The 115,343-nt window shown below is 40.8% G+C and carries 104 protein-coding genes, 1 tRNA gene, 1 other RNA gene, 18 pseudogenes and 1 riboswitch (1 of these 125 running past the window's edge); of the genes and pseudogenes, 43 read left to right on the forward strand and 81 right to left on the reverse strand.

What is annotated here, in order from left to right; all coding sequences use genetic code 11:
* The 4 genes from V6D44_RS10485 to V6D44_RS10500 all read right to left on the reverse strand — a co-directional run.
* Positions 1 to 2,199, reverse strand: a 2,199-nt coding sequence (locus tag V6D44_RS10485) for a non-ribosomal peptide synthetase (RefSeq protein WP_333516492.1), incomplete at its 3' end; no start/stop codon positions are given.
* A gap of 317 nt (positions 2,200 to 2,516) precedes the next feature.
* The gene (dacB, locus tag V6D44_RS10490; RefSeq protein WP_087991915.1) at positions 2,517 to 3,992 is read right to left on the reverse strand and encodes a D-alanyl-D-alanine carboxypeptidase/D-alanyl-D-alanine endopeptidase; all 1,476 of its coding nucleotides are present in this window, start codon (positions 3,990 to 3,992) and stop codon (positions 2,517 to 2,519) included.
* 33 nt (positions 3,993 to 4,025) lie between these two features.
* Positions 4,026 to 5,003, reverse strand: coding sequence for an aldose 1-epimerase (gene galM, locus V6D44_RS10495; protein WP_087991914.1), 978 nt, complete (start codon positions 5,001 to 5,003; stop codon positions 4,026 to 4,028).
* 131 nt (positions 5,004 to 5,134) lie between these two features.
* Entirely contained in the window at positions 5,135 to 6,526 is a 1,392-nt protein-coding gene (locus V6D44_RS10500) for an MATE family efflux transporter (RefSeq protein WP_333516493.1), read from the reverse strand.
* A gap of 287 nt (positions 6,527 to 6,813) precedes the next feature.
* Here V6D44_RS10500 and iseA point away from each other — a divergent pair, with 287 nt between their 5' ends.
* The gene (gene iseA, locus V6D44_RS10505) at positions 6,814 to 7,359 is read left to right on the forward strand and encodes a DL-endopeptidase inhibitor IseA (protein ID WP_202327551.1); all 546 of its coding nucleotides are present in this window, start codon (positions 6,814 to 6,816) and stop codon (positions 7,357 to 7,359) included.
* Between the two features lie 86 nt (positions 7,360 to 7,445).
* Here iseA and V6D44_RS10510 read toward each other — a convergent pair.
* The 6 genes and pseudogenes from V6D44_RS10510 to V6D44_RS10535 all read right to left on the reverse strand — a co-directional run bounded on the left by V6D44_RS10510 (position 7,446) and on the right by V6D44_RS10535 (position 10,373).
* Positions 7,446 to 7,518 (reverse strand) — tRNA-Arg (locus V6D44_RS10510).
* A 51-nt stretch (positions 7,519 to 7,569) separates the two neighbouring features.
* On the reverse strand, positions 7,570 to 8,115 hold the full coding sequence (locus V6D44_RS10515; RefSeq protein ID WP_087991911.1) for a site-specific integrase: 546 nt from the start codon (positions 8,113 to 8,115) through the stop codon (positions 7,570 to 7,572).
* Positions 8,116 to 8,431: 316 nt separating this feature from the next.
* Positions 8,432 to 8,662 carry an excisionase family DNA-binding protein gene (locus V6D44_RS10520; RefSeq protein WP_087991910.1) on the reverse strand — a complete coding sequence of 77 codons (231 nt, stop codon included), beginning with the start codon at positions 8,660 to 8,662 and terminating at the stop codon, positions 8,432 to 8,434.
* A gap of 132 nt (positions 8,663 to 8,794) precedes the next feature.
* Positions 8,795 to 9,036: pseudogene (locus tag V6D44_RS10525) on the reverse strand (IS6 family transposase); the annotation flags it as partial.
* A 161-nt stretch (positions 9,037 to 9,197) separates the two neighbouring features.
* Positions 9,198 to 9,734 (reverse strand): methylated-DNA--[protein]-cysteine S-methyltransferase, encoded by a 537-nt coding sequence (locus V6D44_RS10530; RefSeq protein ID WP_087991909.1) that lies wholly within the window; start codon positions 9,732 to 9,734, stop codon positions 9,198 to 9,200.
* Between the two features lie 15 nt (positions 9,735 to 9,749).
* The gene (locus V6D44_RS10535) at positions 9,750 to 10,373 is read right to left on the reverse strand and encodes a bifunctional transcriptional activator/DNA repair enzyme AdaA (protein WP_087991908.1); all 624 of its coding nucleotides are present in this window, start codon (positions 10,371 to 10,373) and stop codon (positions 9,750 to 9,752) included.
* 203 nt (positions 10,374 to 10,576) lie between these two features.
* On the opposite strand from V6D44_RS10535, the pseudogene V6D44_RS21100 reads away from it, so the two are divergent.
* Positions 10,577 to 10,842, forward strand: a pseudogene (locus V6D44_RS21100) (Tn3 family transposase); the annotation flags it as partial.
* Positions 10,843 to 11,027: 185 nt separating this feature from the next.
* Positions 11,028 to 12,791: a gamma-glutamyltransferase gene (ggt, locus tag V6D44_RS10540; RefSeq protein ID WP_087991907.1), complete on the forward strand. Its 1,764-nt coding sequence runs from the start codon at positions 11,028 to 11,030 to the stop codon at positions 12,789 to 12,791.
* A 164-nt stretch (positions 12,792 to 12,955) separates the two neighbouring features.
* On the opposite strand, the gene V6D44_RS10545 is transcribed toward ggt, so the two are convergent.
* Positions 12,956 to 13,801: a LysR family transcriptional regulator gene (locus tag V6D44_RS10545; protein ID WP_202327543.1), complete on the reverse strand. Its 846-nt coding sequence runs from the start codon at positions 13,799 to 13,801 to the stop codon at positions 12,956 to 12,958.
* 128 nt (positions 13,802 to 13,929) lie between these two features.
* Between V6D44_RS10545 and V6D44_RS10550 the strand changes: the two genes are divergently transcribed.
* Positions 13,930 to 14,919 (forward strand): zinc-binding dehydrogenase, encoded by a 990-nt coding sequence (locus V6D44_RS10550; RefSeq protein WP_202327541.1) that lies wholly within the window; start codon positions 13,930 to 13,932, stop codon positions 14,917 to 14,919.
* Positions 14,920 to 14,975: 56 nt separating this feature from the next.
* Here V6D44_RS10550 and gltD read toward each other — a convergent pair whose 3' ends face one another.
* Together gltD and gltB are read right to left on the reverse strand one after the other, a co-directional pair.
* Positions 14,976 to 16,457 carry a glutamate synthase small subunit gene (gene gltD, locus V6D44_RS10555; RefSeq protein ID WP_087991904.1) on the reverse strand — a complete coding sequence of 494 codons (1,482 nt, stop codon included), beginning with the start codon at positions 16,455 to 16,457 and terminating at the stop codon, positions 14,976 to 14,978.
* 16 nt (positions 16,458 to 16,473) lie between these two features.
* A complete protein-coding gene (gene gltB, locus V6D44_RS10560) occupies positions 16,474 to 21,036 on the reverse strand; it encodes a glutamate synthase large subunit (protein ID WP_087991903.1) in 4,563 nt (1,520 codons plus the stop codon).
* 145 nt (positions 21,037 to 21,181) lie between these two features.
* On the opposite strand from gltB, the gene gltC reads away from it, so the two are divergent.
* Positions 21,182 to 22,084 (forward strand): glutamate biosynthesis transcriptional regulator GltC, encoded by a 903-nt coding sequence (gltC, locus tag V6D44_RS10565; protein WP_087991902.1) that lies wholly within the window; start codon positions 21,182 to 21,184, stop codon positions 22,082 to 22,084.
* A gap of 62 nt (positions 22,085 to 22,146) precedes the next feature.
* Here the strand turns inward: gltC and proB are convergent, their stop codons facing one another.
* From proB to V6D44_RS10585, 4 genes are all read right to left on the reverse strand, one after another.
* Entirely contained in the window at positions 22,147 to 23,262 is a 1,116-nt protein-coding gene (gene proB / locus V6D44_RS10570) for a glutamate 5-kinase (protein WP_087991901.1), read from the reverse strand.
* Positions 23,259 to 24,152, reverse strand: coding sequence for a pyrroline-5-carboxylate reductase (gene proC, locus V6D44_RS10575; protein WP_253268363.1), 894 nt, complete (start codon positions 24,150 to 24,152; stop codon positions 23,259 to 23,261). The genes proB and proC overlap by 4 nt, the downstream gene beginning before the upstream one ends.
* Positions 24,153 to 24,298: 146 nt before the next feature.
* A complete protein-coding gene (rtp, locus tag V6D44_RS10580) occupies positions 24,299 to 24,667 on the reverse strand; it encodes a replication termination protein (RefSeq protein ID WP_003220337.1) in 369 nt (122 codons plus the stop codon).
* Between the two features lie 300 nt (positions 24,668 to 24,967).
* A complete protein-coding gene (locus V6D44_RS10585) occupies positions 24,968 to 25,684 on the reverse strand; it encodes a 3-ketoacyl-ACP reductase (protein ID WP_087991899.1) in 717 nt (238 codons plus the stop codon).
* 150 nt (positions 25,685 to 25,834) lie between these two features.
* Here V6D44_RS10585 and V6D44_RS10590 point away from each other — a divergent pair, with 150 nt between their 5' ends.
* From V6D44_RS10590 to V6D44_RS10600, 3 genes and pseudogenes are all read left to right on the forward strand, one after another.
* Positions 25,835 to 26,140: a DUF948 domain-containing protein gene (locus V6D44_RS10590; protein ID WP_087991898.1), complete on the forward strand. Its 306-nt coding sequence runs from the start codon at positions 25,835 to 25,837 to the stop codon at positions 26,138 to 26,140.
* A gap of 149 nt (positions 26,141 to 26,289) precedes the next feature.
* A pseudogene (locus V6D44_RS10595) lies at positions 26,290 to 26,473 on the forward strand (hypothetical protein); the annotation flags it as partial.
* Positions 26,474 to 26,516: 43 nt separating this feature from the next.
* Positions 26,517 to 27,050, forward strand: a complete 534-nt coding sequence (locus V6D44_RS10600; RefSeq protein ID WP_333516494.1) for a GNAT family N-acetyltransferase — start codon at positions 26,517 to 26,519, stop codon at positions 27,048 to 27,050.
* 162 nt (positions 27,051 to 27,212) lie between these two features.
* Here the strand turns inward: V6D44_RS10600 and V6D44_RS10605 are convergent, their stop codons facing one another.
* The 5 genes and pseudogenes from V6D44_RS10605 to V6D44_RS10625 all read right to left on the reverse strand — a co-directional run.
* Positions 27,213 to 28,205 (reverse strand): ABC transporter permease, encoded by a 993-nt coding sequence (locus tag V6D44_RS10605; RefSeq protein WP_333516495.1) that lies wholly within the window; start codon positions 28,203 to 28,205, stop codon positions 27,213 to 27,215.
* Positions 28,199 to 28,945: an ABC transporter permease gene (locus V6D44_RS10610; RefSeq protein ID WP_333516496.1), complete on the reverse strand. Its 747-nt coding sequence runs from the start codon at positions 28,943 to 28,945 to the stop codon at positions 28,199 to 28,201. Before V6D44_RS10610 ends, V6D44_RS10605 begins: the two co-directional genes overlap by 7 nt.
* Before the next feature lie 9 nt (positions 28,946 to 28,954).
* Positions 28,955 to 29,893, reverse strand: a complete 939-nt coding sequence (locus tag V6D44_RS10615; protein WP_087991895.1) for an ABC transporter ATP-binding protein — start codon at positions 29,891 to 29,893, stop codon at positions 28,955 to 28,957.
* Positions 29,894 to 29,906: 13 nt separating this feature from the next.
* Positions 29,907 to 30,458, reverse strand: coding sequence for a MarR family winged helix-turn-helix transcriptional regulator (locus V6D44_RS10620; protein ID WP_333516497.1), 552 nt, complete (start codon positions 30,456 to 30,458; stop codon positions 29,907 to 29,909).
* 192 nt (positions 30,459 to 30,650) lie between these two features.
* Positions 30,651 to 30,719 (reverse strand): annotated as a pseudogene (locus tag V6D44_RS10625) (hypothetical protein); the annotation flags it as partial.
* A gap of 136 nt (positions 30,720 to 30,855) precedes the next feature.
* Positions 30,856 to 30,948: riboswitch (SAM riboswitch) on the reverse strand.
* 142 nt (positions 30,949 to 31,090) lie between these two features.
* Here V6D44_RS10625 and V6D44_RS10630 point away from each other — a divergent pair.
* The 4 genes from V6D44_RS10630 to V6D44_RS10645 all read left to right on the forward strand — a co-directional run bounded on the left by V6D44_RS10630 (position 31,091) and on the right by V6D44_RS10645 (position 34,714).
* Positions 31,091 to 33,133: a molybdopterin oxidoreductase family protein gene (locus V6D44_RS10630; RefSeq protein ID WP_333516498.1), complete on the forward strand. Its 2,043-nt coding sequence runs from the start codon at positions 31,091 to 31,093 to the stop codon at positions 33,131 to 33,133.
* A gap of 103 nt (positions 33,134 to 33,236) precedes the next feature.
* Entirely contained in the window at positions 33,237 to 33,530 is a 294-nt protein-coding gene (locus V6D44_RS10635) for a hypothetical protein (protein WP_087991892.1), read from the forward strand.
* A gap of 710 nt (positions 33,531 to 34,240) precedes the next feature.
* Entirely contained in the window at positions 34,241 to 34,363 is a 123-nt protein-coding gene (locus tag V6D44_RS10640) for a biofilm-forming protein (RefSeq protein ID WP_087991891.1), read from the forward strand.
* Positions 34,364 to 34,420: 57 nt separating this feature from the next.
* Positions 34,421 to 34,714 carry a YozQ family protein gene (locus V6D44_RS10645; protein ID WP_253268370.1) on the forward strand — a complete coding sequence of 98 codons (294 nt, stop codon included), beginning with the start codon at positions 34,421 to 34,423 and terminating at the stop codon, positions 34,712 to 34,714.
* Between the two features lie 143 nt (positions 34,715 to 34,857).
* On the opposite strand, the gene V6D44_RS10650 is transcribed toward V6D44_RS10645, so the two are convergent.
* Positions 34,858 to 36,543 (reverse strand): methyl-accepting chemotaxis protein, encoded by a 1,686-nt coding sequence (locus tag V6D44_RS10650; RefSeq protein WP_087991889.1) that lies wholly within the window; start codon positions 36,541 to 36,543, stop codon positions 34,858 to 34,860.
* A 325-nt stretch (positions 36,544 to 36,868) separates the two neighbouring features.
* Between V6D44_RS10650 and hpaB the strand changes: the two genes are divergently transcribed.
* Positions 36,869 to 38,320, forward strand: coding sequence for a 4-hydroxyphenylacetate 3-monooxygenase, oxygenase component (gene hpaB, locus V6D44_RS10655; protein ID WP_253268371.1), 1,452 nt, complete (start codon positions 36,869 to 36,871; stop codon positions 38,318 to 38,320).
* Positions 38,321 to 38,378: 58 nt separating this feature from the next.
* Here hpaB and exlX read toward each other — a convergent pair whose 3' ends face one another.
* Positions 38,379 to 39,077, reverse strand: a complete 699-nt coding sequence (exlX, locus tag V6D44_RS10660; RefSeq protein ID WP_087991887.1) for an expansin ExlX — start codon at positions 39,075 to 39,077, stop codon at positions 38,379 to 38,381.
* A gap of 270 nt (positions 39,078 to 39,347) precedes the next feature.
* Positions 39,348 to 40,025, reverse strand: a complete 678-nt coding sequence (locus tag V6D44_RS10665; RefSeq protein WP_087991886.1) for a YoaK family protein — start codon at positions 40,023 to 40,025, stop codon at positions 39,348 to 39,350.
* 171 nt (positions 40,026 to 40,196) lie between these two features.
* Here V6D44_RS10665 and V6D44_RS10670 point away from each other — a divergent pair, with 171 nt between their 5' ends.
* Positions 40,197 to 41,234 (forward strand): polysaccharide lyase family 1 protein, encoded by a 1,038-nt coding sequence (locus V6D44_RS10670; RefSeq protein WP_087991916.1) that lies wholly within the window; start codon positions 40,197 to 40,199, stop codon positions 41,232 to 41,234.
* A 245-nt stretch (positions 41,235 to 41,479) separates the two neighbouring features.
* Here V6D44_RS10670 and V6D44_RS10675 read toward each other — a convergent pair whose 3' ends face one another.
* The 4 genes and pseudogenes from V6D44_RS10675 to V6D44_RS10690 all read right to left on the reverse strand — a co-directional run bounded on the left by V6D44_RS10675 (position 41,480) and on the right by V6D44_RS10690 (position 45,076).
* The gene (locus V6D44_RS10675) at positions 41,480 to 42,253 is read right to left on the reverse strand and encodes an acetoin reductase (protein WP_087991885.1); all 774 of its coding nucleotides are present in this window, start codon (positions 42,251 to 42,253) and stop codon (positions 41,480 to 41,482) included.
* A 442-nt stretch (positions 42,254 to 42,695) separates the two neighbouring features.
* Positions 42,696 to 43,412: pseudogene (locus V6D44_RS10680) on the reverse strand (NPP1 family protein).
* A gap of 734 nt (positions 43,413 to 44,146) precedes the next feature.
* Positions 44,147 to 44,409: pseudogene (locus V6D44_RS10685) on the reverse strand (hypothetical protein).
* A gap of 193 nt (positions 44,410 to 44,602) precedes the next feature.
* Positions 44,603 to 45,076: a DUF4944 domain-containing protein gene (locus V6D44_RS10690; RefSeq protein ID WP_087993936.1), complete on the reverse strand. Its 474-nt coding sequence runs from the start codon at positions 45,074 to 45,076 to the stop codon at positions 44,603 to 44,605.
* Between the two features lie 248 nt (positions 45,077 to 45,324).
* Here V6D44_RS10690 and V6D44_RS10695 point away from each other — a divergent pair.
* From V6D44_RS10695 to V6D44_RS10705, 3 genes and pseudogenes are all read left to right on the forward strand, one after another.
* Positions 45,325 to 45,429, forward strand: a pseudogene (locus V6D44_RS10695) (aspartate phosphatase); the annotation flags it as partial.
* Between the two features lie 10 nt (positions 45,430 to 45,439).
* Positions 45,440 to 45,570, forward strand: a pseudogene (locus V6D44_RS10700) (PhrK family phosphatase-inhibitory pheromone).
* 256 nt (positions 45,571 to 45,826) lie between these two features.
* Positions 45,827 to 46,189: a hypothetical protein gene (locus V6D44_RS10705; protein ID WP_087993938.1), complete on the forward strand. Its 363-nt coding sequence runs from the start codon at positions 45,827 to 45,829 to the stop codon at positions 46,187 to 46,189.
* Positions 46,190 to 46,295: 106 nt separating this feature from the next.
* On the opposite strand, the pseudogene V6D44_RS21105 reads toward V6D44_RS10705, so the two are convergent.
* From V6D44_RS21105 to V6D44_RS10720, 3 genes and pseudogenes are all read right to left on the reverse strand, one after another.
* Positions 46,296 to 46,491 (reverse strand): annotated as a pseudogene (locus V6D44_RS21105) (hypothetical protein); the annotation flags it as partial.
* 158 nt (positions 46,492 to 46,649) lie between these two features.
* Positions 46,650 to 47,144, reverse strand: a complete 495-nt coding sequence (locus V6D44_RS10715) for a hypothetical protein (protein ID WP_202327529.1) — start codon at positions 47,142 to 47,144, stop codon at positions 46,650 to 46,652.
* Between the two features lie 39 nt (positions 47,145 to 47,183).
* Entirely contained in the window at positions 47,184 to 48,098 is a 915-nt protein-coding gene (locus V6D44_RS10720) for a VanW family protein (RefSeq protein ID WP_087993940.1), read from the reverse strand.
* A gap of 299 nt (positions 48,099 to 48,397) precedes the next feature.
* Here V6D44_RS10720 and V6D44_RS10725 point away from each other — a divergent pair, with 299 nt between their 5' ends.
* The 3 genes from V6D44_RS10725 (at position 48,398) to V6D44_RS10735 (ending at position 50,002) form a co-directional block, all read left to right on the forward strand.
* Complete coding sequence (locus V6D44_RS10725) at positions 48,398 to 48,880, forward strand: DUF2975 domain-containing protein (protein ID WP_087993941.1); 483 nt, start codon at positions 48,398 to 48,400, stop codon at positions 48,878 to 48,880.
* A gap of 10 nt (positions 48,881 to 48,890) precedes the next feature.
* A complete protein-coding gene (locus tag V6D44_RS10730) occupies positions 48,891 to 49,115 on the forward strand; it encodes a helix-turn-helix domain-containing protein (RefSeq protein WP_003220412.1) in 225 nt (74 codons plus the stop codon).
* A gap of 89 nt (positions 49,116 to 49,204) precedes the next feature.
* A complete protein-coding gene (locus V6D44_RS10735; protein WP_087993942.1) occupies positions 49,205 to 50,002 on the forward strand; it encodes a DUF817 domain-containing protein in 798 nt (265 codons plus the stop codon).
* Positions 50,003 to 50,258: 256 nt separating this feature from the next.
* On the opposite strand, the gene V6D44_RS10740 is transcribed toward V6D44_RS10735, so the two are convergent.
* The gene (locus V6D44_RS10740; RefSeq protein ID WP_087993945.1) at positions 50,259 to 51,131 is read right to left on the reverse strand and encodes a LysR family transcriptional regulator; all 873 of its coding nucleotides are present in this window, start codon (positions 51,129 to 51,131) and stop codon (positions 50,259 to 50,261) included.
* A gap of 100 nt (positions 51,132 to 51,231) precedes the next feature.
* On the opposite strand from V6D44_RS10740, the gene V6D44_RS10745 reads away from it, so the two are divergent.
* Entirely contained in the window at positions 51,232 to 52,110 is an 879-nt protein-coding gene (locus V6D44_RS10745; protein ID WP_087993943.1) for a DMT family transporter, read from the forward strand.
* Positions 52,111 to 52,410: 300 nt separating this feature from the next.
* On the opposite strand, the gene V6D44_RS10750 is transcribed toward V6D44_RS10745, so the two are convergent.
* The 3 genes from V6D44_RS10750 to V6D44_RS10760 form a co-directional block, all read right to left on the reverse strand.
* Complete coding sequence (locus V6D44_RS10750) at positions 52,411 to 52,575, reverse strand: hypothetical protein (protein ID WP_087993944.1); 165 nt, start codon at positions 52,573 to 52,575, stop codon at positions 52,411 to 52,413.
* A gap of 71 nt (positions 52,576 to 52,646) precedes the next feature.
* A complete protein-coding gene (locus V6D44_RS10755; RefSeq protein ID WP_202327518.1) occupies positions 52,647 to 53,114 on the reverse strand; it encodes a hypothetical protein in 468 nt (155 codons plus the stop codon).
* 40 nt (positions 53,115 to 53,154) lie between these two features.
* Entirely contained in the window at positions 53,155 to 53,334 is a 180-nt protein-coding gene (locus tag V6D44_RS10760) for a permease (RefSeq protein WP_242519854.1), read from the reverse strand.
* A 525-nt stretch (positions 53,335 to 53,859) separates the two neighbouring features.
* Here V6D44_RS10760 and V6D44_RS10765 point away from each other — a divergent pair.
* Positions 53,860 to 54,090, forward strand: coding sequence for a hypothetical protein (locus tag V6D44_RS10765; protein WP_087993962.1), 231 nt, complete (start codon positions 53,860 to 53,862; stop codon positions 54,088 to 54,090).
* Between the two features lie 682 nt (positions 54,091 to 54,772).
* On the opposite strand, the gene V6D44_RS10770 is transcribed toward V6D44_RS10765, so the two are convergent.
* Together V6D44_RS10770 and V6D44_RS10775 are read right to left on the reverse strand one after the other, a co-directional pair.
* Positions 54,773 to 55,663, reverse strand: coding sequence for a CPBP family intramembrane glutamic endopeptidase (locus tag V6D44_RS10770; RefSeq protein ID WP_087993964.1), 891 nt, complete (start codon positions 55,661 to 55,663; stop codon positions 54,773 to 54,775).
* A 196-nt stretch (positions 55,664 to 55,859) separates the two neighbouring features.
* The gene (locus V6D44_RS10775; protein ID WP_202327516.1) at positions 55,860 to 56,489 is read right to left on the reverse strand and encodes a type 1 glutamine amidotransferase family protein; all 630 of its coding nucleotides are present in this window, start codon (positions 56,487 to 56,489) and stop codon (positions 55,860 to 55,862) included.
* A gap of 265 nt (positions 56,490 to 56,754) precedes the next feature.
* On the opposite strand from V6D44_RS10775, the pseudogene V6D44_RS10780 reads away from it, so the two are divergent.
* Positions 56,755 to 57,394, forward strand: a pseudogene (locus V6D44_RS10780) (serine hydrolase); the annotation flags it as partial.
* Here the strand turns inward: V6D44_RS10780 and V6D44_RS10785 are convergent.
* The 3 genes and pseudogenes from V6D44_RS10785 to V6D44_RS10795 all read right to left on the reverse strand — a co-directional run.
* Positions 57,380 to 57,712 (reverse strand): annotated as a pseudogene (locus V6D44_RS10785) (SMI1/KNR4 family protein); the annotation flags it as partial. The pseudogenes V6D44_RS10780 and V6D44_RS10785 sit on opposite strands and share 15 nt — an antisense overlap.
* Before the next feature lie 32 nt (positions 57,713 to 57,744).
* Positions 57,745 to 58,032, reverse strand: coding sequence for a hypothetical protein (locus tag V6D44_RS10790; protein WP_253268372.1), 288 nt, complete (start codon positions 58,030 to 58,032; stop codon positions 57,745 to 57,747).
* Between the two features lie 114 nt (positions 58,033 to 58,146).
* Positions 58,147 to 58,767 carry a lytic polysaccharide monooxygenase auxiliary activity family 9 protein gene (locus tag V6D44_RS10795; protein WP_087993967.1) on the reverse strand — a complete coding sequence of 207 codons (621 nt, stop codon included), beginning with the start codon at positions 58,765 to 58,767 and terminating at the stop codon, positions 58,147 to 58,149.
* A 670-nt stretch (positions 58,768 to 59,437) separates the two neighbouring features.
* Here V6D44_RS10795 and V6D44_RS10800 point away from each other — a divergent pair.
* A complete protein-coding gene (locus V6D44_RS10800) occupies positions 59,438 to 59,941 on the forward strand; it encodes a DinB family protein (protein WP_253268373.1) in 504 nt (167 codons plus the stop codon).
* Between the two features lie 697 nt (positions 59,942 to 60,638).
* On the opposite strand, the gene V6D44_RS10805 is transcribed toward V6D44_RS10800, so the two are convergent.
* Complete coding sequence (locus tag V6D44_RS10805; protein WP_289347494.1) at positions 60,639 to 61,151, reverse strand: GNAT family N-acetyltransferase; 513 nt, start codon at positions 61,149 to 61,151, stop codon at positions 60,639 to 60,641.
* Positions 61,152 to 61,368: 217 nt separating this feature from the next.
* Positions 61,369 to 61,591 (reverse strand): annotated as a pseudogene (locus tag V6D44_RS10810) (UV damage repair protein UvrX); the annotation flags it as partial.
* Between the two features lie 581 nt (positions 61,592 to 62,172).
* Here V6D44_RS10810 and V6D44_RS10815 point away from each other — a divergent pair.
* Positions 62,173 to 63,608: pseudogene (locus V6D44_RS10815) on the forward strand (flavin monoamine oxidase family protein).
* A 449-nt stretch (positions 63,609 to 64,057) separates the two neighbouring features.
* Here V6D44_RS10815 and xynA read toward each other — a convergent pair.
* Positions 64,058 to 64,699, reverse strand: coding sequence for an endo-1,4-beta-xylanase XynA (xynA, locus tag V6D44_RS10820; RefSeq protein ID WP_087993973.1), 642 nt, complete (start codon positions 64,697 to 64,699; stop codon positions 64,058 to 64,060).
* A gap of 208 nt (positions 64,700 to 64,907) precedes the next feature.
* Positions 64,908 to 64,979: pseudogene (locus tag V6D44_RS21110) on the reverse strand (hypothetical protein); the annotation flags it as partial.
* Between the two features lie 24 nt (positions 64,980 to 65,003).
* Between V6D44_RS21110 and V6D44_RS21115 the strand changes: the two are divergent.
* Together V6D44_RS21115 and V6D44_RS21120 are read left to right on the forward strand one after the other, a co-directional pair.
* Positions 65,004 to 65,156, forward strand: a pseudogene (locus V6D44_RS21115) (ATP-dependent DNA ligase); the annotation flags it as partial.
* Positions 65,157 to 65,174: 18 nt separating this feature from the next.
* A pseudogene (locus V6D44_RS21120) lies at positions 65,175 to 65,324 on the forward strand (ATP-dependent DNA ligase); the annotation flags it as partial.
* A 243-nt stretch (positions 65,325 to 65,567) separates the two neighbouring features.
* Here the strand turns inward: V6D44_RS21120 and V6D44_RS10830 are convergent.
* Positions 65,568 to 65,930: a hypothetical protein gene (locus V6D44_RS10830; RefSeq protein ID WP_087993972.1), complete on the reverse strand. Its 363-nt coding sequence runs from the start codon at positions 65,928 to 65,930 to the stop codon at positions 65,568 to 65,570.
* 149 nt (positions 65,931 to 66,079) lie between these two features.
* Between V6D44_RS10830 and V6D44_RS10835 the strand changes: the two genes are divergently transcribed.
* The gene (locus V6D44_RS10835; protein WP_082786706.1) at positions 66,080 to 66,163 is read left to right on the forward strand and encodes a putative holin-like toxin; all 84 of its coding nucleotides are present in this window, start codon (positions 66,080 to 66,082) and stop codon (positions 66,161 to 66,163) included.
* A 629-nt stretch (positions 66,164 to 66,792) separates the two neighbouring features.
* Here the strand turns inward: V6D44_RS10835 and V6D44_RS10840 are convergent.
* Complete coding sequence (locus tag V6D44_RS10840; protein WP_253268377.1) at positions 66,793 to 67,251, reverse strand: SMI1/KNR4 family protein; 459 nt, start codon at positions 67,249 to 67,251, stop codon at positions 66,793 to 66,795.
* A 9-nt stretch (positions 67,252 to 67,260) separates the two neighbouring features.
* A complete protein-coding gene (gene yobL / locus V6D44_RS10845) occupies positions 67,261 to 69,063 on the reverse strand; it encodes an LXG family T7SS effector ribonuclease toxin YobL (RefSeq protein ID WP_333516503.1) in 1,803 nt (600 codons plus the stop codon).
* Positions 69,064 to 69,315: 252 nt separating this feature from the next.
* On the opposite strand from yobL, the gene V6D44_RS10850 reads away from it, so the two are divergent.
* Positions 69,316 to 70,089 (forward strand): hypothetical protein, encoded by a 774-nt coding sequence (locus V6D44_RS10850; protein WP_333516504.1) that lies wholly within the window; start codon positions 69,316 to 69,318, stop codon positions 70,087 to 70,089.
* A gap of 228 nt (positions 70,090 to 70,317) precedes the next feature.
* On the opposite strand, the gene V6D44_RS10855 is transcribed toward V6D44_RS10850, so the two are convergent.
* On the reverse strand, positions 70,318 to 70,869 hold the full coding sequence (locus V6D44_RS10855) for an SMI1/KNR4 family protein (protein WP_333516505.1): 552 nt from the start codon (positions 70,867 to 70,869) through the stop codon (positions 70,318 to 70,320).
* A gap of 85 nt (positions 70,870 to 70,954) precedes the next feature.
* A complete protein-coding gene (locus V6D44_RS10860; protein WP_202327508.1) occupies positions 70,955 to 71,206 on the reverse strand; it encodes a SunI/YnzG family protein in 252 nt (83 codons plus the stop codon).
* An 88-nt stretch (positions 71,207 to 71,294) separates the two neighbouring features.
* On the opposite strand from V6D44_RS10860, the pseudogene V6D44_RS10865 reads away from it, so the two are divergent.
* Positions 71,295 to 71,393: pseudogene (locus V6D44_RS10865) on the forward strand (hypothetical protein); the annotation flags it as partial.
* 448 nt (positions 71,394 to 71,841) lie between these two features.
* Here the strand turns inward: V6D44_RS10865 and csaA are convergent.
* From csaA to V6D44_RS10900, 7 genes and pseudogenes are all read right to left on the reverse strand, one after another.
* Complete coding sequence (csaA, locus tag V6D44_RS10870) at positions 71,842 to 72,174, reverse strand: chaperone CsaA (protein ID WP_087993868.1); 333 nt, start codon at positions 72,172 to 72,174, stop codon at positions 71,842 to 71,844.
* Positions 72,175 to 72,238: 64 nt separating this feature from the next.
* Complete coding sequence (locus V6D44_RS10875) at positions 72,239 to 72,964, reverse strand: AraC family transcriptional regulator (RefSeq protein WP_087993869.1); 726 nt, start codon at positions 72,962 to 72,964, stop codon at positions 72,239 to 72,241.
* 13 nt (positions 72,965 to 72,977) lie between these two features.
* A pseudogene (locus V6D44_RS10880) lies at positions 72,978 to 73,634 on the reverse strand (GNAT family N-acetyltransferase).
* A gap of 119 nt (positions 73,635 to 73,753) precedes the next feature.
* A complete protein-coding gene (locus V6D44_RS10885) occupies positions 73,754 to 74,329 on the reverse strand; it encodes a TetR/AcrR family transcriptional regulator (RefSeq protein ID WP_202327506.1) in 576 nt (191 codons plus the stop codon).
* Between the two features lie 5 nt (positions 74,330 to 74,334).
* The gene (locus tag V6D44_RS10890) at positions 74,335 to 75,036 is read right to left on the reverse strand and encodes an MBL fold metallo-hydrolase (protein WP_202327504.1); all 702 of its coding nucleotides are present in this window, start codon (positions 75,034 to 75,036) and stop codon (positions 74,335 to 74,337) included.
* Positions 75,037 to 75,110: 74 nt separating this feature from the next.
* Complete coding sequence (locus tag V6D44_RS10895; RefSeq protein WP_253268379.1) at positions 75,111 to 75,593, reverse strand: GyrI-like domain-containing protein; 483 nt, start codon at positions 75,591 to 75,593, stop codon at positions 75,111 to 75,113.
* A 53-nt stretch (positions 75,594 to 75,646) separates the two neighbouring features.
* Positions 75,647 to 76,585, reverse strand: coding sequence for a helix-turn-helix transcriptional regulator (locus V6D44_RS10900; protein WP_253268380.1), 939 nt, complete (start codon positions 76,583 to 76,585; stop codon positions 75,647 to 75,649).
* Positions 76,586 to 76,792: 207 nt separating this feature from the next.
* Here V6D44_RS10900 and csk22 point away from each other — a divergent pair, with 207 nt between their 5' ends.
* Complete coding sequence (csk22, locus tag V6D44_RS10905; RefSeq protein WP_087993874.1) at positions 76,793 to 77,338, forward strand: mother cell-specific sporulation protein Csk22; 546 nt, start codon at positions 76,793 to 76,795, stop codon at positions 77,336 to 77,338.
* Positions 77,339 to 77,363: 25 nt separating this feature from the next.
* On the opposite strand, the gene czrA is transcribed toward csk22, so the two are convergent.
* Entirely contained in the window at positions 77,364 to 77,687 is a 324-nt protein-coding gene (gene czrA, locus V6D44_RS10910; RefSeq protein WP_014114065.1) for a Zn(II)-responsive metalloregulatory transcriptional repressor CzrA, read from the reverse strand.
* A 192-nt stretch (positions 77,688 to 77,879) separates the two neighbouring features.
* Between czrA and V6D44_RS10915 the strand changes: the two genes are divergently transcribed.
* Positions 77,880 to 78,557: a lysozyme family protein gene (locus V6D44_RS10915; protein WP_087993875.1), complete on the forward strand. Its 678-nt coding sequence runs from the start codon at positions 77,880 to 77,882 to the stop codon at positions 78,555 to 78,557.
* Between the two features lie 88 nt (positions 78,558 to 78,645).
* Here V6D44_RS10915 and V6D44_RS10920 read toward each other — a convergent pair whose 3' ends face one another.
* Both V6D44_RS10920 and V6D44_RS10925 read right to left on the reverse strand, forming a co-directional pair.
* Positions 78,646 to 79,182 carry a DUF420 domain-containing protein gene (locus V6D44_RS10920; RefSeq protein WP_253268381.1) on the reverse strand — a complete coding sequence of 179 codons (537 nt, stop codon included), beginning with the start codon at positions 79,180 to 79,182 and terminating at the stop codon, positions 78,646 to 78,648.
* A 136-nt stretch (positions 79,183 to 79,318) separates the two neighbouring features.
* The gene (locus tag V6D44_RS10925; protein ID WP_087993877.1) at positions 79,319 to 80,101 is read right to left on the reverse strand and encodes a VLRF1 family aeRF1-type release factor; all 783 of its coding nucleotides are present in this window, start codon (positions 80,099 to 80,101) and stop codon (positions 79,319 to 79,321) included.
* 170 nt (positions 80,102 to 80,271) lie between these two features.
* Between V6D44_RS10925 and V6D44_RS10930 the strand changes: the two genes are divergently transcribed.
* From V6D44_RS10930 to desR, 5 genes are all read left to right on the forward strand, one after another.
* Positions 80,272 to 80,769 (forward strand): hypothetical protein, encoded by a 498-nt coding sequence (locus tag V6D44_RS10930; protein ID WP_087993878.1) that lies wholly within the window; start codon positions 80,272 to 80,274, stop codon positions 80,767 to 80,769.
* A 63-nt stretch (positions 80,770 to 80,832) separates the two neighbouring features.
* Positions 80,833 to 81,810 carry a S66 family peptidase gene (locus V6D44_RS10935; protein ID WP_333516508.1) on the forward strand — a complete coding sequence of 326 codons (978 nt, stop codon included), beginning with the start codon at positions 80,833 to 80,835 and terminating at the stop codon, positions 81,808 to 81,810.
* 164 nt (positions 81,811 to 81,974) lie between these two features.
* On the forward strand, positions 81,975 to 83,030 hold the full coding sequence (gene desE / locus V6D44_RS10940; protein WP_087993833.1) for a fatty acid desaturase DesE: 1,056 nt from the start codon (positions 81,975 to 81,977) through the stop codon (positions 83,028 to 83,030).
* 121 nt (positions 83,031 to 83,151) lie between these two features.
* Positions 83,152 to 84,264: a sensor histidine kinase gene (locus tag V6D44_RS10945; protein WP_087993834.1), complete on the forward strand. Its 1,113-nt coding sequence runs from the start codon at positions 83,152 to 83,154 to the stop codon at positions 84,262 to 84,264.
* A gap of 19 nt (positions 84,265 to 84,283) precedes the next feature.
* The gene (gene desR, locus V6D44_RS10950) at positions 84,284 to 84,883 is read left to right on the forward strand and encodes a two-component system response regulator DesR (RefSeq protein ID WP_087993835.1); all 600 of its coding nucleotides are present in this window, start codon (positions 84,284 to 84,286) and stop codon (positions 84,881 to 84,883) included.
* A gap of 33 nt (positions 84,884 to 84,916) precedes the next feature.
* Here the strand turns inward: desR and V6D44_RS10955 are convergent, their stop codons facing one another.
* From V6D44_RS10955 to V6D44_RS10990, 8 genes are all read right to left on the reverse strand, one after another.
* Entirely contained in the window at positions 84,917 to 86,506 is a 1,590-nt protein-coding gene (locus V6D44_RS10955) for a solute:sodium symporter family transporter (RefSeq protein ID WP_087993836.1), read from the reverse strand.
* Between the two features lie 182 nt (positions 86,507 to 86,688).
* On the reverse strand, positions 86,689 to 87,552 hold the full coding sequence (locus V6D44_RS10960) for a LysM peptidoglycan-binding and 3D domain-containing protein (RefSeq protein WP_087993837.1): 864 nt from the start codon (positions 87,550 to 87,552) through the stop codon (positions 86,689 to 86,691).
* Between the two features lie 247 nt (positions 87,553 to 87,799).
* The gene (gene recQ / locus V6D44_RS10965; protein ID WP_087993838.1) at positions 87,800 to 89,575 is read right to left on the reverse strand and encodes a DNA helicase RecQ; all 1,776 of its coding nucleotides are present in this window, start codon (positions 89,573 to 89,575) and stop codon (positions 87,800 to 87,802) included.
* 141 nt (positions 89,576 to 89,716) lie between these two features.
* Positions 89,717 to 89,903: non-coding RNA, 6S RNA (gene ssrS, locus V6D44_RS10970), on the reverse strand.
* Between the two features lie 229 nt (positions 89,904 to 90,132).
* Entirely contained in the window at positions 90,133 to 90,759 is a 627-nt protein-coding gene (azoJ, locus tag V6D44_RS10975) for an FMN-dependent NADH-azoreductase AzoJ (protein WP_148961599.1), read from the reverse strand.
* Positions 90,760 to 90,909: 150 nt separating this feature from the next.
* Positions 90,910 to 91,401: a TraR/DksA family transcriptional regulator gene (locus V6D44_RS10980; protein ID WP_087993840.1), complete on the reverse strand. Its 492-nt coding sequence runs from the start codon at positions 91,399 to 91,401 to the stop codon at positions 90,910 to 90,912.
* A gap of 218 nt (positions 91,402 to 91,619) precedes the next feature.
* Positions 91,620 to 91,964: a PH domain-containing protein gene (locus V6D44_RS10985; RefSeq protein WP_003220141.1), complete on the reverse strand. Its 345-nt coding sequence runs from the start codon at positions 91,962 to 91,964 to the stop codon at positions 91,620 to 91,622.
* 351 nt (positions 91,965 to 92,315) lie between these two features.
* Positions 92,316 to 92,519 (reverse strand): DUF6501 family protein, encoded by a 204-nt coding sequence (locus V6D44_RS10990; protein WP_003241656.1) that lies wholly within the window; start codon positions 92,517 to 92,519, stop codon positions 92,316 to 92,318.
* A gap of 230 nt (positions 92,520 to 92,749) precedes the next feature.
* Here V6D44_RS10990 and dhaS point away from each other — a divergent pair, with 230 nt between their 5' ends.
* From dhaS to V6D44_RS11005, 3 genes are all read left to right on the forward strand, one after another.
* Positions 92,750 to 94,237, forward strand: a complete 1,488-nt coding sequence (dhaS, locus tag V6D44_RS10995; RefSeq protein ID WP_087993842.1) for an aldehyde dehydrogenase DhaS — start codon at positions 92,750 to 92,752, stop codon at positions 94,235 to 94,237.
* Between the two features lie 101 nt (positions 94,238 to 94,338).
* Positions 94,339 to 96,237 (forward strand): terpene cyclase/mutase family protein, encoded by a 1,899-nt coding sequence (locus V6D44_RS11000; RefSeq protein ID WP_202327490.1) that lies wholly within the window; start codon positions 94,339 to 94,341, stop codon positions 96,235 to 96,237.
* Entirely contained in the window at positions 96,227 to 97,072 is an 846-nt protein-coding gene (locus V6D44_RS11005; RefSeq protein WP_087993844.1) for a superoxide dismutase, read from the forward strand. The genes V6D44_RS11000 and V6D44_RS11005 overlap by 11 nt, the downstream gene beginning before the upstream one ends.
* 32 nt (positions 97,073 to 97,104) lie before the next feature.
* Here the strand turns inward: V6D44_RS11005 and V6D44_RS11010 are convergent, their stop codons facing one another.
* The gene (locus tag V6D44_RS11010; RefSeq protein WP_202327489.1) at positions 97,105 to 98,442 is read right to left on the reverse strand and encodes a sodium-dependent transporter; all 1,338 of its coding nucleotides are present in this window, start codon (positions 98,440 to 98,442) and stop codon (positions 97,105 to 97,107) included.
* A 232-nt stretch (positions 98,443 to 98,674) separates the two neighbouring features.
* On the opposite strand from V6D44_RS11010, the gene V6D44_RS11015 reads away from it, so the two are divergent.
* On the forward strand, positions 98,675 to 99,637 hold the full coding sequence (locus V6D44_RS11015) for a bile acid:sodium symporter family protein (protein WP_333516511.1): 963 nt from the start codon (positions 98,675 to 98,677) through the stop codon (positions 99,635 to 99,637).
* A 49-nt stretch (positions 99,638 to 99,686) separates the two neighbouring features.
* Here the strand turns inward: V6D44_RS11015 and odhB are convergent, their stop codons facing one another.
* From odhB to cdaS, 8 genes are all read right to left on the reverse strand, one after another.
* The gene (odhB, locus tag V6D44_RS11020; protein ID WP_333516512.1) at positions 99,687 to 100,931 is read right to left on the reverse strand and encodes a 2-oxoglutarate dehydrogenase complex dihydrolipoyllysine-residue succinyltransferase; all 1,245 of its coding nucleotides are present in this window, start codon (positions 100,929 to 100,931) and stop codon (positions 99,687 to 99,689) included.
* 15 nt (positions 100,932 to 100,946) lie between these two features.
* Entirely contained in the window at positions 100,947 to 103,781 is a 2,835-nt protein-coding gene (gene sucA, locus V6D44_RS11025; RefSeq protein WP_087993848.1) for a 2-oxoglutarate dehydrogenase E1 component, read from the reverse strand.
* A gap of 228 nt (positions 103,782 to 104,009) precedes the next feature.
* Complete coding sequence (locus V6D44_RS11030) at positions 104,010 to 105,926, reverse strand: vWA domain-containing protein (protein WP_202327486.1); 1,917 nt, start codon at positions 105,924 to 105,926, stop codon at positions 104,010 to 104,012.
* 10 nt (positions 105,927 to 105,936) lie between these two features.
* The gene (locus tag V6D44_RS11035; RefSeq protein ID WP_087993850.1) at positions 105,937 to 106,851 is read right to left on the reverse strand and encodes an AAA family ATPase; all 915 of its coding nucleotides are present in this window, start codon (positions 106,849 to 106,851) and stop codon (positions 105,937 to 105,939) included.
* A 63-nt stretch (positions 106,852 to 106,914) separates the two neighbouring features.
* A complete protein-coding gene (locus V6D44_RS11040; RefSeq protein ID WP_087993851.1) occupies positions 106,915 to 107,505 on the reverse strand; it encodes a superoxide dismutase family protein in 591 nt (196 codons plus the stop codon).
* Between the two features lie 93 nt (positions 107,506 to 107,598).
* A complete protein-coding gene (locus tag V6D44_RS11045; protein ID WP_087993852.1) occupies positions 107,599 to 108,834 on the reverse strand; it encodes a C40 family peptidase in 1,236 nt (411 codons plus the stop codon).
* Between the two features lie 382 nt (positions 108,835 to 109,216).
* Positions 109,217 to 110,434, reverse strand: a complete 1,218-nt coding sequence (locus V6D44_RS11050) for a macrolide family glycosyltransferase (protein WP_087990417.1) — start codon at positions 110,432 to 110,434, stop codon at positions 109,217 to 109,219.
* 234 nt (positions 110,435 to 110,668) lie between these two features.
* Positions 110,669 to 111,283 (reverse strand): sporulation-specific diadenylate cyclase CdaS, encoded by a 615-nt coding sequence (gene cdaS, locus V6D44_RS11055; protein WP_087990418.1) that lies wholly within the window; start codon positions 111,281 to 111,283, stop codon positions 110,669 to 110,671.
* Between the two features lie 275 nt (positions 111,284 to 111,558).
* On the opposite strand from cdaS, the gene V6D44_RS11060 reads away from it, so the two are divergent.
* Positions 111,559 to 112,917 (forward strand): MATE family efflux transporter, encoded by a 1,359-nt coding sequence (locus tag V6D44_RS11060; protein WP_087990419.1) that lies wholly within the window; start codon positions 111,559 to 111,561, stop codon positions 112,915 to 112,917.
* Positions 112,918 to 112,931: 14 nt separating this feature from the next.
* On the forward strand, positions 112,932 to 113,780 hold the full coding sequence (rsbRC, locus tag V6D44_RS11065; RefSeq protein WP_333516514.1) for an RsbT co-antagonist RsbRC: 849 nt from the start codon (positions 112,932 to 112,934) through the stop codon (positions 113,778 to 113,780).
* Positions 113,781 to 113,805: 25 nt separating this feature from the next.
* On the opposite strand, the gene bshB2 is transcribed toward rsbRC, so the two are convergent.
* From bshB2 to rarD, 4 genes are all read right to left on the reverse strand, one after another.
* Positions 113,806 to 114,471 carry a bacillithiol biosynthesis deacetylase BshB2 gene (bshB2, locus tag V6D44_RS11070; protein ID WP_087990421.1) on the reverse strand — a complete coding sequence of 222 codons (666 nt, stop codon included), beginning with the start codon at positions 114,469 to 114,471 and terminating at the stop codon, positions 113,806 to 113,808.
* A gap of 18 nt (positions 114,472 to 114,489) precedes the next feature.
* Positions 114,490 to 114,840 (reverse strand): YojF family protein, encoded by a 351-nt coding sequence (locus V6D44_RS11075; RefSeq protein ID WP_087990422.1) that lies wholly within the window; start codon positions 114,838 to 114,840, stop codon positions 114,490 to 114,492.
* A complete protein-coding gene (locus V6D44_RS11080; RefSeq protein WP_087990423.1) occupies positions 114,837 to 115,115 on the reverse strand; it encodes a hypothetical protein in 279 nt (92 codons plus the stop codon). The genes V6D44_RS11075 and V6D44_RS11080 overlap by 4 nt, the downstream gene beginning before the upstream one ends.
* 75 nt (positions 115,116 to 115,190) lie before the next feature.
* Positions 115,191 to 115,343: the final stretch of an EamA family transporter RarD gene (gene rarD / locus V6D44_RS11085; protein ID WP_087990424.1), read on the reverse strand. 744 nt of this gene lie beyond the right edge of the window; 153 of the gene's 897 nt are visible here — the last part of the coding sequence; its start codon lies beyond the right edge, outside the window — the gene reads right to left on this strand; the stop codon is at positions 115,191 to 115,193.

Consider the following 115,343-nt stretch of genomic DNA (forward strand, 5'->3'; position numbering starts at 1 on the left):
CGCCGTATGGGGCGCAAGCGGTTCACCTCCGGCGAATACACGCTTCAGGCTTGTCCCGTCACCCAACGATTCCATTTCCGCTTGACCCAGAAAGCTGTTCAGCATAGCCGGAATAAAATGAACCGTCGTCACTTTTTCCCGATGAATGGATTTGACGATCAATGCCGGGTCTTTCTCCCAGCCGGGCGGAAGCAGATAAGCCGAAGCGCCGGAAAGCGCCCACCAAAACAGCTGCCAGACAGATGCATCAAAGGAAAAAGAGGTTTTCACCATGACAATGTCCTCTTCCTGAAGCGGAAATTGATGCTGCATACCGGTCAGAAAGGAAACAGCCTGGCGGTGCTCAACGGCTACTCCTTTTGGCTGTCCGGTGGAGCCTGACGTATAGATGACATAGGCGAGAGAACCGCTGTCAGCGGGAGCAAACATATGACTTTCTGCTTTTTCGTTCGCAAGAGATGCTATGTTAACTTCAAGTGTCTCTCCGGAGAAGTTCGGTGCGGAACATCTCGGCTGCGTCAGCAAGAGAGCTGCGCCGCTGTCTTTCAGCATGTAGCTCAGCCGCTCCTCTGGATATGCAGGATCAAGCGGCAAATACGCCCCGCCTGCTTTCAATACGGCAAGTACAGCTATCAGCATGTCAGGTGACCGCTCAGACAGGACACCGACGATGCTTTCCTTGGTGACGCCGCGTGCCGCGAGGCGCGCGGACAGCCGGCTGGCATACATGTCAAGCTCAGCATATGTCAGCGAACCGCCGGAAAAACGGATGGCTGGCCGCTCCGGTGTGCAAGCCGCCTGTCGTTCAAACAGCCCGTGAAGGGTTGGGGCTTTAGGCACAATAGCTTCTGTCTTGTTAAACTCATTCAATAATTTTTGTTTTTCTCTTACATTGGTCATATCTAATTCTTTTATGAAACTGTGCGGATGTTGAAGGGCGTTTTCCAGCAACGTAAGCAGATGGTGCTGTATTCGTTTAATATCTTCAAGAGAAAATAAGATATTTTGATAGTCGAAATTTAAATGTATGGTTCCGTTGTCTATCCGTTCCTGTATTTGAACAGAAAGCTCGTTCGCGGTGGATCCGCTGAAATAAAGCGCCGTTTCATAGTCAAAACCGTCTGCTTTGTGCCATTGGAGCGGCTGATACTGCATAGATATACCGATAAGGTTGTGTAATTCTTTCCGGTCTTTTCTTAATTCATTCACCAGCAAATTATAAGGAAACCGTTGATGACGCATAACGGAAAGCTGTTCCCTGCCTACTCTGTGGACAAAGGAAAGAAAATCTTCATCAGGATCAACCGTTATTCTGATGGGAAGAGAACTGACAAACATGCCGAGCATTTCTTTTTCAGCCTTTGACCCTCTGTTGCCATAGTAGGTGCCAATGGCAAGATCTGTTTTAGAGGTGATCCGGCTGATGCATATGTAAAATGAAGCCATAAATAAGGAAATGATATTGATCTTTTGTTCTTCGCAAAAGATTCGAATCGTTTGCCCTAGATGAGGTGAAAGTGTGATGGTATCTCTGGATGCGGATGTGCTCTGTTTTTGTAAGGACGTCTGGCCGGCTAACGAATGGTATTCCGGCGGCTGCTGAAAGGTTTGACTCCAAAATAAACGGTCCTTTGCAAAACGTGAAGATTGTAGATATTGACTCTCTTTTTCGATGTAGCTCAAGTAAGAAGGTTGAGGCTGATCGGGTAAAGGATCTTGCTTTTTTATTTTTTGATAAAGGTCTATAATTTGATTTCCCATCACATTTAAGGAGATGCCGTCCATTATAATATGATGGAATTTCGCAAACAGCCAAACCTCATGAGTGTGGATTCTTAGGAGATGAAATTGATAAAGGGGCGAGTTGAACAGTTTAAATGGGATTCTCGCTTGATCTTGTATCCATTGCTCTATTTCTATCATTTCAACATTTGAAAAATCTATTATTCCAAGTGAAGTATATTGATATTCAGTAAGATACAGGCGCGGTTCAAGCTCCTCTCCTTCTAGCAGTTGAAACCTAATGGCGTCATTGCGGGAGATGGAATGATTCAACGCTTCCTCTAGGTCATCAAGATCAATATTGCCTCTGAATTTCACACAGGCCGTGAGATTGCAAATGCCGGTGCCTGGCTCCAGCAATTCGGTAAACCACACTCTCCTTTGGGCATGGGTTAAAGAATAAGTATGTTCGCTCAACGGATTCCCTCCAGTTCTTTATAATAAGAGGATAAGAAAAAAGCAGAAAAATGACGATAAAAGTAATTATATGACTATATAATCCTTATATGGACTATATTAACGGATTTTTTTTAAAGTACAATGAAAAATATTAAATTTTTATAACATTTTTTTGAATATAGTATTATTTCTTTAGGTTAATTTTCTTTTTTTATCATTTTTTTGAACATTAAGTGATAAAAGTACCGTTTTATGTCAGGTCTTACATACTGTTTTTGATCATTTATGGGAGACATAAAAAACCTGTTTTCGCTTGGAAAACAGGTCTGCCGCTATTATTGATTTGCTAAGATGACAGCGATTTGATCCTCAATATCTTTTCCATCCTCGTCATCAATCAATCCGTTTAGAAGAATAGAGAAAACAAGGGTTTTTCCGCTCTTGGTTTCTGCGTACCCGGATAGAGAGCTGACCGTACTTAGCGATCCGGTTTTTGCCCTTATTTTTCCTTGTGCAGGAGTGTCGTTCATGCGGTTTCTCAGCGTTCCGCCTATCATTCTGTCACTATTGCCCGCAACAGGCAGAGAATTTAGATACGCTGAGAACCATTTTTCATCTTGAATGTCATATAACAGCTTTGAGATTTGGTCGGAGGATACAGCATTAATATGAGAGACTCCTGATCCGTCTCTTAAGACCAGTGATTTGGAATCAACACCACATTCCAGAAGCGTACTGTTTAATACTTCGAGCCCCTTTTCCCAGCTCCCTTCTCCTTTTTCCGCTTTCCCCATCTCTTTTACGAGCACTTCGGCATGTCCATTATTGCTTAGTTTCAAAAACGGAACAAATAGTTTTGACAAAGGCATTGAACGATGAGAGATTAACACGTCTGAGGAACCGGTCGTATTGCCCCTCATGACGTTCCCTTTTACAGTAATCCCTTGTTTTTTTAGTGCTTGCTTAAATAAATCTAAAGCATATCCAGACGGCTCCCAGACAGCAATCCATTCCTTTGTCTTGCTTGCGTCAACCGGTACGCTACCCTCAATTGTGATCGTGTTTGTCCCATGCTTTCTTTCGATCGTGAGGTCCTTCTTTTGACCATCCGCAGCCGTTTCAGCATTGTTCTTAATCGTTACATAATCCGTTTTCGGAGATACAGAAACGGCAGGCTTTTCCCCTTCTTTTTTACCCGGGGTGACCTCTACAATCACAGTGCCTGCATCATAGTCTTCATTTGGAGACACTGTTAAAGCGGAAATTTGAGCGCCGTAATACGTGTATTCATCACTCCACGGTAAATCAGGTGATAATCGCTTGTCATTATACCACGTATCATCACCAATCAGATTGCCTTTAATCACTTTCACGCCGGACTGTTTCAATTGCTCAGCCATTTCTTCAAAATCAGCTGGTAAAAGTGTCGGATCCCCCTTCCCTTTCAAATAAAGGTTTCCATTCAGTTTTTTTCCTTTGAGGATGCCGTCTGTCCGGACCTCGGTTGTAAAGGAATAGTCCTCGCCAAGAACAGTAAGTGCCGCGGCCGCAGTCAAAAGCTTCAGAGAAGAGGCGGGCCTCATTCGGACGTCTCCTGAATGCTCATATAGAACAGCGCCTGTATCTGCAGAGCGAACGGTGATGCCGGCCATTGCGCCTTCGAGTGCAGGATGATCAGCTAAAACCTTATCGATCTGCCCGGCAAGTGCATCGTGTTTATCAGCCGCTTGCGCAGCCTGATGCATATAAGGCACCGAAGCAACGACGAATAGCAACAAAATAGCAACATATAGCTTTATGCTTTTTTTCATTATTTACCCCGCCTCTCTGCGCCTCATCATAGGTTATTGATGATTCAGTTCAATGGTGATACTGCTTTTGGCTGTCGTTTTTTCTCCCGGCTCCAGCACTTGTAAACCAGTGAGCGATGAAGGCAAATCAAGATTCACTGCGTTTGTCACCCATGTGTAAGGTTCAGGGCATAAATACCCTTGTTTTGCGTCCGCATTGTATACAACCCAATGTTTAAATTGTTCATCTGCCTGATATATAATGCTTAGATGTGCATGCTGATGATAAATGACTGCCTGATTTTCTCCGCCTCTTTTCTGATAAGCAGATAAAAAGACATCATCCAACTGCTTGTGGCGCAAATCCATCCCTTCATGCAAGTCTTCTTTATTCGGTACATCCATCAGCTTCCCAGTCGGCAGCAGGCGTTCATTCAACGACCATTGCTGATCGGCTGTCAGGGAGAATAACGAGCTTTCTTCCGGAAAAACAAATGTAGTATGATAACCGATCCCCCAAGGAAACGCTTCCTTTCCTTTGTTCATGACCGTTGCATGTTTAAATAGAGTATTCCCCTTTAGCGTATATGTCATCCGAACGACGGTATGATGAGGAAATTGCTTATATACATGGGGAAGCTCTGAAAGATCAATTTCCGTTTCAACGATCACTTCTTCATCAGTTTGCTTCATGGTCACTACGTTCCACTTTTCCTGATAAAGAAACCCGTGAAGATGGTTGTGTTTATCTTTTTCGTTGATATCAAGATGATACGTTCTGCCCCGGAAACTGAATGTGCCGTCACTTATCCGGTTAGGCGGAAACAGGATCGGAATTCCATACAATGTTGGTGTGTGGCGGAAGTTTTCTGCTGTTTCTGGTTCTCGCAAAAGCTGGATCTTTGTTGTTTTGTCCACGAGAGAAATGACGTTGCTCCCCCACTCGGGAACAACAATTATTTCTATATGCTCGTTGCCCGCTTTGATGGCAGGTGTTGCTAAATACGTAATCTTCTCAATGTAGTTTGACATGTAACTCAACCTCTCCTTGATTCATTGCTTGTATAAGAATTCAATGTACTGTGCCATATTTCCTCCATTTGATGTTCTCTCGATCAAATAAAAACACACCGTTCAACATTTGAACGGTGTGTTTCGTGAGTCTATTGGATGAGACGTGTAATTTGTTTCTTTTTCCACACGAATTGATAATACCCATAAATCAACAACAAGCTGACAGCAAACGCAGCCGGATAGCCAACCCAGACGCCGAGTATCTCGAGTTTTGTGTAGTGGGAAAATACGAATGCAACAGGCACCTCTACTCCCCAGATGGCGAAAATACTAATAACGGTCGGCCATAAAACCGTTCCGCTTGCGCGCATCGCCGCAGAAAAAATTTGGGCATTTCCAAACAGCAAATAGCTCCACAATGTAATCATCAAGAGACGATGCGCGATGTAAAGTGTGTCTTTCTCGGTTAAAAATAACGCTAAAATCTGCTGTGAAAACACATAGATCAGAATGATCAATACGCCGCCAATAATATAATTCAGCCAAATTCCGACGCGAATGACCTGCTTCAAGCGGTCAAACTCGTTCGCTCCGATCGATTGCGCGGCGAAAATAGACACCGCAATGCCGAGGCTGACGGCCGGCATTTGCACGTAGCTGGCTACCTGGTTGACCACGCCATATGCAGCTGTCGCATCAGAGCCGTAGTGGTTGACGAATGAAATAACCGCTATCTCTGATAATGAGACGAGAATCATATTGATGCTTGATGGAATCCCAAGGCGCAGCAGGAGAGCCAGCAGTTCCTTATCCATTTTCAAATAGCGCCGCACCGTTTTATCAAATTGCAGCGGATGGTTTCGTTTTCGCAAATACACCATTAAAACGAGAAATGTCGCAATCGTGGAGATGACGGTAGCATATGCGGATCCGTATATGCCCAGTTTCGGAAAACCGAACATACCAAGGATTAAGACGGGCAAAAGCGCTATGTTGATGACCGTGCTCACAATCAGCGTATAAAACGGTGTCTTAGAATCCCCTGTTCCGCGCAAAAATGTTGTATACGCAAAATATAAAAACATAAACGGCATAGCGTAAAATAAAATACGTGCATAGCTGGCGCTGACATGAATAACATTTTCAGGTGTACCCATTAAACGAAGAATATCCAAGGTAAAGATACTGCCGATGACGGCTAACACAACCCCTAATAAAAACGTAAACGTGAGCGTCGTTCCGACAACAGCCTTTAACCGTTCCTCATTCTTCGCCCCGTAGGCTTGTCCGATCAGGATCGAACTTCCTGAACCGATTCCAATTGTAAATGAGATTAAAAGAAAAAATAACGGGAAAAAGGATGATACAGCTGCAACCGCATCAACACCAAGCCATCTGCCTACAGCCATCATCCCGACTAACTGGCCTATTGATTGCAGCACGTTGCTTAGCAGAAGCGGCACTAAAAAGAGTGACATAGACCGCCAGACAGATGGATTGCTTTTCTTCTGGGTTACAAGTTGTTCTTGTGATGTTTCCATATTGAAGGACTCCTTTATTTGAATTCGTTTGTAAACATGTCCCCATTCTTTTGACAAAAACAGGATATGCAACATGTTATTATTCATCACTGTCCATATGAAACCCTTCCCGTTTCTTCTAATTTTACACATCTTTTTAGCTTATGAAGAATAAACTAGCAAGTAACAGTCTATTTCTTTGTGAGTAAAAGAACAAAAAATAATTTATGCAAAAGTATTGTAATCTATACGTAATTATTGTAACATTTGTAATATAAGAGAAAGAGATTTTGAAGGAGTGGACCACAATGAAAAAATGTCTTCTATTTCTAACAACGATTGCACTTATTCTGTCATTAAGCACAAATGCATTTGCGAAACATACATCAGGCGATTTATCACAAAAACAAGCTCTGGAGCTGGCATTATCAGCAAGAGAACACTTTTGGAACACAATGAGCGGGCACAATCCAAAAGCAAAAAAAGCAGTTTGCCCATCAGGCACATTCGAGTATCAAAATCTTCAATATGTGTACATGTGCAGTGATCTAGGCACTAAAGCAAAAGCAGTGAATTACTTAACTCCTATTTTTACAAAAACAGCAATCGAAAAAGGCTTTAAAGATTATCATTTCACTGTTTCTAAAGGAAAACTTGCGGTTCCAATCGGCGATGGAGATAATCTTTTGAACTGGAAAAAATCAACTGCTAAACTGATCTCTAAAAAAGGCGGCGCAGTCACATACGAATTTACTGTTCCTGCTTTAGATGGGTCACCTGCAGCGAAACGAAAAGTGACATTTGTAAAAGAAAATAAAAAATGGAAAGTTACTCAATTTGACGCAGTAATATAAGAAAAACGCCCGGCATAAGCGGGCGTTTTTTATTTGAAATAAAGAAAGACAACAGACGAGTAGTCCATTGTCTTATTGTCATATAACGCTCTAGGAGAGATTCGAACTCCCGACCTGCAGTTTAGGAAACTGCTGCACTATCCGCTGTGCTACTAGAGCTTTTGTATTTATATAGTAGCTCTGATGATCAATATTTTCAAGCCGTTTGTATTAAAGCCCTCCAAAAACCTTATACGCGGCCCTTGTCGTATCTTCATCTATACCGATATACCGCATTGTAATCGAGGGTGATGAATGATTCAGTATTCTCTGCAGCTCGGCGATATCTTTTGTCCGCTGATAAAAATGATAGCCAAACGTTTTCCGGAGCGTATGCGTCCCTATCTCCTCAAGTCCGCATGCCGCGGCGGCCTCTCTTAAAATTCTGTAGGCCTGAATCCGGGAAATCGGCTTTCTGGTTCGGACAGATTTAAAAAGATATTCGTTTTCCTTCATATCTTTCGTATACTCGTATATTTCCTGTTTCAGCGATTCTAAAATAAGAATCTTTCTTTTCTTTTTCGTTTTGCTTTCAGTCGCCCATAAATGATCCTTATTTTTAACGTCCTTCACTTGCAACGGCAGAATATCAGAAATACGGAGCGCGCTGTTGATGCCGAAAATAAACAGAAAGTAATCCCGCTTGTTTTTGTTGAGCAGATACCGTTTTACATCTTGAATTTTTTCTAAACTGCGAATCGGCTGTACAATATGCATCAAAAAAACTCCTTAAAAACAGTTATGTAACGTTTTGAGGTCTATGTTACTATTATAGCTGAAAAATGTTGAATGTCAAAGTGCGGCGGCATTTATGTAACATAATATACATAGTGTTACATAAGCAGGTAAGGAAACTTTCAAACTCCCCCTTCCTATAAAACAGCATTTAAATCCTCATATAAAGCTTTCAACCTCTTCGATACTTATCACTCTAGGTGTTGTCAAAAAACCTCTTAAAACAAAATCTGACGCTTCTGTTTTTCTGACTCACCCAAAAAAATATACAAAAAAAGACACAATATGAAATTGCGTCCTAATCCTCATCCTTTACATCAATATCTTCCGGGATCGGTTCATTTAATATTTCCAGCACGAGTGCTTTGTAATTCTCCAGCTGTTCAAGATGCGTTTTGAACTGTCCCTTATAAATCAAAAATTGCTCACCGTCATGAACGGCCCTGATGTTTCCTTCGAGCACCAAACTTTTAATATAATCCTCTGAAAGATTTGCATATTCAGCTGTTTCTTTAATCGTTAAATACATATAGCAGTCCTTTCTTAATCCGTATACTGATTCTAATATAGCACATGGCTCATAACAATTTAAGAGTATATAGGGTTCTTGGTGCAAAATTAAAAGAGAATAAAGCACATAGATTTCTAACAAAATCGTAACTTATGCTGCAAGTCGAAATAATTGATGGATGAATTCTTTTGTATAGCTTCTACTCCAGAAAGGATGGATCTAAGCTGCGCAAAACATTTGAACCCTAGCATAGAACGGATTCGCGCCTTTATAAAGCGATAATCGTTATTCAAGTACTTTTTGTTGTCTAAGTTGCATATCCCCAGGTTGCTTTTTTCTTTCTGTTCAATTGCCGTAGGATAAGCAGAGTTCTTATCGACTGTTATCAAACGTGAAAGACCGCCGTATGATGCCAACCTGTGGGAGTATGATCATATTTGTACTCCCCGATTCCACTAAACCATATCGTTTCATGTCGATGGTCTTGTGATATAGGGAATCGTCTTCAAACCTTTGATGTAGTTGAGTTCGGCTAAAGATGCTATATGTCTGATCAGACAAGTTGTATGTTTGCGAAGCCTCGTTCAAGTTCCAGCAGTCGCGTTTTCATTTCCATTCCGCCGCGATAGCCCGTCAGCGATCCATTTTTGCCGATAACACGATGGCATGGAACAGTAATGAGGATCGGATTCGTTCCAATGGCCCTCCCAACGGCCCGAACCGCAGTCGGTTTTTGAATTTGTTGAGCAATATCCGAGTAGGAGCAAGTTTGACCGTACGGAATATCACATAGTGCCTTCCATACGGCTTCCTGAAAAGGTGTGCCGCGATAAAAGATTGGAATGGTGAACCGATTGAGCTTGCCTTGAAAATAATGAACAAGCTCATCTGCAAAAGATTGCAATTTTTCGTCATCTCGAATCAGGTCGTTTCCAGGCAAATAATGATTTGCCCATTTCACCAATTCTTCGAATGGCTGATTTTGTGATCCGACAAAACATAGACCATCATTTGTTGCGGCAATGTACATCTTCCAGTTTTCATAAGAAAACAAGGACCAATAGAGAGAACTGCTTTTTTTAGCTCCCATTCGAAAAAGCCTCCTTCAGTGTTGTTTTTGCCGTCTACGGTAAGCTTCCGGCGTTTGTCCGGTTTTCCTCTTAAACAGCGTGATAAAATATGATGTATTGGAAAGTCCGATAGACTCACCAACTTTAGAAACTGGGGCATCACACGTAGTCAATAACATTTTCGCCTTTTCTATTCGAACATGCTGGATGTAGTCCACTGGGGTCATGCCTTTGAGTTTTTTAAAGGTTCTATGCAAGTGATAAGGGGTACCATGACTCAGAAACGCAAGGACTTCGAGCGTCAACTTTTCATCACAGTGGCTATCCACATATTCGGTTATGAAAGCAATCCACTCCTCATCGGGCAATCTTTGCCCTGTTGGCTTGCACCGTTTACAAGGACGAAAATGTGCGGCTAGTGCCTGATCAGCAGTTTCAAAAAAGCCAATGTTTTCTCTTTTGGGTACTCTTGATTTGCAAGAAGGGCGACAAAAAATCCCTGTTGTTTTCACTGCATAAAAAAATCGGCCGTCATAAGAAGCATTATTATCAACAACAGCCTGCCATTGTTCATCAGAAACAGGGGCAGGTAGAATTGGACTGTCACATTCTGGTTGTTGATTAGTTCGGTTTGAATTCGTTTTCCAATCGTATGTCATTTTGAATCACCTCTAGCTTCAGTATAAACCCGGAAACCCTCAAAGCAACTTATTGAAAGCATTTTAGAATGTAACAGCAAGATAACGAAATGACAATGACGAGTTGTTATGTAATCATACATAGTCTGATTCATATAATTGGAGAGGTTCAAAAATCTGTGGAGCCCAGGTATCAGGTCTGAGGTTTGAATTCACCTCGTCACCGGAGCCATATTTTTTGGAAGAGTGGAAAGTGTAGAGAGCGAGCCCTTCAAGATCAATTGCTGCGAACCAATGCTTCATATTATAATTAATGCTATAAGATGTGAAATATAGTCTATATGAAAAAGCTGAACGAAGGTGAATTTCGAGAGGGCTAATGCCGTATATATGGCCTTTAAGTTGGGAACACATCAATTTCTTAGGAGAATACAAGTTTGAGGGATTACATTCAACAAGTTTATATCCCTTACGTCCTTTAAGTAAATAAAGAGCCGAATTTGCTTAGCGTGGGTTTTTCTGAAATGCTGGCGGCATGGCTCATAACAATATAATCATTTTCGCACAGAAAAACGGGTGAATGTTCTATATAATATACCATTTGTCACTTGTGAAAACGCTGTAAGTTTTTTACGCTAAGATTGTAACATAATAGCTTGATATAGGAGGGAGAACATGAAAAGAACGTGGAACGTCTGTTTAACAGCTTTGCTTAGTGTTCTGTTAGTCGCCGGAAGTGCCCCTTTTCACGCGGAAGCTAAAAAGCCGCCCAAAAGCTACGATGAGTACAAACAAGTAGATGTAGGGAAAGACGGCATGGTTGCCACCGCGCATCCTCTCGCTTCGGAAATCGGTGCTGATGTGCTGAAAAAAGGAGGAAATGCCATTGACGCAGCGGTCGCCATTCAATTTGCACTCAATGTAACAGAGCCGATGATGTCAGGTATTGGCGGCGGCGGTTTTATGATGGTGTATGACGGAAAAACTAAGGATACAACGATCATTGACAGCCGCGAACGTGCTCCAGCAGGCGCAACGCCCGAAATGTTTCTCGATGAAGACGGGAAAGCGATTCCTTTCTCTGAACGTGTGACAAAAGGTACTGCCGTCGGTGTTCCGGGTACGCTGAAAGGGCTGGAAGAAGCTCTGGATAAATGGGGAACCCGTTCAATGAAGAAATTAATTTCCCCTTCTATTAAACTCGCTGAAAAAGGCTTTCCGATTGATTCTGTGTTAGCAGATGCCATTTCCAATTATCAGGAAAAGCTAGAGCGTACTGCCGCAAAAGATGTATTTTTGCCAAATGGCGAGCCGCTTAAAGAAGGCGATACATTGATTCAAAAGGATTTGGCAAAAACGTTTAAGCTCATTCGCTCAAAAGGCACTAACGCTTTTTATAAAGGAAAATTTGCCAAAGCACTTTCTGACACAGTGCAGGATTTCGGCGGATCAATGACGGAAAAAGATTTAGAAAATTACGACATTACAATCGATGAACCCATTTGGGGAGACTATCAAGGCTATCAAATCGCCACTACCCCTCCTCCAAGCTCTGGCGGTATTTTCTTATTGCAAATGCTGAACATACTTGATGATTTTAACCTTTCACAATACGATGTCCGCTCATGGGAAAAATATCAACTACTTGCTGAAACGATGCATTTGTCTTATGCGGACCGTGCATCTTACGCAGGTGATCCCGAATTTGTAAATGTTCCCCTTAAAGGCCTGCTTCACCCCGATTATATTAAAGAACGCCAGCAACTTATCAGCCTAGACCAAGTGAATAAAAAACCGAAAGCCGGTGACCCTTGGAAATACCAAGAAGGATCCGCAAACTATAAGCAAGTCGAACAGCCAGAAGACAAAGTAGACGGCCAAACAACACACTTTACAGTTGCCGACCGCTGGGGAAATGTTGTTTCCTATACAACGACAATTGAGCAGCTATTCGGAACGGGTATTATGGTCCCTGATTACGGCGTCATTTTAAACAATGAACTAACGGATTTTGATGCGGTTCCAGGCGGAGCTAACGAAGTTCAGCCGAACAAACGGCCTTTAAGCAGCATGACCCCGACGATTTTATTTAAGGATGACAAACCTGTCCTCACCGTCGGATCTCCTGGCGGGGCCACCATTATTTCATCCGTATTGCAAACCATCCTCTATCACATTGAATACGGCATGGAATTAAAAGCAGCTGTTGAAGAGCCGAGAATTTATACAAACAAGATGAGTTCCTACCGTTACGAAGACGGAGTTCCTGAAGAAGTCCTCAGCAAACTAAACGGCATGGGCCACAAATTCGGCAAAAGCCCGGTAGACATCGGAAACGTACAAAGCATTTCTATTGACCATGAAAACGGCACCTTTAAAGGCGTAGCTGATTCAAGCAGAAACGGCGCGGCGATCGGCATTAATTTAAAATGTAAATAAAAAGAAAAAACTGTACTCGTTTTAAACGGGTACAGTTTTTTTGTCTGCAGACTTTATATAATACGCTTCAGTGATACCTGATAAAAATCTCGAAATGCCAAAAGGATGCCGACTTTCTCGGAAATTGCCTGTGCTCTATGTTCAGCTTATGGAGGTAACAGACTTCATCTTTTCATTTCGATTACCTCATCAATAAATCTCTGAAACGCACTCGTCATAAAAAAGTCTTTTCTGTATATAAATACGATCTCTAAATCTTGATACGCTTCGGGAAGCTGACGAGTATATACATTCGTACGATCAACAGCTGATTTCGGAAGCAGGGCCGTTCCCAACCCGGCGGATACTCCTCTTATAATGGCTTCCAATGTGCCAAACTCTATGATTTTTTGATTTTGAATGCCTGCTTCCTCCAGCAATCTTTTGACCCTGTCACGATGAGAACAGCCAGCTCCAAAAAAGAGCATCGGCTGCCGAAGCATGTCTTCTGCCGTCCCTTCCCGTGATGAAATCAAAACCAATTCATCACGGGAAACAGGGATTTGTCTGACGTCTGAGTGCTCAACCGGTCCGTATACAAAAGCGCCATCAACTGTATGATCAAGAACCTGTTGAATCAAATTGTGCGTATCAGCTGTATTGACTGATAAATCAACTTCAGGAAAACGATTGAGGAAGCAGGCCGCATGCTCAGGCAGATGTGTTACAGCTGTTGTTTCCAACGAACCGATCCGCAAAGGTCCTTTTGGATGCAGGCTCATCTGTGCCGATTTTTCAGCTTCGTCTAACAGTGCTAATACTTGATCAGCATATTGCAAAAGATTTTCTCCGGCAGCGGTCAGCTTCATCCCCCGATTCGTTCGATGAAACAGCCTGGTATTCAAATCTTCCTCAAGGTTATGTATTCTGGCTGTCACATTCGATTGAACATAATTCAGTTTCTGGGCTGCCTTCGTTATGCTTCCTTCGCGGGCAACAGCCCGAAAAATCTTTAAATCTCTGCTTTCCATAGGAATTCACCTTCTAGCTATGATAAAAAGTGATATCGGCTATCATTTTTGTTCATTTTACTTGAAGAAAACCGCTATGTAAAATAGGTGAAGATATGAAAATACAATTCAATGAGGAGGCAGACAGCATGAAGGCTGTAATTCACAACGGAAAAGCCGGACTTCTGGGGGTATCGTTTCAAGACGTTCCATCAAAACAGCCCGGATACGGCGAGGTAAAGGTAAAATTAAAATCTGCAGGTCTAAACCATCGCGACCTGTTTCTTATGAAAAACAACTCTGAACAAGATCCTCATGTGACACTGGGGTCTGACGGCGCGGGTATCATTGAAGAGGTCGGTGAAGGCGTGAAAAACGTTGCAGTTCAAACTGAAGTGATTATTTTCCCGACACTGAACTGGAATTTGACAGAAAATGTACCGTCTGTTCCGGAGATTCTGGGAGGCCCTTCTGACGGAACACTTGCTGAATATGTGATCATCCCTTCACAAAACGCGATCAAAAAACCTTCTTATTTATCCTGGGAAGAAGCAGGCGTTTTACCTTTATCTGCTTTAACCGCTTATCGGGCCCTTTTCACAAAAGCCCAATTGAAAAAAGGCGAGCATCTATTGATACCTGGCATCGGCAGCGGTGTTGCAACCTATGCGCTCTTCATGGCTAAAGCGATCGGGGCGACAGTAAGCGTGACCTCCCGCAGTGAGAAGAAAAGAAAAAAAGCGCTGCAATTAGGTGCTGATTACGCATTTGATAGCTACAGCAATTGGGATGAACATTTGCATGGAGAAAAGGTTGATGTGGTTCTTGACAGTATAGGCCCCGCCCTCTTTTCGGAATATTTCCGCCATGTAAAACCGAACGGCCGTATTGTCAGCTTTGGGGCAAGTTCAGGTGATGTTCTCAGTTTTCCGATGCGTTCTTTATTCTTTCCTCAGATCAATGTATTGGGAACCTCGATGGGAAGCTGCGAAGAATTTCACGATATGCTCACTTTCATTGAAAAACACCAGCTGCGTCCTGTACTTGACAGCACATATCCTTTAGAAAGAGCATGTGAAGCATATACCAGAATGCAGGAAGGCAGACAGTTTGGGAATATCGGAATCGTAATGAAATAAAAAAGAAACCGGCTGTTCAAACAGACCGGTTTCTCTTATATGATAATCCCCTTTATTTACGGAAGAACTGAACTCCCCATTAAATATCGATCCACTTCGCGCGCCACTTCACGGCCCTCATTAATCGCCCATACGATTAAGCTTTGACCTCTTCTTGCATCCCCTGCGGCAAATACGCCATCGATATTTGTTTGATAATCCCCATATGTTGCGCTGATTTTGTTATTTACAGAATCAACACCAAACTGTTTCAACAGCGGCTGTTCTGTACCTTCAAAGCCGATAGCAATGAAAACAAGCTGAGCAGGCCATACTTTTTCCGTTCCAGGCAGCTCGCGGAACTCGTATTTTCCATGCTCATTTTTCACTTTTTCCATTTGAATGGTATGCAGTTCTTTCAACTTGCCATTTTTATCCGCAACCAATTTTTTCGTTTGAATCGAGTATTCTCTCGGATCTCTTCCGAATTTTGCTTCCGCTTCTTCATACGCGTATTCGAGTGTAAAAACGTGCGGCTGTTCAGGCCACATATTGTCATTCGTGCGGGCTGGCGGAAGTTTCGGGTGTTTGCCGAATTGGTGCACGCTTTTGGCTTTTTGCCGCAGAGCAGTGGCCACACAGTCAGCTCCTGTATCTCCGCCTCCGATTACAATGACATCTTTCCCTTTGGCATCAATGAATTGCTTGTCTTTAAAGTTAGAATCTAAATAGCTTTTTGTTGCGAGTGTCAGGTAGTCCATCGCGTAATGGACTCCTTTTGAGTCGCGTCCTTCAATTAATAGATCCCGCTGTTTTTGAGCGCCTGTGCACAGAATCACAGCATCAAATTGCTCCTTCAGCTCATCAGCTGTAATGTCAACGCCGATTTCTGTGTTCGTGACAAAATCAATTCCTTCTTGCGTCAGCAATTTAACCCGGCGTTCTACAATGCCCTTCTCAAGCTTCATGTTCGGAATACCGTATGTTAAAAGACCGCCCGCTCTGTCTGAGCGTTCAAAAACAGTGACGGAATGTCCCGCTTGATTCAGCTGGTCAGCACTCGCCAGTCCGGCTGGGCCCGACCCGACAACGGCCACTTTTTTGCCTGTTCGTTTTTTAGGAATTTTAGGCTGAATCCAGCCGTTCTCAAATCCTTTGTCGATTATGGACCGCTCTATGTTTTTAATTGATACCGCCGGGTCAGAAATCGCTAATGTACATGATCCTTCACAAGGAGCGGGACATACCCGCCCTGTGAATTCAGGAAAGTTGTTTGTTTTCAAAAGACGCTCCAATGCTTCTTTCCATCTGCCCCGGTAGACAAGATCATTCCACTCAGGAATCAAGTTGTAAATCGGACAGCCGGATGTAAATCCGTTAATGTCCGCACCGATCTGGCAAAACGGTGTGCCGCAATCCATACACCGCGCCCCTTGCCGTTTCGATGCTTCTTCTGAAAAAGGAGCAGAATATTCTTTCCAATCCTTTAAGCGAGTGAGAGGGTCCCGCTCAGCAGGTTTTTCTCGTTTGATTTCCATAAATCCAGTTGGCTTCCCCATATTCCTCTCCCCTTTCTTACTGTACTACCGCTTGTTTTTGTCCCGCTGACGCTGTATTCTGCTTTGGTTTCGTGTTGGCTTCAAATGCATACATGACAGCTTCTTCATCTGATAAACCTGCAGCTTTTTGCTCTTCGATGCTTGCGAGCATTTGTTTATAGTTTTTCGGAATGACTTTGACGAATTTGTTCACGCTGTCTTCCCATTGGTCTAACAGGTCTGCCGCTTTTTTGCTGTTTGTATAAGCAGTATGTTTTTCAAGCATTGCTTTGACTTGCTGGATTTCTTTCTCATTCACTAATGATTCAAATAAAATCATCTCGAGGTTGCATTTGCGTTTAAACGCTTTTGCATCTTCGGCCAATACATAAGCGATTCCGCCGGACATACCTGCCGCGAAGTTTTTGCCTACATCACCGAGAACGACAACACTGCCGCCAGTCATGTATTCACAGCCATGATCGCCGATACCTTCTACAACCACGTTCACACCGCTGTTCCGAACAGCAAAGCGTTCACCAGCACGTCCGTTAATATAAGCTTCCCCGCTTGTCGCGCCGTAGAACGCCACGTTGCCGATAATGACATTGTCATCTGACGCGGAATTGAATTCTTCCGGTGACTTGACGATGATTTTTCCGCCAGAAAGCCCTTTTCCGACATAATCATTTGAGTCTCCGTCCAAATAAAGCGTCATCCCTTTAGGAACAAAGGCTCCAAAGCTTTGTCCGGCTGATCCGGTAAACTGCAGCTTGATCGTATCTTCCCGAAGCCCTTCTTCTCCATAACGTTTCGAAATTTCACTGCCTGTGATCGTTCCGGCTACACGGTTTGTATTGTTAATTTCGAGAGAAACATCCGCTTCTTTTCCAGACTCGATAGCTTCTTGGACGGCCGGGAGAATCGCTGTAATATCTAGTGATTCATCAATTTTATGATTTTGCGGCGATTGGAACGTCCGTACGCCTTCAGGCTGATAAAGCAGGGTAGACAAATCAAGTTGGCTTGCCTTCCAATGCCTCTTCGCCCGTTCACTCACATTGAGTACGTCAGTGCGGCCAATCATTTCATCAAATGTCTTGAAGCCTAACGCAGCCATATACTCACGAACTTCTTCAGCAATGAACAGCATATAGTTCACAATATGATCAGGATCTCCCATGAACTTTTTACGAAGTTCTGGATTTTGTGTCGCTACCCCGACAGGACATGTATCCAAGTGGCAGGCACGCATCATGACACAACCGAGTACAACTAACGGAGCCGTTGCGAAACCGAATTCTTCGGCACCAAGCAAAGCAGCCATAATAACATCACGGCCCGTCATGAGCTTTCCGTCTGTTTCTAATACAACACGTTCACGAAGTCCGTTCAGCATTAATGTTTGATGTGCTTCTGCGAGGCCAAGCTCCCACGGAAGCCCTGTATGTTTAATACTGGTTTTCGGAGAGGCGCCTGTACCACCGTCGTAACCGCTGATTACAATGACATCGGCAGTCGCTTTGGCGACACCTGCAGCGATTGTCCCTACGCCTGCCTTTGATACCAGCTTCACGCTGATTCTTGCGTCTCGGTTGGCATTTTTCAAATCGTGAATCAACTGGGCTAAATCCTCAATCGAATAAATGTCATGGTGCGGCGGAGGTGAGATTAATCCGACACCAGGCGTTGACCCGCGGACATCGGCAACCCAAGGATAGACCTTGTTGCCAGGCAGCTGTCCGCCTTCACCCGGTTTAGCACCCTGCGCCATTTTAATTTGCAGCTCATCTGCATTGACAAGGTAATGACTCTTGACACCGAAACGTCCGGATGCAATTTGTTTGATCGCGCTTCTTCTGTCATCGCCGTTTTCATCTGGAACAAAACGTTTTGGATCTTCTCCGCCTTCACCGCTGTTGCTTTTTCCGCCAAGACGGTTCATTGCGATCGCTAAAGCTTCGTGCGCTTCCTTACTCAAGGATCCAAATGACATCGCACCCGTTTTAAAGCGTTTGACAATCGATTCAGCGGATTCGACTTCCTCCAATTTCAGCGGCTTGCCGTTTCCCCCAAATGCGAACAAGTTCCGTAAAAATCCGATGCGTTCTTCATCTGCCGCTTTTGTATACTGCTTAAACAAATTGTAATCATTTCTGCGGCACGCCCATTGTAAGGTGTGAATCGTTTTCGGGTTAAACGCGTGATGCTCTCCGCCGTTTCTCCATTGGAAGTCACTTCCCGGTTCAAGCGTATTGCTGTAATCATCCTGATACGCTTCCCGGTGGCGGCGCTGCGCCTCTTCGGCAATTGTTTTCAAGTCGATGCCGCCGAGCTGTGATGCTGTTCCTGTGAAATAGCGGTCAATCACATCATGGCTGATACCTACCGCCTCAAAGATTTGGGCGCCTCTGTAGCTTTGTACAGTTGAAATCCCCATCTTGGACATGACTTTGACGACACCTTCAGTAATGCTTTTTCCATATTTGCTGACCGCTTCTTCATAGCTGATATCCAAACGGCCTTCATCAATTTCCTGCTTGTAGGTCGCATAAGCGAGATAAGGGTTTATCGCATCCGCACCATAACCGATTAGTGATGCGAAGTGATGCACTTCACGCGCTTCTCCTGATTCCACAATAATGCTGACTTTCGTACGCAGCCCTTTGCGGATTAAATGCTGATGCAGCGCGCTGACTGCCAGAAGCGGCGGAATGGGTGTCAGGCGTTCGTTCATCTTTTTATCTGATAAAATTAATAGGCTTACGCCTTGGCTGATAGCTTTCTCAGCCTGTGTGAACATGTCCTTTAATCCGCGTTCAAGATCCTCTGAAAACAGCACGTCGATTTTTTGGCTTTTTAAATCAGGATGAACGATCGTTTTCAATGCGTAAAATTGTTCATTAGATAAAACAGGTGTATACAATTTAATCCGGCGAACGTTTCGTTCACTCGGGTGAAGAAGATCGCCTTCTGCGCCGAGCCAAGTCATTGTAGAAGTTACAAGCTGCTCACGAATCGCGTCGATTGGCGGGTTCGTTACTTGTGCAAACAGCTGCTTAAAGTAGTTAAACAGTGATTGCGCGCGGTCTGACAGGACAGCAAGCGGCGAGTCATTCCCCATTGAACCGAGAGGATCTTTGCCTTCTTTAATGACAGGAATTAAATATTTTTGGATATCTTCATATGTGTATCCGAATGCCTTCTGACGAGTAAGAAGATCTGTAAACTGTTCTTCCTCTCTTGTTTCCGGATCAGGGTTCACTTGGACAAGCTCTTCTTCAAGCCACTTTTGGTACGGGTACTCAGTTGCAATTTCTGTTTTGACTTCTTCATCAGAGATAATACGGCCTTCTTCCAGGTCGATTAAAAGCATTTTTCCAGGTTCAAGGCGATTTTTATATAAAACGTTTTCCTGTTCTACTTCAATAACGCCTACTTCAGATGAGAAAATAATATAATCATCTTTGGTTACATAATAACGCGCCGGACGGAGACCATTCCGGTCAAGGACCGCACCGATTTGTTTACCGTCAGTAAATGAAATGGCTGTCGGTCCGTCCCAAGGCTCCATCAAAGAACTATGGTATTCATAAAACGCTCTTTTTTCCTTAGACATATGCGTATTTTCCGTCCACGGCTCAGGAATGAGCATCATTGCTGTATGCGCCGGTTTGCGTCCAGCCATCACAAAAAATTCAAATGCGTTATCCAAAATGGAAGAGTCACTGCCGTCAGCATTCAAAATCGGCAGAATCTTGTTCAAGTCCTCTCCAAAGTTTTCAGACACAAATTGCTGCTCACGCGCTCGCATCCAGTTGATGTTTCCGCGAAGGGTGTTGATTTCACCGTTGTGAACCAGATAGCGGTTTGGATGCGCTCTTTCCCATGTAGGGAATGTGTTGGTGCTGAAGCGTGAATGAACAAGCGAAAAAGCAGAAACGAACGCTTCATCTTGCAAATCAGAATAAAACGCATCAACTTGTTCAGGTGTTAAAAGGCCTTTGTAAACAATGGTCTGGCTTGAAAGACTGGCAAAATAAAAATCAAGACCTTCCGTTATTCCCCAGTTTTCAGCCTGTTTACGAATGACATACAATTTTCGTTCAAAAGACAAGTTATCCTTCAGATCAGAACTTGCACCGATAAATACCTGACGGACAAACGGACAGCTTTTTTGCGCTACTGTTCCGATTTTTCCGACATTTACAGGTACAGTTCTCCATCCAAGAACGGCTTGGCCTTCTTGTTCAATCAGTGCATTGATCTGCTTTTCGATTTTTTTTCTTTCTTCTTCCTTCTGTGAGAAAAAGACCATTCCTACCCCGTAACGCCCTTTTTCCGGCAGATTGATGTCTTTGCACTCTTTTCTAAAGAAAGCATCAGGGATTTGAACCAGTAAGCCGGCACCGTCTCCTGTATCCGGATCACTGCCTTGGCCTCCTCTGTGGTCTAGCTGACAAAGCATCTTAAGCCCTTGTTTGACGATGTCATGAGTCGCTTTGCCCTTTAAGTGCGCGTATAGTCCGATTCCGCATGCATCATGTTCAAATTCAGGACGGTAGAGACCTTGAGCTTTCGGCATTTGATTGTACGTCATAATTCCTCTCCCCCGATCAATTTCCGATAATACCGGTCATAAAATCTAACACTCTATAATCATTGTAGGTTTTCAAAACGATATAAACAATATATAATTTAGATCAAAAGAATCTCAAAATGAGATAGATGGATGTGAGATAAACATGGAGCTGCGCCAACTGCGTTATTTTACGGAGGTGGCTGAAAGAGAACACGTTTCAGAAGCCGCCGATCATTTGCATGTGGCCCAATCAGCAATCAGCAGACAAATTGCAAATCTTGAAGAAGAATTAAATGTGACTTTATTTGAGCGTGAAGGGAGAAATATCAAACTCACGCCAATCGGGAAAGAATTTTTGATTCATGTGAAAACGGCGATGAAAGCCATCGAATATGCGAAAGAACAAATTGATGAGTATCTCGACCCGCATCGCGGAACGGTAAAGATTGGTTTTCCTACAAGCCTCGCAAGCCAGCTTTTGCCGACTGTCATTTCAGCATTTAAAGAAGAATATCCGCACGTCGAATTTTTGCTGCGCCAAGGCTCCTATAAGTTTCTGATTGAAGCTGTCAGAAACCGCGATATTGATTTGGCCTTATTAGGGCCGGTGCCGACGAATTTTCCTGACATAACAGGAAACATTTTATTCACAGAAAAAATTTACGCGCTTGTTCCATTAAATCATCCGCTTGCCAAACAAAAAACGGTTCAGTTAATCGATTTACGAAACGACCAATTTGTATTGTTCCCGGAAGGATTTGTGCTTAGAAAAATGGCGATTGATGCTTGCAAACAAGCCGGCTTTGCTCCTCTTGTTTCTACGGAGGGTGAGGATTTGGATGCCATCAAGGGATTGGTTTCCGCTGGAATGGGCGTTACTCTCCTGCCGGAAAGCACATTTGCTGAAACGACACCTCGTTTTACTGTGAAGATTCCAATTGAGTTCCCTCAAGTGAAACGGACTGTCGGAATTATTAAACCGAAAAACAGAGAACTTGCGCCGTCTGCGAATGACTTTTATGAGTTTGTTATTCAATTCTTCTCTAAGCTGGAGCAGTATCAATAAAAAATCAACCCGAGCTTCGATAAAGAAGCTTCGGGTTTTTTTGCTTTGGTAAATGTTTTTAATTAATAGACAGGTAAAGATAAATCAACATGGCACACAAATGCTTCCTGATCAATGACCGCTTTGTTCATCAGCTCTTTTTTCTTGTCGGGTTCTTGAAGCTGTACAGAAGAATAATTGACGATTCCGAGCCCGATTTCTGCCCCTTGCGAATCCATCAGCCTGACAACTGATCCGTTTTTGAATTTTCCTTTAATCTCCTGTACACCGTCCAGATATAAACTCGATTGCCCGTTTGTTATTTTTCGTGAATAATCATCTGATAAAATCATTTCACCTTCAGGACCGGAATTAAAAGCGATCCACTGCTCCTTACGATTCAACGGAAGCGTTCCCTCAGCTTCAAAATAGGTGCCTTCCGCCTCTTCATGAACGGCTTGATATAAAATATCATCAGCATCTGCCTGACCAAGAAATCCTTTAATGCCGGATGCCATTACAATTTTAAACGCATCAAGCTTGGAGCGCATGCCGCCGGTACCGACGTCGCTTCCAGTGTCACCTGCGCATGCTTCGATATCGGGCGTTATCTCATTCACCAGCTTCATCCTTTTCGCTTCTGGATTTGTGCGCGGATTGCCGTCATATAATCCGTCGATATCTGATAAAATCACAAGCATATTCGCATCGATTAATCCCGCGACTTTTGCTGCAAGCGTATCATTGTCGCCAAACTTGAGCCGATTGACGGTAACTGTATCATTTTCGTTTATAATCGGGATGATGCCGCGTTCAAGCAGTACATTCATTGTATTCCGGACATTATTATATCGATATTCATCAGAAAAATCGCTTCTCGTAATTAAAATTTGGGATGCAACATAACCATGCGCCAAAAACAGCTTTGAATATGCTTCCATCAGCAGGCCCTGCCCGATTGAAGCCGATGCTTGTTTTTCGGGAAGCTTCTCGGGTCTTTGGATAAATCCGAGTTTTCGATATCCCGCCGCCACTGCTCCTGACGAAACCAAAATGACTTCATAGCCGGCGTCTTTTAATTTGACGACCTGGTCGACCAATGCTTCTAATTTCCGAATGCTGATTTCTCCATGAAGACTTGTTAATGAACTGCTTCCAATCTTCACAACGACTCTTTTCATGTTTATATCTGCCGTCACTTTACCACTCCTGACAGCGGGGCCGCTGTTTTTTCGATATTGTCGCTGATTTCCTTTGATCGCTCAGCCGCATGTTTAATCGCTTGAGAAATCGCTTCTCCGCCGCCGCTCTGTTTCAAGGCTTGCAGCCCGGCAGCTGTCGTTCCGTTCGGCGACGTGATATTGTCTCTTAAGACCTCAGGCTGTTCTCCTGTTTCCATGAGCATTTTTGCGGCACCCAAAAGCGTCTGTGCGCCGATGCTTCGCGACAACTGTTTATCAAGGCCCGCTTCCTCGCCTGTCTTCTCAATGAATTCCATTAAATAATAAAAATACGCGGGTCCGCTGCCGGCAATTCCGGTGAATATGTCCATTTGATCTTCTTCGATTGTATAGACTTCACCCATGCATCCGAGCAATGATTCGGCCAGAATTTTCAGGTCTCCTGTCACATGCTCGCCAAGCGCAAGGGCCGTTGCAGAAGCGCCGATCATACTGGATGTATTGGGCATCACTCTGACAACCGGCTGTTGATTAAGCAATGATTGTTCAATAAAAGAGGTGGTTATGCCGGCAAGGACCGACAATATTAATTGATGGGGTTGAATACGTGATTTTAGTGATGACAGAGCGCTTTCGGCGTCTTTTGGCTTCATTGCCAACACGAGCACATCCATGTCTTCAATACATAATTCATTCGGTGCAGCGCCTTTGATTCCATATTGAAGTTCAAGTTCAGCTAATCGCTCTGTATTGCTGCGGTTTGTAACGCAGATGTTCTGTTTCGGGATTTTGTTGGCACGAACGATACCTGATATCATTCCTTCCGCCATAGATCCTGCTCCTATAAAGGCTACTTTTTTTTGATCAAAGATCGGTAACATCTCCTTTGTTCGCTTTTTTGTTCGCATTTTCACACGTTTAAAATGTTACCACGTGAGGAAATGTTGTCAAGTAAGAAGGTCATCATTGATTTGTATTGTTTCTTTTCGACAAATATGTATACTGTAAAGCAAAAACACCCAATGGACACTGCTTAGCCGGGTGTTTGTTTATCTTAAAAGTTATCTGAGAGCGCTTTTTCAATCAATTTTTTACAGCGATCCAGCTCAACCTTCAGCTGTTTTTTATATAGTTTGGCAGCTTCGTAATCTTTAAATTGATAGAGGACGACTTCTTGGAGCTTAGCCCCTTCTTTTTTTACTTTGATCTGCTTTAATATCCCGTCATCAAGAAGCTCGTGCAAAGACCGGTAAACTTCTGTATGATTTGGCTTAAAACCAATCTCTTTAAATTCAGACCGAAGCACTTCAAGCAGCTTTAAGCCGTAAAGTCTCTCTTGCTCTGTCATTGTGATCATATATAGTTTCAAAAATGCGCGCTGTTTGACTAAAAAGCCAGTTGAGCTCCTTTTTTCCTCTTTCATCATAGGCACTCCCTTCTTCTGTCACTGAAAATACGATGTACTAAATATTCAATTTATTCTTTTGTTTTCCTTCTTTATATTAAAGACTGATATTGCAGAAATCTTATATATAGTGTTTATAAGTGGAGCGGACTAACAAATTTATATGAATATTTAGTACATAGTTTTTTTAGTTCTATTATAACAGATTTTCACTGTTATCATCAAATTAAAATGAATAAAACGATTTTGCTGTTAACCATTTATTAACGCGGATGATATCAAACAAAAAAAGCCTGTCGAAAGACAAGCTTCACATTTTTACGGATTAGTTGACCATAATCCTGCTGTTTTAATAAAAATTCGCGGATCTAATTTCAATTGTGCCACCATGTATTCAGCAAGATCCTCTGGCTGCATCACCTTTTCAGGATTACCGTCTGTTAAATTCAATTCAATAGACATATCACTAGCGACAGTGCTTGGTGTTAACGCGCTCACTCTGATATTATGCTTTCTCACTTCTTGCATAAGAGACTCTGTTAATCCGAGAACCGCAAATTTAGAAGCGCTGTAAGCACTTGTCACAGCTGCTCCTCTTTGGCCCGCTGTAGACGAAATATTAATGATGTCTCCGGCTTTGCGTTCGATCATTTCCGGAAGCACCGCGCGAGTGACATGGTACACACCCATCAGGTTGACTTGTATAATATTTTCCCACTCATCAGCTGACAGATCTAAGAAGCCGCCAAATTTGCTGATTCCGGCGTTATTAATGAGGATATCGATATCACCGAGCTGTTCCTTCACTTGAGCTACAGCATGGCTAACCTGCTCTGCATCTTTTACATCCGCAGCGGCAAATGCAGCTTTTACACCAAGCTCTTTTACTTCTTCTGCCACTTTTTCAACATTTTCGGCAGTCCGGCCGATTAACCCGATATTCACGCCTTCTTTCGCAAGCGCAAGAGCTGTAGCGCGGCCGATTCCTCTGCCTCCGCCCGTGATAAGAGCAGTTTTATTTTGTAAACTTTGCAATTGAAGCACCCTTTCTTTGTTTACATATGTACGATACCACATTATAAGTACAAAAGATCCAATACGCAAATCAAACGTACTGAGCAAATATGATGTCTTTTGATTAAAAAAGCGAAATTAGGGTAATGACATAAGAAAAGGAGTGAACATATGGTTATTGTTTATATCAGTCTCGCAGTATTAGCTATTTCTATCATTTTCTTAGGGATTAATGTGATTCAAAACAAGAAAAAAATAGATCCTGCACTAAAGGAGCTCACCTCTGTTACGCACGCTATGCAAAGACAAGTCAATGGATTAAAAATCGAGGCGCAGCTGCTGACACAAAAACAAAAGAAGATTCAGCAGGATGTCCAAATGAAAAAAAACGCCTTTCAGCAGACAGCAGCTGAAGTGAAAGAAGTTCCTCAAGCAGTCAAAGAGGTGTGGCAGGCACGACATTTTAATAACAGATAAAGATGAATGGTATCCCGTTGTTACGATCAGAATGGACAATGGGATATCATTTTTTTGAGGAGGCTTACACATGATTGTAAACCGCAGCTGCTTAGAAGCGTTCACAGAGAAACTCCATACTCTTCCTCCTTCTCTTACAAAGTCCGATTGACTTACTGCTCACCCAGCACAGCCTCCGGAACTTTTTATTTTCTGCCTTCATGGCTTCTCCCATCCATCAGGCGTGAACGGCCATCGTTTGAAACAGTTTAGCAAAAACAAAGAGCAATTAAAAAGACAAATTCATTCCTTTGCTTCCTCAGTTTTGAATTCATTATAGAAAAGAGGAAATAAAAGGGATATGATAAACAAAAACACAAACTTGGGGAGTGGTTGAATGTTTCCTGTGTTAGAAACGGATCGGCTTACACTTAGGCAAATCACAGATCAAGATGCAAAAGCTATTTTTGCTTGTTTTTCAAACCATGGAGTGACACGCTATTACGGACTTGAAAACATGGAATCTATAGAAGAGGCTACTTCAATGGTTCAAACGTTTGCCGCTCTTTATCAAGAAAAACGCGGTATACGGTGGGGAATGGAAAGAAGAGACACCAAAGAATTAATCGGAACAATCGGCTTTCACGCTTTGGCTATAAAGCACAGGCGTGCAGAGATCGGTTATGAAATCATCCCGGCGCATTGGCGAAACGGATTTGCATCAGAAGCCATTTCAGAGGCTGTATCCTACGGGTTTGCTTGCCTTGGCCTGACGCGTATTAGCGCAGTTGTATTTACCCAAAATGAAGCATCAAATCGGCTGCTCATAAAAATGGGATTCGAAAAAGAAGGCGTCTTAAGTCAGTACATGTATCAAAATGGAATCCCTTATGATACAAATGTATATTCTATTTTAAAATCAAGCGAATGAACGAACATTCTCTTGATCTGTATGTACATTCTCTTCTCTTTAAAATGTCCGATTCATGACCTGCACAAGTTATGACACCTTAATTCTCGATCACCACCTTCCGGATTTTAACAAAAAACAAAGAGATGCATAGCTTCCTATGCATCTCTTGTTCTTTCTCCCCTATTCATAAATTCCTTTATTGACCCTTTTTCTTGTAATAAAACCTCCAAGGAAACAAAACACAGCTGACCACATCAAAATATAGACAACCAGAGTTTTATATTCCCACACTGTATGCCCCATTTCTACCCCGTGAATGAAAGTCATATACGCTTTTTGCGGCAGTATCGCACAAAGGCCATTCAATAATGGATGATGCGGAGCAAACGAAATAAAACAGCCTGACAATACACACGTGACCACACTGATACCGCTTGCCATCAAACTGATGTTTCGCTCCATCACTGAAGCCATAAAGATAGCGAATGCTGTTGCAAGCACTGTAAGAATACCCAGTAACCCAGCAAGAATATCCAAACGGAAACCAATTTCAGCATGAAAGAGTACATTTGTAATCACGATGGCCAAGTAAGTGGGTATGTATAAACATAAAAACGTAAAGATAAACTGAACAAGCAAATATTTCCCCACATGTACGGGAGACACTAAAATCCTTCTGAAGGTTTTGAGCATCCGATCTTCTGGATATAACGAAGCTAATGCCACACCTTGCATCAAGACAAGCATTACGGTAAAGCCTAATATATTCGTTCCTGTTCCCCGTTCAGTCCTTAAATCATCCTCTCCCCGGTAGCTGCCTGGCATTTTGCCAGTCTCAAAAAATTGCTGAATCTTTTTTTGATCCGCTTTGCTTTTCAAAGTGGTCACTTTGTATTCGCGTTGATTTTTTTCAACGATAGCCGCATATTTCCCTAACACCAGATCAGAAAACTTCGGCTTCTGATGCACCGCCACCACTCTAAATGCAGAATCACTCGGCATATACTGGACGTCGCCCTGCTCTGTTACAAAAGCGATTGTTTCTTTGAAAACCGGCTTACCGGAAAACATAATCGCAACGCCAATCATCAGAGGGATGATGATCACTGCAAGGATGATAATGGCTTTTTTGGTGAGGATTCGCTCCCACCTGTTTTGAAATAAACTCAGCATACATATCCCTCCGGCTTAAATACAACATGCGAAACGGCAATACAAATGATTGAAGCAAATAATAATCCTGACAAAACAGGCAGCAGCATACTGAAATCGTGATCATAAATGAGGCGAAATGAACATTCTGTTACCCATTTAACCGGAGAAAAAAGTGATATGTTATTGACTGTATCTCCAAATCTGTGAATCCCGAAAAATACACCGCCAAAGAAAACAAAAAAAGCTATCGGAATTTGCATGATCCCGTTCGCCTGTTCTTCATTTTTGAACAAACAGCAAAACATTGTACCAAAACAGCAGCCAAAAAATAAAAATACATACAATAAGAGCATGAAATACGACAGGTACTGTCCTCCAAAGTTCAAATCGAAAATTGTTTGGGCAATCAACACATTCACACTGTACACGATGACACTGAATATCCAGGTTGAGAGTAATTTAGAAAAATAAAAACTAGTTGTCGAAACTGGCGCATACACAATGCGAATATTCGCTTTCTTCACCTTTTCCTCCATAAACGTATTAGAGGCCGTCATCGCGATCAAAGCCGCGGCGAAAATCACCATATTCACTCCGTAATAATCGTACGAACTGACACCGTCGGCTCCAAAGCTGTTTTTCGTCACAAAGCCCATGACCATAATGAGAACGAAAGGAAAAGCCGTATTGGCAATCACAAGAACCGGATTCCTTACAATATTCATAAAATCGAATGTTATCAATTTTAACAAACTCATTTTGCTCACCTAATCTCTTAAATTTCTTCCCGTCAGCTCTAAAAATACTGTTTCTAACGACGCCTCTTGTTTGTTCATGCTTAGGATGCTACAGCCTTGGGCACTCAATTCTGCTATGATCTCACTCAGGTGATCCTGGTTTTGCTGAACGGTCACTTTTAGTTGATGGTCAGAGAAATCCACTTCTGTCACTCCTTTGATTTCCCTAATTGAGTTTTTATTTAATGGCTGAACATGCGCCAACTGAAAAGCATATATTATTTCTTTATTCACTTCTCTGTATAACTCTTCTTTTGTTCCATTGGCTATGATTTTCCCTTCATTCATGATGATAATGCGATCTGAAATGGCCTCGACTTCTTCCATATAGTGTGTCGAGTAAATAATGCTCGCACCTCTTGTTCTCAGCTCTTTTATTGATTCTAAAATGTGATGCCGGGATTGCGGATCGATTCCTACGGTGGGCTCATCCATGATAATCAATTTCGGCTGATGGGCAATGGCACACGCAATGTTTAATCTTCTTTTCATCCCGCCCGAAAACGTCTTAGGCTTGTCATCTTTCCGGTCATATAGCTGTACGAGCTCCAAAGCCTCTTTTACCCGGGCTTTCAGTTCTTCTCCTTTAAGAGAATAAAGACTCGCAAAAAAACGAACATTCTTCTCTGCGGAAATCTCCTCATAAATCGCGATATCTTGAGGAACAATTCCGATGCCTTTCTTCATTTCCTTTGACCTTTTTTTTACATTATGGCCCAATATCGTAACGTTTCCGGAACTGGCCGACAATACCCCGGATAATATATGAATGGCAGTGCTTTTTCCTGCACCATTTGGACCTAGTAAGCCGAGAACTTCCCCCTCTCTCACTTCAAACGAAATCCCATCTACCGCCGTTTTGTTTCCATACTGCATTTTCAACTCTTTTACTGCCGCCACGTTGTTCATACATTTCTCCTTTTTACTTTCTCCGTTTTGCGAATTCCTGCAATAAATTTGTTTTCAAATGATCCCGGTCTTGTTCAATGTCAAAATCAGCAACGTCTTCTTCAAAACCATCCTGTTCTTCTCCATCAAAACTGTATAGCTTCTTCAATAAAATCCATAATGTTTCCAGCTCTTCTGTAGAAAACCCTTTAAATAGATCTGCCATAAAGTACACCGCTTTTTCACCGCATGCCTCTGTGACACGTTTTCCTGAATCGGTAATCTTCACATTAACAGCTCGCTTGTCGCGTTTACTTGGTACAGTGGTGACATAACCTTTTTTTTCAATACCGCTGACAAGCCTGTTGATGTTTTGTTTTGAAGTGCCTAATTTTTTTGCAATGTTGTTGAATGTCGTTTCCTCTTCTGGTAAATGCATGATGGCAACCATCGTCATAAATTGTCTTGACGTTAAGCTCTCATAATAATCATCCCCGATTGATTGAATTTTGTTTAAAACAGAAAAAAGTGTAGCGTAAGACTGCTGCATTAAAAATAAATCTTTCAATTCTTTAGAATAATCCACGATGCCCCTCCTAAAAAGACATTATATTGTCTTTAACACCATAACATTTCTCTGTATATTGTCAACATGTTGTCTAATATTTTTCAGTGAAGTTCTACATCTCTCTCGACAATTCAGAAGCATTTCGTATCGGAGATCCTTGCATTACCGAACAAATGACGAAAAGCGCCCCTGTAACAGGGTGCTTTCTGATTAAGAAGCATATTGAGGAGACGTTTCCTCCTGTACTGCTTTTTCCTCAGGTATATGAATGCATTTCGTCCTTCTTCGTTGTACGGAACTGTAACCAAAACATCCTTTTCATCAATCCTCCCCATAAAAAAATCTCTTTCCGAAGATGGAAAGAGATTCATATAGGCACGCCCTGTTACAGTCAGACGCCGGTATAAACCTTGCTTTCTTATCCTTCAAGCTGACGCTTGCTGGAATTGGCACAATAATGTGACCGAGGTTTCATAGGGCCAGTCCCTCCGCCTCTCTTGATAGAGAATGTAGAGTATGTCATTTTCAGAATGAAGAATTCGTGTATCATAAAGAAGTCTCAGATTGGATGTGAATCACATTTTTCAGAATTGACGTTATCATCCAAAATGTTATAATTCTTACAAAATATCTAAGAGAGGAACTGGGCCATGAAATCTTTCGCCACACAACAAAACGGCATTTTCAAATCGGTTTGCTCGCTGGACTGCCCGGATCAGTGCGGATTGTTAATACATAAAAAAGACGGGAAAATTGTGAAAGTGCAAGGTGATCCCGATCATCCTGTGACCGCCGGAAACATATGCAACAAAGTTCGAAACATGACAGAGCGCATCTATGATGAAAAGCGGCTGACGACACCGCTCAAACGAACAGGTGCGAAAGGCGGGGCAACATTTGAACCGATTTCTTGGGAGGAGGCGATCGATACCATCACCTCACGCTGGAAACAGCTGATTGATAAAGAGGGAGCTGAAAGCATACTTCCTTACAGCTTTTACGGAAATATGGGCAAATTAACAGCTGAAGGAATGGACCGCCGCTTCTTTTATCGTCTGGGCTCAAGCCAGCTTGAACGGACGATTTGCAGCAAAGCGGGATCTGAGGGCTATAAATATACAATGGGTATAAGTGCGGGGACCGATCCCGAGGAAACCATTCATACGAAACTATTTATTTTTTGGGGAATCAACGCGGTCAGCACAAACATGCACCAAATCACAATTGCCCAAAAAGCTCGAAAACAAGGGGCCAAAATTGTCGTGATTGATGTGCATAAAAATCAAACAGGGCGTCTCGCAGATTGGTTTATTCCTATAAAACCCGGAACCGACAGCGCACTGGCCCTTGGCATCATGCACATTTTATTTAAAGAAAACCTTCATGATGAAGCGTTTTTGTCTGAATACACGGTCGGCTATGAAGAGCTCCGTGAACACGTGAAACAGTATGATCCGGAAAAGGTATCGCTGATCACCGGTGTCAGCACCGACGATATATACCAGCTGTCAAGAATGTACGGCGAAACCTCCCCTTCTTTTATCAGAATCGGAAACGGACTCCAGCATCATGATAACGGCGGGATGATTGTACGGACGATTGCCTGTCTTCCGGCGATCACCGGCCAATGGCTCCACACAGGGGGCGGCGCAATAAAACATAACAGCGGCATTTTAGAATATAACACGAATGCCTTGCAGCGGCCTGATTTACTGAAAGGGCGAACGCCGAGATCGTTTAATATGAATCAGCTTGGCAAAGTGCTTTTGGAACCAGATCCGCCTATTCGCTCTCTTTTTATTTACGGGACGAATCCTGCCGTTGTCGCGCCAGAAGCGAACAAAGTCAGGCAGGGCTTACTACGGGAAGACTTGTTTACTGTGGTTCATGATTTGTTTTTGACGGAAACGGCTGCATATGCGGACATTGTACTGCCTGCGACATCAGCTTTTGAAAATACTGATTTTTATACTTCCTACTGGCATCATTACATTCAGCTTCAGCAGCCGGTGATTGAGAGATATGGAGAAAGCAAATCAAACACTGAGGTATTCCGATTACTGGCTGAAGCAATGGGATTCACAGACCAGGAGCTCAAAGATTCAGATGAAGAATTAATCCGTCAGGCGCTTGACCATCCAGATAATCCGTATTTGGCGGAGATTGATTACGATTCACTAAGTAAGCATTCATTTATGAAAGCGAAACGCGAAAAGCCGCTGTTTCCATCCGAACTTCCGACTCCAAGCGGAAAAATAGAATTATATTCAGAAAAAATGATGCAAGACGGTTTCCCGGCTTTACCGACACATACGCCTCTTGCAAGCGATGACGAACATCCGTTTATGTATGTTCCGGGGCCAAACCATAATTTCTTAAACTCAACGTTTTCCAACAATGCAAAGCACATTAAGCTTGAAAAGACGCCAAAGCTCTTTATTAACATAACTGATGCTGAAAAATACGGAATCGTTGATGGAGACCCTGTACGAATTTGGAACAGCCGGGGAGAATGTGAACTGGCCGCTGCAGTCGGAGAACAAGTGCTGCCAGGTGTCGTAGTCAGCCAAGGATTATGGGCGGATGAACCGGGAAAAAAACAACTCGTCAACGCGCTTACCCCAGACCGCTTATCCGATATGGGCGGCGGCGCAACCTTTTTTTCAGGCCGCGTGCAAATAGAAAAGGCTTAAAAGAAACCGTCAGAGCACATTCTGGCGGTTTTTTGGTTAAAAAATGAAACCTGGCGTATGCTCAGCTCGTATAACCTAACATCGACATAATGGAGGCATGCATATGGACGTTTTTTTAGGAATAGGTATTGCTTTGGCTGGATATTTTATCGGTGAAGGTTTAAAGCAAATGAATCATCCAAAAGCTTATGAAAAAAGTGATACCTTGCTTATAAAAGAACGAGATATTTACTATTACATTGGATATTTTTTAGGAATAACGACAGCAGAGGCAAAACAGTTAGCCGGAGACACGAAAGACCTTCCTTACATTGAAGTAAACGGAAAAAGGTATGTACAAAAACATTTGTTAAAAGATTGGACATTCACTTTAGTTGAGAAACATCAGGGTGAATAAAACAAAACTTGAGGAGAGCGAGATTCATTAGACACGCTCTTCTCAGTTCAGCTGTATAGACAGCTTTCTCTCATTTCATACATCTTTCATCATATTTATCTTCAATTTCTCCTCTTATAATAAGTAAGAATCCACTCATCAAAACATTTATTTAGGCATTGATATCATTTTTTACACAGTGTCTCTCCTTTTTAAAATTTGAACCTGATTCACTTTAGACACCGATGAGCTGTACACGTTTATAAAGGATCAGAGAATCCCAAAACCAGTAAATCACTGCAGATGCGAGACATACAGCGATAAAAGCAAAAATCCCAAACAGAACAAAACCATATAATAAAGCAAGTGCTCCTGTGAATAAGGCGATCATCGGCATGCGATAACTGATGAATGAAAGAATAAAATCCGAAAAACAAACTAAGGAAAGGCTGGATAGCCCTGACGTCACAAAATGATATGATGCGTTTTTGTTCTTTTTTTCTCCTTCTATTACTCAGCAGTTCCCCACCTTTATACAGGCTATTCATATACAGTACTAACGAAAGGTTTCAAAAATGACCTTTGCCTATATTAAAAAATACGACTGGCATGAAATTGACTCTCTTGCCTAAATGAGAAAGAGTCAACGAAAAAAAGCGAATGAATACATACCTAACAGACAGAATAAGAAGAGTTGATCATTCAACATTTTTCATAAAGGGGTGAAAACAATGAGTAAAAAAGGAATTCAAAATTCAAGTATTGAACAAATAAGAAATGACCATGAGACTGAGACAGCTTTTAAAGCAGATGATCCTAAAAAACATGGTTCTGATCCTAAAAGAACAAGATAAGTTTTTGCATGAATCCCGTATGACACGATAAAATTTCAACAATCTGGAGTGAGTAAAGTGACGCAAAAAAATGGAGCAGACAGACCGGATGACTACAAAAGATATTCTTCATTAGACAAGGAGTATGATTTTCAGCAGTCTTTAAACGCAGGTGATAAGACAGAGAATGTAAAAACTGAAAACCACACTCATAATAAAGAAAACATAAATGACACCACGGAAGTTGCTGGAAGATATTTCGAACCTTCCGATTATAAAGGAACCACGCAATTGGAAAAAGGATTGGCTGAAACTCATGAACAAGTCAGTGATGACTATTTTGAAGGAACTATTGATCAAAATTTGGAGTAGTCATTCAAACGGAGCTAACTTTAAAAAGCACGTCAGCTCCGTTTGAAAAAACAATCACAATGAAAATGACGATCCCAAAATCAGCTCCCTCATAAACATAAAACCCCACCGAATAAGATGGGGTTTAAAGAAATGCAACCTAATTAATATTTAAAACGATTAATGACGGTTTGAAGTTCTTCCGCCAACTGAGATAGAGATTCAGCAGCATAGGAGATTTCCTCCATTGAATTGAGCTGTTCCTGTGATGACTTCGCAACCGCTTCTGTATTTGCTGACGTTTCCTTTGTGCCAGCGGCCAATGTATGAACTGTATGCTGAATCACTTCAACGCCGGATGTAAGCTGTTGAGTTGCCGCTGCCACTTCTTGTATTTGCGAAGCGACTTGTTCCACAAGGTTCAATATTTCATTGAAATTCCCTGTTGTCTCTTGAGAAAGAACAATACCTGAGCTTACATTTTCTTGAACAACTTTGATATTATTCACCGTTTCAACTGATTCATTTTGGATGGTTGTTACCACCGATTGGATGTGATTGGCAGATTTATTTGTTTCATCGGCCAATTTCCGAACTTCTTCGGCCACCACAGCAAAACCTTTTCCTTGCTCTCCGGCTCTGGCCGCCTCGATCGCTGCATTCAAGGCCAACAAATTTGTCTGCTCGGATATATTTGTGATAAGCGAAGAAATATCACTGATTTCTGCTGTGCTTGATACCAATGCCTGCAAACCATTGCCGGCTGAATCTACAGATGTATCAATGAACTTCATCTGCTCTAACATTTTGTTAACGGATTTAGACCCTATTTCAGCTTTATCTCTCATCGAAGAAGAAAGATCCGCTATGTTACCTGTATTTGAAGCAACAGATGAGAGACTGTCTAATAATTCACTAATGGATTCCGCACTTTTTTCTGTCATTGAGCTTTGTTTTACATTGCTGTCTGCAGCCATCTGCATGGCTCCGGAAATATGCTCAGAAGTTGATTTTGATTCTTCCGCGCTTGCCGATAATTCTTCGGAAGATGCGGCAACTTGTTCAGATGAACTGCTGATCTGCTTCACAATTTGTGTTAATGATTGGGTAAAAGAATTGAAAGATTGAGCAAGCTGACCAAATTCGTCTTTATTTTTCACAATGACTTTTTTAGTTAAATCAGCGTCTCCGTGGGCAATTTCCTCCAGCTGCTTATTCATGCTTCTCAATGGCACCATAATAGACTTTAACAGCAATAAACTTAAAACAATGCCTAACATAATTGATATCCCTGTGACAATGCCGATGAACCATTGACTCATTTCCCCATTGGCGCGTATTTCACCTTTTAGATCCTCGACCTCTTGATCCAGATGGTCAGAAAGCTTATCGACAGCCGGATCTAGGACTTCTTTTCTTAACGTTCTTTCTTCTCCAAAATGGATGGTTTCTGCTTTTTTAGGATCCGAAGAGTAGGCTTTTACCACTTGCTGATTTAAAGCTCTATACTGAGTGAAACTTGTCTTAATGTCTTCAATATTTGATTGATCATTCTCTTCATCAACCAAGTCATTGACCCGATCAAGGCTATTTAAGACATCGTCTGCTTTTTCCTTCATTCCCTCGTCATATTCTTTGTCTCCGGTAATCAGAAAGCCTCTTTCATCATTTGATAAACCGGTCAATCGATATTGGATGTGTTTCATTTCTTTTTGGAATTCCATTTTGTCTTTAAGTTCTTCATTCTTTTTCACAGTAGAAGAAATCATAAAAACTGAGGAGCCTCCAATTCCAATGATTGAAATAACTAATATTGATATAATCCCCAGCAATTTTGTTTTCACTTTCATGTGTCGATTCCCTTTCTGCACTATGTAATGTTCGAGCATTTAAGTGTAATTCACTTACACCCATGTCAATAATATCGACAGGTTTAATAAAGTTTATAGTGCTATCAGCATGATGAACAATCCAATTTTTTGCATATCTGGACATGGCAGAAAAACCGTGCGAGACATCTGCTGCCTTGTCTACTTAGGTATTTCAAATTGTTCTTTTTCACTGCTTTTATTAAGGCATACTAAAAAAGGCTTTTCCGATTTCAAATAGACTGAACAGGCTGTTCTTTCGAAAATATAATGACAATACACAGCTATTTGAAGGAGGAAACGTCAAATGGGGATCATCAATGGAAAAGAATTCATTGACCGATTGAATAAACTAGAAAACGAAGTATGGTATGATGGCGAAAAAATAGCGGGGCATATTTCCGATCATCCTGCATTTAAAGGGATCATCAGAACGAAAAGCTCGCTTTATGATTTGCAAACGAAGGATGAGGTCATGAATGAAATGACTTATTGCCTTCCTGGAGAACATGATCCTATCGGTCTCTCTTACCTTCAGCCTAAAACCAAGAGTGATTTGAGAAAAAGAAGGAACATGATTGAACATTGGGCCAGACATACTCACGGGATGATGGGGAGAAGTCCTGATTACATGAATACAGTTATGATGAGCTTTGCATCTTCAGCAGAGCTTTTAAGAGGTAAAGAGAATTGCTTTCCGGAACATATACTAGACGTGTATAAGCAAGCTGCTAAGCATGATCTTTCCTTTACCCATACTTTCATTACGCCCCAAGTGAACCGGTCACAGTCTTATTTAGAGATCAGCGAAAAACCGATATCTGCTAAAGTTATCGATAGAACTGAAAAAGGCTTAATTATACAAGGCGCACGTCTTCTTGCAACCCAAGGCGGGTTAACAGATGAAATTCTGGTTTTTTCGGCACCTAAATTTTTCTTTGAAACAGATGAAGCTTATGCTTTTTCGATACCCTCTAATACAAAAGGCCTCAAATTCATCACACGAGAATCATTTGTAGTAAGCGAATCTGCCTTTAATCATCCCTTAAGCTCAAGATATGAAGAAATGGATTCAATCGTTGTTTTTGATCACGTGTTAGTGCCATGGGATCGTGTGTTTTTTTATGATAATGTGGAAGCAGCTAAAGATTTTATGACAAAAAGCTCCTTTCATGCCTTTACCTTTCACCAGGTCGCGATTAGGCAAATGATCAAAATTGAATTTCTATTAGGAGTCGCGCAGCTGCTGGTCGAGACGATTAATGTTTCTGAATATCAGCATATACAAGAAAAACTCTCTGAGATCATTGTGGGAGTGGAAACCATTAAAGCACTCATTGACAAATCAGAAAATGACGCTCAGTTAGATGAGTGCGGCTATATGCGTCCCAGTTTGATCCCGCTTCAAGTCGTCAGTACGGTCATTTCTACTCTATATCCCCGATTAACGGAAATCATTCAATTAATTGGGGCTAGCGGAATGGTGACGCTGCCGACAGAAAATGCGTTTAACTCAGAGATACGGGAAGATCTTGACCAATACCTCCAAGCAAACAATGCAAATGCTGAAGAGCGTGTGAGAATTTTCCGTTTGGCGTGGGATTTAACCATGAGTTCATTCGGAACAAGGCAAACTCACTACGAAAGATACTTTTTCGGAGATCCGATTCGGATTTCAAGCAGACTGTATACCAGTTATCCAATGCAGCAGCAAGTAAACATGATTAAAAAATTTTTATATGCAGATGCTGAGGATTGATAACTATTTATATTAAAAATGAAAAAACAGCGGGAAAAGGTCCGCTGTTTCGTATTTTTCATTCAGGAAACTGTACATGGCCCGGTACTGTATATGCATTGGACGTTCCGCTTTCAGGCAGCTTCGGAATGGTGTCTTTCACAACCTTTCCGCGGATGTCCGTCATTCTGACTTTGAGAGAGCCTGTCCCTACATTGGTACTGACAAAATGGTTATAGTCCATTTTTTCCATGTTGACCCACTTTCCATCTTTAGCATATTCCATTTTCATAACAGGATACTTGTGATTTCTGACTTGGATTGCAGCCCACCACCTGCTGCTTCCTTCTTTGATCCTGTACGTGAAATTCCCTGTGATTGGGGCTTTGACAACACGCCATTTGATATTGATTTTTCCATCTTTCATATTGCCGATTTTACGGAAAGCATTAGGTGACAGATCAAGAGCTCCCTGAGCGCCTTCAGGATACAGATCGGTAACGTAGACCATTGTTTTTCCTTTTGGCCCCTCGACTTCCAAATAAGAGCCTGCGAGTGCCGCTTTCACTCCCCCGTAATTGAGATCTGCCGGATTGATTGCAGCAATCTCCATATCGGAAGGAATGGGATCCAGCAGGAAAGCTCCTCCTGAATAACCCGACCCTGTATACGTTGCATAGCCTTCATGCAGGTCGTCATATGCCGCCGAAGCTTGCGGGGAAAAACAAAGGATCATCAACAAAACCACGCTAACAAATGCACTGATTTTCTTTTTCATACATGACCTCCTCAATCCAGACTTTAAATGAGAATCATTATCATTATAAGACTCAATCCATCTGGTTTGAAAGAGGAAATAGATTCATAGATGGTTTTCATACATAATCACTATCATTCCTATATCAAAGGAAGCGTTTTATGAAAAAACCAATACGAATGAATGAGTATGCACATCAGCCGAATTTCTTATTTTATTTACTGAGCAAAATTCGCATAGCAAAAAAGGACATGAAACGCGTTTTTGGCCCGATAACAGTATGAGGAAAAGTTATTTTTCCCCGCTCAGTTTCAACTTAGCTGTCATCATGATGCCAAATATCAGCACGATCGGAACCCAAATAATGATGTCATAAAAATCAGGCTCAGCGAAAGCCACAATAATAGCCCCCACACAATATAAGATAATAGCCAGCGCTCTTAACACAGCATCTCTTAAAAATGTCTTCTTCTGCTTCTTAAAAAACAAACGGCCGGACAAATCCTCTAAAAGAGAAGCCAGTGTTCCCGTCAACACAGTTGAAGAAATACCTGCGATCCCCAGCTTTTTAGCTGCTATTGTTTGAATCCCCATCGATATGCTCATGAGAATAATAAGGATGTATACAGGAACAAAAGCCGAATAAAAAGAAAGACAAGCAAAGACAAACAAAATGAATGCTTCAAGCGCAAGCGCTTTTGTCACCGCAGTAGGCCACAGGGTATTTTCTGCCTTTCCGACCATCAGTGTTGAAATAATCACGCCACATATAAATCCGATTAGCGCGGTCAAAGAATTAAAAACTGTGACCTCAAGGGATTTGCCGATCGCTAACCCCAACAATACAATATTTCCAGTCATATTCGCTGTAAACACATGCCCCAGACTTAAATATCCGATTACATCCACGATTCCAGCTGTTAAACATAAAAGTGAAAGCAAGGTGTTTCGATAAGCTGCTGCAGTCAACGATGTATCAATCCCTTCTTCTATTTCAATTAATAGTATGTCTTTTAACGAAATCTGTTTATTTTGAAATAACCCGGCTTTAATTAGGAAGATAGAACCTATTATTCCATTCCATTAACTGTAATAATAATCTCCGCAAGGAAATTTATTAATTGAAAGGGGCAAATTATGCTGAAACGATTTTGTTTATGGTTCGCCGTGTTTAGTTTGTTTTTGGTTCTCTTGCCTGGAAAAGCGTTTGGAGCTGTCGATTTTCCAAACACCTCAACGAATGGCCTTTTAGGATTTGCCGGAAATGCTAAAAATGAAAAAGGCATTTCTAAAGCGAGCACAACGGGCGGAAAAAACGGCCAGATTGTTTACATTCAAAACGTTAATGATTTAAAAAACCATCTAGGAGGATCAACTCCGAAAATTTTAGTTCTTCAGAATGATCTTTCCGCATCTTCGAAAACAACAGTCACCATTGGCTCAAATAAAACACTCGTAGGCTCTTACGCGAAAAAAACGCTGAAAAATATTTATTTAACAACTTCATCTGCTTCTGGAAACGTCATTTTTCAAAATCTGACGTTTGAACACAGTCCGCAGATTAACGGAAATAATGATATCCAGCTTTATTTAGATTCCGGCATCAACTATTGGATTGACCACGTCACATTTTCGGGCCACAGCTATAGCGCAAGCGGAAGTGATTTGGACAAGCTCCTGTATATCGGAAAATCAGCAGATTATATCACAATCAGCAACTCAAAATTCGCGAATCATAAATACGGTTTGATTTTGGGATACCCTGACGATTCACAGCATCAATATGACGGCTATCCCCACATGACAATCGCCAATAATTATTTTGAGAATTTGTATGTAAGAGGCCCGGGCCTCATGAGATACGGATACTTTCATGTTAAAAACAATTACAGCAACAACTTTAACCAAGCGATTACCATTGCCACAAAAGCAAAAATATATTCCGAATATAACTACTTTGGGAAAGGCAGTGAAAAAGGCGGAATCCTCGATGACAAGGGCACTGGCTATTTCAAGGATACAGGCAGCTACCCGTCTTTAAACAAGCAAACCTCTCCGCTTACTTCCTGGAATCCCGGATCTAACTATAGCTACCGTGTCCAAACGCCGCAGTATACAAAAGAATTTGTCACGAAATATGCCGGATCACAGAGCACAACACTGGTATTTGGCTACTGACACAAAAGAGGCCTGCGAAAAAAACGCCGAGCCTCTTTTTTACTTATAGGCCGATCTTGTTGCACTTCAATCAAGCCCAGAGCCGGTCAAACCATTCTTATCAAAAAGTGTATTGTCTTTTTCACAATCACTTCTCAATCAATTTTCTTATTATACCAGTTTATCGCAAGTAAAAAGAATAAATCGAATCGGATCATACTAAGTTTCAAAATCGGTTTTCTATTTACATATCATTTAGTTTTTTATCATCTATAAACTAGACCGCCATCAGTTAATATGGCTTGACCGGTAATGTAATCAGAGGCATCTGAAGCTAAGAATGACACTAGATTAGCAACATCCTCGGGGGTTTGATATCTTTTCAGGGCTATTTCCGAAGAAAATTTTTCAAAAGCTTCCCCTGGCTGCAGGTCATCACTGTGTTTTACCATTTCTTCATCAATTCTGTCCCACATTTTTGTTTTTGCGACTCCGGGGCAATAAGCATTCACCGTTATTTTATACTTTGCCAGCTCTTTAGCAGCTGTATGTGTAAAAGACTTCACCGCATGCTTCGTCGCTGAATATGTGCCCAGCATTTCAAATGACTCGTGACCAGCTATACTGCATGCGTTAATGATTTTCCCCTTTGTTTTTTGTTTCATGAACTGATCAGCGGCTGCTTGAGTGCCAAAGACAACTCCATTCACGTTAACCTGAAACAATCTATTCAGTTGTTCTTCTGTGATTTCCAAAAATGGAGAAACAGCTTCAATACCCGCATTGTTTACAAAAACATCTAAGCGGCCAAACTGATCTGCTGCTTCTTTAACCAAATTGAATTGGTCTTCACGCTTCGATACATCCCCTCTAACCCCAATCACATGAAAGTGTTTCTCTTTGAAATCTGAAACCGTTTCATTCAGCAGTGCTCCATTGATATCATGCAGCACTACACGAAAACCATCTTTACATAGTCTTTCTGCGATGCCTCTCCCTAATCCGCCTGCTGAACCTGTAACTATCGCTGTCTTGGACATAAACATTCCCCTTTCGCAATAAGTTAACATGACTATATCTTTATTTTAACAAATCAATAACTCTCCGCATCATTTAAAAGGCTGATACAAAAAAACAGTTTCTATATGTAGAAATTGCTGTTATAATTTCTAACCCACATTGCTTTCTGATTTGGTTCCGGTTGTCCATACCAGAGACGCTTTCTTATTTGCTTGTTCATTGTATTCTTGAGACTCCAACTCATTACAAAAAGGCCAAGTTTTAAACCGGCCTTTACATTCAATCTTTTATTAGAATTCGTACAACTCATCAACTGATAACCGTATAAATCTTTAACTTTCCCATCCCCACAATTTTCACCAATATAAGCTTTAACAATAAGTCTTTATAATCTATTCCTGCATTTTGTTATGAAAATGCCGTATTAATCTACTGACTAATCCAGCATGATACATTATGAATTTATCTAAACCATGCCTTTTCTAAATGATTCATGAAATTAGGATCATTAAAAGGGACATTTGCTTTACCGAAATCCGTTGTATTCAAAGCATTCCTCGCTGCCGGCGTTAAGTTTTCCCACCCAATTAATGGCTGAGTGCCCCCTACTTAATCACTAATATGCAATTCATGGTTTAAGGGCCATGTGCTGTCGTATGCAATTAACGGATGTGTATCCTTCATATTTCTTTCATTTGGCTGAACATTCGTGAATTTTCCGTGCCCGGAGTATGCGATAGATAAAACTTTTGGATTTTGATTAGACGGATTGTCGACCCAAACTACAATTCCTTCCCAGTCATGTCTATGCCCCAACCTCGGAGAAGCCTCATCCTTTGGAAAATACCAAGAATACATGATTGCCCACACGCCATTGTACCAAGTTGAACGTGAATAAACTTGTCCGGTATGTTTGCTGCAATCTCCTTCAGGCGCTCCAGTCGGCTGTAACCCGCCACTTGTATTGCCTTGTGCATCTACTGTCGGAGAGGGTACACAGCCGCTATAAACCTTCAAATACGGCTGGAACTTTTTTTCGGCTTTTTGAGAAATAGTAGTTGGGGCAACTTCATCGAAACCTACTACTTTGTCATGATCAATGACAGCAGCATCAACTGTTGGAACTAAGCTGATAAAAACGAGAAATGACATCAAAACAGCAAACGCAATTTTCTTCATTTCACTTTCCTCCTTATCGCATTAGTTATGTAAAACCCAAACTGCCAAGTCATTATACAATGGTGAAATCCCCATTCAATCAAATTTACAGAATCGATACGATTATTCATCATTCTTTACCTTCAAAGCAGCCTGAAGAACAATTTTGGTTTTTATTTTCATGTATCCAGCCCAATTTTCATCATTAGTAAACTCACCTAAAAATCATTCACTTGAGCTTCTTGAAGCACAGAATGATGTAGTGTAAGCTTCTATAATAGGATTTTGTGAAGGAGTTTCATCACTTAGTGCCAATGTATTTTTATTATAATGAAAATTTAGTACATAGATTAGTTAGTACATTTTATAGGATCAAAAAACACCCCTTCATATCCTAGGTCAGAGGTGTTGAATAAAACTTATTTCGTTTTAACACTTCTCAGAAAAACACTTCTGTTCTCTGTGGCAGTTGTCAGCATCGTGGCATTTTCATTAAGCCGTCGAACTAATGCTTCTTTAGCTTTTCCTTCATTTAAGTTAGTAGCCCGAATAACAAAAGTCCCGACTTAACATTTACTGCTAGTTGATTGTGTTAAGTAAACTCCTTAATTATTTTTCAGATTTGTCAGAAAAATAACCGAACCACATTATACTAATGACGCCGGCAGCACCTAAAATTGTCATTATGATATAAGCCCATGTGGGTAAATTCATACATTTCCCCTCCTAAGAATTAAATCAAGGAATCTCTATCTTCAATTCAGGTCTTCTTCTTTCTTATTCTTGTCCAGTTTAATACTTATAAAAATGTTGATGATTGCAGCTGGGAGATATAAAAACCCTACTCCCAGAGTGCCTAATATTGTACTTACAATTATGATGTAACTTTTTGTCATCACTTAATAAGAAGTGTAATTAATCCAGCTAAAACACCTGCAAACCAAGCATTGCCAACAGCATAAGAATCATCAAGAACTCCTATCCATTGGCCAAAGATTGAGATTCCAACAGCAGTCAAACTGGATAGAAAAAGTTAATGATTTCATTTTCCCCCTCCTTAAACAGCTATTCTCATTTTATGTATTTGAACAGCTATTGAATATATAAAAGATTGAATTGAACCACGTCTTTCGGTAAACAAGCCACTTCCAAAGTGATTCAAGGATTGGAACATTGAGAATTGCTGCTCGTCTTCATCAAGTCGGCTATCTTTAATACCATGATTTCTTATGTAATTTCATTTCTTCTGTTTGTTTTTTCTCCCCGGTCTTCCACTCCACTTTAACTACTAGATCGTGTCCTATTACTTCCTCTTCAGGCATAAAATCAAAGGTAGCGATGTGGTCTTCCATATAACCTCCATCTGGCATTTCTTCACCTTTATACTCTGATAAATCATAATCTTCTCTGTCATCATATTTTTTACCATCTATGTATAAAGTGATTTTTTCAACAACAGTTCTTTTTTCGTCCTTCTTACTTCCCTGCCAGTACAAATTCAAAAAGTAATTAGGACCAATTGAAGTCTTATCTGATTTTTCAAGGTTAGAAACCCATATTCCGCTTTTTCCGCTGCCCTCATATTTTACTTTGTTTTCTGACATTATTACAAAGATTGATACGATGCAGATCACCAAAAATACAGTCATCAGCAATAGCCATTTTTTATTGTTCTTTTTTCTCATGTTTTTCCTCACTTCCCTCATTCTTTTAGTAGAAAATGCGATCAAAATGTTACAGATAATTAAAAAGAGCAAGTGAGCCAACAGAGGGTTGCTCTAAACTTTTTAAACTTCAATTAAAGGAAAGTTAAAACTTATAACATGCTTTAAATGCATGTTTTGTTTCATTAAGTCAATAACCTTCAAAATTATTACATTAATCCCTAAGATTATGATAGTATCTTTATGAGATATTTTCGAATACTGCGAGTGAAAGTGTTGATGAATTAGCTTACTTAGCCGCAAAAAGTTTTGAAACAATAGGTGCTTTTGAAGAGGCTGCAAGCTTTTGGGCTGAACAGAAAATGAATCAGGTGAGGGAATCTTATGAAAAAAATAGTGCTTTGCGTGTCTATTTTAAACTGTGATTTTAAGTGGAGCAGCTTTAACGCAATTGAGTACAGATTCACCATCTAGCATCTAGCATCCAAGTTGCTGAAAGGCCGGTCGGAGGTTAAGGAGAAGAGCATTCTATATAGCCCGCCTCATGAGAGTGGGCTTAGTATTTTTCCATTACTCCAAGCTTCCTACACCTTAAGGCAACATTAAGTTCGCTAACAATAGCTTGTTGAATAATTTTTATACTTATTTTATCCTTATGATTCAATGATAAGTGCCTATTAGTATATAATTAGATCAATGAATTCTTATCAGCAGAACCACAAAATAGCAAGGTATTACCATTAATTTCCAACAGATAAAAGAGGGACTAATTTGAGAGAAAAATTATATTCATGTTTAATTTGCGGATATAAAGGATTAAGTCAAAGTCCTTTGTATAAAGGCGAGTATCAAAAAACGTTTGACATTTGTCCATGTTGCGATTTTGAGTTTGGCTACAGTGAGGACCATGATGTAAGATTAGGCTTTATTGTCACTCCGGATCATTTAATTGAGGCTGCATTTCAATTGTATCGCAAACAATGGATTGAGTCCGGGATGAAAATTGCTCATCCTGAAGATATTCCAGAAGATTTAAAAAATGGTGGTTGTTTAAAATTTGAAGTTCTGTTGAAACAACTGAAAAACCTAAATCTTGACATAGAGAATTTTGAAATTAACGGCTTTCATGATTAACTGAGGTGCTTTTTTGGTTTTTCAAAGGTGTAACAGTCTTTATCTTTACAATGTCAAGCTAAAATGCGCAGGAAGTGATTCAACTGCTTGTTCATTTCAATACTTTTCTATTCGTATTCAATAAAGACTTTGTGATCGCCAACAAACATTTCACTTCCATCAGATAAGTGTATCCAAAAAGCCTCCTCTGGTTCTTCTCTATAGTCAAAAATTGCAGTAACTTTGATGTTTGACTCATCTTTGATTGGTTTTCCAACTGATATTTTCGTTTTTTCCTCTGGCAAAGTAATGGATTTAATCATCAAAACCTTCCCATCTTATCAGTTTTACTCTCCCTCTTCCCTTTCCTTTCCTTTCTCCGCAGTATGCTTAATGCTGATTCATCTCATCTATATAAGAAAAGAAATATGAATATTCTATTTCAATGACTGACAAATTTTATAATAAGATGCTTTAACGCCTAATTAACGCCATCTTCAGTGAATTTAAAGGTCTGTTTTAAATTGCGTCCTTCTTGCCCTTTTTGCGTCCAGATTATAACAATTTCTAATTCAGAGGCTTTATCTGCCAGCATAAAATGCTTGAACCTCAACGGCGATCCATCGTTTAAACTTTCAGCTAACGTTTTAGCATCATCTATTTGTTTTACACAATTTTCATCGGGGCATCCAAAAAGTGAAAACCTTGTGATTGAATCAGGATCATTTCTATACAATTGCACATCCACCGTAGCTGCTTCTTTCCCAATATTGTTGACTTCCAAGGAATAAACATTATATTTCCCTTTCTTAGGTGCCGCAAATTCCTTTGCATTTTTTGCTTCACTTACTTCTACTGACCACTGTTCCGTTTTTTGTGTAATCGGCAACACCGTAAAAGTAAGAGCGTGCGCATTTGATTGAACAAAAGTAAACGCAAATAATATTACATATAAGAAAAATAATACCTTCTTCACTTCATTTATCCCTCCATTCGCTTGTCCAATAATAGTATCCTATTGCCGCTCGGCATTTATTTCTTTCGGTATTTGAGATGGCGCTTTAGGGACTTTTCTCAGTTTGTTATTGATCATATCAGAAGAGTACAACGTAACAATCATACTCCCTCCATACCGTTTTGCCCGAATTAATATTGGCTGGTTATATTGGTTTTTAAAGAGAAAGTCTGGACCTCCCCAGCTTACTGTCGCATCACGTCCGGACGGAACATATGGTACGCTTCTTGAATGAGAATAGCGCTGAACGATTCGCATCCCCGCACGATCGACTGCATTAAATAGTGTTGAAGATACCTGGCAAATTCCTCCGCCTACACCTTCAGACAACTCACCTTTAACGATAATGGGCGCACTCTTGTATCCTTTGTCTTGAGTTCTCATCCCAACAACTTGATTAAACGAAAACGTCTCATTAGGGAAAACAACATGATTGTCAATCGCTTTTGCAGAAAGAGAAATATTGTGTGAACGGCTTTTATTGTTCGAATTAAAATACGTTACGTACTGACCGAGCTGATGTGTACTGATGTGAGCAAGCAGCTCGCTGTCAACTTTCGGATATATGTTCAATTCCGGCACTTCTACCTTGGAGGGGCCATGGCCATAGAAATAGGCATAAAACTTTTCCTTAAACGCCTGTTGATAAAGTCTGTAACCAACCCTGCCAGGGACAATGCTTCCCTGTTCGTTAAGCACAGCATTAGCCGGCTCCCGGTAAATTTCCTGATCCAGCTGTTCGATCAATTTACGGTATTTTTCATGGTCAATCATTGGAGTACCAGGAAGAGGCATTGTAAAGTTTTCACGGGTAACAGTAGCTATCGTCCGCCCTTGCTGTGTGACTGTTAAGCTGTCAGGCGGCTCGCTCGGTTGAGCCAATAATAAAAGGCCAGTGATCCAAATTTGTATCATAAGTCGGTTTACCTCCCGACCATTAGTATGGGCATCAGCTTATTCTTTGATGTATTTCTCCTATCGCTTGTTTGAATATTTAGATGTTGATTCGCTTATTTTTGAGTAATAGAAAAACCACATAAGTGAGCTATAACTTTAATTGTTCTCTGGTTCAATTCGCTGCCAAGTTAAAAATAGACTAAAATGATAAAGATGTAATAACAACAATAAAATAATCTAACTTAATATTTTTTTATTGTAAAACGATAAATATCGTGTTAAATTCAAAATGACAACAAATCAGTGAGGTGCTTTTTATGAATCGAGTCTCAACACTCTTTTTAAAGATTGCCGTAATTCTTATCGGACTTCCGATTCTTGCTTTGTGCATTTTTGCGGTGCCGAAGATAGCCAATTATGCAGCGGAATTAGTTCCAAATATCGCTTATATCAAATATCTCGTTTTCATCTATTTGTATGTAACGGCGATTCCTTTTTACTTTGCTCTTTATCAAGCGTTCAAACTTTTAAGCTATATTGACAAGAACAAAGCTTTCTCAAACATTTCTGTAAGATCTTTAAAGAATATAAAATACTGTGCGGTCACAATCAGTATCTTGTATGCAGCAGGCATGCCGATCTTTTATCTGATGGCCGAGATAGACGACGCCCCGGGTATCATAGTCATCGGATTGGTCATTATTTTTGCTTCAATGGTGATTGCAGTCTTTGCTGCTGTTCTTCAAAAACTGTTAAAAGAAGCGATTGATATAAAATCAGAAAATGACTTAACGGTCTGAGGTGATGAACATGGCAATTATTATCAATATTGATGTGATGCTTGCTAAAAGGAAAATGAGCGTAACAGAGCTTTCGGAGAGAGTCGGCATCACGATGGCTAATCTTTCGATATTGAAAAACGGAAAAGCAAAGGCCATTCGATTATCAACTTTAGAAGCGATTTGTAAGGCTTTAGAATGCCAGCCTGGAGATATTTTGGAATACCGAAGTGATGAAGATACACAAGATTCATAAAGAGGACACGGTGACACTATGGACGTAACGCTATATCCATCTATGCGTGCCTTACATATAATCAGAAAAAAAGTTTGGAGGCACATATCATGAGAGCGTTAAAACAACTCTTTCATTTTGGCTGGGAACAGGCCCTTTCGTGTTTGTTTCCTGTCGTTATTTTTGCCTCTTTGGCTATCACACAAATCATCCCTCTTCCCTTCTTGCCGCGGTATGATTGGCTGCTCATCATTTGCGTTTTCATGCAGGGGCTGATGGTGCGTTCCGGGCTTGAAACACGAGATGAATTAAAAGTAATCACCTTGTTCCACCTTATTGGGCTTGTTCTTGAACTTTTCAAAGTCCATATGGGCTCCTGGTCTTATCCAGAAGAAGGATATTCCAAAATGTTCGGGGTGCCTTTGTATAGCGGCTTTATGTACGCAAGTGTGGCCAGTTATCTTTGCCAGGCGTGGAGAAGGCTTAAGGTTGAACTGGTGAAGTGGCCGCCGTTTTTTGCAGTTGTCCCGCTTGCCGCTGCGATTTATTTGAATTTTTTTACCCACCATTATTCAATTGACATACGCTGGTGGTTATCTGGACTTGTCATCATTGTCTTTTGGAAAACATGGGTCATATACGAGGTGAATGGAACTCATTACCGTATGCCGCTTGCACTTTCTTTTGTGCTCATTGGATTTTTTATATGGATAGCGGAAAATATCGCAACGTTTTTTGGGGCTTGGACATATCCAAACCAAACCGAGGCATGGAGTCTTGTTCACCTAGGAAAGGTGAGTTCATGGCTTTTGTTAGTGATTGTTAGCTTTCTTATCGTAGCGACGTTAAAACAAGTTAAGGAACAGAATCCCACAAAGACAGAGATTGATGAACCTTTTTTAGGTTGAAGTTCTCCTAGCGTATAAAGTACCAAATAAAATGAAAAAGCAACGTTCGAATTGTTGCTTTTTTCTTTTTTTAAACTCTACCGATGAGTATTCATTTTCCTCTAGGGTTAGATCATAGAATAATTGTGGAGAAATCGTCTTTGGCCATCCTTTAAGAACATCAATAAAGTCTTCGAACACTTTTTATAAAACGTCTTAAACTAAGAGTTTTTATGCTCCTCTTCTAGACTAGAATCACCTTATTACGTCTGCGGATTCAGATGACGACTGTTTTCAATATCTTGATAAACTCATGCGCCGCCGGCGTTATTTCATCAAATGAGTGCGCGATGACGCCAATATCACGGGTAATCCGGGGAATGATGTCTTTTTTGATCAATTGATGCGGAACAGATGAAAGTGTAAAGTTTGAAATAATGCCTATGCCCAAGTTATTTTTGACCATATTGATCAAGGTTTCGGCATTTTGCACAGTCAAGTTTTCCTTTAATTCAATATGGTGCTGCTGAAACGTATTTGACATTGCAATTTCATGACCGCCTTTGCAAAAAATAAGGTCATCTTGATATGTGTTGAGGTCGACATGCTTTTCCTGTTTTAATTCATCATCTTGCGGAGGGATGACCGCCACCATATAGTCGTTACGTAATAGTTGATAGTCAAACGGGTCAAATGGAGATGCCGCGATCCCAATATCAACCGTCCGATCCTCGACCCACCCTTTGATTTGATCAGAGGTCCCCTCGACCAATTCTATGCGGATCAGCGGGTAGTTTGATCTGAATGCCGCAATCGCCTGCGGCATGATATTTGTTGAAACAGCAGGAAATGAACCGATTTTCACCTTCCCGCTTAACAGCTTGTTTTCCCTGTTGGCTACTTGATATATTTTGCTTTCAATCCCCTTCATTTGCCTCGCCAGCAGCAAAATTTCCTTTCCGACGTCAGTCAGCATTAAACCATGATGTTTATCCCTGATCAATAATTTGAGCTGGAGCGAGTTTTCGAGGTTTTTTATCGCTTTGCTTACCGCCGGCTGAGAGATGAACAATTCTTTTGCCGCTTCTGTAATGTTCAATTTCTCCCCGACTTTTATAAATATGTGAAGATGGTTCATATTCATAACTATTTGGTTATACCCCCAATAATAAAAATGTATTTCAGTTATATACAAATGTAACATATGATAGAAACCAGCACGATATTTAAACAAGAAAGGCGGCTTATTAATGGTAAAAGTCATGCTGGGAATCATATCTGTCACACTTATTTGGGGCTATACTTGGGTTGCGATGAAAGTAGGAATTCATGACATTCCCCCGCTTTTATTTTCAGCATTACGTCTGTTCATCGGGGCGGTTCCTTTATTTCTCATTCTCTTCATTCAAAGAAAAAAACTTTCAATTGGAAAACAATATGTCAAAAGCTATATCGTCATGAGCCTGCTGATGGGCCTGGGCTATATGGGGATCTTAACGTATGGAATGCAGTTTGTCGATTCAGGGAAAACCTCTGTTTTGGTGTATACGATGCCTATATTTGTTACGGTGATCAGCCATTTTACATTAAACGAGAAAATGAATGTATATAAAACGATCGGGCTGATAAGCGGCTTCTCCGGACTTTTATTCATTTTTGGAAAAGAAATGCTAAATGTCGATCAAAGTGCTTTATTTGGAGAACTGTGCGTCCTTGCGGCAGCGCTTAGCTGGGGAATTGCGAATGTGTTTAGCAAGCTTCAATTCAAGCATATCGATATCATTCATATGAATGCCTGGCATCTACTGATGGGAGCCGTCATGTTGTTGATGTTTTCCTTTATATTGGAGCCGGTCCATTCAGCCGAGTGGTCATATCAGGCGGTTTGGTCATTGCTGTTTAATGGTTTGCTTTCTACAGGCTTTACATTTGTCGTATGGTTTTGGGTGCTCAATCAAATCGAAGCGTCAAAAGCATCCATGGCATTAATGTTCGTCCCAGTTTTGGCTCTATTCTTTGGATGGTTGCAATTGCACGAACAGATCACCATGTACATCATCATCGGCGCACTGCTGATATGCTGCGGCATTTTTATGAACACATTTAAATTATCACGACAGAAAGTGTGATTTTTGTTGACCTCGTATGATAGGAGACGGCTGTTATGAGTGCGTCTTCTAGAATCCTGACTGCAGTCTATTAAACAATGAAAAAAGCTAATGTCTGCATGTGAGACATTAGCTTTAATGGCTGGCGTTTAGGTTGGTGAGCAAGCCACTTGCAGGCAGCTTTACTTGTAAAACCGGGTTGCTTTTTGTAATACAATTGCATAGTGCTTATACTTCGGCAGAATTCAAATAATAATTGCTTATGTATGAACAATTTTCCCACCTTGAATTTTTCCAGCTAGCGAAAAAGGATTTTTTTATCTAAAAAGCCTTAAATACTGAATTAAAGAAAAACATCAAGATAATGATGGCTAGTACAATAACAATCTCAAAAGTATGTGAACTGCTATCTTCCTTTTCTTGTTCAGTCTTCTCCCTCATTTGTTCCCTATATGTTCTTTGTATTTCATCCTTTTTCTTATCCATCTTACTCGACCCCCTTCAAAGTAAAGCCAAGCAATTCTGAATTAATAAAAATCAATTATCATCTTTCAACTTCATTTTTTTTGTGAAAGGTAATTGAAATCACTGTTGCTAATATTGTTAAGCTTGATGTCTTTGTTTATCTCTAGTGCATATGGTTTAATGAAGTCCACAATAGGTGTCATATCAAAAGGAAAATCAAAGTCCAGCAACTCAGAATTGGTTTTATATACGTGTTCTTTAATAAAGAAGTGACAATCTGGTTTCATGTTTAACAGGCCATCTATAAAAGAAAAGGTATCAGCTGTAAAGTCATCAAGATATCTTTCTTCAGTGAATGCAATGACCTGAAGAAAGTTGGAGGAACCCTCGTATTCATTTTCATCCTCTATACCAATTAAAACTGGATTATCACACAGCTTTTCTTTTCTTTTTGAATCAACAATTAAGATATAACCGTAAATGTTTGAAGTTTTTTTTTGTAGTACCTGAAAAAACTCGACTTCATTTGTTCTAAAAAGCCTGTAAAATTTTAAATCCATATAAACCTCACTCTTCATATGATGATTTCATTTCTACTCTCTAACCCTGCTCATTCGTTTTTTCTTCTTTTACCTTCTTGTTTAACTTGAAGCCAATCAAGACATTGATAATCGCAGCTGGAAAATATAACATTCCCGCACCCATTATTCCTAACGCAGTACTCGAGCCGACGATAAACGACTGCACTTCTGTACTTCTCGACTTTAGACTAAGTAACACAAGAATTCCCGCTAAGATACCTATAAACCGAGCAACACCTGGTATGAAGAAATCGGTTAAAATTCCAAAAAATTGTCCCATGGCCGATAACAGGATTCCCAGAATACTGGAAATTACAACTAGTTTTTTTATGACTTGTCACCCCTTTTTTAAATCCTTTTCTTTTCAACAAATCCTTCAGCACAATACTTTTCAGTTCACCATCTCTTTCTATACAATACAATTCAACACCTTTTTAATGGCCACATTTGATTTTCCCTTTCTTACTTCACTTGTACATTACACTTCGGTTTAAGCTCACTTCCTGCTATTATCATCTTCTAAGCGCCATGAAGGTAGTTAGTCAAATAAGGTGAACTCTTGCGTGAGCGCCGGCGATTCGGGATTAAAAACAACATTTTTAAATTCATGGTCTTTTTGTTTTACATTTTTTAAAATACTTCTTTTATCTTGATTCCTTAGTCTCTCCAAGGACAGTGCATAACGTGTTAAGCTTTTAATAAAAACTTTGCAAGGAGTGGTTCTTTGCTTAAAGCTTCAAAATTTTTCATTTCATGTGTAGCTTTAATACTGTGCGTGTATTCATTATATAATCAAAGTGTTTTCCTCTTAACCTCTCTCCAAGTACTAGTTGCACTTCTCTTTGTTTTAATGGGGGTGGAGGCACTTTTAAAAAAACAAACGAGTTCTGCGTATTTTTTGTTCGGATCAGCGGCCATTATACTTGTTGTGAACGTAGTTAAATACATGATTTAACTTAGAATGTTCTAATTCCGCAGAAATATAGAGCCCCTGAATCAATAATGAAGGCAGCTACAATGCTCTTTATGTAATACTTTGCTCGCTTTTAATTTTTTCTTAAAATAGTTGAGTATGCCCTAGTTTACTCCTCCAATATTTAAAATTAAAACCGGTTTTATTTGTTTCCATTTTTCGGAAACGTTATTATCAAAGACATAATCCGTTTGAAACTTCCCATTAGTGATAATTGTTGCATGTATTTCAAAGAAAAAATGATGTATTTAAAAAATTTAAGATTTTCATGACGATCCCTCCGTTCTGTTTAGCTTTATGATATTGTGAAGTTGTTTTAAATTGGGAATGTTGTTTTATACTCAAAAACTTCAGCTGCAAGCAGATGCATCGTGTACCCAGCATTCTTTTGAAAGTCCATGCGAATAAACCTAATACAGTTAACACTAAGATGATCTCAACAATTGTTAAAATAGACATTTTTACTCCTTACTGTTTACCTCGACACTTGCCGTCCAAACACTTGCGCTCTAAAATTAGACGAATAATATTAACAACGAATGAGCAAGAAATAAGAATAGAATGGAAAACTCATTTTACATATCCATATTCTCATTAATAAAGGTTAACATTTTCACAGTAAACATTTATATCCTATTGTGTATAAACTGTATTTTTGTTTCTATTAAACACCTTCGCCGTTTCTCTTATTCTTACGCCAACAGCGAGCTATTACTGCTGGTATTAATAGCAGAGTACCGACAAAAAGCAACATACAAAAGATGACAAACAGTGCTCCTGTACCCGGCATAATTTCTTCGTAGGTTATAAAGCGTTCCTCCCCCTGCAGGACGAAAAACCGAGAATTTTCGAGAAAAGCTAGATGAAAGGCGATAGATGTCCATAAACTTCCTGTTACAATACGCAAAAGTTGAAGGATGAATCCAAAAGATAACAATAAAATGATGTAATCTAATGTGATAGCTGGTGATTCAATTCCTGCTATATATTGCAAACCACCTACAGTTATAGGTGCAAGCACAAATAGGATCGGCTGCAGGAATAAAGCTATAAAACAGTTAAACCGCCTGTTTAGAGCGTAGTACACCGCACCTCGAAAAGTTAATTCCTCTGGAAAAGCTTCATAAAAGAAAGCGATTATCATATTTAAGAGCAATACTGTAACCAAATGACCAGAGAAGTGAAATCGTGTAATGTTGATCCACCCTAATAAATGAGCGATAGCAAATCCAGATCCAGAAAGAATAATCACATACATTGCTCCCATAATGGCTTTCGGAATGGCTTGCCGCCACCCAGACAGTCCGAGAGAGCAGAATGGTCTACTAGAAAACCGTTTAAGAATAATGTAGAGCAACGGGACAGTAACTAGTGTCACTAAGCCTGCTTGGATACCTTGCTGCAAGAGCTTGGAAGCTCCTGCCTGGCGTGCCATTGAACCGACAAAAGTTGCAAAAAACAGCGCAAAAACGAACGTTCCCCAGCTGAAAAAAACAGCCGCCAGCCATTTAAGATGATTGTTTTGTTTTCCGTTTTGGATTTGATGAAATTGCATTTTCATCCCCCTTTCACAGCATGAACAGCATCAAACAAGAAAGCAAATTGAGCAGTCGATCATTAGCTTTCTTATTACAATACGTTCCAGATGCTGTTATTGTTTCAAATATTTGAATCACCCTGCTTCCATTGTATCGCTTTCTTCCATCATAAAAAAATGCCCCATCATTTCTGGAGCATTGGTACTGATTCTATCAATCTATTGTATTCATTAACTCGAAGAAGTGTTCTGGTTTTTGGGTCTTATTTAACTCATACCATGAATGCAATGTTTCTGGTGCAAATACATCTAATTTTTTCAGTACTTCCATCGCAAATTCCAGGGGAGCTATTCCTGATGCGGTGACCAAATTCTCATCAGATACTGCAGGTCCCATCTCATAAAATGCTTCTCCTTTATAATGAGGACAGACCATTTTCAAATACGATAAATCATTGCTTGTATGCTTTCTAGAGTCTAAGTATCCATAATTCGCGAGGCCCTCGGTTGCACCACAAATGGCAGCAACAATCGTGCCAAGTTGTAAAGCTTCGCCAACTTTTTTTAAGATCGGTTGATGAATATCTTCTCCCCAAGTATTCCCTCCGGGTAAAATCAGAAGATCTTCACTCTCAAACGTACACTTATCAAGGATAATATCTGGTTTTATGCTCAGCCCTCCCATCGTCTTTATCATTTCTTTATGAGCCCCTACTGTAACTACTTTTAGAGGCGCTACATCTTTTTTAAAGTATCTCCCTGAGTTTAGTTCAGCAATTAAATAGCCATATTCCCAGTCTGACATTGTATGAAATACATAGAGATAAACTTTTTTCGTTTGCATCTATTACACTCCCATCACAGTTGATCAAGCCCATGTAGATGACTTTCGTGCCATCCTTTTAAATAATGCCCTATGGTGGAAATATATGCAATTATAAAAATCTGCTACGCTTGCCCTATGATCAATGATGTAACATTTCACATAAGGCTAACCTTTAAAATAGGTGTTTTTCTATTTTGTTCCCCCTTCTACCCTCAATGCCTTCTTAACTTATAAAAAAACAGAAAACAAGATGAATGAAAAGGGTTTTGTTAAACTAACAGTCATGGGGAACATTTCATTGGAAATATATCGATTTTACTCTTATTTTGAAATATGTATTGGACTTTATGTTTAAGCCTTACTGGTTTTAAACCCTCTTACGGATCAACGCATGCTGAAGCAAAAGCTATAGGAGAAACAAAAATGCCAAGCCGTATAACTACTATAAAATTTGTTCAGCTTGAGAAATGATTTGATGCTATGCTTGGCGTTGTAATTGACACAGGTATAAACAAGGCTATCGCCTATCGGCCAAATGAACGGTTTGCTTAAGCATCAACCTATAAAGTTCTAGCCGCAGCTGCTGCCCTGAAGAAAAACTTAATTGACAAAGACGATCTTGTTACATATTCTCCAATCACAGAAAAACACGTGGATACAGGCAGCTGCTATTCGTTACAGCGATAATACTGCTGGGAACATATTGTTGCAACAACTTGGCGGCCCTAAAGGTTTCGAAAAGTCACTGAAGCAGATTGGGATCATGTAACCAAGGCAAATCGATTCGAGACGGATCTAAATCTGCAGTTCCTGGGGATATTCGTGATACAAGCACCGCAAAAGTACTAGCAACCGACCTTAAAACTTTCACAGTGGGACAACAATCTCACGACTGACAAGCCCTGACCTTAACTGATTGGATGCTTCGAACTCGATTCCCAATATTTCGTCCCGTTAAAAGACACTAACATGTCAAACCATATCTCAAAATTGGAATCTAAGTTAACTGCATCTTCAATATTATCAATTGAATCTAGATATAACATATAATCTAATCCTTTTCTTGATCTGTTTGTGTCAATGACATATCTCCCATCATAATGATATCCAATTAAGACGTATCCCTCGGGGAAATTTTGGACTTCATTGTAATCAATAATTCCTTCTGTGCAAAGTAATTCAATACCGTCAAACATTTCCATCCCATTATGTTGTAACAAAAACTCTTTATAATCATTAGGGTTTTTAAATAGACTTTTCGAGTACACTTCTATTAAGGTAAAAAAATATCGGCAGATGCACCAACATCTAACCGATCTGTAATAGAATAACTCCTTAAAAGCTTCACAGCATCCCATTTGATTCTGGAACTTCCATACTCAAACACTTTGTATTCTCTCGGTTCCGTTACATCTTCAGTCGTTGTTACAGTCAACACTTTACTAACTAGTAATGGCTTACCTGATACACTAATCGCTTTTCCCGTATAGCTATATCTATTGTTAGCTATTAAAACCGTATCGGTATACACTGTACTAGATGCATTGGCAAATTTTCTCATTATCTCTGTAAACCTCATATTCTTGTCCACTATCAACTGGATCTGACCACATTAATTCAATAGTATTTGCCGTTACTTTTGAGGCATTAAGATTTGTTGGATGGAGGTTCAACATCATCGTGTGAGGTTTACATCAATTACGTTATAAAAGGCATTAGAGGTGTCCGCAACATCCCACACCCCTAGAATGACATGATAACCACTGCGATCAGTTGGTACATAAATCTTATGAGATAGATTCGTATCGGCCCTTGAACCATCGTGATCAACAGTACCAATTAATTCAAACTCATCTCTTGTTAAAGGTTTGTTTGGATTCCAATCTTTCTTGGTTATATAATAGTGCCACTTTGTTGTTGCGTGAGGAGCAGTATAGTGCCAAGTAAAGGTGTTTAGACCCCCACGTATGTTTTGTTTTACCCAATGATCTGCAGTCTGCCTGTCTAACCCAAAATCAATTTGACCCGATCCTCCATTTGCTGATGCAATTTTCCCATCTGGTGGACCCGCTGATGGAAACCCTTTTGGTCCTTCTACCGATTGAGGATTATCAACTACGGAACCATATTTTTGAGTAGCTGCAGTCCAACCAATTATTTGTTTTTCTAATGATCCCATGTACGCTCGACTAGCAGGTTCTTTTATATACCCGTGTGCAGATACATCCCCTGCAAATAAAGTAGCACCAATACCTAGAACAGCAGTTAGAACAGCACCTTTAATAAAACTCTTCATTATTAACTCATTCCTCCCTTTGTTGTAAAATTTTTCTCTTTCCTACTATAATAATTCATTACATGTGAGGTAATCTCCTTCTTTATTTTTGATCACGTGAAATTTAAAGAACTTCATGTTCCCTCAGCTCCTTTGTTCTTCAGCTTATTGACAAACACTCTTTTCATACAGCTTCCATTTTAGTTACAGATACCGAAACACTTTATCAATCTCTTTTTGATCTTTTTAGCAACGCTATAAAACACATATCATCTCAATATCATTTAACCTGCCGCTCAATATTGGTTCTGTATATTTTCAAAGTAATCTTGTATTGAATTTTTAATAAAACAATGCAACTTGAATCAAAAACTGCAGCTGGCTTCTTTACTTTGTTATGTTCTTTCTCCTGAATCGTCTCTAATTTCAGAATCCTTGCAAAAAAAGAATCCATTCTGCAATTCAACATTCGGCTTCATTGTCATTTAGTTTGATTTTGATTTTGATTTTGATTTCATGTATTTTAAATGTAAATTTGAAATACAGTCTTGACGTTTATTTAAGAATGTCTCGATGCCTATTTTCATTGGATCATTCTTGCCTAAAATTTTGTTCTGTTTAACTAAACGTGGCACTATAATTGAACTATAGGTTAATAGAAAGAAAACAAAATATTATAAGGAGGAATTTTGTGTTTCAAACCTTAAATCATTTTTTAAAATCTTGGGAGTTCGAAGCCGATGCAACACAGAAAATACTAAATAGTCTAACTGATGAATCACTTAAACAGGAAATAACTTCAGAAAATTGGACTTTAGGCCGTATTGCTTGGCATACTGTTGCTGCCATTCGCATCATTACCTCAAACACAGACTTAACGTTTCATGCCCCAGCTGAAGATTATCCTGTTCCTACTTCGGCGCAGTTTATAGCAGACAGTTATCATCAAGCCAGTAATGCATTTGTAGAGGCATTAAAAACCCAATGGACTGACTATACACTCCAAGAACGTATCAACTTTATTGGGCAACAATTGCCGAATGGTTCACTTTTGATGTTTTTAATTCAACATCAAAATCACCATCGAGGACAAATGACTGTTCTTATGAGACAAGCAGGGTTAAGTGTTCCAGGTATTTATGGTCCAGCAAAAGAGGAATGGACAAAATTTGGTTTGGAACCCCCGCAAATGTAATATAAAGAAATTAACCAAGCATGTTTTGATCATTCTTATTTCAAAACATGTTCTTTTCTTTTGTTCATTTATCAATGTTGTTATTAACATAAATTTGATTAATTTTTATTTCAAACCTAGACTAACTAAATAATATTGCCTGCGTGATCAGGATTATTCGACTTCATCCATTTTTGGTTAAGATCAGCTTTTCCCATTGTTTACACTTTATTTGACCCCACATTATTTTATCCATATTTTTCACATCTCTTTTCTGATTAAAATTATTGTTTTATTGAGATTCCTCATAAAAAAAAAAGCGCTCTGCTTTCTGCTGCAGGTGCGCTTCATCTCTCAATATATGAGCATATATCATCATTCCAGATTATTTGGACTTCATAACTCTGTCTTATAGTTGCTGAATCTTTGTTAAAAACTTCTACCTGCTCAACCTTTAAAAACTAAGACGGTATGCCGCCAATATAATTACAACATTAACTAAGAAATTCCTATAACATTGTTCTTCGGGTTTGCATATGAAGGGCTAATTTAGTCCTCAAGCGAATCCTACAAAGAATGATCTCCCCGGCATATAACTTATCCCGTCATAAGCGAATTGTCATGGTATAGGATGTATATTTTGTTTGTATCGCCAATGTTGCTGCATTCAATAAAAGAACTTTTGTTGAAGAGGTAAGACTTATAAATTATTAATAGTTTATTTCCACTCTTCTTCTAAAATAGCGTAATAATATTCATCCCACCATTCATTGCCTTTGGGAATACATTTTTTAAAAAAGCCTTCTCTTCTCATACCGATTTTCTCCATAACTCGGTATGATGGAATATTCTCAGGCTGACATGTAGCTATAATCCTATGTAAGTTCATTTCTTTAAATCCATATTCCAAGATAGCTTGTGCTGCTTCAGAAGCGTACCCTCTATTTTGATAATTTGGATTAAACACCCACCCAATCTCATATGTATGTTCACCAAAATACTTATAAAAAACAATATGACCTATAAGATAATCTTCATCTATTAGTACTACAGGAAATTTTTCAGCTTTATCACCTTTGTTTTTATTTACAAATTCTTTAGCATCTTCTTCAGTAAAAACCCCTTCTGGTATATACTTCATAACATGAATATCTGATGTATACTCATATACAGCTTGCCAATCATTTAATTCAAATTCACGTATCAATAACCTTTTTGTTGTTATATGCATTAAAGTGACTCCCATCAAAAGTACTTAAACTTAATGTTTATTTCGATATTAAGACAACAATAACCTCTTTAAATACTATCCTTATTCAACAACTCAAAGAATTACTGACCAGTGAACAGGCCATGGGATATGATTCATCACAATAAAAGCCCCGCTCGAGCTATCAGTAAGCCTTATCGGCTTACGAGGGACTTAAATCATTCACGTAAATTCATTAAACATCTAAAGAATTAACACATTTTTCAAGAACAAATCTGTAAAAAGGAATCAACCGGAACTGATGAAAAGCTTTTTTATTTAGAGATTTACGAGATGTATTCTTGGATCTTCAGCTATCATAAAAAGTACCGAGCCTGTTTTGATTCGAAAATCTTTTTTAAGTTCAGAGATGCAGCTAACACTACACTTCCCTGTCTCTCCGTATTCCCTACAACAGCAAGTTCATAAATAAAAAATAGACCTCCCTTGAGTTAGGAATCTTCAAGGGTTAGGTCTACACAGATTGACCATTGAGCAAGCTCTTTGATGGGTAGCTTTTTGTACAAAGCCGGGGTATTGCCGTCCCTCGGTCTTTTTATTTTGTGCATTTCCAACAATTGTTTTGCTTACTGGGATTACCTTTATCCTATTTATCCTTGTCCGATCATCAAAAGGTAACCTTCCAATTAGCAGTCAACCGGAATAATATTGATGTTCTTCAGATAAATCCTCATATTTCAGTTCCTCTTCAAGTTCTTCATGGCTAAATAAATGAATTCCTCTACCTCTAGGTGTTTAATTTGATACTTCGCTTCGAAGTTTTGAAGTTCCTTAAGAGTTGCTTTGTTCATCTAAGAGACTTTTTGAAATATTTACAGTCTTATAACAAAATTAGTCAATATATGTCTCCCCATTTTGTTCTTTTAATGAGAATAAATGTTCGTTTTGGCGTTCCAATTCCAAAAGATATGAACAGAACGTGATAGGCGTCCTTTTCACTGAATATAATGCCATAAATTCAAAAAAGAGGTGCCTCCGAAAAATGAATTCTCTCACGAATGATGACATGGTGAAGATTATTAGAAACGGACTTAGCGCATCACATCATCCAAAGCATATTATTGTTGTGGGAGCCGGATTGGCCGGGCTTGTATCAGCATCTTTGCTGAAAAATGCCGGTCACAGAGTAACGATTCTTGAAGCGAGCGGAAGAGCAGGCGGCCGTGTCTGCACGTTGAGATCTCCCTTTAGTGATGGTTTGTACTTTAATGTTGGTCCGATGCGCATTCCGAATATCCATATGTTAACCTTAGAATATATAAAAAAATTCAGGCTGCCAACAAATGTATTTATCAACAAAAGCCAAATGGACATCATTTACACGAACGGAATTAAAACACGTCTCCATCTTTTTGAACGAAATCCTCAGATATTAAGATACCCCGTTGCACCAAACGAACAAGGGAAAACCGCGGAAGAGCTGATGCTTTCTGTATTGCAGCCTATTCTGCATTTTATTAATCAAAATCCAGAGAGAAATTGGCGGATTGTTGAAGAACAATACAAAAATGACTCGTTAAGCTCTTTTTTAAACACATATTTTTCATATGGCGCGATCGATATGATAGGAATCCTTTTGGATATGGAAGCGTATATGGGTATGTCCCTTGTTGAAGTGTTACGGGAATCCATCTTTTTCACTTCACCAACTCACTTCTATGAAAAAACAGGCAGAATGGATCGGCTTCCTCACGCGTTTCTTCCTCAACTAAAAACAGATATTCTATACCATCAAAAAATGATGAAAATTTCTCAAAATGAGCACAGCGTTACGGTCCATTGTCAGCATCAACAAACAGCAGAGCATGTAGCGTTCACAGCTGATCTTGCTATTGTAACCATTCCTTTTTCAACATTGCGATTTGTCAAAGTCGAACCATACCATTCTTTTTCCTACTATAAACGGCGGGCAATCCGCGAACTGAACTATATAAGCGCAACCAAAATCGGCATAGAGTTTAAAAGCGATTTTGGGAAAAAGCCGGGCAGCGCGGCGGGCAATCTATTACTGATCTTCCGATTCGATTTTCGTATTATCCAAGCACTGGTATTGGAGCAAATAGACATGCTGTCGTTCTGGCGAGTTATACATGGGCAGATGAGGCACTGATGTGGGACAGTCTTTCAGAAAGAGAGCGTATTCAGTATACTTTACTGAATTTATCAGAGATATATGGCGATATTGTATGGTCTGAATTTGTGTCCGGCGCTTCTTTTAGCTGGAGTCAGAATCCTTATTCTGCGGGGGCCTTTACAGCTATGGAACCCGGACAAGAATTAGAACTGTACCCCTATATCCCTGTTCCTGAGGGAAGAATCCATTTCGCTGGAGAACATGCCTCACTCACTCATGCGTGGATGCAAGGGGCGATTGAATCTGGAATCCGTGCCGCTTATGAAGTTAATCGTTTATCTTAGATCCTGCTCTGTGTTAAATCTTGTTGTCTATAACAAAGTAACCCTTGCATTCCTTCACCTGCCATGCTATTTCATATAGCGATGAGCTGAATTGTGTAAGCCGATGTACATGCCCTTTGCGGCGCACACGAATGTGGCGTGTCAAAAGAGGTACTACAAAGCTTTACACAGCGAAGTTCATCGCTTTTTTTATTTGGTCAGGTCACAGGTGAGGTCACGCATTTAACAATAAATCCATCTTATCTGCTGCTTCTAATTGCATTGATTGAAGTGCGTGACTATATATTCCTAATGTTTGTTTAATAATTATTTACCATATCCGAGGCATATATTGGGATTCCAACTAAAAGACCGTCGATTATTAGTAACTCACAATAATAACAATGATTATAAAAATTCTTAAGGAACGATCAGCAGCCCGTTAGCTACCCCTGATTAAAGATGATCTGTTACCACACTGTTACGTTAGAACTTCCACTACTTTGATATCCCTCTGTCGCTAAGACTTGGTAAGACCAATTACTACCCAGATTCATTCCATGACTCTTCCATGCGTTAACATGATTGCTGAAAGTGATTGTAGCGTTGCTTCCAGTAGGTCTCTTCGACTGGCGAACACTCCAATACTGTGTAAAAGTAGTGTTTTCGCCATCAATGGAAGGAGCATTATAACGTGTCGTTGTATATATGTCATATACACCCCCATCACTGTATACCGTACCTTTATACGTTCCAGTAGGTCTATAAGTACCCCATGAATCCACTACATAATATTCTATGAGAGGTGATCGCGTCCAACCATATAAAGTCAAATATCCATTGCCTTTCGGCGCCCAAACGCCAGCGTTATAGTTTATTGTCCTAAATGGAGAACCTGTAGTCCAACCTTTACCAACAACAAAATTACCGGTATTAGACCAATTCACACTGTAATTTCCGCCAGACCCATTGACAGCGTTTACTATTCCGCCCCCATCCGTCCAATTTTGCCAGTAGTCTGTGCTAGCTGCGGAGGCGGTTGCCGAAAACAAGCTTATACTCATTAAAGCTGCCGTTAATCCAACTAAGAAATTCTTTTTAAACTTAAACATATGTTACCTCCTATAATATTTTTTCTGACTTTGACATGAGGTAGCACTCGTATATATTTAAAACATTCTTAATTACTAACGCCAAAGCTTTTGATCGTTCCCTTCAATATAATACCATGAATTCACGAGTGAATATTATGACTATTTGTAATTTAATTACAAAGGACTAAAATTACATTATAGGTAGTCTTGTTCCACCATAGCCTTATCATTTTTCGTAGAATCGCAATTCTTGTTTCTAATCTGATGGAATAATATCTGTAATTAATCCCCATTCGAACCATTTATCACAAAGAAAATAAACATTAGAGATTGTGAAGTCATTGTAGCTTCTCCAGATGGTGCTCCTGACTTTGAAGCTGTAATGGAACGTTTTATGTCCAAAAAATCAGCCCATAAGATTGTTTACTCTGTCTTCGATGTTATCTTCAAAGACGGTCAGTTAATTGCCTCTAAGTCGTTCATTTGCCTTGGCCAAAGAAAAAACTTAGAGGCAATCGTACTCAATAAAGCTGACTCCCCTTATGAAATTAATAAACGTTCTCATAATTGGCTGAAAGTGATCAATTATGATTATACTGAAGTTCTCATAACCAGCTACAATGGAGCTGCAGCTGGGTTTATGTAATTCATTCCACATGAAGAACGAAGTAAGTCCACTCTATGAAACAAGTAAAGTCTGAATTGTAGAATTTTTCCGTTTTTACACATATTAAATATCGACAATCATTCAAATGATTTAATAATTGAATGGCTCTGTTAAATTTTAATGTTGATAAATACGCAAAAATAAAAGGAAGCCCTAGTAAACAGAGTTTCCTTCAATCTTGTTTATGTAACGCACCCGATTCCGGAACAGTTTACTGTCTTATATAAGACGGTTCTCTAAGGATTCGATTGCCTGTTTTAATGCAGTTAAGCGACGCTCATTTAATGTTTTTTGAGAACTGCCTTCTTTTGCTTTTGCTAATTGTTTTTCAATAGATGGAATGATATCTTGTAGAACTTCTTTAGAAGTCAATATGATTTCTTGCTCATAGCAAAAATCTTCACCATTCCAAGTACCTTTTAGGCTTTCTAAACCAATTTTTACTGCGCTTAGTCTCTTTTTGACAAGGGTTGTGTTTGAACCTTTTTCTGTCGTGCTTTTATAAGCATTTGAAAGTTTACTAAAAGTTGACCTCAAGGATTCAATAGATAAATCTTGGATTTCTTGGCTAACAGTCTTCATATTCAACCCTCACTTTTCGTTTTGCTCGTTATCAATATATTGTGAATTTTTAACGACAAGGGGATTTATGTATAGTATAATATTTCCTGTACATTAAGTTTGCTCACTCTAGGGAGTCTTGCTCATCCCCTATGAAAGGGGGTGAGGCTATGTCAACATTCCAGGCATTAATGCTAATGCTTGCATTCGGGTCATTTATAATTGCCCTGTTGACGTATATAAATAAAAAATAGACCTCCCTTGAGCTTAGACACCTGAAGGGCTAGGTCTATCTAGAACGACATCTGAGCAAGCCCTTTGATGGGCAGCTTTTTGTACATGCCGGGGTGTTGGCGCACCTCGGTCTTTTTATTTTATGCATTTCCTTAAATCAAAATACAAAAAATAATTATATAATTGTATCATTACCCTAATTATAACCATATAGAAATGGTATTTGCAATACTATTGCTTTATGGTTAAAACCATTATTTTATTTAGATTGAGGATATAGGTTCGACAAGCAACAATACTTTGGTATTGTGTTAATCGTATCATCAGCCCTATCTTCACTAAGCCCACAGTACAGCTACTCAGGGACAACAACTTTCAAAAAGTGAGATTAAGCAAACAGTTATTTTAAGTCAAAAGCGAGCCTCCATCAAACCTAGCGCATCTTTATGAGTTTCCAAAGTATATAAGCACCAAGAGATAATAAGCCAACACCTAGCAAAAAAGTTAAAATCAAAGCACCAAAGAAATAAAATCCTCCCATGAATCTCACTCCTTTTTCAGTATCATGCCATCAATGACCTTGATACCTTAATGTATATCATATGAGCTCAGATTCAATAAGTTTCGGCCTTATTTGTAATACTTTTGCTTAATTTTCCCAGTCTTCATCCTCATCCCAGCCATCTTTCGCTTCCTGAATCTTATTATAAAAAAATTCAATAAAGCTGTCTGCAACAGTATCTTGATAACCAATTACCCTATCCCATTCAACTACAGGGCATTCTCCGTCTTTCATTTTATTCGTATCTAGACAGTAAGCAAAATAATCAACATCTTCAATAACTACAAGTCCATCAGTAAGGCCATAGTGTTCTCTATATTCCTTAGTTTTATTTACAACTGATGCATGATCAAAGTTGTAGCCTAAAACTAGAACACCGAATAAACCCCCTGCACCGTATTTTTCTAAAAACCATTTATAGCTATTGGGAAGATCGCTTTGTAGAGTTTCTTCAATGCGAACAATGTTTCCATGACTTGTGCCATCTGTAAATATAGCATTTTGTTTATTTTCATTAATAAAGTTTTCAACCTTCGAATAAATCATTTAAACACCTCAATTCCCATTCTCAAATTGTTTCGCTCTCCACTTCCAATATCTCTTTCTAAAGCTTTCGTATTGGGCCTTTAAAACCTTATCATTTCTAAAACTTTTACCATCAGACTTAAGCTTATGAATGACATCACTATATTTTGTATGTAAACTGTTCGGGATTTCAAGCATTGGGCCAGGTTCTTCTTGAATCAAGTGATGTAAATTAATCTGTGTGCCATCTTTTGCATAAGGGGCATTCCCGTTTTTCATTAGTTGAAGATTTGTAACGCCGAATTCCGTTTTTTGATTAATATCTATATCTTTCATAGTATACACTCTTCGGCTTACATCTTTAACTTCCCCCTTCGCCTTTACCTTCCCCTTTATTTCATACGCTTCATACTTTTCTTTATTTAACCATGGTGGATTAATCTTTTGTCCAGTAAACGGCTTTCTTGTTCCATCTGGTAATTTCTTCGCATTAGTCAAAAGTTCATTCTTAAGGTTTTGGCTATCAACCACATTGTATGGTACGTTATCTGCTAGAGCAAGCTTATACTTAGGATTGTAAGGTAGTAAATCTGGAATCTTAACGTCCTTCATTTTCTTCCCTGCTTGGCTTGCTTTGTTTATTACTTTGCCCGCTGCATCTGCTTTGTTAATGGCTCCTGCACCTTTGGTTCCAAAAACAGCTACAGCCACTGAACCAATTGCATACGTCACCCATCTGGATCTAGAATAGGCATCTCCATTCACCATATCTTTTTGATACGATTCTTCAATTGCTGCTGAAACAGCATCATATGTTTTCACTGGGTGAATAACTGCATTGCCTAGTGCTAACAAGGTTTCTCCTGGATCGGTGATGAAGTCCCATATGCCGGTTACAGTGTCTTTACCAACATCATATAAACCTACTCCTACACCTTTTACGATATCCCAGGTGATTTCTCCTGCCCCTTCTAGCTGCTTTGCTTGTTCGATTTGCACCGCAAGCTGAACTTGAGCTGGCTCAAGATTCTCGTAGCCTACTTTCTTAGCGATCTCTAAATACTCATCAGGATCAGACACACCATCATTAAGTTTTTTCTTTAATTCTTTGATTTCTCGTTCTTTTGCTTCTTCTTTTTTCACGCTTAAATAAGATTCAGAATGCTTCTCAATATCGCCTTTTTTCTTATGTATGTCACTTTCTCTATACGCTTTGGCGTTATATTGAATCGGGGTGGCGTTTCTCCCTTTGCCTGTTGATTCCTGCAGCTTTTTAAAATCTTGCTGAATGAATTGTTCGTTAGGCTCTGTTTCAGCGTATTCTGTTTTTAAATCCTCATCAAGCTTGTTTAGCTTATCAATTGTTTTTTCACGTTTGTCATCTGCAGAAGAAAGTTTGTCTTTGAAGTCTTCTGTTGAGAATATTTCAAGGGGAAGAATATCATTGATGTCGTTTAAGATGTCTTTCATCGCTTTCTTTTGTTCAGACATAATGGATTTTGATTTTGTATAAGCGTTCACCAACTCATGCTCTAGAAAAGATTCTTCTATGTAAGCATCTGACAACTTTGCTTCTTCAAGTTTTGCAGAAACGCTGCTTAAAAAAGCAATTTTCATATCAATTAAATCAATCCATTGATCGGTAACACCGACATGATCATGATAAAATGCTTTAATGTTGTTAGCACCCTTACCTGAAAACTCGCTGTCATCTAAGTCAGCTACGGACTTAAACGCTTTTTTGAGCTTCACCATTTGTGACCTTAGTTCCTTGAACTCTTTGGTTCTTTTATCCGCTTCAGAGAGTAATGAATCAGCTTCAAAAACCTTCATATCATTCTCCTTTCACGCTTACTCCATATAAATTTTACCACAAATCCCCATGTTAGCACCTAACACACAACCAATTAACCTAGGAATTTAGAACTTTAAATGTTTCTTAACTCTCTAAAAATCAATTGTTATTTTTTAGGTCATTTGATATGTCCCTGTCTGGAAGAGGGATAATATGTAATTATTTTCAACAATTTAACACTCGTTAATTGTTCATTTGTTATGTAACACAGAAAAAGGAGATGATTGTTTATGAAAAAGTTGTTAAAATGCTTTGGATTAACCGCTCTAACTGTTGTGTTACTTCTTTCTGGACTCTTCACACATGAAAAGAAAGTAGCTGCAAGTGAATCATCTAACAAAACAAGCATCCAAGGAATCGACCTTACCCAACGTATTTCTTCAGTTAATGGAATAAAGCAAAAAACTGAAGGATCAAAACAACCCATTTCAGACGCTTCTAATAAGCTAACTCAAATAGCAAAAAAAGAAGGACTTGAAGTTGAAAACTCATACCAAACTTATATTGCATATGGTAAAAAAGATGGCAAAATTTCAACTGGACAAGTCACTTCTGACAGTCAGCGTATAGGAATACAGAAAAGCTCAAAAAGTGTTGTTTACCTAAGCCATACTTTTTTAGGTGGGAAAGTGAACAAAGTTATTCATGGAGTAGAGATTTCAAAAGTCGTTGGGGTTCGGCCTGCCACACTTGAAGTTCAACAAGCACTATGTAAAAGTGGCTACTATAACAAGCAATTTACGTGTCCACATGTTATTAGAAAAACCTTTGTTGGGGGACAGATTAAGAAAGGGGCAGAAGTACATCAGCTTCTTAACGTTGACTATACTTCTTTTTGGAAATATTCAGGTAGTGCCATTGCAACATGGGCAGGAAAACCTCCTACGCTTCGAACTCTAACATGGACTGAAGGTTTGTACTTAACCAATAAAAAAGGTACTTTCTTTCCTGTTTATACAGATAAACAATTAGGCTTAGACTTGCTTGCACCTGCGAACGTTTAAGAAAGTTAAGAAAAAAGTTGACTGGGGAAATAAAGAAAGAAAAGCATACCGAGCATGGTATGAGAAAAAATATGGGAAAAAGACTTGGGCAAAGTTTGAAATACACCATCAATTACCTAGAGAATATGGTGGCGGTAACTCCACTAGCAATTTAATTCCATTAGATAGCGCATTTCATAGAAGTGAAGTTAATCCTTGGTGGAGAGCGTATTAATAAACAAGAGACTCCTAATCATAGGGAGTCTCTTCTAAATCCATATTTTCATAATACAGCTTAACATCTTTGTTTATTTCCCAATATTTAAATCCATTAGAGCTTACCAACCGGTCTAACCAAATTTCAAAATTTGGAGCAACCTCAATAGCTTCATCGAAATGATCAATCGCATCCAAATAAAACATAAAGTCAAGACCCTTTTCATACCGTTTAGTATCAATTACATAACGGCCATCAAAATGATACCCAATTAAAAAACAATTTTCAGGAAGATCTTCTGTTTCATTGTATTCCAAAACATCTTCAATACTAAGTATTTCAACCCCATCAAAAAACTTCATTCCATTATGTAGAGCTAGGAATTCTTCATAATCCTTGGGTAGACTTACATTGAAATGTGATTTTAGTTTTCTAATTTCTTCTTCTGTTGCAGGTTCATTAAATTCAAATGTGGCGTCTTCTAATACGAAACCACCTGGTTGAATCATTGGAAAAATGCCGTACTTAGAAACAGCTTCTTTAATACCAGCAAGTGTCATATGAATAAGTTTGCCTTCTTCCATATCCTATCCCCCTAACAACAATTAACTAGATTTCACCATGTTATGATACACAAGGAAAGCATTACTATAGGACATTAATTGGTTATTAGGAAACAATTTTACTCATAATTGAAGCAGCATTAGTCGTGAACAAAATGTAAGTGTTATTTGCTGTTTTAATCACTACCCTATCCGTAGAGCCATAAGGAAAACCTATCCTTACTGCGCTTTTTCCCTCTCCCCCATAGCTTGGATCAAGAAAAACATCATTGATTTCTCTGATTGGAATTTCGATTTTGGATAGCTGCCAATTGATAATTAAGTTTTCATTTGTTTTTTCAACGTTGATTCCCAGCATAAAACATTCCCCTTTTGACTATGAATTCAGTAAAATTTTAACATACGCCAGAAAGTCTTAAAGAGAAATGCAATGATATTAAGGAAAAATTAAATTCACAATAACCGCATTCACTTTGAGCCTATCGTTGGCAGCTTGTAGCTCAAATGATGCTGAAAAAGTACGCACAGAAAAAGAAATTCAACAAGTCTGGAGAAATTTCCATTCAAGCTGTGCCACCATCAACAAAATAAAAGGTTGTAGATCGTTTTAGAGGGAACCCTAAGAACATAGACACAGCAGCTGAATTATAGCAAGAATTTCTATATGTTTACCTAGTCTTAAATATTCCTGGGCTGGTATATTCGCTCAAGCTGTTTTTGGAACATCCTATCACAAAAAAACAACTCGTTATTACTCAATACTAATATGAATATGTACTATCTACAATGACAGTAAATATAGCAAAATAAGATACGAATAAAAAATTACAAAGTTACCCTTGCATTCCTTCACCCGCTATGCTATATTCATATAGCGATGAGCTGAATTGTGTAAGCCGATGTACATGCCCTTTGCGGCGCACACGAATGTGGCGTGTGGTGCATCGCCTCAATACGCAAAGACGTTTGCCTTAGGCAAACGTCTTTTTTATGTTATCCGATTTTTGTGCCGTTTGGGACAGGCTGATCCGGCTTCAGCAGGACGACGTCACTCTGGCCGGGAATCCCGCCAAGGACCAGCACTTCCGATTTAAATCCGGCAATCCGGCGCGGCGGAAAGTTGATGACTGCTATGATTTGCTTGTTGATGAGATCTTCCGGGTGGTAACGCTTCGTAATTTGCGCACTCGATTGTTTCATGCCGATGTCTGCTCCAAAATCAATCACAAGCTTAATCGCCGGGACTCTTGCTTCAGGAAATTCTTCCGCTTTTACAATAGTGCCTGTTCTGATATCCAATTTCTCAAAGTCCTCAATGACTGCCATATCAATAACTCCTTTTTCTCCTATTATAAAAGAGCTTTCTAAGGCTCGTTTAACCATAGAGCCATCATTTTTTATCCAAATATAAGGTGCATCGATACAGCCGGGGCGGCATGCCTGTACTTTTTGTAAACCACCTTGTGAATGAAGAGAGATTTTGAAAGCCCAGCGCTTCGCTCACGACAGTAAGGGTTTCCTTTTTCTCCATCAGCATTCGTTTCGCTTCCTCGAGACGAAGATTGGCAATATAGGTCTGCGGAGACTGCCCCGTCTGCTTCTTGAACCAGCTTGAATAGTAAGCTGGGTGGTAATGCTCGATTTCTGCCAGCTTCTTAATCGTCAGCCGCTCAGATAAATGGTTGTGAATGTAGGCAATTGAGGCGTATGTATGGGATTGCAGCTTTTCTTTTATGTATTGAACAAGCATATGCAGTGAGTTCGCGGTGCCGGCCTTTTCTTCCTCAGTAAGCAAGTACCTGATCGAAGACCAGAATGGATCGAGCGCAGCTTCAATTCCCGATCCTGCACGATACTCGTTAATTTTCATCGTATGAAGCGGAACATCCAGTACAAGACATTCATTTCTGCCGATTGACCGGAAACGATGCTCGCACTCAGGCGGGATATATAAAAAATGATCCGGCTTTAATTTCACCTCGCGTCCCTCTGTCTCAAGATCAAGACACCCTTCAAGCGGAAAAAGCAATTGGCTGTATTTATGCTGATGTGAATGATAAAGGCGTGTATATGTCCGTTTTTCGCAAATTATGTCTTGAAGCAAGTCCATCAGCAATCCCCTCCTTTGATCATCTTTTGATCCGGTAATGGTGTTCTGATATAGGAAAAAATCCGATTTTTTCATATAAAGAAACTGCCGCCAGACTTTCTTTCAGCACTTGCAAATAGATGTGCTTGACTCCGTTATTGATTGCCCATTCAGTCAATGCCCTGGTCACTTGAACTCCTGCCCCTTTTACTCTTTGCTCCTTGGCTATAACGATGTTACTGAGTCCCCCGTAGCCATCAATAACAGAAGCCGTTCCAAGCGCTGTCAGGTTCCCTTGGTCATACACCGCGGCATGCGCGAAAATATGTGTGTAGCCTTGGTGCCGCTCCGGCGAAAATCCTTCTAATTAAATAAATGTATCAATCCAAATGGGCGACGGCTCTTGTTCCCACTTGTATGTAAATCGGCTGTTTTCATCTGTATGGCTCATGATGTCCCGGCACAATGCTGTCATTTGAAAGCACTCGTCTGCCTTTTCATACCCGCTGTCTGCAATCCCTTTCGGAGATGCATGGCTGATTTAAAAACAAACGGGCAAGCCTAAGCATTTATAAAAATGCTCGGCTGCTTACCGGAAATCTCCTTCAGGCATTTCCGCTGATGTCCACACGCTGTTCGCCCTTTTGGTTACGCCAAAGTTCGCTCTGAGGAGCCATTGTCCCATGCTTTTCTGAATTTAAGACCGCCATGATGCTGCCGCTAACTGCTCAATTTTGTGAATGTCCTGTCTCTCCCCTATGTATACTCCTATGATATTATACAATATTCAGAAATATAAGACATCTATTAAATAGTTTACATAATGTTTTTATTGTTCATTAATAATCCTGACAAAAACGTCCGAATTGAAAATGACAGGCTTTCTGAAATATCCTCTTCACGTTCAAATGCTTCTTTTGCGATCAAAGCCGTAAAGCCATGCAACAGGCTTCTTAGCCCCCTTGTCGCGTGAATCGCAGTCTTTTCGTTTGCATAGCCGTTTTCATTGAGCAGCTTCGAGACAAGCTGGACAATATGATCTGAGACAATTTCCATCCTTTTGTCCTGAACCTTGAGCAAAGCTGCTTCATAATATCCGGGATTTTCAACTGCAAAATCCACATATGCATGAGCTAAAGAAAGCATAGCGGAATCACCCTTTTGTTCTGTTACGGAGTCTGCCATATGATCTAAAAGCTTCGTCAGCCCGCTGACAGCGAGCTCTGTTCTGATCGCTTGCAGCCCGTTGATATGATTATACAGCGACGGAGGGCGTACATTCATTTTTTTAGACAGTGCGGCAAGTGTGACACTATTCAAGCCCTCTTGATCGGCAATCTCCGCTGCGGCGTCTACAATCATTTTTTGGCTCAATCCAATTCTCGGTGACATGTTCATCATCCTTTCTTTGCTTTTTGGATCGCCTGGCGCATCCGTTCTGCGGGTGACCTAAGGAAATTCCCATGTCCGACAGCGAGACAGGAAGGCGACTTGTCGGCGAGCGATTGAGCGCTTTTAATGGCTTCCTCCTTATTCCATGTGGCGAAAGCGGGAAAAGGAAACGCCCATTTCATCTGGCCTGATACAGCGATTCCTCCGCGCAATTGGAACGCATCTCCAGCTATGATAGTGCCGTTTCTCGTATCAAGAAATGACATGCTGCCCGGTGTATGGCCTGGTGTAGGAATAGCGAGCAGTGAACCTATTGTTTCACCGCCTGTCAGCAGATGGTGAGGCTTTGTTTGCACGTGTTTCGGAATACCTCCTTTTATAGGTGTCTGCGGCTCATCATGACGCAGCGATGTGTCGCCTTGCATCAGGAAAGAATCCCGTTCTGAGATCATCACCTTTGCGTGAGGAAATGCTTGTGTCAATGCATCCAGTGATCCGACATGATCACCATGGGCATGGGTCAGTAAAATATGCTGAAGCGGTTTTCCCAGCTGATTTACAGCTTGAATGATTCCTTTATAGCTGCCCGGCAGTGCGGCATCAATCAGGGTGACTTCGTTTTCTTCCTCTACTAAATAGCAATTGACCGGAAATAATCTCGGAAAAAAAGTCAGCTGCCAAACCGTTTGGTACTGAGTAACTCTCATCTTTTCATTCCCCCTAATAAAACTAATGGTGTTAGTTTTATTATTAACTAACACCATTAGTTTATCAAGAGTTATTATTTATTTATGGCTACATAAATATTAACCTGCGCTCGGTGAGGTACTGCTGCACTTTGATCATACACCTCAAAGTCACCTGTAAATGTACGCAGATAACGCTTATCCCAAGCCCAAATCTCCTTCCACGTTTCAAGCACAACCTCTTCAATAGGGCCGATTCTGGAAGTGAATACAGCATAAGCGGAAGCCGGCAGATCAATGTTTTCATATGGTTCTGGAAGAGTTCGGCTGTCCTCCTGAAACGTTCCGACTGAAAACGTGTAAAACCCATTCGTCTCCTGCTCGTAATTGGAATATAAGGCGATAATGCTTTGATCTTTTTCAGCCTCTGAGAAAAGAATGCTCATATCCTGCTGCCAGAATTGATCCCACAGTGCCGGGATCCGCCTTTCTTCCGTCATTTCCAATGCATTGCTTGTCTGCCGTGAAAGTCCGGCAAACCGTTTCTGTTTTAAGTGTGTCATATGTGAAAAACTCATACGATCCCTCCTTTTTACTTAGATTATAAAAAAAGAAACCTGACAGCAGTATGTCAGGTTTCATATACTTTTTGCATCTGATTAAGGGTATCTTTTACTTTTTCCCGTATATGAAGAGGTTCCAGAATCTCAATATCCTTTCCAAACTGCAGCAAAAAACCGATCAGCCATTGATCTTCAGGAAGAGAAATCACGGCCCGGCAGTTCTCAACTTCATCACAATGAAGAACATCATATCCGAACCATTCACGTATGCGCTGACGTGCTGCCGGCTGAACAAGAATGACCAGTTCAGTTAAACGGTCCTTTTGGTACCAGTTCTTATCCCACGGCAAAGTCTCCAGCTGAATGTCTTTTCTGGTGAATGATTGATATAAAATGGTCAGATCTTTCATTCGGTTCAGTTTAAAAAAGCGAAAATCGTTTCTAACTAGACAATAGGCATATAAATACCAGTGCCCCGCCTTGCAAACCAAAGTGTAAGGTTCCGTTTCACGAAGAAGTGTTTCCCCGCTTGCGTTTGTATATGTAAATGATACCGTCGACAATCGATCAATGGCGGCACTGATTTTCTCACGAAGCGCCTTTTGATCCTCAGTTCGGCCCCAAGCCGTCATGTCAATAAACCATTTTTCTGTTTGGTGCTTAAATGCTTCAGCAGATTGCTCCGGTATGAGGTGCTTGATTTTTTGATAAGCTGTGCTGTGAGAAACAGGTTCGTACATAGATGAGACACTCTGCAAAGCAGAAGCAATCGCAAATAGTTCCTCCTCTTTCAGCCACTCTCTCTCAAGCCGATACGTTTCCATAATGCCAATTCCGCCCCCGGAGCCCTGTGAGGTCACAATCGGAATACCAGCCCTATTGATCGTATCAATATCACGGTAAATTGTTCTGACGGATACTTCAAACATCTCAGCAAGTTCAGCGGCCTGCACTTGTTTTTTGCTGATTAATAACACAACAATTGCTAACAAACGTTCCAGTTTCATTTTGTGCACCTTTTCTTCTATTGTTTTCCAGAGAAATTAATCATAACATTTTTATAACGCTTGGGCATATCTATTATGCGGCCCAAAGAACCTCCGCATATGTTATGAAAACAGGGGTTTCCCCTTCTTTTTTGTGTTCAGTATTGTTTTCAGCTACTATTTTGAACCGGATAAGCATACACTTCTCAACGGAGGGGATTTCACATCATGCATCTTACACTTCAGAGCATTTATCCTGCCATGATTATTATCTTTTTTCTGTATAAAAAAATTAAAAGGTCTATTGGATATCAGCCGCTGAAGCCTCGCTGGCTGTTTACCCGTATGATTCTTTTCTCACTGTTTGCTTTTGGTCTTTCGATCTTCAGCGTCATTCACCCTTTTTTATATGGATATCTCATTTTCGGCATTCTTGGCGGCTGGCTCCTTGTCTTTTTCGCCAAGAAAAATATCTCCTTTGAAAAACGCAGAGGAAAAATCTATTTTCGCACTCATATTTGGGTAGAAATGATTCTTTTAACCTTATTTCTATCAAGATTTCTTTATCGAGTGACAGAGCTCTATCTTACCTCGCCTGATCTAAACAGCCTTGAATCGTACAGTCAGTCAATCGGAACAGATCCTCTGACAATTGGCGTCTTTTTTCTGATAGCTGTTTATTATATCGGGTTTTCCTCTTTTGTCATTAAGCTCAGCAGAAACGAACTCGATCAGAACAGACGCAATAAAGAAAAAGACATCCTTGCCCGCTAGCAGCGATTAAGCAAGGATATCTTTTTTAATCATGTTGTGTATGATGGATCATTTGCTGAAGAACATCTAAAACGTGTTCATCCTCCGGAGAGTAGTAAATGGATGTTCCTTCTCTGCGCGATTTGACAAGCCGGAGATTTTTTAAGAATCTGAGCTGGTGGGAGACAGTAGATTGCAGTAAATTCAGCTTTTCCGCAATTCCGTTTACAGCATGTTCACCCTGGGATAATAAATGGAGAATCCTGATTCTGGTAGGATCAGAAAGCGCTTTGAATGTTTGTGCGACTAGAAACAGCGTTTCCTCGTCCAGATCAGCAGCTGTCCGGTCCGTTTCTCTAAATTCAGTCATCTGTATCACCTTTCTTTATTCGTAGTTTTATCTTATAACAAATGTGCTTGGGTGCAAACCAGTCCACTTGTATTCCAATTCAATCTCATAGTTTAAATTTATGTTTCAAATCAGGTTTTTACTTGGTCTGATATACCGTTCTGTGTCATAATAAAAAGGTCATATTGCTTCAAACATTAAGGGTGAAACACAGTGAAGAAAAAGAGAAAAGGCTGTTTCGCTGCTGCGGGTTTTATAATGATTTTTGTCTTTGTCACCGCCTCTTTTTTGTTGATGTTGCTTTTTTTCAACCGGGATTTAATCAAAAAACTTCCGATCGATACAAAAACGATTGTTTTGGAACGTTTAACCGATTATAAACCGCTGGTGGAAGACGAGCTTGAAAATCAAGGACTCTCTCATTATACATCACTCATACTTGGCATGATGTATCAGGAGTCAAAAGGAAAAGGCAATGATCCCATGCAGTCCTCTGAATCTCTGGGGTTAAAACGCAATGAGATAACAGACCCTCAACTCAGTGTTAAACAAGGCATCAAGCAATTTACCCTCATGTACAAGACCGGTAAGGAAAAAGATGTGGATTTGGATACCATTATTCAAAGCTATAACATGGGGGCAGGTTACATTGATTTTGTAGCTGATCATGGAGGCGCGCATACTGAGGAATTGGCAAAACAATACTCCGAGCAGCAAGTCAAAAAAAATCCCGATTTGTATACTTGCGGGGGAAATGTGAATAATTTCCGCTATCCGTATTGCTACGGTGATTACACGTATGCAGAAAAAGTAAAAGAAAAAACAAAAACTGTTGAAGAATCTTTACAGGTTGCAACACTTGAAACTATGGAATCAAAGGCTCATGAATAGGAGTCTATCAATTTATTGGCAAAAGCCCAACTGATTTGGGCTTTTGCCATATTTACAAGCGCAAAAAAAGCCATACTCAGTATGGCTTTTAATAATACGGTGATATCATCAGATATACTACAACGCCTGTAAGGCTTACATACAGCCACAGAGGCATTGTCCATCTGGCTATTTTTTTATGGCGCTCCACCTGCATGCTGAAGCCTCTGATTAGTGTAAATAGCGCAAGCGGCACAATGATTGCAGAAAGGAAGATATGCGTAATTAAGATAAAGAAGTAAATCGAACGTATAATACCTTCTCCGCCATACAGCGTATTCTCTGCAATCGAATGGTAAACAACATAACAAATCAAAAATAGTAATGTTGTTGTGAAAGCGGCTAAAATAAAGCGTTTATGAGCTTTAATATTTTTCTGTTTAATCATAATCAGCGCGGCCAATAAGAAGATAAACGTAAAGCTGTTGAATATCGCATTCAGCATAGGCAAAATGTGAATATTCGCATGGCTGAACTGATCTAATTTAGGCATAAAAAACAGCACTGCGATTAAACCGTTAATCAGAACTGTCAGCGTAAGGACAATCCCCGTATAATTTTTCGGTTTATTTTCTGTTTGATTCATTTGATGACCTCTCCTATTTGTACTGGCTATCCAAATCGTATGCAAATTCGAAGAGGTTGTCAACGTTTTCGTATGCTTCGTCAGAAATTAGACACACTTCAAAGGCCGGCGGCTTGTAGCCCCGGCCCTGTTCGGTTCACGCCTCTTTGATTAAATGCTCAATGGCCTTATGTTCATTTTCATTCAGAAGGTTCTTTTGAATTTTCGAATGAATCGGTTTATTCATATGCTGATCCAAAATATCCGCTGTTTCTTTATCACCGGCGATGACCATTCGTTCCCATCTTTTCGCGGCCGCTTTTTGATCAAGGTTGGCAGCCAGCCGCTTATACAGTCTTGTCTGGTTCTCTGTTACATGTTCCCTCATTCGGTCCTCTTCAAACGGTACCGCTTTTTTTGCAGAGGAATGGCGATTCTCCCACGACTCATTGATGATATCATACTCATAATGCTCAACCGCCTCAATTTCACCTAATACTGTTTCAATAATTTTCACTTCATGCTGCTGAGTTAAAATAAACGCCGTACTTGGGTACGTTTGGCGTAACCCTTTTAGCTGGTCCAGAACAGCTGTTTCTTCCCAGTAAAATCTTGTTTCTACAGGGATTTGAAGCTTAATTGGTTCCCATATACCGCTATCGGAAACAAAAAACACGAGACTGCGGGGCATGTCTTTACCCATTTCATTGAGGTGTTGCTCAATTTTCGTTCTGATACCTTGCAGACACTTCTCTTCCTCTGGATCACTTGCTGCCAAATACTCTTTTAATCGGCCGAATCCTGACTTTAGGGCAATCTTCCATTCTCCCCCCTGCTGCTCTGGATCTCTCATGTCTGTATTAAGATATAGGGAGAGAATTTTATCGGGCGGTTCCAATTGGACATACTTTAATTTCTTAATCAATGAATCAATCGCCATTCCGATTCCTCCTTTTTCACAGGTTAGTTTTCTTTTTCCTCTCTTAAAAACGATCAAACCTTACTTTGCGCTAATTTCTAGTAATATTCGTTTTATTATTTACAATGCTCCTTTCATCTAATACAATTGGTAACTGTGTTTCTAAGCTGATTTCTGAAAGGAGTTTGATCTTGTTTACTGTTAAAGAAAAAAATCGCGAAGAACTTGAAGAAGAACTGAATGATTTAGAATTTCAAATTTACCGCATGCAGGAGAATATGAAGGATCTATCTAAAGATGCCAAAGTGCTTGGTATTGATCAATCGAAACATGAAGAGTGGTTGATTGTTTCCTCGATTGATGATGGCCAAACATGCAAAATTATGCTTACTGATTGTAAAACGGCTTACAGAGGAAAAGGCAATTTTTCACTTGTAGCGTCTTACAAGGATGATGCCATTCATATCGGGGACATAAAAGGCCCTCCGAATCACGGGTTTGGTTCCATTTGCATGAAATATTTAAAAGATATCGCCAGAGACCACAATATTCCGAAAGTCACAGGCGACATTGCCAAGCGTGATTGGAATCATGTAGACCGGCTGATTCATTTTTATGAAAAACATCAATTCCAAGTATGCGTCGATCATGATACACAATCAGGCAGCATTAAGTGGGTCGATTTGTAAAGAAGTCTGGAAGAATGAGCCAAGATATGCTGTAATGGTATAAAACCATTAATGGAGGGTGCTATGATCGCCGCAAAGTTGAAAAAGGGAGACGAAATCCGGATCGTGTCTCCCGCGACCAGCATGTCTAAATTATCAAATGAAGCAAAAATTCAAGCAAAAACCACATTAGAACGCTTAGGTTATCGAGTAACCATCGCTGAACACGCAAATGAATGTAACGAATTTGATTCATCCTCTATCGAATCAAGAGTTCATGATCTGCACGCTGCCTTTTTCGATCCAGGTGTCAAAGCGATTTTAACAACACTTGGAGGTTTCAATTCAAATCAGCTGCTGCGCTATCTTGATTTCGAAAAAATCAAACAGCATCCAAAAATTCTGTGCGGCTATTCCGATATAACGGCCCTCGGCAACGCCATTTATCAAAAAACGGGTCTTGTTACGTATTCAGGTCCCCATTTTTCAACATTCGCAATGAAAAAAGGACTCGAATATACAAAAGAGTATTTTCTTTCTTGCTGCGCTTCGGACGACCCGTTTCAGATTCATCCTTCGAGCGAATGGAGCGATGACCGCTGGTATTTGGATCAAGAAAACAGGCACTTTTATCCTCATAACGGCCCTGTTGTGATTCAAGAGGGTTATGCGGAAGGCACTTTGATTGGCGGAAACCTATGCACGCTTAATTTGCTGCAGGGAACGGAGTATTTTCCAGAAACAGAAAATACGATTTTATTGATAGAAGATGATTATATGTCAGACATCCACATGTTTGACCGCGATCTGCAATCACTCATCCACCTCCCCGCTTTTTCTCATGTGAAAGCGATTTTAATCGGCAGATTTCAAAAAGCATCAAATGTATCAATAGAGCAGGTAACAGCCATGATTAAAACAAAAAAAGAATTATCCGGCCTCCCAATCATCGCAAATATAAATGCCGGACACACCTCACCAATTGCCACGTTTCCTATAGGGGGAACATGCAGGGTTGAAGCTGTTGCGGGTACATCACGAATATGGATCGACAAACATTAATCAGCTTGTAAATTTTTTTACAAGCTTTTTTAGTGCAAACAGTTATGCAAGCCGCACGAGGAGCCATGACAAATGTCATATATGATGCATGATGTGTGCTACTACAAAACCCTTCTCTGATTAGCGTATACTTAACCGAGACACACAATGAGAGGATACTTACTATGACTGAACAAACCATTGCACATAAACAAAAACAGCTGACAAAGCAAGTCGCTGCTTTTGCTAAACCCGAAACAAAAAACAGCCTGATTCAGCTTTTGAACACGTTTATCCCTTTCTTCGGACTGTGGTTTCTTGCTTATTTCAGCCTCAATGTCTCCTATCTCCTTACGATAGCATTAACAGTAATTGCCGCAGGATTTTTGACGAGAATTTTTATCATATTCCATGACTGCTGCCATCAATCATTTTTCAAACAAAAGCGCTTTAACCATATTCTCGGTTTTGTGACCGGTGTCCTGACTTTATTTCCTTATCTTCAATGGCAGCATAGCCATTCGATTCATCATGCGACAAGCAGCAATCTGGATAAACGCGGGACAGGAGACATCTGGATGTTAACAGTAAACGAATATAAAGCTGCATCTACACGAACAAAGCTTGCATATAGGCTTTATAGAAATCCGTTTATCATGTTTATTCTCGGACCGATTTATGTTTTTCTGATTACTAACCGTTTTAACAAAAAAGGCGCAAGACGTAAAGAACGTGTAAACACATATCTTACGAATGTGGCAATTGTAGCGTTGGCTGCTGCTTGCTGTCTGATCTTTGGCTGGCAATCGTTTTTACTGGTGCAGGGCCCTATTTTTCTGATTTCAGGTTCAATCGGGGTTTGGCTGTTTTATGTGCAGCATACCTTTGAAGATTCTTATTTTGAAGCAGATGAAAACTGGAGCTATGTCCAGGCAGCTGTGGAAGGCAGTTCATTTTATCAACTCCCGAAACTGCTTCAATGGCTCACAGGCAATATCGGGTACCACCATGTTCACCATTTGAGTCCAAAGGTGCCTAACTATAAGCTTGAAGTTGCTCATAAACATCACGAACCATTGAAAAACGTACCGACAATTACCTTAAAAACAAGTCTGCAGTCACTTGGATTCCGCCTTTGGGATGAAGATAAAAAACAATTTGTATCATTTCGGGATATCAAACATATCCCTTCCAGCCCTCCGCCTGATTCAACAGAAAAACAGAAACTGCGGAACGCCTGATGATGAAGGAGGTCTTCTCTTATACACAAGAAGGCTTCCTTTTTATTGTTCAAGGGTGCATTCTGGCTTTCGCAATGATAAAGTTACATATAAGATGAAAAGCTGAAAATGAGGGAATATCATGATTAAAAAACATTTTACATTTCAAAAACTAAGCGGGATTACGCCTTATATATGGACGATATTTTTCATCCTTCCCTTCTACTTTATATGGCAATCATCATCTACATTTGTTATCATCATCGGCATCATTTTGACGCTTTTATTTTTTTCGATATATAGATTTGCTTTTGTCTCAAAAGGCTGGGCCATTTATTTGTGGGCGTTTTTATTAATCGGCATTTCAACAGCCTCCATTACGCTGTTCAGTTATATTTATTTTGCTTTTTTTATCGCTTATTTTATTGGAAACATAAAAGAACGTGTCCCTTTTCATATTTTATATTACGTCCATTTAATAAGCGCTGCCGTCGCAGCCAATTTCAGCCTCGTATTAAAAAAAGAATTCTTTCTGACTCAAATTCCTTTTGTCGTCATTACCCTCATCAGCGCGATTTTATTGCCGTTCAGTATTAGAAGCCGCAAAGAACGCGAACGACTCGAAGAAAAACTCGAGAATGCAAATGAACGGATTGCTGACCTGGTGAAATTAGAAGAGCGGCAGCGAATTGCCCGTGACCTCCACGATACACTTGGGCAAAAGCTTTCTCTAATCGGTTTAAAAAGCGACTTGGCGAGAAAATTGATATACAAAGACCCTGAACAAGCAACACGTGAACTAAAAAGCGTTCAGCAAACTGCGAGAACTTCTTTAAATGAAGTCAGAAAAATCGTATCTTCCATGAAAGGCATCCGGCTAAAGGATGAAATCATAAACATCAAACAAATTCTTGAAGCAGCCGGCATTACGTTTATCTACGAGGAAGATCAATTGCCGGATAATATCTCATTGCTTAATGAAAACATATTAAGCATGTGCTTAAAGGAAGCTGTCACTAATGTCGTCAAACACAGTCAGGCTAAGACCTGCCGAGTCGACATTCAACAGCTCTGGAAGGAAGTTGTCATTACAGTGACTGACGATGGAACGTTTCAAGGTGAAGAGAAGTACTTTTCAAAAGGACATGGCCTGCTTGGCATGAGAGAACGGCTTGAATTTGCAAACGGGAGCCTACACATTGATACAAAAAACGGCACCAAGCTTACCATGTCAATTCCTAATAACTCAAAATAAACAAAAAAGGATGGCTTACATGATTAGTATATTTATTGCGGAAGATCAGCAAATGCTCTTGGGCGCTTTAGGATCACTTCTGAATTTAGAAGACGATATGGAAGTTGTCGGCAAAGGTACAAACGGTCAAGATGCTGTTGATTTTGTCAAAAAACATCAGCCTGATGTATGCATTATGGACATTGAAATGCCCGGAAAAACGGGGCTTGAAGCTGCTGAGGAGTTAAAGGACACAGGCTGTAACATTATTATCCTAACCACTTTTACCAGACCCGGCTACTTTCAGAGAGCCATTAAAGCCGGCGTTAAGGGCTATTTGTTAAAAGACAGTCCGAGCGAAGAGCTCGCGAGCGCCATCCGAAGCGTCATGAACGGAAAACGCATCTATGCACCTGAGCTGATGGAGGACATATACAGCGAGGCTAACCCTCTTACAGACAGAGAAAAAGAAGTGCTCGAACTTGTGGCTGACGGTAAAAACACAAAAGAAATCGCTCAGGAACTCAGCATCAAAAGCGGGACGGTGCGAAATTATATCTCAATGATTCTAGACAAACTTGAAGTGAAAAACCGAATAGAAGCCATTACCCGGTCAAAGGAAAAAGGCTGGTTTAAATAAAAAGGATCTTGGCAGGTGCCAAGATCCTTTTTGCTAACCCGCAATTCCCCATGGTGAAAACACAAGGTACGTCGCCGCAACTAAAATCAGAATGATACAGGACGCCAGCTTTACGTGCTTCCAAGGTGTTATATCCACTTGCGGGTTGTGATCGAGCTTATAGTCCGTTTCCCTGGGATACAGCTTTCCTGTCAGAAGCATCACAGCCACTGAAAATGGAAAGAGTACGGCAAGGATGTATAGAAAATGAATGTGCCCTAAATAGATTTTTGATAAGCCATATAAAACAATATGGGCTGGTATTGCTATTTTCACAGCTAAAGCCGGCACTTTTTTTGTAAAGAAGCCAATGACGATCGCTGCTAATATCGGAACATTAAAAAATCCGAACATCTCTTGAAGATAGTTGTACAGCCCTGATGGCGCATATAAAATAAAGGGTGCGATGACAATCGATACCAGCCCGAGAACCGCGACAAAAATCCGCCCTGTTTTGACCAGCTCAGCTTCATTTGCATGAGGCTTAAAGACCGGTTTGTATATGTCCAGAGTAAACAACGTAATGGTACTGTTCAGAGAGCCGTTAAACGAGCTTAAAATCGCTCCGAATAAAATAGCGGCGAATACACCGGTAAGCGATGCCGGCAATAAATCGACGATCAGCCGGGGATATACACTGTCAGCATTTTTAATGCCGCCTCCATATAAATGAAAGGCAATCACTCCGGGGACGACTAAATAAAACACACCAATAAGTTTAAAGAAACCTGCTAAAAGAGCGCCCTTTTGTCCTTCAGCTAGATTTTTCGCTCCTAATGTCCGCTGAACAATCGCTTGGTTAACAGCCCAATAAAAGAGATTATTCACTAATAGTCCTGTTAAAATCGTCGGCCACGGCACATCTGCCGAATTGCTGATATCAATTGAATTGAGTTTGTCTGTATGTAAAGCCGTCAGCTGTGCAACTCCGCCCCCAAAGCTGCCTTGTCCGACTGCAAGAACTCCTAATATCACAATAAAAAAACCGCCTAAAATTAATCCGATTCCGTATATGGCATCTGCTGATGCAGCAGCTTTCAATCCGCCAAAAAAGATATAACAGCAGCTCGTTACGCCAATGATTAAGGATATCAGCAAAACAGCCATAAATGTGCTGATGCCAAATGTATCTGTAATGCGGAAGACTTGATTTAACACGAGAGCGCCTGAATACAGTACTGTCGGCAGGAATGAAACAGCGTAGCCGATGATAAGCAGCACCGAAACGATCTGTCTTGTTCTTTGATCAAACCGCTTCTCTAGAAAATCAGGTATGGTAGTAATTCCTGTTTTTAAATAACGAGGCAAAAAGACAAGCGCCAGAAAAATTAACGCAAGCGGCGCACTCGCTTCCCATGACATCGCTGTCATAGACCCTGCATAGCTTTGTCCATTTAACCCAACCATCTGCTCTGTTGATAAATTGGTTAACAGCAGCGAGCTTCCGATATATAACGCAGTCAGACTTCTTCCTCCGAGAAAATATCCATCGGACGATTGCAAGTTAACCTCCTTTGTTCTCCGCCATGAAAATAGAAATATCCCGATATTGATAACCAGAAAAGATACAATAATCCAAAGCAACAGTCAGCAACTCCTTCTGCAAAATAGTTAGATGATAGGGACATATACCATCTACCCATTTTTCACACGCGAAAAACATCAGGACCGCTTTTCTTTTATCAGCATAAGATAGAAACATCTTTACACAGAACGAAAAAAAGACACAAGCCAAAAGCTCGCGTCTTTTATCACAATCTATATGATTAGTTTAAGATTTTTACACTTACAGTTTTGACGCCCCAATTGGATGCATCACTTTTATTTGGTACAAATACATCGATTTTGTTACCTTTAATAGCGCCGCCAGTATCTCCTGCTGTTGCTTCACCGTAGCCTTCAACATAGACTTTAGAACCTAGAGGAATCACATTAGGATCAACCGCGATAACTTTCGCGTTCGGGTTCTTATTTAAGTCAATGCCTGTTGCTGTAACGCCGGAAATGCCGCCGTCGTTAGCAGTGTAAGCAGTAGCAGTAACTGTTAGTTCTTTTGAAGCTTCTTGATGATTTGTATTTGATTGAACAGCCTTTTCTTCTGTAGGAACAGAAGTTTCTGCTGCAGCCTTTGTTTCTTGTTTTGGTTGTTGTTGAACTGTTTCTTGTTTAGGTTGCTCTTTTTGCACAGCTTCTTGTTTTGTTTGAGTTTGAGGTGCGCTTGTTTGCGTATTCTCAGTAACTGCGTTTGCTGCTGTTGCCTGACCTTTTACTGAAAGTGTTGATCCAGCATAGATCATGTCAGAGCTTAGGTTATTCCAAACTTTCAGGTTGTTGACTGTCGTTCCGAATTGTTGAGCAATCTTTGTCAGCGTGTCTCCCGCTTTAATTGTATATTGCCCAGTAGTGGTTGTTTCTTCTGAAGAAATGGTCAGTTTTTCTCCTGTAATGATTTTATCAGAAGTTAACTTGTTCCATTCTTTTAAGTCCTTTAGGTTCACTCCGTTTTTCTGAGAGATTCCCCAGAGCGTATCACCCTTTTGCACCGTGATTTCTTTTGCAGAAGCGTGAGCTCCGAATGCAGTTGATGAAAGTGCAGCAACTGCTACAAAGGACATAATCGTCTTCTTCATAAGTAAATCCTCCCTTGTTAGCTTTTTATTGGCGGCTAACAGGTGCTATCGTAACACACGTAAATGTCAAATCAATAACAAAAAGATATGATTTAGATTACAGTTCCTTTACATGAAGGATTTCTCTCGGCTGGAAAGACTTGCTGAACCCCTGATATAATAGGCTTCGCAAGTCTTTTTAATCTGAGGCAAAATAGAGAAAATAAAATGAGTTTTTTATATAAAAAAAGATTGATTTTCTGTTTTTTTAGTCTGTCACCCTTGCATAAGCTTGTATTTCTTGTAAAAAAAGCCGGCCGTATTTTGCTCTTTTTTGTTCTCCGACTCCTTTTATAGACAAAAGTTCCTCGTCATTTACGGGCTGTTTGCCCGACATTTCTTTTAACGTTTGGTCAGAGAAAACAACAAAAGGCGGAACACCCTGCTCTGCCGCAATATCTTTGCGAACCATGCGCAGACGCTCAAACAGCTCATCATTTTCAGTAATCGCTGCCGCTTTTAATGCTTCTTTTCTTGTGACTGATAATTCCCCTCTCAGTACATTCCTTCCTTTACTGCTGACTAAAAGAGTCGGAAACGTTCCGTCTGACATCCTAATGAAATCGTCAGAAATAAGAAATTCGATAAAGTCACTGATTTCCCCTACTGATTGGTGTTTTAATATCCCGTATGTTGAGAGATCGGTAAAGCCGTTTTCAAGAACTTTTTTATTTCTAGATCCGGCCAGCACCTGTGCAACCATCGTCTTGCCAAACCGTTCTTTCATGCGAATGATACACGATAAGACCATTTGCGCCTCTCGTGTCACGTCATGGGCCGTTCTAGTATCAGTACAGTTTCCGCACTGTCCACACGCATCAGGCTCCTTTTCTCCAAAATACATAAGGATAAAACGCTGCAGACAATCTTCCGTGTGACAATAGTCGACCATTTGTCTCAGCTTTTTCAAATCCTGCTTTTGTTTCTCTTCATGCTCTGATTGTTCTATTAAAAAACGCTGTACCATAATATCCTGCGGTGAAAACAGGAGAACACATTCACTTTCAAGACCGTCCCGCCCAGCTCGTCCAGCCTCTTGATAATAGCTTTCCATATCTTTCGGAATTTGGGCATGCAGCACAAATCTAATATTGGATTTATCAATGCCCATTCCAAAAGCAGAGGTTGCCACCATAACCTGCAGCTCATCATTAAGAAATCTTTCCTGCTGCTCTTTTCTCACATCGTCAGCCAAGCCCCCGTGATACCGCCCTGCACTGATCTGATTTCGTTTCAGTTTCTCATAAATCCGATCAGCTTCTTTTCTGGTCGCTGTATAGACAATGCCTGCTTCATGTTTGTTGTTTTGCACATATTCATCAATAAAACGATCTTTATTTTCTCCTTTTGCTACTTTAAACGTTAAATTGTCTCGAGAAAATCCGGTATATACCGTATGATCTTTTTGAATATGCAGCTGTTTGCAGATATCCTCATGAACTTCGGGTGTGGCCGTTGCTGTTAATGCTATGATGACAGGTTTGTCATGTAATTCTCGGAATAATATTTCAATATTTCTGTAGCTTGGCCTGAAATCGTGTCCCCATTGAGAAATACAGTGAGCCTCATCTATTGCGACTAAAGGAACATCAATGCCCTGCAAAATCCGAATAAACTCTGTAGATGTTAATCGCTCCGGTGTAATGTAAAAAAGCTTATAAGCCCCTTCTTTGAGCCCGTTCAGCCTCTCATATATTTCCTGATTAGATTGTGTGCTGTTAATGTAGGCAGCATTAATTCCCGCTTCTTCTAACGCATCGACTTGATCCTTCATCAAGGAAATCAACGGCGAAATGACGATCGTTGTCCCTTCAAACATCAGGGCCGGAATTTGATAGCAAATCGATTTGCCTCCTCCCGTCGGCATAATGCAGGCCGTGTTTTGCCTCGCTTCCGTCACCGAGCGGATCGCTTCCTCTTGGCCGCTGCGAAGCTTTTCATAGCCAAAATAATGGGCCAGAAGGGATTGGGCTCTATGTAACATAACGTGTAAACCTCGCTTTTTCTTGAATTTCTCCCATCATATCATAAAAAAGTGCTCTTCATTTTTTTCAAACAGAAACTGAATTTTCACGATATCAAGCTTTTTTAGATAAAATAAAAAGCCATTTCCAAAAAGGAAATGGCTTTCGCTACGTCTTGCCGTATGCAAGTAAGAAAGTTTTAAACCACCACTCCTCAAAGTGGGTGTTTGCAGAAGCGTTCCTGTCGTCCTCTACAATGGAGGCGTGACATTCCGGCTTCGATATAAAACTCCCTATTACAGCTTAAAGGTTAAAACTTAATTAACAATACGCACAAAGTAGCTTCTTTTATATAGTACACCATCAGCTGATTTTTATCAAGGGGCCAGAACAATTGTTCAGAAAAACTTTTTCCAGCGATTAAAACTGCTTTTTCGCTATTATATATGACAATTTGACAAAGACAAAATATATTACAATAAAAAAACAGCCTTTTTCGCTAAGAGGAATGATCACTTTCTTCTATATAATGTGTAAACAAAAAACTCCTATCACAACGATAGGAGTTTTGGCATAATTAGAATTTTGCAGCAAGATCTTTTGCTTCTTGTAAACCTTTTTCAACGATTTCTTGTGCTTGATCAGGCGCTGCGTTATGTCCTTCGATGACAACTGTGTGCAAGTCTTGAACACCCCAGAAACCAAGAACTGTTTTCATGAAGTTTAATGACATTTCAAGTGCAGCCATTGGTCCTTCAGAATAAACACCGCCGCGCGCGTTAAGAAGCGCAACTTTTTTGCCGCCCATTAAACCAACTGGCCCTTCTTGTGTGTATTTGAATGTAACGCCTGCACGAGACAGGTAATCAACATAAGTATGAAGCACTGCCGGCACTGTGAAGTTCCAAAGTGGGAATGCGAAAACAACTTTGTCAGCTTTTACAAACTGATTCAGATATTTGTCAGCAATTGCTGCTTGTTTTTTCTCTTCTTCTGTCATTTCCATTCCTTGACCTGCTTTAAATGTTCCGTTAATCATATCTCTTCCAAGGTAAGGAAGGTTTTCTTTATGAAGATCTAATTCAACCACTTCATCCGCAGGGTTGTTTTCTTTATAAGCAGCTAAGAAAGCTTCGTAAAGTTTAGTTGAAACGCCTTCTTCAGCTGTACGGTCGCTTGTTTTTACAAATAATACTGTAGACATTTGTATTCCTCCCGGTAAACTTTTTATATTTACTTACTAATAGTATGTTACTTTCTTTTTCACTAGAAGTCAAACACTTTATTTTAAATATGAGATTTCTCCCCAAAAAAAAGCAAGTACATCTACTATCGGTGTACTTGCTTGCCATTTTCACTTCGAATCTTGTTCCCGATCCAAAATTTCATACGTCTGAGAGCTTTTTTGATCAACTGTTTCTTCATTGGATAGATCTTTTATCTGTTCGTGAAACTCTCTTTCAAATGACGGAGCATCTGTCTCCAAATCATCCTCCGCATCAGCTTGAGCTTCAACTGTCATTCTTGCATAGGGAACAGCTTCAAGCCTTTCATAAGGAATGTCTTGGCCAGTTTTTTCACATACTCCGTACGTTCCGTCTTTCATTTTTTGTAACGCATGGTTGACCTCTTCCAACAGCTCCCGGTCAATTTCTCTCACCGTTTGGTCTGTCATCCGATCTGTGACGAGCGTGCCGTGATCTCCCATATGGTTGTCAATTCCATTGGAAAGCTCCCCCACTTCTTCCGTCATTGATTTTGTTTCCTTTTTTTCGCCAGACATTTCTTTTTGCATATCGAGCAATTTATGGTAGAGATGCTGTGTTTGTTCTTTTGTCAGTGCCATGTGTATCCTCTCCTTTCTATCCTGATTCCCGTTTTGCCGCCTGTCAAACATGGGAACTTTGATAGAAAGTTGAGCTGCTGCTTTTTTGAACAAATCGTAATCGCAGGCGGTAATGATATTTCAGGTATTCTCTTTTTGCGGTACACAGTATGTGCACTCTGCTCTGTTTTTATATAAAAAAAGCCTAACCATTTTTGAACGGCTGGCTCATCAAATATTCAGCTGCACAAGTGCTTTGTCAGCACCGCTTGAACTTCGCTTAAATCGGTGTCTTTTGCAAATTCTAATTCAAAGGTTTTGCTTCTTGTCATCAACAATAATCCAGTGTCGGGATCAAACATGCCCGCTTCTTGGATCGCAAAGCTTTCAATTGTTTTATATGGGAGAAATACACGAACCTTCTTTTTAGAAAACATCTTATTGTCAAAGAAAATGATCCGTTTATTTGTAAAGCAAATTTGATCAACTCGGAGCTTATAAATCGATTCTATTCTTTCCCCTTCAACAAGCAAAGCTTCAAGCTTCTTTGCGTCTGTTGATCTGCTAACAGAAAAAATACCCAATGAAGAACCCCTCTTTCTGCATTTATCTAATTGTTTTAACATTCATTACATAAAAATAAGTCCTTTATCCCTATATAAGAATACGACATAGAAGACATTTAAACCATTACGAACAGATTACATTTTTCAAATTTTTGATTTGTTTTCCGTCTTTTAAGCTGTTGCATCAAGTAATACGCACGTACAAAGAAAAAAGTTTCAATATTCAGCAGTATTTTTTGAAAAATTGGTTTTTTACGTTTTCTTGAATTTTGTTTTATTTTTCCTGTTTTAACCATAAAAAAAAACCGCAGCCAAACTGCGGTTTTATATTTCATTAAATTTTCTGCTCATATTTTTAGGATTCAGGCATTAAACCTCTTCGAAGTATTCTTTATAATAGCCGCCGACTTTATTCGTATTGTCGATCACAAACAGAAACTCCTCTGTTTCATTTTTCACTTCATATTCTTTTCCCGGAGTTAAAACGCGGTTCACGATATATTTTTTTGCGTTTGTCTGCACACATTTCACCTTTTTGATTGTTTCTTTTTCAAGCCAATTGTTATGAATCATAAATGAAATCTCCTTTACTGATCTATAAGCTTATTGTAGCTTTTTTCTTTTATAAATTGCAATATCGGTTATTCATTGATTTTGACTTGTTTTCTATTATAGAATGTTTGTATACGCTTACTCTTACAGCAAATGTCATATCTTCTTTCTGCTATTGAATCAAGGAATCCATGTGCTATCACCAAGAATCTCAAAACAGACCATAAAAAATGACTGGAGGTTTGTTACGAATGAGTTCTTTAACGATGCAAGTGACGAAAAGGCTGGAGACATTTTTACAGGGAACAAAGAAGCTTTATATTGACGGAAAGTTTGTTCCGAGTGCCTCAGGGGCAACCTTTGACACTCCCAACCCGGCGACCGGCGAAACCTTGATGACGCTGTATGAAGCCCAGGCTGCGGATGTAGACAAAGCGGTTAAAGCTGCCCGCAAAGCCTTTGACCAAGGCGAATGGAGAACCATGTCTCCAGCTTCAAGAAGCAGACTGATGTATAAGCTGGCAGACTTAATGGAAGAACATAAAACTGAGCTTGCTCAGCTTGAAACGCTTGATAACGGGAAACCGATAAATGAAACGACGAATGGAGATATTCCGCTGGCTATTGAGCATATGCGCTATTACGCCGGCTGGTGTACAAAAATAACAGGACAGACGATCCCGGTTTCCGGCGCCTATTTTAATTATACGCGCCATGATCCTGTCGGCGTCGTCGGCCAGATCATTCCATGGAATTTCCCGCTCCTGATGGCGATGTGGAAAATGGGTGCGGCTCTTGCGACAGGCTGTACAATCGTGCTCAAACCGGCTGAACAGACACCGCTTTCAGCTCTTTATTTGGCAGAATTAATTGACAAAGCCGGCTTCCCGGACGGTGTCATTAATATCATTCCGGGATTCGGTGAAGATGCGGGAGAAACGCTGACGAACCATGAGGCGGTTGATAAAATTGCCTTTACCGGTTCCACTGAAATCGGAAAGAAAATTATGGCCACCGCTGCGAAAAGCATTAAGCGGGTTACATTGGAGCTGGGCGGAAAATCACCTAATATTCTTCTGCCGGATGCCAATTTGAAAAAAGCCATCCCAGGCGCTTTAAACGGTGTGATGTTTAACCAAGGCCAAGTCTGCTGTGCGGGGTCGCGTGTGTTCATTCATAAAGACCAATATGATGAAGTTATTGATGAGATGGTGTCCTATGCTGAATCACTCCGCCAAGGAGCGGGACTTCATAAGGATACACAAATCGGGCCTCTCGTGAGCAAGGAACAGCACGAACGGGTTCTTTCCTACATTCAAAAAGGAAAAGACGAAGGAGCAAAAGCAGTGACTGGCGGAAGCTGTCCTTTTGAAGAAGGGTATTTTGTCGCACCGACAGTGTTTGCGAATGTTGAAGACGAGATGACGATCGCAAAAGAAGAAATTTTCGGACCGGTGCTGACTGCGATTCCGTATGAAACAGTCGATGAAGTCATTGACCGAGCGAATCATTCAGAATATGGACTTGCGGCCGGACTGTGGACAGAGAATGTCAAGCATGCCCACTATATCGCGGACCGTCTTCAAGCGGGAACCGTCTGGGTGAACTGCTATAATGTGTTTGACGCGGCGTCTCCGTTTGGCGGTTATAAACAGTCAGGGCTCGGACGAGAAATGGGATCATATGCCTTAGATAACTACACAGAAGTCAAAAGCGTATGGATTAATCTCGAAGACTAACATGCATGTCAAAAAAACTGCTGCCAGCCAGCAGTTTTTTTTCTTTCTGTAATGGCGGCAAAAGACGCTGAATATATATGCTTCTGAAGGAGTTGAGCGTGATGAGCACACTTCAGAAGAAAGTGAGGCGTTTTCAAAATAAAACCGTTTCAGAGTTAAAAGACAGGCAAAATGCTGATGGTTCGTGGACATTTTGCTTTGAAGGACCAATCATGACAAATTCCTTTTTTATTTTGCTCCTCACCTCACTTGATGATGGTGACCATGAAAAAGAACTGATATCAGCGCTTGCAGCCGGCATTCGTGAAAAACAGCAACCCGACGGCACATTCATCCATTATCCCGATGAAACGAACGGAAATCTAACGGCTACAGTCCAAGGATATGTCGGAATGCTGGCTTCAGGATGTTTTCACAGATCTGACCCGCACATGAGAAAAGCAGAACAATTTATCATCGCCCATGGCGGACTGAGGCAGGTTCATTTCATGACAAAATGGATGCTTGCCGCCAACGGGCTCTATCCTTGGCCTGTGTTGTATTTACCATTATCGCTCATGGCGCTTCCCCCAACATTACCGGTTCATTTCTATCAATTCAGCGCCTATGCCCGAATTCATTTTGCTCCTATGGCTGTAACACTTAATCAGCGATTTGTTCTTAAAAACCGCAATATCCCATCTCTTCGCCATCTCGATCCGCACATGACAAAAAACCCTTTCACTTGGCTTCGATCTGATGCTTTTGAAGAAAGAGATCTCACATCTATTTCGTCACATTGGAAACGTATTTTTCATGCACCCTTTGCTTTTCAGCAGCTAGGCTTACAGACGGCTAAAACATATATGCTGGACCGAATCGAAAAAGACGGAACATTATACAGCTATGCGAGCGCAACCATATTTATGGTTTACAGCCTTCTGTCGCTTGGTATGTCGCGCCACTCTCATGTCATCAGAAAGGCATTGAAAGGCCTTAAATCGCTAGTGACAGAGTGCAGCGGGATTCCTTATCTGGAAAACTCTACTTCCACTGTTTGGGACACTGCTCTGATCAGCTATGCCCTTCAAAAAAACGGCGTGGCCGAAACAGACGGCCCTATTACAAAAGCAGCTGCCTTTTTGCTAGACCGCCAACATACCAAAGTAGCGGATTGGTCTGTCAAAAATCCGGATGCAAATCCCGGCGGCTGGGGATTTTCAAACATCAATACAAACAACCCTGACTGTGACGACACTGCAGCCGCATTAAAAGCGATTCCCCGCAGTTATTCCCCTTCAGCTTGGGAGCGAGGAGTGTCTTGGCTTTTATCGATGCAAAACAATGACGGCGGATTTTCAGCTTTTGAGAAAAATGTGAACCATCCTCTGATCCGCCTTCTCCCGCTTGAATCCGCTGAGGACGCGGCAGTTGACCCTTCAACCGCCGACCTTACCGGACGTGTGCTGCACTTTTTAGGCGAGAAAGCAGGCTTCACAGAAAAACATCAACATATTCAGCGCGCAGTGAACTGGCTTTTCGAACATCAAGAACAAAATGGGTCATGGTACGGGAGATGGGGTGTTTGCTACATATACGGCACATGGGCTGCTCTTACGGGTCTGCATGCCTGCGGGATTGACCGGAAGCACCCTGCTATACAAAAGGCCCTGCGCTGGCTCAAATCCATACAGCTAGATGACGGCAGCTGGGGAGAATCCTGCAAAAGCGCCGAAGTCAAAACGTACGTCCCGCGTAATAGAGGAACCATTGTACAGACAGCCTGGGCTTTAGACGCTTTGCTCACATCCGAAAACCCCGAACACCCATCTGTGGTGAAAGGTATGCAATATCTTACTGACAGCAGTTCTCATGGCGCCGATAACCTGGTGTATCCAACAGGGATCGGATTACCAAAGCAATTTTATATCCGCTATCACAGTTATCCATATGTATTCTCTTTGCTGGCTGTCGGGAAATATTTGAATTCTATTGAAAAGGAGACAATAAATGAAACGTGAATCTTATCAAACAGAGATGTTCAATTGGTGTGAAGCCCTTAAGGACCAGATTCAAAAGCGAGGAGAGCTTGATCAGTTTGAAGATCAAATCGACAAGATGATAGCAGCACTGGAAGATGACCAAACAACAGAAGAAGATTGGTATAAGCAGGCTGCTGCTCTTTATCGGGATATTACAGAATCAGCGGATGCAAGTGAAAGACGCGCATATGTCCCTATAGGGAAACATGTGCTTCCAAAGCTTCCGTACAAATATTCCGCCTTAGAACCTTATATTTCACGCGACATTATGTTCCTTCATCATACGAAGCATCACCAAAGCTATGTTGACGGTCTGAATAAAGCAGAAACAGAACTTAAAAAAGCAAGAGCGACAAAGAATTATGACTTGATCACTCATTGGGAAAGAGAGCTTGCATTCCATGGAGCAGGCCATTATTTACACAGTATTTTCTGGTTTTCGATGCATCCAAACGGAAAACGGCGTCCTACAGGAGCATTGTTCCAAATGATTGATCTTTCATTTGGAAGCTATTCCGCTTTTAAAGAACATTTTACTCAGGCCGCAAAAAAAGTGGAGGGTGTCGGCTGGGCCATCCTGGTCTGGGCGCCTCGATCGGGACGGCTGGAGATTTTAACGGCAGAAAAGCACCAGCTCTTCAGCCAATGGGATGTGATTCCTCTTTTAGCGCTTGACGTATGGGAACATGCCTACTATTTGCAATATAAAAATGACCGGGCGAGCTATGTCGACCACTGGTGGAATGTCATGGATTGGCGTGAGGCAGAAAAACGTTTTGAACAGGCAAAAGAAGTCGTTTGGAAACTCTATTAAAAAAAGCCCCCTTTTCCTGGGGGCTTCGTGTTTTAAAAAATGCCTAACACATGCAAAAATACGATGATGATGGCAACAGGAGATAGATAACGAATGAGCAGCAGCCAAACTGCAAACCACTTTCGTTTAAGGTTGGAACCGCTTTTCAGCTCGTCAAACAAATCCTGTTTCGGTATTTTTAACGGGACAAATATAGAAATCAATAACGCGCCTAACGGCATTAAAATATTGCTCACAAGATAGTCGGCAGCATCAAAAATGGACAAGTGAAAAATAGTAACGTCACTTAATACACCGTATGATAGTGCAGACGGCACACCGACAATAAAAATGGCAATTCCGCCTAACCAAGCGAATCGTTTTCTCTTATTGACATCGCCTTTAGAAAGCACTGCGACTAAAATTTCCAACATTGAAAAAGCGGATGTCAGTGCCGCGAATAAAAATAGAATTAAAAATGCTAATAAAAAGATAATTCCGAACGGCATTTGATTAAACACAGTCGGCAGCACGTTAAATAACAAAACCGGCCCTTGGTCTGGTTTGAGGCCGAATGAAAATACAGCTGGAAAAATCGCAATTCCGGCCATTACAGCAACAAGCATGTTCAATACCGTTACTGATACAGCAGATTGCACAAGATTTTCCTGTTTCTCTAAATAAGAGCTATACGTTACCATGACAGATACGCCGACACTTAATAAGAAAAAGGATTGGCCCATCGCATATAAAATCGTATTAGCGTCAATTGCTGTTATGTCGGGCATCAAGAAAAACTTGAGCCCTTCCATGGCGCCATCAAGTGTAACGGAGCGCACCATTAATATGACAAATAATATAAAAAGCGCCGGCATTAACACTTGGCTGGCTTTTTCAATTCCGCTGCTTACCCCTTTGGCAACAACTAAAATGGTGATCACCATAAAGAGCAGCTGACCTCCTACAGCTAAATAAGGATTTGAAATTGTACTTGCAAATATCGTATCAAAACCAGATGTTTGCGATAATCCGCCAGTGAAGCCTTTTGTAATATAAATTAAAATCCACCCGCCGACGACGCTGTAGAAAGATAAAAGAATAAAACACGTCGCCATGCCTAAATAACCGATCCAATGCCACTTCGTTCCCGGAGCAAGTGTTTTATAGGATTGAACGGCATCTTTCTGTGTTTTTCTGCCTATGATGAATTCACCAAACAATAAAGGCAGTCCGATTAAAACCGTAAATAAAATAAAAATAAGTAAAAATGCGCCTCCTCCGCCGGTTCCCGCTACATATGGAAATTTCCATATCGCGCCAAGCCCGATAGCTGATCCTGCCGCGGCCAAAATAAAGCCGAGCTTCGAAGACCATTGATTCGCTTCCTTCACCCTATCACTCCTAATTTTATCAAACCATTATAAAGATTCATTGTAAGAATATCTTCCTATATAGTCAAGAACATTTTCGTTAGTTTACATAATATATTTATCGTCATCTATAAAAAGACATTTCAACTACTGATATTGAATTATTCAGAAAATTAATTATAATAAGAGGATGCTTGAAAATCCGTCCAGAATTTTTGCTGAATTTCTTGATCAATATGTTAGGAGTGTTTTTATGGGTATTATTAGAAAAGTAAGTCATTTCGCGGGACAAACCTTTGGCATATGGGTCATTGTTTTTGCCGTGCTGGGATTTTCTTTCCCGTCTTTTTTTACATGGATCAGTTCTTATATTACGATTCTTCTTGGCATTATCATGTTTGGAATGGGACTTACACTGCAAGCCGATGATTTCAAAGAGCTGCTCAGAAAACCTTGGCATGTCATGGTTGGGGTGGTTATACAGTATACCATCATGCCGCTTATTGCTTTCGGCCTGGCAGTTGGACTGCATCTTTCAGCAGAAATCGCAGTGGGTGTTATTCTTGTCGGCTGCTGTCCTGGCGGCACAGCCTCTAATGTCATGACTTTTTTAGCAAAAGGAAATACGGCCCTTTCTGTTGCTGTTACAACAATTTCTACCTTGTTGGCACCTGTTTTAACACCGGTTTTGATTATGCTGTTTGCCAAGGAGTGGCTTCCTGTCTCATCGGGGTCTTTGTTTATTTCAATCTTGCAGGCTGTTTTATTTCCGATCATTGCAGGCGTGATCGTCAAAATGTTTTTCAGAAAACAAGTGGCAAAAACCATACATGCCCTTCCGCTTGTTTCTGTCATTGGCATCGTTGCGATTGTCTCAGCTGTCGTCAGCGGCAACCGGGAAAATCTGCTTCAATCAGGGCTGCTCATTTTTTCTGTTGTCATTCTGCATAACGGTATCGGTTATGTGCTTGGATTTCTTTGCGCAAAGCTGTTAAAAATGGATTATCCATCTCAAAAAGCGATTGCAATCGAAGTCGGCATGCAAAATTCAGGACTTGGGGCGGCACTTGCCACGGCTCATTTCGCGCCGCTATCAGCCGTACCTAGCGCGATGTTCAGTGTGTGGCATAACCTTTCAGGTTCTATGCTTGCAACCTACTGGTCAAAAAAAGCGAAAAAGAAACAAATAGCATCTAGCAGCAATCTGTCTCTTTAAATACAGATCAAAAAAGGTACATCACGATGAAGTGATGTACCTTCTTTTATTATCCCTCTAATAAAAGCTGTTCAGGATCTTCCAGTAGATTTTTAATTGTCACTAGGAAACCAACCGCTTCTTTACCGTCTACAATCCGGTGATCGTAAGATAAAGCGATATACATCATCGGACGGTTTTCGAAACGCTCTTCATCAATTGCGACAGGTCGCAGCTGAATCTTATGCATGCCCAGTATACCGACTTGAGGGCTGTTTAAAATCGGAGTCGACATCAGTGAACCGAAAGTACCTCCGTTTGTAATGGTGAAAGAGCCCCCCTGAAGCTCGCTAAGGGTTAATTTATTATTTCTTGCTTTTTTCGCAAGCTCGCCGATTTCTTTCTCGATTCCTGCAAATGTCAGGCGGTCCGCATCCCGTACAACCGGAACGACAAGGCCTTCATTAGCCGCAACAGCAATCCCGATATCATAGAACTTCTTAACGATCAGCTCATCGCCTTGAATTTCCGCGTTCAGCAGCGGATATTTTTTCAGCGCAGCGACAACCGCTTTGGTGAAGAAAGACATAAAGCCGAGTTTCACTTCATTTTGCTCAAAGAATTGATCTTTGCGGCGTTTTCTGAGATTCATGACAGCCGTCATGTCTACTTCATTAAATGTAGTCAGCATTGCGGATGTTTGCTGTACCTCTACAAGGCGTTTTGCAATCGTTTGTCTGCGGCGTGACATTTTTTGCACATCGACAGGTTTGTCAAAGCTTTGCTGTGCTTTTTGAGCCTGAGGCTGCTGTTTTTGCTGAGAAGCCGGTTTTAATGCCGGTTTTTCGTACGCTTCGACATCCTGTTTGCGCACTCTTCCAAGCGGATCTCCCGTTGGAACCTGAGACAGGTCAATTCCTTTTTCTCTTGCCAGCTTACGGGCTGAAGGAGAAGCGATCGTTCTTGACTTTGCTTCGGTTTGCGCTTCCTCGCTCACCTCTTGCGCCGCTGGTTCAGCCTGCTTCTCTTCTTCCTTGCTTTCAGCTTTCTCTGAAGGAGCAGGGGCAGAACTTTCACCCGCGCCTTCTGAAATCGTACCGATAATTTCTCCGACCTGGACGGTATCACCCGAATCTTTCAATACCTCTTGAAGTACACCCGATTCTTCTGCTGTCAATTCAACATTTACTTTATCCGTTTCTAGTTCAAGCAGATATTCACCCTGTTCTACATAATCACCAGGCTGCTTTAACCATTGGGCTATTGTTCCTTCTGAGATTGATTCTGCTAATTCAGGTACCTTAATTTCCGCCATTTTTTCATTTCCCCCTTAGTTTTTGCGAGTCAAGCTATCAGATACAATACGTTCCTGTTCTTTTTTATGAACTGTCGGATCTCCCTCTGCAGGGCTGGATCGTCTTCTTCGTCCAATATATTGAACGCTTACTCCCTTTGGTGCAATTTCTGTCAAATACGGGCTGATATAACTCCAAGCCCCCATGTTCTGCGGTTCTTCCTGCACCCAAACGATTTCTTTCAGGTTCGGAAGTTTTGCAAGTAATTCTTTGACTCCTTTTGCCGGGAATGGATACAGCTGTTCAATTCTCGCAATGTGAAGCCATTCTTTACCGTCTTCTAACTTATTAAAATGGTCGCTGATGTCTATGGACACTTTACCGCTGGATAATACAAGTCTGGTTACTTTTTCATAGTCATGAGAAAGTCCGGACTGTTCGTAAACAGGCTGGAAGCGGCTTTCGCTCAGCTCCTGCACTTCGGAAACTGTATTCGGATTACGAAGAAGGCTTTTCGGCGTCATAATAACGAGCGGTCTGATTTCTTCACGAAGCAGCATTTTAGCCTGTCTTCTAAGTATATGGAAATATTGTCCGGCGCTTGTCAGGTTGGCAACCGTCCAGTTGTTTTCCGCGGCAAGCTGCAGGAACCGTTCGATTCTTCCGCTTGAGTGCTCAGGCCCCTGTCCTTCGTAACCGTGCGGAAGCAGCATGACTAATCCGGATTTTTGACCCCATTTCGCGCGGCCGGCCGAAATGAATTGGTCAAAATACACTTGAGCAGCGTTGGCAAAATCTCCATACTGCGCTTCCCATAATACAAGCGTCTCCGGTGAATGCACGTTATAGCCGTATTCAAAACCGAGAACCGATCCTTCAGACAGCGGGCTGTTATGAACTGCAAAAGATGTACCACAGTCTGATAAGTTATGAAGCGGCACAAACTCTTCACCCGTCTCACTGTCATGAAGCACTAGGTTTCTTTGGGCAAACGTTCCTCGCTCGGAATCCTGCCCTGTTAAACGAATCGGTGTTCCGTCTTTCAAAATTGAAGCAAACGCGAGTGATTCAGCCAAAGACCATTCCACTTTTCTGTCATCATCGAACGCCTTGGCGCGTCTTTCTAAAATGCGCTTAAGCTTGCCGAAAACGTTAAATGACTCCGGCCAGTTGACCAATTCGCCATTCAGCTTGCGGAGCACATCAAAATCAATGGATGTGTCCACATCAGGAAAACCGTTTGAAACAGGCTCTGGAAGTTCAATCTCACAGGCGGTTTGTTCCTTTTTAGCCGGCACTTTCTGATAAGCATCCTCAATACGCTTCGTTACTGATTTTTCGATGTTTTGTACAACATCATTGTCAAGCACGCCTTCATTCACAAGCTTTTCGGCGAAAATTTGTTTGGCAGTCGGATGTTTTCTGACAGCATCATACAGCATCGGCTGAGTAGTTGATGGCTCATCCATTTCGTTGTGCCCATAACGTCTGTACCCGATCAAGTCAATCAGAAAGTCCTTGTTGAATGTTTTTCGGTATTCCACCGCAAACTTAACAGCTGAAAGACAGGCTTCAGGATCGTCCGCATTAACGTGGACAATTGGGATTTCATAGCCCTTCGCCAGGTCACTGGCATATTTTGTTGATCTTGATTCAGCGCTTTCTGTCGTGAATCCGATCATGTTATTGGCGATAATATGAATCGCACCGCCTACTTGATACCCTTTTAAAGAGCTTAAATTCAATGTTTCAGCGACAATTCCTTCCCCAGGGAATGCTGCGTCTCCATGAATTAAAATGGCAAGCGATTTTGTTTCGTCCTGAACCGGGTATCCGCTTTGTGTTCTCGTTTCCTGTGCCGCTCTTGTGCTGCCTTCAACAATCGGATTGATAAATTCCAAGTGGCTCGGGTTGTTTGCTAACGTAATGCGCGCTGATTTTGTTGCAGCGTCTTGAAGCTCCCGATTCGCCCCCAGATGGTATTTGACATCGCCTGTCCATCCGTAGCTGATTCCGATTGAGCCCTCAGACGGGACAAGATCTTTGTTCGGCGCATGCTGGAATTCGGAGAAAATAATTTCATACGGTTTTCCGAGCACATGTGCCAAGACATTCAGGCGCCCCCTGTGCGCCATCCCAATGTTGACACTCGTCGTTCCTGATTTGACAGATTGTGCAATAATGTCATCCAACACTGGAACAAGAGCGTCCAAACCCTCAATGGAAAAGCGCTTCTGTCCGACGAATGTGCGGTGCAAAAACTGCTCGAAACCCTCTACTTCTGTCAGTCTTTCCAGCACAGCCGACAGCTTTTCAGCTGAGTTCTTCTGGAACAGCTCACCGGATTCAATCATCTTTGTCAGCCACTCGCGCTCTTTGAAGTCATGCACATGGTCAAATTCAAATGAGATGGTTCTTTTATACGTATTTCGTAAATACTGAATGGCTTCTAAACCGTTCGTAATGTTTTTAGGAGCGTCTTTGCAAATCACTGACGCAGGTATTGCTTTTATTTCCTCTTCTGTTAGCCCGTAATCGGATAATGGAAAGAGTTCACTCTTTTTCCCATCCTTTCTGAGCGGATTGACGGAAGCGTTTAAATGGCCATAGGTTCGGATATCTTCTGCAAGTCTGACTGCGGCTGCGATCTTTTGAATCAGATCGGCTGTAACACGTCCCTTTTCTTCTGTTCCCGAGGCCTCTTTTATATCGTTTGGCGGAGCACCAAGCTCGTCGAACATTTCCTTTAGATCCGGATCAATGCTGTTCGGATCCTGGGTATACTGATCGTAAAGCTCCAGCGCATAGCCGAGGTTCGGACCGTAAAAATCTTCCCAATTCATTCGTTGTTTCATACTATTTTGAAACATTTGAATATTACCCCCAACTTAGATAATCAAGTGATTGATTCACTATCTTAAAATAACTTTCGAACGCTGTGTCCAAAATTATGTAATAAAAACGCTTCCAACGATATTTTACCACTGTTTGCAATTTGATTCTACCTTGATTGTTCACAAAATAGTAAAAATCCTTTATAAAAAACCAAAAATTTAATCATTTGAAAAAAGAAACACCAAAAAACATAGGATCAAGAGCTATCCTATGCTTTTATGGAGCAGTTTTTTCAGCAGCGGATACAGAACATCCGGGAGCTGATCGACATCCGGGACAAATATACTGAATTTTCCGTACATATCCTGAATGGTCTTCATTTGTGATTCTTCTATTTCTGTGTTGGAGAGAAAAACATTTATGACTTCTATCCCTCTTTTTCGCGCTTCAATCACCGCTTCACTAGTATCGACAATTCCGTTTTGTTCATAGCCAAACGCGGCCGGCTCTCCATCTGAGAAAACAATCAAGAACTTTTGAGACTCGCTGCGCTGCAGCATTTTTTTCGTCATCTGCCGGATCGCATAGCCGTCACGGTTATCTTCTTCAGGCTCAAGCTGCAAAATTGCCGGCCCCGCCTCTTGTCTTAATGATGTTTGAAACGGAATAACCGTATTGAAATAGTTTGGCTGGCTTGTTTCAGACGCATCATTTGTGTCCTCCCAAAAACCGACAATCTGATGCGGAACCGCTACGGATTTTAACGCTTCGTGAAACAGCACGATTCCCCGCTTTGTCTCGTCCATTTTGTCGAACATGCTGGCTGAACAGTCGACCAGCAACGTGAAAACTGCGTCAATTTCTGAAGAAGGTTCCTGCTTTTTGTAGAAAAGACGCGGATTTCGCTCAGTAAAGTAACGGAGAAGCTTATTGTTCAGCCTTCCGGCATGAAGGTCTGTTCTCGGCAATGTTTTTTTATGCTCCAGCGTTTTTTGAATCATTTGTTTCAAACGCTTTTGATACGATTCAATCGTTTTTGCCTGCTGTTTATAAGAAATCCCTTCTTCACTGGTTGCCGGCTGCGGTTCTTTGTAAATCGGAAATGCGTATTTATTTTCTTTGCCGTCAGCCATGCCCGCTCCGTTCGGCTGGTCTTTCTGGGACTCCAGCGCTTCCAGCTGGGAATAGTCTTTCCGTTTTGTTTGTCTGGCTGATCCTTGGACAGAGCCAAGGGCTTGATCTCCATCATCGCCTTCTCTTGAAGCATCTTTTCCTAAATCTGATTTAGCGCCATGTTCAATATCAAATTGAAGGAAGCTTTTAGACGGGGCTTCTGTTTCTCGGTGCCACGTCGGCATTTCTTCTTCATGAATATCCTCATCACCGTTTGACTTTTTCGGAAGCGTGAGGTCATCACTCAGCTTAGGCGCTTTTTTCTCTTCCTCAAATAACGGTTGTTCTGCAGCTATTGCGTAATCAAGCTCAGGCAAAAAGAAGTAGGTGTTCAGCATGTCTTTATCGAGCACCTCTTCAAGCCCGTCCATGAGGTTTTCAACAATTTTCAGAACCTGCCGTGTCGAATCTGCTTCATACACGCGCAGGAGCTGCTGTTCAATAAACGGGCGCATCAGATCGATATCTTCACGCATGGACGGAAGGGTTTCGAGCGGTGATTTCGCTGTTAGCTTGACATAGATCGCGCAAAAGAGGGCATCCGTAAAAATGCTTCGTTCCAAATTCAAGGTCAGCTGGGTGGAGAAGTGTTTTCTGTACATATCTTTTCGCTTTGCAAATACATGTTTCGTACCCGGACGCTCGTGCTTGATGCATTCTTCAATTCTGATGTCTTCAAGCAGCATAAACAGCTGCTTAGCAAAGCTTTTGAACGTCAGATGCTGATGAATATCATCCAAAAAGTTCGCAAACTCTTGCAGCGAGCTATATCTCGTTCCGACCGAACGCAGGTAGACGTCGCTTTTCAGACCCGCTTCCATGTCCTCAGCTGCCCTGTCTTTCCAAAAATGACTCATATAAATTTTCTTTTCAAATGGATTGTAATACGACTGGACGCCATACTCCACTTCTACCGCTTCACTCTTGGTGAGTGTTTTGGCCAAATCAGTGAGCATCATAAATAAAAACGAATCAATTGTGCTGTCGTTAAATTTGATAAATTTCATCGCAGCTCCCTCATTCAAACAGAGTTTCTGCGATATTTCGGACGGCCGCCTTTTCCCGGTCATCATCAAGCTTCTCTACAATTCCCCGTTCAATGGCGCGACGCGGCGGAATATAAGCGGCTAAATCACATGTATCAATTAACGCTCTGATGGATGCAGCTTCTTCAGATACCTGTCCGTTATTGGCCTGGACGATCAGGTCAGAGGAAAGCGTGATAAACCGGTCAATAAGCTTCTCATCTTTCAGGGCTGACTGAGACGTGAGCACTTGTTTCAGTAGCTCGCCTTTGATATAAGGAACGTCAATGATGACAAAACGGTTTTTCAAAGCTTCATTCAGCGGAACAGTTCCAACATAGCCTTCATTGATGGCTGCAATGACTCCGAAGCCGCCTTTAGCCCGTATGACCTCGCCCGTAAACGGATTTGTCATCATTTTTCTGTAATCTAATACACCGTTTAATATGGGAAGTGTTTCGGGCTTTGCCATATTGATTTCATCTATATAAAGAAAATGGCCTTCTTTCATGGCTTTTGTGACAGGCCCAGAAACAAACTCGATCGTTGCCTGGCCAGATTGATTTTCAATCGTTTTATACCCGACTAAGGCTTCAGCATCCAAGTCCACTGAACAGTTGACACTGTGCATCGGTTTATGAAAATAGCTGGACAATGTTTCTGCCAGCTTTGTTTTCCCTGAGCCTGTAGGCCCTTTCAGCAAGACATTTTTCCCCATGGCTAATGCAATGATGGCGTCGAATAAAATGGCTTCATCCTCCGCCTCATAGCCTGACGTCCCGATGAGCGACTGAAACTCTGGGGAAATCGGCTGGTCTTTATATAATAAAAGCTTTTTTTGTATCTCTTCCGGCAATGTTAAGTGCTGTAATTGAGTTGTCATAGTCAGGTTCCCTTTCCTATTCATATTCCATTAACGAGTATACTAAAAAAGCCCCTGTATGCTCAATACAAAAGGGCTTGGATGATTTTACTGTTTCTCGTTATGGCCGGAAAGGGCTCCGCAGACAATACGCGCACCTGAATTTCCGCTTGGATTCGTCAAATAATCGTCGGCATGTTCATGAATAATAAACGCACTCCCATCATGATCGAGAATATTTAGCTTACTTCCTTTTTTCAGTGAGGTGTCCGGCGCATTCATAATGACATCTACTTTTCCATCGGCACCGACTTCAAGGTTCGGCAGATCTCCGGCATGATACCCCATCGGATTGTTGAAGCCGTGTTCTTTGTTCAGCGGATTAAAGTGTCCTCCCGCTGATTCAAAATCCGGCCTGACACATGAACCTTTCTCATGAATATGAAAACCGAGTGAAGCGCCGGGCCGCAGGCTGTTTGCGGAAATGTGAATATCGAGTCCTTCGTCATCTGATTCTTTGATTTCTATAAAACCGACTGCTTTGCCTTCTCGATTAACCAGCTGGACATGATGACCAAACGCTGACGTTTCAATCACTTCTTTTTCCGGCACCCGCTTAGGAGGGTCCTGAGGGTTTTTTTGTCCGCATCCCGCAAATCCCAGTGCCGTCAGCATCATAAACAGCAAGAGACGGTGCATACTGTCTCCCCCTTGTTTTTTCTAACAGTGTGGTCAATCATTGTCTGATCTAAACAAAAAAGCCTATAAAAAGGCTTTTTGTCATACTCATTTTTAAAAATAGCTTCTTGCGCCCAAGTAGCGCTGTTTCCAATATGAATTGCTGAGATTGGAAATGTCGACGCCCGATGAGCTTGCATGAATAAAGTCTCCGCCGCCCAGGTAAATCCCCATATGAGAAGGACCGGATTTATATGTGGTAAAGAAGACAAAATCGCCTACTGACGGCTGGCTGACTTGTTGCATCACATTCCAATACCCTGCCGTACTTAATCTTGACACCGATGATACTTTATTAATGAGGTAATAAATATAACCGCTGCAATCAAAACCGGCAGGCGTGTTTCCGCCCCATCGGTATGGCACCCCGACATATTTTTTCGCTTCTGTTATCATTCTGTCAATCTTCGACCCTATTTGAATGTTTGATCCCGAGTTGTCTTTTGGCGCGGTATGATTTGAATTGTTAGATTTTGATGTCCCCGAAATCGTCAGAACCTGTCCGATTTGCAAGACATCAGATGATAAATGGTTTTTTTCACGGATGCTTTGCACCGTAACTCCGTGCTGATTCGCGATTTTCCACAGCGAATCGCCTGCTTTCACCTTGTATGTAGCTGTTTTTGAAGAATTGGAATTTGACGGTTTCTTGGAACCGCTGTTTCCGCTCTTGGACGAGCTGCTCCCTTTTATTTTGAGTACCTGTTTAGGGTACAGCGTATCTGATGTTAAGCCATTTAATGTTTTCAATTCAGCTACTGTCATATGTAAGCTGTTAGCGATTTTCCACAGTGAGTCACCAAGCTTAACTGTATATGTACTTTTTGACGAGCCTGAAGAATTGGAACCGCTGTTTTTTTTCGATCCGTTTGAGCCGCTTGAACTGCTTGTCCCTCTGATCTTAAGCTTTTGTCCGGGGCGAATCAGGTCACTTGTCAGGCTGTTTACACTTTTAAGCTCAGAAACACTCATTTTATGATTTTTAGCGATCATCCATAACGAATCACCATATGCAACTGTGTATGTTGACGTTTTGCTTGAGTTTGATGGGGATGTCGCGCTTTTCTTGCTGCTCTTAGGAATCTTAAGGCTTTGTCCGGCATAAATCACCGTTGATTTCAATTTGTTTTCGGATTTCAGAGCTGATATTGTCGTATCGTACTGGCGGGAAAGTTTCCAAAGAGAGTCACCGTTTTTCACTTTAATCGTTTTTGCTTCCGCGGGTGCTGCGGCCATCGATGACCCAACAACTGCGGAAACAGCCAAGCCGGCTACAATCTTCTTTTTCATTCATTCAACCTCCTAAACTGTTTATGCGCAAAAAACAGCTAGTATTTTCTTTCCAAAAATGGCATGCATCAGTTTTATCGTCACTTTTTCAGCAAGTTAAACCCTTTTCAAACAATTGGCAGCAATTTCAGCATCGTTCGACCTTTACACTTTCAAACAAACACCTAATATTTTACTTTAGTTGCATCTGCTTTTCGAAAGTCTAAGGAACTATTTAAGCGAGGGGTATAAATGATGGTTTTCTATTGGTGAATGGAGCAGATTTTCCTCCTTTCTTGTCTGTTTTTCCTATCAATTCTCTATCGGCTTGTCAAATCCCTTCCTCTGCATTCTCAGGAAAAAATAAAAAGCCTGTTCTTTGAATAAGAACAGGCTTTTTATACTATGCGTTAGCTGATTGCGTTTTGTGTTTCACAAATTCAAGAATACTGTCGGCCGCTTTTTTAGAACCGCCTGCCGCTTTGAGTGATTGTCCAATTTCTTTTGCCTTTTCAGCATACACAGGATTATTCATCACTTCTTGAATCGTTTCTTTCAGAAGGCTTTCAGATAATTGTTCTTTTTTCAGCACTTTTCCTGCGCCGACTTTTTCCACTTGATTTGCGACGATAGGCTGGTCTCCTCCCATCGGAATAACAACGAGCGGGGTTTCAAAATACAAACCTTCACTTGTGCTGTTCATTCCGCCGTGAGTCACAAATAAACTGGCTCTTTTCAGGATCTCAAGCTGAGGGACATACGGGCGTACAATGAAATTCTTCGGAATGTCGTTTAACTCACTTGTTTTCATATGCTTGCCGATGGAAAGCACGACTTTACCCTCAAAGTCTTTACATACCTCAAGGCATTGATTAAAAAACTGCTTTTGATTGTTAAAAATGGTTCCCATTGAAATTAACAGCACGTTTTCATTGTCAATCTGATCAAATGGGAAATCATTGTTTCCGGCTCTTTCCGTAATTGAAGGACCGACAAATACATAACGATCGCCAAATTGCTCAGCCAGTGGCTGAAATTCCGTTGATGTGAAGACAATTGTCAAGTCCCCATCTGCTAAAAAAACGTCAAATGGCTTCTTGATCTCTGCTTGAAAATCAGCATTTAATGTTTCTGCAAGCTGCTGATAAGATTCATAATGAGGAGAATCTTCAAGTGACTCTTTCATGTACGCTCCCATCATTTGCTTAGCAAATTCCTCATTCATTGCAAAGGTTGTACACAATGAAAATTTTGGCAGCTTCAGCAAGTCTGCAATGATTTTACCGGCGAGAAGATGGTGATCATATATGACATAGTCATACGATTCGTGTTTGACTTCATCATAAATATGAGTGACGATATCAATACTGCCTTTCAAAAAGGCGCAGGTCATTTCTGTGAAATCTCTTTCTTCATCTCCGGTTGCGTTTTTTCCGAAGTAATCTTCCCGAAAATCAAGGTACTCACGAAACTCAACATCAAGCGCCGCAATTTTTTCTTTGTATTCCTTCACTGCATAGTAAGTGATATGTTCTCCCCGGGATTTCAGCTCCTTCATTACACCGATAGAAGGATTTATATGCCCTTCACCGGGAAAACCGATCATCAATACATTAGCCATGCGGCAACACCCTTCCTTTAAAATGTATGTCATATTTTTTATACGATACTACAAATACAAAATCAGGTAAAGTGTTTAACCTAATTAATATTAATCATATATAACTTTTCTACCAGTTTATATTTTCTACCTTCAAGAAAAAAGCATTCAGCTTGAAGTGAATGCTTTAAAAAAGGTCCGAATTCAGTCATATTGACTCACGATAGGATGCATCATCAGGCCCTTTTATTTATTTTACGTTCTTGGCGAAATTAACGGATATAATACACCGTCTTTGGCAAACGACATCTTCCCTGTCTCTTCTGAAACAACGAGCACAAGCGCATCCGTATACCCCGACATTCCAAGAGCCGCGCGGTGCCTGGTTCCCAGATGGACATCCACTTCCTTTGTTGTCAGCGGGAGCACATTAGCTGCTGACACAAGTTTGTTTTCCCTCACTAATAAAGCGCCGTCATGAAGAGGATTTCCGGGATAAAAGATACTCTCAATTAATGAAGCGCTGATCTCTGCATAAAGGGAAGTTCCTTTTTGAATAAAATGTTCAACCGGGTCCGCTCTTTCAATGACAATTAAAGCACCGTGCTTATGTTCCGATAAGGCTTTAATCGCCTTGGCCAGCTCGATAAATGCCGGCGTAAATTGCTCAATGTATGATTGCAAATAAAAGGATGATGCGATGCCCTGCATATCCTGAAAAATGTGTCCCAATTCATCCAATTCACAAAGAAGGCACTGATCTTTTTCGTGAAGTGTTTTTAAAATGAGCGACGCATCAACTAATATTTCCTCTAAGTATACTTGTATTTTTCCCTTAAATGCATTTTCCGGCATGTGTTCATAACGCATAGTCCTTCATCTCCTTTTCAAATTTCCACCTTTTCACGCATGCTTATCTTATTGATGCACATTCTATTGGTAAAGGAGGGATGTAAAGAATGGAAATCGAAAGAATCATTCAGTATATTTGCACCTTTTTAGGCGTGATTTCGCTTTCTTTTATTTATGCCCAAATGTTTAGAAAAACGAAGCCGACAAAAAAAGAATAGGTCCGGCGTTCATTGCTTTTTATACATAAAATGTTATAATTTCTCTCGTTATGAAAAAGAAACGGAGATCAATGTATGAAAGAAACTCGAAACGCACGGCAAAAGACCAAACAGCTTTTGCACATTTTCATTCCCATATTCATTACCCAGGTGGGGCTTTCTCTTATGACTTTTTTAGATACGGTGATGTCAGGGAAAGTCAGCCCCGCTGATTTAGCCGGCGTCGCCATTGGCTCAAGTTTTTGGACTCCTGTTTATACAGGACTTGCAGGTATTTTAATGGCGGTTACGCCGATTGTCGCTCAGTTATTAGGCGCTGAAAAAAAACAGAAGATTCCTTTTACTGTTTTACAGGCTGTATATGTGGCTGCGCTTCTTAGCATCGCCGTTTTAGCGATTGGGTATGCTGCAGTTGACCTTATTCTTGGCCGATTACACCTTGAGGCTCAAGTGCATGAGGTTGCCAAACATTTTTTAGGCTTTTTATCACTGGGAATTCTCCCTTTATTTGTTTACACCGTTTTGAGATCATTCATTGACTCATTAGGGAAAACAAGAGTCACAATGATGATTACACTCAGTTCTCTTCCGATCAATTTTGTATTGAATTACATATTCATCTTCGGGAAATTCGGGCTGCCGGCACTTGGCGGCGCCGGCGCCGGACTAGCGTCCGCGCTTACATATTGGTGTATCTGCATCATCAGCTTCTTCATTATTCATAAAACCGCGCCGTTTTCCGAATATGGAGTTTTCCTTACTATGTATACATTCTCTTGGAAAGCATGCAAAAATCTGCTCAAAATCGGTCTGCCTATTGGATTCGCCGTGTTTTTTGAAACAAGCATTTTCGCAGCTGTCACGCTTCTGATGAGCCATTTTCATACAGTGACCATCGCGTCCCACCAGGCAGCCATGAACTTTGCTTCGCTTTTATATATGCTGCCGCTCAGCGTGTCCATGGCTTTAACGATTGTTGTCGGCTTTGAAGCCGGTGCAGCCCGTTTTAAGGATGCACGCTCATATAGCTTGATCGGCATCATGATGGCGATCGGCTTTTCTTTATTGACTGGAGCCTGTATCCTTTTATTCAAAGAGCAAATTGCCGGCTTGTACACGTCTGACCCCGATGTACTCCGGCTGACACAGCACTTTTTAATTTATGCGCTGTTTTTTCAGCTTTCCGATGCTGTTGCCGCACCGATCCAGGGTGCGCTCAGGGGGTATAAAGATGTGAACTATACGCTTGCGGCCGCTTTTGTTTCTTACTGGGTCATTGGCCTACCTGTCGGTTATACGGTCGGTACGTTTACAAGCCTTGGCGCATTCGGCTATTGGATCGGGTTAATTGCAGGACTCGCCGCCGGAGCAGTTGGACTGTTTTTCAGGCTGGTTAACCTGCAAAAACGTTATTCGCAAAAACAATACATTTAAAAGAGGTGATATACATGGCAAAAAACATGAAATTATACGAATATCTTTCTCAGCATGCGGAGACGATCAGTTCAATGTGGTATGAAACCATTGAGGAGACTGATCCAAACTCCATATATGCATCAGCAGACCCTGATGTCATTCAGAATTTAAAGAGCCAGAATCTTGCCTTCAACTATAAGATAAACCGTATATTTATAGATGATGAAGAGGTGTACCTGCCTATACTGAAAGAATGGGCTTTTGAAGTAACACAGGATCACGAGCATTTAAAGACTCCTATCCACTATATTATCCGGGAGTTTGTCAGAGTGAGAGATTTATATGTTTCCTATGTGAAAGAATTTGTCCATATCAATCAGGACACTGTGAAAGGCGAAGAAGCTGAAGACCTGTATCATTCCCTTATAAAAGCGTTTGATCTTGTGATTCATATTTTTATAGAAGAAATGTACAAAAACACAAGCCTCCAGCTTCAGGCCCAAAAAGACATGATTACGGAATTGAGCGCGCCGGTCATCGTGCTTTTTCACAGCGTCGGGCTTCTGCCTTTAATCGGAGATATTGATACTGTCCGCGCAAAACTGATTATGGAAAACACCCTGCATCAATGTGCGGAGAAAAAGGTGACGCAGCTGTATATTGATTTATCAGGGGTAGCTGTTATTGATACAATGGTTGCCCACCAGCTGTTCAGTCTGATTGAGGCGCTGCGCTTAATCGGCGTATCATCAACTTTGTCGGGAATCCGTCCGGAAATTGCGCAAACCGCGGTTCAGCTAGGTTTGTCTTTCGAAGATATTTCTTTGAGATCAACCCTCGCGCAAGTGATTGCTTCGGACTTAAAACTAAAAAAGGTATAAGGCTTAAGGCCTTATACCTTTTTGATTAATCATTCCATTGATACGTCCAATATACTTCTTCTTCAAACCATGTTGCCATAACAGGTTCATTGTTTTTCAATTTTTCTTCAAGCTCTCTAAGCATGCCTTCTGTTTGAGTTCGGTGAGCTCTTAACGCATTCAATTTAATATCAGCTACTTCTTTGATATCAAGTACGACATCAGCTTCGCCGAGAACTTCTTCTCTATTGCGTGTAATCGCCATGCAGAGTGTGCGCGGACGGTCTTCTTTCTTTTTGCGGTACAACGCACGAATGACCGCTTCCCCGCATGCATCATGGTCAGGGTGCACACCGTGTTCAGGATAAAAAGTGACAATTAAACTTGGTTTTACATCATCTATGATCCCTTCCATGATATCAGCTAAATACTCATCGTCCTCAAATTCGAGCGTTTTGTCACGGAGCCCAAGCATCCGAAGGTCATTGATATCCATTTCTTTGCAAGCGTTAATGAGCTCTTGTTTTCTTAGCAGCGGCAACGTCTCCCGATTCGCGAAAAATGGATCGCCCATATTTCTGCCCATTTCACCTAAAGTGGCGCACGCGTACGTAACGGGAATGTCTTTTTTTCTGTTTAAGGCAATCAGGCCTGCCACTCCGTATGATTCGTCATCAGGGTGAGGCAGGATTACAAGTACGTGTTCTTTCATTATTTTTCACCCTTTTCTTTAAACTGTGAACGGTTTTTCACTGATTTGCAGAGAAATAGCCAGTTTACCGCCCGGCAGGTGTCCCGCCATTAATAAACGGTTTTCTTCATCCACAGTGTATTCAGTCAAGCCTTCAGCATAAATCCAGCCTTCTTCTGTTTTTAAGCCAATACGGTAAGGTCCGCTGCCTTTGATTTTTGCCTGATGATAGGTGACTTTTGCATTGCGGATGTATGCAACAACCGTCATGTTTTGTTCATTTAAGTGCGCTGAATAAGAACCGGTTGTGGTTTCTAAATGGATATATACAGGGCGGTCCGCATATCGTTCTAAAGATGCTTGCACATCTTCTTTTATGATTGCTTTCATGATTGCTCCCCTCTTTCTTCTTTTAAATGCTCTGCACGTTCTGTATGTAATTTGATCAGCTGATATTTCACAGCCGGTTCGAGCTGTGAATTCACAATGCGGTGGATCGCAGCATAAAATTTTTCGAGCATCGGTTTCCGGAGTCTCGGATGTGTTCGTTTATCCAAGAGCTCTAGGTCAATCGCCGCTGCTACAGCTTCTGGGGCATCACTTGCGAGAGATCGGTTGTTCCAAAGTGAAGCGTAGGCTTTCACTATCTCTTTATCATTGTCCATCGTCTCGCTCCTTTATGTCTTACATACATGAAATGATTATACATAATATATGCTTCAGCTGAAAAGCCAAAGGCCTCAATGGCTTTTTGATGCCCGTTTCCAATTTATTTGTGAAAACGTAAACAAGAGCAAAGCAGCCCATATACAGCTGAATGTAAAAGCCTTCGAAATTGAAAACGGCTCATGATAAACAAACAGCCCGATCAGCAAGGTAATGGTCGGTGCGAT

Source organism: Bacillus sp. 0209A, from assembly GCF_036765095.1.
GTDB lineage: Bacteria > Bacillota > Bacilli > Bacillales > Bacillaceae > Bacillus > Bacillus subtilis_G.

Bases quoted from the DNA above. Each gene is read 5' to 3' on its own strand.
- desR (WP_087993835.1), top strand. From the start codon at position 84,284: ATGATTAGTATATTTATTGCGGAAGATCAGCAAATGCTCTTGGGCGCT.
- gltD (WP_087991904.1), bottom strand. From the start codon at position 16,457: ATGGGGAAGCCAACTGGATTTATGGAAATCAAACGAGAAAAACCTGCT.
- V6D44_RS10600 (WP_333516494.1), top strand. From the start codon at position 26,517: ATGTTTCCTGTGTTAGAAACGGATCGGCTTACACTTAGGCAAATCACA.
- galM (WP_087991914.1), bottom strand. From the start codon at position 5,003: ATGTCAAACTACATTGAGAAGATTACGTATTTAGCAACACCTGCCATC.
- V6D44_RS10885 (WP_202327506.1), bottom strand. From the start codon at position 74,329: ATGTCACCGAGAATTGGATTGAGCCAAAAAATGATTGTAGACGCCGCA.
- sucA (WP_087993848.1), bottom strand. From the start codon at position 103,781: ATGTTTCAAAATAGTATGAAACAACGAATGAATTGGGAAGATTTTTAC.
- V6D44_RS10610 (WP_333516496.1), bottom strand. From the start codon at position 28,945: ATGAGTTTGTTAAAATTGATAACATTCGATTTTATGAATATTGTAAGG.
- csaA (WP_087993868.1), bottom strand. From the start codon at position 72,174: ATGGCAGTCATTGAGGACTTTGAGAAATTGGATATCAGAACAGGCACT.
- rsbRC (WP_333516514.1), top strand. From the start codon at position 112,932: ATGGCAAAAAACATGAAATTATACGAATATCTTTCTCAGCATGCGGAG.
- iseA (WP_202327551.1), top strand. From the start codon at position 6,814: ATGAAAAAATGTCTTCTATTTCTAACAACGATTGCACTTATTCTGTCA.
- V6D44_RS11035 (WP_087993850.1), bottom strand. From the start codon at position 106,851: ATGAATAGGAAAGGGAACCTGACTATGACAACTCAATTACAGCACTTA.
- V6D44_RS10635 (WP_087991892.1), top strand. From the start codon at position 33,237: ATGGACGTTTTTTTAGGAATAGGTATTGCTTTGGCTGGATATTTTATC.
- V6D44_RS10935 (WP_333516508.1), top strand. From the start codon at position 80,833: ATGATCGCCGCAAAGTTGAAAAAGGGAGACGAAATCCGGATCGTGTCT.
- V6D44_RS10790 (WP_253268372.1), bottom strand. From the start codon at position 58,032: ATGAGAAAATTTGCCAATGCATCTAGTACAGTGTATACCGATACGGTT.
- V6D44_RS10605 (WP_333516495.1), bottom strand. From the start codon at position 28,205: ATGCTGAGTTTATTTCAAAACAGGTGGGAGCGAATCCTCACCAAAAAA.
- V6D44_RS10725 (WP_087993941.1), top strand. From the start codon at position 48,398: ATGAATCGAGTCTCAACACTCTTTTTAAAGATTGCCGTAATTCTTATC.
- V6D44_RS10720 (WP_087993940.1), bottom strand. From the start codon at position 48,098: ATGATACAAATTTGGATCACTGGCCTTTTATTATTGGCTCAACCGAGC.
- V6D44_RS10795 (WP_087993967.1), bottom strand. From the start codon at position 58,767: ATGAAGAGTTTTATTAAAGGTGCTGTTCTAACTGCTGTTCTAGGTATT.
- yobL (WP_333516503.1), bottom strand. From the start codon at position 69,063: ATGAAGGTTTTTGAAGCTGATTCATTACTCTCTGAAGCGGATAAAAGA.
- V6D44_RS10805 (WP_289347494.1), bottom strand. From the start codon at position 61,151: ATGCATATAACAACAAAAAGGTTATTGATACGTGAATTTGAATTAAAT.
- csk22 (WP_087993874.1), top strand. From the start codon at position 76,793: ATGCATCTTACACTTCAGAGCATTTATCCTGCCATGATTATTATCTTT.
- V6D44_RS10895 (WP_253268379.1), bottom strand. From the start codon at position 75,593: ATGAGTTTTTCACATATGACACACTTAAAACAGAAACGGTTTGCCGGA.
- V6D44_RS10945 (WP_087993834.1), top strand. From the start codon at position 83,152: ATGATTAAAAAACATTTTACATTTCAAAAACTAAGCGGGATTACGCCT.
- xynA (WP_087993973.1), bottom strand. From the start codon at position 64,699: ATGTTTAAGTTTAAAAAGAATTTCTTAGTTGGATTAACGGCAGCTTTA.
- V6D44_RS11075 (WP_087990422.1), bottom strand. From the start codon at position 114,840: ATGAAAGCAATCATAAAAGAAGATGTGCAAGCATCTTTAGAACGATAT.
- V6D44_RS10990 (WP_003241656.1), bottom strand. From the start codon at position 92,519: ATGATTCATAACAATTGGCTTGAAAAAGAAACAATCAAAAAGGTGAAA.
- ggt (WP_087991907.1), top strand. From the start codon at position 11,028: ATGAAAAGAACGTGGAACGTCTGTTTAACAGCTTTGCTTAGTGTTCTG.
- azoJ (WP_148961599.1), bottom strand. From the start codon at position 90,759: ATGTCTACAGTATTATTTGTAAAAACAAGCGACCGTACAGCTGAAGAA.
- dhaS (WP_087993842.1), top strand. From the start codon at position 92,750: ATGAGTTCTTTAACGATGCAAGTGACGAAAAGGCTGGAGACATTTTTA.
- V6D44_RS10545 (WP_202327543.1), bottom strand. From the start codon at position 13,801: ATGGAAAGCAGAGATTTAAAGATTTTTCGGGCTGTTGCCCGCGAAGGA.
- exlX (WP_087991887.1), bottom strand. From the start codon at position 39,077: ATGAAAAAGAAAATCAGTGCATTTGTTAGCGTGGTTTTGTTGATGATC.
- V6D44_RS11030 (WP_202327486.1), bottom strand. From the start codon at position 105,926: ATGAAATTTATCAAATTTAACGACAGCACAATTGATTCGTTTTTATTT.
- V6D44_RS10750 (WP_087993944.1), bottom strand. From the start codon at position 52,575: ATGGATAAGAAAAAGGATGAAATACAAAGAACATATAGGGAACAAATG.
- V6D44_RS11005 (WP_087993844.1), top strand. From the start codon at position 96,227: ATGAAACGTGAATCTTATCAAACAGAGATGTTCAATTGGTGTGAAGCC.
- gltB (WP_087991903.1), bottom strand. From the start codon at position 21,036: ATGACGTACAATCAAATGCCGAAAGCTCAAGGTCTCTACCGTCCTGAA.
- V6D44_RS10500 (WP_333516493.1), bottom strand. From the start codon at position 6,526: ATGGAAACATCACAAGAACAACTTGTAACCCAGAAGAAAAGCAATCCA.
- bshB2 (WP_087990421.1), bottom strand. From the start codon at position 114,471: ATGAAAGAACACGTACTTGTAATCCTGCCTCACCCTGATGACGAATCA.
- V6D44_RS10590 (WP_087991898.1), top strand. From the start codon at position 25,835: ATGGTTATTGTTTATATCAGTCTCGCAGTATTAGCTATTTCTATCATT.
- V6D44_RS10770 (WP_087993964.1), bottom strand. From the start codon at position 55,663: ATGCAATTTCATCAAATCCAAAACGGAAAACAAAACAATCATCTTAAA.
- rtp (WP_003220337.1), bottom strand. From the start codon at position 24,667: ATGAAAGAGGAAAAAAGGAGCTCAACTGGCTTTTTAGTCAAACAGCGC.
- V6D44_RS10735 (WP_087993942.1), top strand. From the start codon at position 49,205: ATGAGAGCGTTAAAACAACTCTTTCATTTTGGCTGGGAACAGGCCCTT.
- recQ (WP_087993838.1), bottom strand. From the start codon at position 89,575: ATGTTACATAGAGCCCAATCCCTTCTGGCCCATTATTTTGGCTATGAA.
- V6D44_RS10840 (WP_253268377.1), bottom strand. From the start codon at position 67,251: ATGATTTATTCGAAGGTTGAAAACTTTATTAATGAAAATAAACAAAAT.
- V6D44_RS11000 (WP_202327490.1), top strand. From the start codon at position 94,339: ATGAGCACACTTCAGAAGAAAGTGAGGCGTTTTCAAAATAAAACCGTT.
- odhB (WP_333516512.1), bottom strand. From the start codon at position 100,931: ATGGCGGAAATTAAGGTACCTGAATTAGCAGAATCAATCTCAGAAGGA.
- V6D44_RS11040 (WP_087993851.1), bottom strand. From the start codon at position 107,505: ATGCACCGTCTCTTGCTGTTTATGATGCTGACGGCACTGGGATTTGCG.
- V6D44_RS10960 (WP_087993837.1), bottom strand. From the start codon at position 87,552: ATGAAGAAGACGATTATGTCCTTTGTAGCAGTTGCTGCACTTTCATCA.
- V6D44_RS10890 (WP_202327504.1), bottom strand. From the start codon at position 75,036: ATGAGAGTTACTCAGTACCAAACGGTTTGGCAGCTGACTTTTTTTCCG.
- desE (WP_087993833.1), top strand. From the start codon at position 81,975: ATGACTGAACAAACCATTGCACATAAACAAAAACAGCTGACAAAGCAA.
- hpaB (WP_253268371.1), top strand. From the start codon at position 36,869: ATGGGGATCATCAATGGAAAAGAATTCATTGACCGATTGAATAAACTA.
- V6D44_RS10535 (WP_087991908.1), bottom strand. From the start codon at position 10,373: ATGACATACGATTGGAAAACGAATTCAAACCGAACTAATCAACAACCA.
- V6D44_RS10640 (WP_087991891.1), top strand. From the start codon at position 34,241: ATGAGTAAAAAAGGAATTCAAAATTCAAGTATTGAACAAATAAGAAAT.
- V6D44_RS10920 (WP_253268381.1), bottom strand. From the start codon at position 79,182: ATGAATCAAACAGAAAATAAACCGAAAAATTATACGGGGATTGTCCTT.
- V6D44_RS10745 (WP_087993943.1), top strand. From the start codon at position 51,232: ATGGTAAAAGTCATGCTGGGAATCATATCTGTCACACTTATTTGGGGC.
- V6D44_RS10615 (WP_087991895.1), bottom strand. From the start codon at position 29,893: ATGAACAACGTGGCGGCAGTAAAAGAGTTGAAAATGCAGTATGGAAAC.
- V6D44_RS10830 (WP_087993972.1), bottom strand. From the start codon at position 65,930: ATGAAGACTGTTAGCCAAGAAATCCAAGATTTATCTATTGAATCCTTG.
- V6D44_RS11080 (WP_087990423.1), bottom strand. From the start codon at position 115,115: ATGGACAATGATAAAGAGATAGTGAAAGCCTACGCTTCACTTTGGAAC.
- V6D44_RS11060 (WP_087990419.1), top strand. From the start codon at position 111,559: ATGAAAGAAACTCGAAACGCACGGCAAAAGACCAAACAGCTTTTGCAC.
- V6D44_RS10530 (WP_087991909.1), bottom strand. From the start codon at position 9,734: ATGGGAGCTAAAAAAAGCAGTTCTCTCTATTGGTCCTTGTTTTCTTAT.
- V6D44_RS10520 (WP_087991910.1), bottom strand. From the start codon at position 8,662: ATGTATTTAACGATTAAAGAAACAGCTGAATATGCAAATCTTTCAGAG.
- V6D44_RS10550 (WP_202327541.1), top strand. From the start codon at position 13,930: ATGAAGGCTGTAATTCACAACGGAAAAGCCGGACTTCTGGGGGTATCG.
- V6D44_RS11050 (WP_087990417.1), bottom strand. From the start codon at position 110,434: ATGGCTAATGTATTGATGATCGGTTTTCCCGGTGAAGGGCATATAAAT.
- gltC (WP_087991902.1), top strand. From the start codon at position 21,182: ATGGAGCTGCGCCAACTGCGTTATTTTACGGAGGTGGCTGAAAGAGAA.
- V6D44_RS10630 (WP_333516498.1), top strand. From the start codon at position 31,091: ATGAAATCTTTCGCCACACAACAAAACGGCATTTTCAAATCGGTTTGC.
- V6D44_RS10730 (WP_003220412.1), top strand. From the start codon at position 48,891: ATGGCAATTATTATCAATATTGATGTGATGCTTGCTAAAAGGAAAATG.
- V6D44_RS10900 (WP_253268380.1), bottom strand. From the start codon at position 76,585: ATGAAACTGGAACGTTTGTTAGCAATTGTTGTGTTATTAATCAGCAAA.
- V6D44_RS10675 (WP_087991885.1), bottom strand. From the start codon at position 42,253: ATGTCCAAGACAGCGATAGTTACAGGTTCAGCAGGCGGATTAGGGAGA.
- V6D44_RS10755 (WP_202327518.1), bottom strand. From the start codon at position 53,114: ATGGATTTAAAATTTTACAGGCTTTTTAGAACAAATGAAGTCGAGTTT.
- czrA (WP_014114065.1), bottom strand. From the start codon at position 77,687: ATGACTGAATTTAGAGAAACGGACCGGACAGCTGCTGATCTGGACGAG.
- V6D44_RS10835 (WP_082786706.1), top strand. From the start codon at position 66,080: ATGTCAACATTCCAGGCATTAATGCTAATGCTTGCATTCGGGTCATTT.
- cdaS (WP_087990418.1), bottom strand. From the start codon at position 111,283: ATGCGTTATGAACACATGCCGGAAAATGCATTTAAGGGAAAAATACAA.
- V6D44_RS10860 (WP_202327508.1), bottom strand. From the start codon at position 71,206: ATGCTGGGAATCAACGTTGAAAAAACAAATGAAAACTTAATTATCAAT.
- V6D44_RS11045 (WP_087993852.1), bottom strand. From the start codon at position 108,834: ATGAAAAAGAAGATTGTAGCCGGCTTGGCTGTTTCCGCAGTTGTTGGG.
- V6D44_RS10925 (WP_087993877.1), bottom strand. From the start codon at position 80,101: ATGGCGATTGATTCATTGATTAAGAAATTAAAGTATGTCCAATTGGAA.
- V6D44_RS10850 (WP_333516504.1), top strand. From the start codon at position 69,316: ATGAAAAAGTTGTTAAAATGCTTTGGATTAACCGCTCTAACTGTTGTG.
- V6D44_RS10515 (WP_087991911.1), bottom strand. From the start codon at position 8,115: ATGCATATTGTACAGCCGATTCGCAGTTTAGAAAAAATTCAAGATGTA.
- V6D44_RS10855 (WP_333516505.1), bottom strand. From the start codon at position 70,869: ATGGAAGAAGGCAAACTTATTCATATGACACTTGCTGGTATTAAAGAA.
- V6D44_RS10980 (WP_087993840.1), bottom strand. From the start codon at position 91,401: ATGGCACTGACAAAAGAACAAACACAGCATCTCTACCATAAATTGCTC.
- V6D44_RS10775 (WP_202327516.1), bottom strand. From the start codon at position 56,489: ATGCAAACGAAAAAAGTTTATCTCTATGTATTTCATACAATGTCAGAC.
- V6D44_RS10650 (WP_087991889.1), bottom strand. From the start codon at position 36,543: ATGAAAGTGAAAACAAAATTGCTGGGGATTATATCAATATTAGTTATT.
- V6D44_RS11015 (WP_333516511.1), top strand. From the start codon at position 98,675: ATGGGTATTATTAGAAAAGTAAGTCATTTCGCGGGACAAACCTTTGGC.
- proC (WP_253268363.1), bottom strand. From the start codon at position 24,152: ATGCGAACAAAAAAGCGAACAAAGGAGATGTTACCGATCTTTGATCAA.
- V6D44_RS10690 (WP_087993936.1), bottom strand. From the start codon at position 45,076: ATGAGAAAAAAGAACAATAAAAAATGGCTATTGCTGATGACTGTATTT.
- dacB (WP_087991915.1), bottom strand. From the start codon at position 3,992: ATGAAAAAAAGCATAAAGCTATATGTTGCTATTTTGTTGCTATTCGTC.